The following is a 109,820-nucleotide window of genomic DNA, read 5'->3' as shown; positions in this document are numbered from 1 at the left end:
GCGGAATGCTCAAACGACTTCCCCACCTCCCAGGGCCGCCCCATCTTCTTGGCCACACCCTGCAGGTCGCGCCGGGTCATATCGAGCCCGACCCCGTAGCCATAGACATGGTCCAGCGCATCCGCGACGGCGATGTCGGAGCCGCCCTTCCCGATCGCGATCACATGTTCCATCTCGTAATGCACATTCTCCGATTGCGCCGGATAGGGGAAATTCTCGCCCGGTTGCAGGATCGTGTCCGGCGCTTTCTGAAAGAAGAAGGGCGGCTCTTTCTCCGGGTCATGACCCATCTCGACCGCATGGGCCGCGTAATTCCGCCCGACACAATATATACGGTGCACCGGGAAGCGCGCATCGCTCTCTGCAACCGGCAAGGTGACAAGCTGCGGGGCATCCACCACGAGGTCGAGGCTCAAATCCGTTTGAATGTTCATCTCTCTGTCCTTTCATTGAGATCTTTGGAAGTCGGAGCGCCCGGCATATCCCGCCGGACCTGAAAGAGGTGGAGGCCGGTTTTCGCCTCCAGCAGCCCGTAGAGCCCCTTGGGCGCAACGAGCATCGTGGCAATGGACACGAGCCCCAGCAGGATCAGGTACCAGCTGCCGAGATCGGCCAGGTTTTCGCGCAAGAGGAAGAAGACCAGCGTGCCCAGGATCGGGCCTTCGATCCGGCCAATCCCGCCCATCACCACCATGAAGATGACAAGGGCTGTCCAGTCATTGATGGCAAAGGCCGCATCGGGCGAGATCCGGATCTTCTGCAGGAAGATCAGCGCCCCAACGAGGGCGGTCATCGCAGCGACGCCCACATAGGTGGCCCACTTGATCCGTTTGATACCGATCCCGATGCCCCCCGCGGCCTCCGCATTGTCCCGGATCGCGCGCAGGGCCAGCCCGACCCGCGACCGCAGGAGCAGGAAGCTCCCCGCGACACAGGCCAGCGCCGTGGCGGCGGCCAGGAAATAGATGACCATCTCGATCTGCGGACGGCTCGCCGCGATGGAGCGCACCGACGCGATGGGCAGGGAAGTGCCCGACCCGCCGCCGAGCGCGCTCACCTGCGCGAAAGCCACCCGCAGGATCTCGGCCATCACCCAGGTGCCGATGGTGAAATAATGTCCCTTCAGCCGGAAGAGGAGCGGTGCCATCCCCGCCGCTGCGCAGGCCGACAGGGCCACGACAAAGGGGATCGCCCAGAGCGGCGGCACCCCGGCCAGAATGACCAGACCAAAGAGCGCATAGCCTCCGATCCCGACAAAAGCCTGCTGCCCGATGGAGACGAGACCGACATAGCCCGCCAAGAGGTTCCACAAGGTGGCCAGCGAGAGATAGAGCAGGATCTCCGTCGCGAGCCGCAGGTCCGACCGCCCCAGCAGCCAGGGGGCCGCGACCAGAAATCCGAGGATGCCCAACACCAGCCCGATCCGCATCAGATCGCCAAGGCCCCTGCCCGTTTCGCTGCAAGGCGCAGTTGTGTTCAATGCCATGGTCATCTCAAGCCACCTTCGGGACAAGGCCCTGAGGCCGGAAAACAAGGACAAGCAGGAACACGACATGGCCTGCGAGGATCTGGAAAGAGGCATCGATCTGCGCACCCACCGCCTGGGCCACGCCCAGAAGCAGACCGCCGATCAAAGTGCCCCAGATATTGCCGAGCCCCCCGATGATCACCGCCTCAAAGGCAAAGATCAGCCGCAGCGGCCCCGTGGAGGGGTCGAAATTCGTCCGCAAGGCCAACAGGACCCCCGCCACCGCCATGAAGAAAAAGGCAATCGCCGTCGCCAGCGCGAACACATGAGAGGTCTTCACCCCCATATAGCGGGCGATCTGCAGATCATCCGAGGTCGCGCGGAACACCCGCCCCAACCTTGTGTGCCAGAACAGGGTATGGAGCGCCCAGACACCGGCCACCGCCGTCACCAGTGTGACAATCGGCAGATAGCCCCAGGACAGACCTGGTGCGACGGTGACCGATGCATCTCCGAACCAACCCGCATCGATCTTGCGGCTATCGGCGGAGAAGACTTCCAAAAGCAGGTTCTGCAACACGATGGAGAGCCCGAAGGTCACCAGAAGCGGTGGCAACGGGTCGTCCCCGAGCGTGCGGTTCAGAAGGCCCCGTTGCAGGGCGTAACCGAGGATCATCATCACCGGCAGCGCCACGGCCAGCCCCATGGCGGGACCAAGCCCCAGAAGCTCGGCAATGGCAAAGGCCATGAAGGCCGCAAGCACGATGAAATCGCCATGGGCAATGTTCACGATCCGCATCACCCCGAACACGAGAGACAGCCCCACCGCGAAAAGCCCGTAAAGCCCGCCAAGGAAGATGCCTTGGGAAATTGCGTTCATCCAGACCATCAGTGCACCTTTCCGAAATACGCATCGGCCACGACCTCATGGCTCAGATCTGCTGCCGCCCCCTGGAGCACGACGCGCCCCTCGGTCAGGCAATAGGCCCGATCCGCCGCGGCCAGCGCCTGGGTCACCGATTGCTCGACGATGAGGGTGGACATCCCCGCCTCCCGCACCTTGGCAAGGGCGGCATAGATGTCCTTAATCACCACCGGGGCGAGGCCCAGGCTCAGCTCGTCGCACATCAACAGATCCGGGTTCGCCATCATCGCCCGCCCGATCGAGACCATCTGTTGCTGCCCACCGGAAAGGGAGGTAACCGCCTGCCGCCGCCGCTCCTCCAGGATCGGGAACAGCCCAAAGACCTTGTCCAGCGTCCAGTCGCCCGGCCGCCCGCAATGGGCCCCCATGAGCAGGTTTTCCTCCACCGTCAGCGAGGAAAACAGCCGCCGCCCCTCGGGTACGCAGGCCACGCCAGCGGCCGTGATCGCCTCGGGCGGCGCTCCGGTCTGGTCCTTGCCATGGAAGCTGACCGCGCCATTGCGCGCCGCCAATCCCCCGGCAATCACATTGAACAGGGTCGATTTTCCCGCCCCGTTCGCGCCCATCACGGCCACGGTCTCCCCCTGGGCGATGGTCAGATCCACATCGAACAGGGCCTGAAACGCGCCATAGGAGGCGCTCACGGATTTCACCTCAAGCAGCATCGGCCGGCGCTCCCATATAGATCTCGCGCACGACCGGATCGTCCATGATCTCCCCCGGCGTGGCATCGGCCAGGATATGCCCGCCCGAGAGCAGGATCGCGCGATCCGCCACCTCCGTCAGCGCGTGCAGCACATGTTCGATCCAGACGATCGTCACCCCGGTCGCGCGAATGGTGCGGATCGTCTCCACCAGCGCGTCGCATTCCGGCTCGGTCAGCCCGCCCGCAATCTCATCCAGCAACAGAAGCTTCGGACGACTGGCCAGCGCCCGGGCCAGTTCCAGCCGCTTGCGCTCCAACAGGGTCAGATCCCCGGCCAGACTGTCGCCCTTCACCGCCAGCCCGCAGAGCTGCAGCACCTCGACACAATGAGTGGCCGCCTCCGCCTCGCGCAGGCCCCCGCCGAAACAGGCGGCGGTCAGGCAGTTTTCATAGACCGTCATGCCCACGAAGGGATGGGGCACCTGATAGGACCGTGCGATCCCCAGATGACAGCGATCCGCCGCGGGCATGGCGGTGATCTCCGCCCCCTCCAGGGTCATTCTTCCGCCATCCACGGGCACAGTGCCCACGATCAGGTTGAAGAGCGAGGTCTTCCCCGCCCCGTTGGGACCGAGAATTCCCAGCGCCTGGCCCCGGGGGACCTCCAGCGAGAGGTCCTCCGCGATCACCACCGCGCCGTAGGCCTTGTTCAGATTGCTCAGGGACAGCATCCGCTTACCCGATCAACTGCAGCGGGCCGCCCACCGGAATATGCGGCGAGGTTCCGTTATTGGTGATCACGAGATCCGTGCCCGTCTGCCACTGCCCGGCCACCAGGTCCGTGGTCGAGACATTCTTGACCGGTCCCCTGGACCAATCCACCGGGCCCACCACAGATTGGTAGCGCGTGGCGGCAATGGCATCGCGGATCGCCTCCGGGTCGAGGGTCTCGGCCCGCTTGATCGCGTCGATCGCCACCTCAAAGAGCGCATGTTTGAAGCCCAGCGGCTGGGTCCAGGGCCGCCCGGTCGCGGCCATGTACTCTGCGGCGAGCGCCTGAGCGGTCTGCCCGGTCAGACCCGAACGATAGGGATGGCTCGGCGACCACCACACCTCCGTGGTCAGCCCCATGCCCCGCGCCCCCAGACTGTCGATCACAGACGGGAACAGCAGCGCCTTGCCAACCGTGACCACTTTGGGTCGGAACTCCTGCTGCGCGGCCTGCTGCCAGAAGGTGGCGAAATCCGGCGGGATCATCACGCCGGTGACTATCTCCACCCCGGCCTGTTTGAAGGCCGAGATCTGGGCCGAGAAATCATCGTTGAGCGGCTGGAACCGCCCCCCATCGACCAGGGCAAAGCCTGCCTCCGCCAGCGGCGCGGGGAAGCCATTGACCGGATCGGCCCAGGCATTGCCATCGGGATCGTTCGGGAAAAGTCCGCCCACCACCGGGGCCGCGCCAGAGCTCCGCCACATGTCGAGAAAAGCGCCGACAACCCCCTCGAGCCCCCAGAAGAAGTGGTAAGTATAGTCAAACCCCACCGCCGGGTCGCCGTTGCGGCCAAAGAAATGCGCCTGCCAGGGCGTGTCCGTGGTGATGCAGGGCGTGCCGTTCAGCTCCGCCTGATCCGCCGCCGGGTTGGTCGTGTCCGGGGTCGAGGCCGCAAGCAGGATCGACACTTCCTCATCCAGCAGCAGATCCGCCGCCACCTCCGCCGCCCGGTTCGGGTTCGACTGGGTGTCGCGCACGGCGATCTCGATATTCACCAGACCCTCTGGCGTCTCGATCCCGCCAGCAACAGCCTTGCGGACCGCATCAATCACGTATTGATCCGCCTCCCCGAAGGAGGCAAGCGGCCCGGTCTGGGGGCTCACAAGCCCCAGTTTCAGGGTTGTCGCCGCATGGGCCCCACTGGTGGAGCGCAGATAGGCGGGGGTTGCAAGGGCAAAGGCCGCCCCTGTTTTCAAGGCGTGGCGGCGTGAAAATCCTGTTGGCATTGGTGTCCTCCCAATATTGGCTGAACAATCCGTACCAATTGATCTGTTATTGGTCAACCAATTTAGAAATTGATCGCGCAAGAGGCCGCAGACCCCCGTCCCGCGCCTTGAAAAACAAGGGCGCGGGCTGGGATCGCTTGGGCAACTCCGGCTGTGAGGGGCCTAACCGCCTTCGTCAAAGAGCAGGATCGTCATCTCGCAGGCCCGCTCGCGCAGGGGAATCAGCGCCTGGTAGCGTGGTGAGGCGAAGAACGCCTGCGCCTCCGCCATGCTCGGATAGCGAAAGACGGCCCCGACCGTGGGCGCACCCGCTGCCCCGGCCATGCAGGCGGCGAACTCCCCGCGCCCGACAACCTCCACCTGGAAATCCGCCATGATCTCTGCTGCCCGCTGGACGTACTCGGCAAAGGCGGCAGGATCCTTGATCTGCGCATAGGACAGGTTGAGCACGGGCATGGGCCCCTCCTTTGGCTGCGATGCGGGGCAATCCTGCCACGCCCGGGCGCATCTCCGGGCCGCGAACCCCGCTGGCCTGCGGAATTCGTCTCAATCTGGTTCCCCGTCCGGGCCGGGGGGCGGCTAAGCTATCCCTCCCTCAAAGGACAACACTGCTGACCTTTCACTTGCCCCATCGCCGGGCCTGGGGCAAACTGGACCGTAGATCACGTCAGAATGCAGAGCCATGATAGAACCACTTGAGATCGCCGCCCTGATGGAGAAATTCGCGCCCCCCGATGCGGGCAAGGCCACGGCCCTGCGTCTGGCCATCCGGCGCGGGGTGACAGAGCGGGTCCTGCGCCCCCAGGACGAGCTGCCTTCCACGCGCAAGGCCGCCACGGCGCTGGCCATGTCGCGCAACTCGGTGATCGAGGCCTATGAAGGGCTGCAGGCCGAGGGCGTGATCGAGACAAGGCGCGGCGCCCGCCCCCGGGTCTGTGCCCTGCCGGACCTGCGGCCCGCCCAGACGCCCCGCCCGGCCCCCATCGCCCTCTCGCAGCGCGGCCAGCGCCTCAGCGCCAATCACCGCGAGGGCTACCGGGTGGGCAGGATCGACGCCTTTGCGCCGGGCCTGCCGGATCCGAGCCTCTTTCCCCGGGATGACTGGGCGATCTGCCTGCGTCGGGTGGCGCGGCGCAATCGCGGCGGGCTCGACATGTATGAGGAGTACCAGGGCCTGCCGCTCCTGCGCGAGGCGCTGGCCCTCCACCTCAAGCGCAGCCGCGGGGTCTCGGTTTCCCCGGATCAGGTCTTCATCCTGCCCTGCACCCAGAGCGCCATGGCCCTGATGAGTGATCTGCTCACGGATCCCGGCGATCACGTGATGATGGAGGATCCCTGCTATGCGGGCGGCAAGGCGCTCTTTGCCGCCAAGGGGCTGGTGACCCGCGCCCTGCCGAGGGACCTGCCCAGAGACCTGCGCATGGGCCCTGGGGCGGAGCCTGCCAAGATGATCTATGTGACCCCCTCGACCCAATACCCGACCGGCACGCGGATGAAACTCGCCCGCCGGATGGATGTGCTCGCCTATGCGGAGGCGCAGCAGGCCATGGTGATCGAGGATGACTATGACGGCGATTTCGTCTGGAAAGGCGCCGATGTCCCCCCGGTCTTCTCCCTCGACAAGGCCGCCTCGGTCGCGCTGATCGGCACCCTCTCCAAGAGCCTGATGCCCGCCATGCGCCTCGGCTGGCTGATCGTGCCCCCTGCGCTGGTCACCCCGGTCCGCCGGGCACACCGCGCCCTGGGCAGCAGCGTGAACACCCATGTGCAGGCCGCCATGGCCGAATTCATCAGCTCGGGCCGCTTCGCCCGCCACCTGCGCATCACCGCCCGCACCTATCAGGAGCGGATGATCTGCCTCACCGACGCCCTGCAAGCGGGGCTCGGGCAGGATGCGGATGTCTCGCGCCCCGATGGCGGGCTGCAGGTGATGCTGCGCTTCCCCGAGGAAGTGGATGATGTCCGCCTCCACGACCTGCTCTGGGACCGGGGGTTTCAAATGCTGCCCCTCTCGCGCCTCTGCATCGAAAGCCGGGAACGGGGCCTGATCATCGGCTTCGCCCGCGCCACCCCCAAAAGCTCCGCCCGGCTGGCCACCGCCATCGCCGAGGGTCTCGCGGCGCTCTGAGCCCCGAGGAACTGGCCTGCGGATCCCGGGCGCGACTGTCCCTCGCGCCGGGGACGGGCGGGGCTAGACTGACGCTCCCAGATCTTCGGACCGGAGCCCACCATGCCCTTCACCCGCATCTCCCTGCGCCGCGGCAAGGACGCCGCCTATCACGCGGCCCTGCGCCAGGGCGTCTTCACCGCCATGCGTTCAACCTTCGATGTGCCCGCCGAGGACCGCTTTATCGTGATCCACGAACATGACCCGAGCAGCTTCGACTTCGGACCAAACTATCTCGACATCGCGCGCTCCGAGGATCTGGTGATGATCCAGATCACTGCCAACAACACCCGCAGCACCGCCCAGAAACAGGCCTTCTACAAGGCGATTTGCGACACCCTCACCCGCGACCCCGGTCTGCGTCCGGAAGATGTCTTCATCAGCCTCGTTGAGGTTGCGAAGGAAAACTGGTCCTTCGGCCATGGCCTTGCGCAATATGCCGAGCCCATCTCTGCGCGCGACGCCTAGGCCGCCCGCGCCGCGCGCCAGGCCAACAGGCCCGACAGGGTAATTAACGCCCCGCCGGCCAAGGTCGCGGGCCCGGGCAAGTCTCCGAACAGGACAAACCCGACGACAATCGCGCCCAGCAGCTCCAGATAGACAAGCGGGGCCAGCACGCTCGCCGGGGCCAGCTGAAACGCCCGGATCACCATCAGATGCACGCCCGCCGAGACCCCACCCATGAGCAGGAACACCACCCCGTGACCAGCCTGCGGCACCTCCCCGCTGAGCATCGCGAAGGGCGTCAGGAGGAGCGCGCCAAACCCGCATTGAAAGAGCAGGGTGCGCAGCGGGTGCCGCTCCCGCCCCGCGAGCCGCGTCGCCACCAGATAGACCGACAGGCACAGCCCCGCCGCCAGCGCCCAGAGCACGCCCGCCCCCGGATCCTGCCCGGGCTGCAAGGCCACGATCACACCGGCAAAGCCACAGGCGAGGCTCGCGAGGATCCGCCCGGTCAAACGCTCCCCCAGCAGGGTCACCGCCAGAAACAGCGCCACCACCGGCCCGACAAAAAAGGCCACGATCGCCGTGGCCAGATCCGTGCTTTGCAGGCTCACGAAAAACAGCGTCATCGCCAGCACGAGGCAAATCGTGCGCCCCCCATGCAGCGCCAGATCCCGACGCGGCAGGAGCGGCCCGTCGCGAAGCACCAGCGCCACGGGCAGCACCACGCAAAACGCCACCGCATAGCGCGCCCAGGCGATGAAGGTCGGCGCATACACCTCGGAGAGGTACTTCGCCGCCCCATCCACCCCCGAGACCAGCAGCGAGGCCCCCGCCATCAGGCCCAGCCCCGTGGCGACAGAGGCTTTGCGCGGCCCGGTCACGCCGGGGTCGGCATCTCGGCCAGAGCGGCCTCCAAGGCCGCCAGCCCCTCCGCAAGACCCCGACGCGCAAAACCGATGCGGAAATGCCCCTCCGGGGTCGCGCTGGACTGGGAGGGAAAGGTCGAGGCCGGCACCACGAAAATCCCATGATCGTGCAGCAACCGCTGGGCGAACTCCTCCACAGTGCCTGGGCCAAGATATTTCGGATAGGCAATGCTCCCACCCACAGGCACCGCCCCGGCAAAGCGCGTCGGGTGCCGGGCGAAACATGCGGACCAGAGGGCGATGTTTTCGTCGATGATCCCGCAATTGCGCGCGAGGATTCGGTCGCGCTGGCGCAGGGCGATCTCGCCGAGCCACTCGCTCGGCCCCGCCGGACAGACCGAGAGGTAATGCTTGAACGCCTCCAGCTCCGACAAGAGCCCCTGATCCGGCGTTGCCACCCAGCCGATCCGCAGCCCCGGCAGGCCGTAAGCCTTGGACAGCACATTGATCGACACGCCGCGCTCATAGACATCCGCCACCGCCGGAACATGGGGCGCCGCCGAGGGCCCGAGCCCGTGGAACACCTCGTCATTGACCAGATAGAGGCCCCGCGCCCGGCAAAGCGCCACCAGTTCGGCCAGCGCCGCCTCGGACAGGAGGGTCCCCGTGGGGTTATGCGGGTAGTTGATGACAATCGCCCGGGTCTCGGGCCGCACCGCATCGGCCACCGCCTGCAGATCCAGCGCCCAGCCCTGCGCCGGGTCCAGCGGAACCCCCGTCACCGCTCCCAAAGCCCAGGGCAGCGCCTCATGGGACTGGTAATTCGGCGTCACCGCGACCGCATGATCCCCGGGGGACAGAAGCACATTGAGCACCGCGAAAATCGCCTCCCCCGCCCCGGCAAAGGCCATGACCGTCTCGGGACTCTGCCGGGTGTAGGTGGCCGCAATCGCCGCGCGCAGCCCTGCGCCGCCCCGGATCGCCGTATAGCCCAGACCCCGGGACAGAAAGGCAGCCTCCGCGCCCGGCCCCGCCATCTCCAGAAGCTCGGCGATGCTCAGGGTCTGCGCATCGGACGCGCTCAGATGGTGGCGCGCCCCATAGGCGTGATCGGCCACGTATTTCTCCAGTTGAAAATCGGGCAGATCCCGCGCCAATCCCTTGCCTGTTCCGTCCATTCCCGTGGCCTCCTCTGGTCTCGATTGCGCGCGCGCCTGCGCGTCCGCCCCAGCCTAGGATCCCACAGCCCCCCGCGCCGGAGCCACGTTTTCAACAAAGACGCAGGCCAGTTCGCCCGGGACTGGCGACCGGCAAAGACGGGATTACACTGCGCGGGCACAGCCCTTGGAACACCCTCCTCCCATGTCCCTTATCCCCACACCCCCTGCCCTCACATCCGCCGATCTGCGGGATCTCGACCCGCGGGATCTGGACCGGCTCGCGGCCCTGCCCGTGAGCCTCGCGCAAGAGGAATTCGGCGGCAGCTTTGCCGAGACGATCGCGGACTGGCGGGGCTGCGACTCTCCGAACCTGCTCGGGCTTGGCTTTTTGCTGGACCGGGTGCCGGTCGGTCTCGTCCTTCTGAAACGCCCGCCCCTCTCTCCGGACTGGGTGCCGGAGGCAGCCGTCTCGCTCCATGCTCTGAAAATCGGCGGCCCCTATCAGGGGCGCGGGCTGGGGCGTCGCGCCTTCGAGCTGACCCTCACCGCCGCCCGGCAGCACTGGCCCGAAGCGACGACGCTCGCGCTGGCCGTGGATGACGGAAACGCGCCCGCCCTCGGCCTTTATTGCAGCCTCGGCATGACCCCCTGCGGCCCCGCCCGTCAGGGCCGGATCGGGTGGGAGCATCGCCTGACCCGCCCCCTCCCCTAGGGCTCAACCCTCGGCAAAGGCCGCCACCACCCAGTCCAGCAGCGCCAGAAGCGCCGCATTGGGCGGAACATCTCGCGGATAGACGAACCAATAGCCATAGCGGGCCTGCAACCGGGTCGGAAACGGCGCCACAAGACGGCCCGCAGCAATGTCATCGGCCACCAGATGGGACCGCCCGAGGGCGACCCCCGTCCCCTCGATCACCGCCTGCAGGATCGCCGTATCATCGCCGAGCTTCGGCCCCTCCGGCGGGCGCGCCTCCAGACCTGCGGCGGCGAACCACGCCGCCCAATCCTCCGGGATATCCCCATGGAGGAGCTGCGCTCGGAGCAGATCCTCGGGCCGGGCGAGCCCCAGCGCGCGCGCATAGTCCGGCGCTGCCACCGGCGTCACCGTTTCGGCGGCCAGCGCATGGGCGACCAGCCCCGGCCCCGGTGCAGGCCCATAGCGGATCGCCGCGTCGATCCCCTCGGCGGCGAAATCCACCAGATGGCGCGACGCCGTGACCCGCAAATCGATCCCCGGATGGGCCGCCACGAACCGCCCGAGCCGCGGCGCCAGCCATTTCGCCGCCACCGAGGGCAGCATCGAGACCGTGACCACCGTCTCGGACCCGGCCACCTCGGCCACCGCCCGACGCGCCTCGCCTAGGGACCGCCCCAGCCGCTCCGCCAGCCGCTGACCCAGAGGCGTCAGGCTCAGCCGCGCCCCCCGCCGCAGGAACAGCCGCACCCCCAGCAGCCCCTCCAGATCCGCGATCTGGCGCGAGACCGCGCTCTGGGTGATGCCCAAGGTTTCCCCCGCAGCGGTGAAATTGCCGAGCTCGGCGGCGGCGACAAACACCTCGAGGCTGCGCAGGGACGGACGGGGACCCGGCATCCCCTTGGCATGATCTGAACTCATGTTGCTATCCGTTATTACTCATTTTGGGCACGGCTTCTGCGTCTCTATCATGATTTCATCACATCTTGGAGGCGCCCCATGGCCCATCTCTTTCCGGCCCGACCAGCCCTGCCCCGGCGCCTGCCCGATCTGCCCATCGTGGTCTGGATGGTGCTGATCACGCTCAGCCTTGGCCTTGCGGGCGGGCTGAGCGCAGGGGAGCTGATCGGCACCTATAATGACGGGTTCGGCCGCGCCCTGGGGGAGTTCGCGCTGATCCTCCTGCCCTCCTTCGTGCTGGCCGCAGCCCTCGCCGAGGCACAGATCGCCTCGCCGGGGGCGGGCCGCGTGGCCGCCCTTGCCGCGCCCGTGGCGGGGGCCGGGATGATCTGTCCGGACACGGCCTATGCCGCGCTCTCCCCCGCGGCGGGGCGCGCCAAGCTCGACATGGCCTTTGGCGCCTATGCGGGGTTCAAACTGCTCTATCCGGCGGGGCCCCTGCTGGTGGCCACGGGGCTCGGCGTCATGGGAGAGGACGGGCCGGGCACGGCCCTCGCCCTCTATGGGGCGGCGCTTTTGCTGCCGGTCTGGGCCGTGGGCGTGCTCTGGGGGCGGCTCTTGGGTCGGACGCCGCCGCGCCCTGCGGACACAGCTCAGCACCCACAGAGGGAAATCCTGCGCGCCTTCGCGCCCTTTGGCCTGCTGGCAGCCCTGCTGATCGCCGGGGCCGCGCGCGGCCCTACCGGACAGGGCGCCGTCGATTTTCTGCTGCAGCCCAAGGGCGCCCTTCTGGCCGCAGCCAGCCTCGCCCTGATCCAGACCGCGCCCGGCCAGCGGCGCGCCTGCTGGGACAGTGCGGTGCGGCGGACCGGCGCGCTCCTTCTGGTGATCGGCGCGGCCAGCGCGCTTGGCGCCGTGCTCACCCGGCTCGTGCCCCTCGGCGCCCATGTCCCCACCCAGAGCGATCTCCTCACCCTGATCGGGCTTTTCCTGCTGACCGTGGCCTTCAAGCTGATCCAGGGCTCGTCCATGGCGACCTTCGCCGCCGTGGCCCCGGTCGCCGCCCCGATCGTCAGCGCCGCCGGGATTAGCCCCACCGCCGCGGTCTTCGCGATCTGCCTCGGCTCCTTCATCGCGATCCTGCCCAATGACAGCTATTACTGGCTGGTGCGCCGCGACGCCCTCGCCGCCGAGCCCCGGGACACCAGCGCGATCTGGATCCTCGCGGGCGGCTCGATCCTGCAGGCCTGCACCGGGATGGCGCTGGTCCTCGGCGCGGTGCTCCTTTGGGCCTGACCCGCTCACCCGGCCCGCGCCGCACCCTCGGACGCGCAAGCGGCCAGATAGCGCGCCACGGTCTCGGCCATCCCGAAGCGCAGCGCATCGCAAAAGAGGGCATGCCCGATCGAGACCTCGTCGATCTGCGGCACCCGCGTGAGGAGGGCCCGGGTCCCCGGCACGGTCAGGTCATGGCCCGCATTCACGCCAAGCCCGCAATCGCGCGCGGCCTTCGCGGCCACCTCCAACCGCTGCAATTCCCGCGTGGCCCCCACCGGGTCCCCGTGGCACGCACCATAGGGCCCGGTATAGAGCTCGACCCGATCCGCCCCGATGGCCGCCGCCGCGCCCATCTCGCCGGGCTCCGCATCGGCAAAGAGCGCGACGCGCCCGCCCAGCGGTTTCAGTTCGGCGACAACCTCGCGCAGGAAATCCGCTTGATCCCGAAACGCCCAGCCATGGTCGCTCGTGGCCTGATCCGGGGCATCCGGCACGAGGGTGACCTGCGCCGGTCGCACCTCCGCGACCAACGCCAGAAACCGGGCCTCCGGATAGCCCTCCAGATTGAGCTCCCGATCCGGGAACTCCGACGCGATCAGATCCCGCAAGGCACGCACATCCCCGGCGGTTGTGTGGCGCGCATCCGGGCGCGGATGCACGGTCAGCCCCGCCGCCCCGGCCTCCAGCGCCAGACGCCCGAGCCCCACCACATCCGGCCAGGGATGACCCCGCCGGTTCCGCAGCAGGGCCGCGACATTCATGTTCACCGAAAGTTGGGTCATCCCGCGCGCCCCAGGCTGAGCGCCGTGACATGCTCCGGCATCGCCACCCCCTCGAGGTTGCGCGGATCCGGCACCGGCGCGCCGACCTCCATGCGCACGGGCACCACCCCGGCCCAGATCGGCAGGGCGTAGTCCTCCTCCTCGTCGCTCGGCCCACCACTGCGCAGCTTGGCACTGCCCTCGGCAATCGGCATGCGCAGCACCATCGTCGCCTTGAGATCCTGCGCCGTGTCCGGCCGCAGCCCCTCATACCGCCCGGGAAAGAGCCCGTTCACAAACGCCGCCAGCGCGGTCAGCTTCTCCTCCGGGTCCGTGACCTTCTCCGCCATGCCGAACAGGGTGACCGAGCGCGAATTGACCGAATGGTGCATCCCCGATCGCGCCAGAACGAACCCGTCAAGGATCGCCACCGAAAGGCAGACCTCCGCGCTGCTCGAGTTGCGCAGGGTCCGGCTCGCCGAAGAGCCATGCCAATAGACATGGTCCCCCATGCGCCATTGCAGGGTCGGCGTCACGAAGGGCGCGCCGTCGATCGTGTAGCCCACGCTGCACATAGGCTGGGCGTCGAGGATACCGTAAACCGTCTCGCGGTCGAATTGCCCCCGCTCGTGATATCGGCGCAGGCGGGAGCGGTCGGTGATGGAAAGGGCGTCTGTCATGGTCTGTCTCTGAAGTGGTCTCTGGGATGGTCTTGGGGGGTGATGATCAATCTGGCCCCCTAGATCGCAGCATTTTTGGCCCTTGAGCATGACCACTTTTTCATGACTTTGCTGAACCAATTCCCATGAGCCATCGCAGGAGCCGAAGATGAGTGTCGCAAACCGCCAGACCACACCGCCCTACAGCTGGGGCGCGGGCTGCACGGGCTGGCGCCTGGTGGACACGCCCGGCCTCACGGTCATCGAGGAGGAGATGCCCCCCGGAACCGCCGAGATCCCGCATCTTCATAAGGTCGCAACGCAGGTCTTCTATGGCCTCTCAGGCCAGCTCACCCTGACCCTCGCGGGACAGACGTCGACGCTCGGGCCGGGCGATGCGCTCCGGATCCCGCCGGGCACCGCCCATGAGGTCCGCAATCCTGGTTCGGAGGCGGCGCGCTTTCTGGTGATCTCAACCCCCAGCACCGCCGAAGACCGGATCGCAGTGCCGATGCTGGGCTGACCCCTGGCGCACGCCTCCACGCCCCTCGTCAGGCCTGCGCCTCCTGCACCAGCAGCATCTGCAGATCCGTGGGTTCGGGCGTGGCCCCGGCAGCGGTCAGCATGGCGTGCACCTGCCCGCGATGATGGGCCTGATGGTTGAAAAGATGCACCACGTTGAAGGCAAAGGGCGTCTCGACCTGCTCCGGGCCGCGCTGCCAGGCGGTCACCCCCGCCAGATCCTCCGGCGTGAGCCCCTCGGCCCAGTGCAGGATCTCGTCATCCGAAGCGGCCCGCGCCGCAACGAACGCTGCCCAGTCCCTTGGCGCCTCGGTATAGGGGTGACGCGCGCCGATCTCCGCCGCCTCTGCCTCCGCCCCGCGCAGCCGCGCCAGCCAGACCCGATCATCCCAGAGGATATGGTTCAGCGTCTCGGCGATGGAGCGAAAGAAGGCGCCCCGATCCTGCCAGCGCGCGGCATCACTCAGGCCGCTGGCCGCTGCGACAAGCGACCGGTTCTGCCAGCGATTGTAGCGCGCCAGGGTCGTGGCATAGTCCGTGGTGATCATGATCTGTCCTCCGTGGCTGGGCTCCTTCGCCCTCTGCGCCACAGATCACCTTGCCGCGCAAGCCCCGCGCATGGCCCTAGCCCCGACGCTCCCGCCCCCATTGCAGCAGGTTCAGCGCCGCAAAGAGGATCGCCGCCACGCAGACGATCGACGGCCCCGCGGGCGTGTCCAGCAGATACGCGCCCTGCAACCCGGCCACCGCCGAGATCGCCCCGATCGCCGCCGCGATCCCCGCCATCGCCTCGGGCGTGCGCGCGAGCCCCCGTGCCGCCGCTGCCGGAATGATCAGCATGGCCGCAATCAGCAGCACGCCCACCACCTTGATCGCCACCGCCACCGTGATCGCCAGAGACAGGGTCAGCACCAGCTGCTCCCGCTTGGGGTTCAGCCCGCTCGCATAGGCCAGCTCATGGTTCAGGGTCGAGGTCAGAAGCGGCGACCACCGCCAGACGATCAGCGCCACGACCAGCGCGGCCCCGCCCCAGATCACCACGAGATCCCCCCGCGACACCGCCAGCAGATCCCCGAACAGATACGCCATCAGGTCGATCCGGATCCCCGACAGGAACGACACCGCCACCAGCCCGAAGGCCAGCGCCGAATGGGCCAGCACCCCCAGCAGCGTGTCCATGGCATAGCCCCGCCCGGTCAGCAGGGTCACCACCAGCGCCATGACCAGCGCCACCGCCACGGTCCCGGCAAAGATCGACACCTGCAGCGCCAGGGACAGCGCAACCCCGAGGATCGCCGCATGGGCCGTGGCATCGCCGAAATAGGCCATGCGCCGCCAGACCACGAAACAGCCCAGCGGGGCCGCCGCAAAGGCCACACCGATCCCGGCCAGGGTGGCGCGGGTCATGAAATCATCCAGCATTACTGCGCCGCCTCTTGGGCCTGATCCTGAGCCTTATCCTGGGCCTGCTCCAACCCGGGCCCGTCCTTGTGGCCATGGTCGTGATCATGGTCATGACTATGGCTGTGGTCATGCTCGTGCCGATACAGCGCCAGCGCCCCGCCCGTGCCCGTCCCGAACAGCGCCCGGTATTCCGGCGCCGAGGCCACCACCGCCGGCGCCCCCTGACAGCAGATATGCCCGTTCAGGCAGACCACCCGGTCCGAGGCGCTCATCACCACATGGAGCTCGTGACTGATCATCAGCACGGCGCAGCCAGTCTCCCGCCGCACGGCCTCGATCTGCCGATAGAAGGCCGCCGAACCGGGCTGGTCGAGCCCCTGGGTCGCCTCATCCAAGAGCAGCACATCCGGGCGGTTGATCAGCGCCCGCGCCAGCAGCACCCGCTGGAACTGCCCGCCCGAGAGCCGCGACATCTGCCGCTTGCTCAGGTCGGGCACCCCGGCGGCCTCCAGGGCTGCCATGCAGTCCGCGCGCGACACCCGCTCGGTCAGCTGCATGAAGCGTGCCACGGTCATGGGCAGGGTCGGATCAATATGGAGCTTTTGCGGCACATACCCGATCTTGAGCCCCGGCTTGCGCGTGACCGTCCCGGCCGAAGGGTCCGCCGCGCCGATCAGGGCCCGCAGCAAGGTCGTCTTGCCGGACCCGTTGGGGCCGACAATCGTGACGATCTCGCCCTCGAACAGGTCGAGCGAGACATGCTGCAACACCGTATTGGCGCCATAAGTGACGCTCAGGTCCTTGACGGAAAGAAGGCTCATGCGTCGGCTTTGCCCAGACATTTGGGGCAGACGCCCTCGGCCTCGACCACCGTCCGCTCGATCTGGAACCCGGCGGCCCGCGCCGCCTCCCCGAGGGAGCCCCGGGCCGGGGCGGATTGGGCTTCGGCCACCGCTTCGCAGAGGCGACAGATCATGAAGGCGGGCATATGGGTCTCTCCGGGATGGGCGCAGGCCACAAAGGCGTTGAGCCGCTCGATCCGGTGCACAAAGCCGTGCTGGGCGAGAAAATCAAGCGCGCGATAGGCCACGGGCGGCTGCGAGCCGAACCCCGCATCGCGCAACAGGTCGAGAATCGCATAGGCCTTCAGGGCGCGGTGCTCCTGCAACAGAAGCTCCAGCACCTTGCGCCGCACCGGCGTCAGGCGCAGCCCTTCTTCGGCGCAACGGGCCTCGGCAGCCGCCAGCGCCGCGCTGACACATGCGCTGTGATCATGCCGGTCGAACCCGACCGGTGCCGCATTTTCGCCGGCCATGCCCTGCCCCTTGCTTGTCATGTTATCTTATATCATCTAAGGACGAAGAAATGTTATAAGATCACGCTGAGGTGCCAATGTCCAGAATCCTTCTCCCGCTCTCCCTCTCCGCGGCGCTCATGGGGGGGACGGCTCTGGCCGATGCGCCCAGCGTTGCGGTCGATATCGCTCCGATCCATTCGCTGGTTGCGCGGGTGATGGCCGGGGTGGGCGACCCCGATCTGGTGATCCCCGCCGGGGCCTCGCCGCACCAGTACAACCTGCGTCCCTCCGAGGCCCGCGCCCTGCAGGACGCCGATGTGGTCTTCTGGATGGGGGAGGACCTGACCCCCTGGCTTGAAGACGCGGTCGAAACCCTCGCGGACGGCGCCTCCGTGACGGCCCTGCTCGAGGCCGAGGGCACCATCCTGCATGACTTCCGCGAGAACGCCCTGTTCGAGGCCCATGACCACGGGGAACATGACGAGCACGGGCATGAAGACCACGCAGCCCATGGTGATCACGAAGACCATGATCACGACCATGAGGAGCATGCCGCGCACGAGGATCACGACCACGATCACGACCACGGGCACAAGGAGGCGAAAGCCGAGGCCCATGATCACGATCACGACCATGACCACGCGCATGATCATGACGAACATGACCATGAAGAGCACGCCGAGCATGACCACGACAAACACGATCACGACGAGCATGACCACGAAGAGCACGCCGAACATGATCACGACAAACACGATCATGAAGAGCACGCTGAACACGACCATGATCACGCGCATGACCACGAGGCGCATGCCGGGCACGACCACCACGACCATGAGGGCCACGCCCACGGCGCCCATGACCCCCATGCCTGGCTCTCGCCCGCCAATGCCACAACCTGGCTCAATGTGATCGCGGCCAAGCTCTCGGCAGCGGATCCGGACCATGCGGGGGAGTACTTCGCCAATGCCGCCGCCGCCCGCGGCGAGATGGAGGCGCTGGTCGCCGAGGTCTCCGCGATCCTCGAGCCGGTCCAGGGCGGCCGCTTCATCTCCTTCCACGACGCCTACCAGTATTTCGAGATGGATTTCGACTTCCCCGCCTCCGGCGCGATCTCCCTCGGGGATGCGGCCGATCCCAGCCCCGCCCGGATCGCCGAAGTGCAGGGCCGCGTGCGGGATGAAAACATCGGCTGCGTGCTGGCCGAGCCGCAATTCAACCCGGGCCTCGTGACCACCGTGCTCGATGGCAGCGACGCCAAAACGGCCGTGATCGACCCGCTCGGCGCCAGCCTCGAGCCAGGGCCGGAGCTCTATCCCCAGCTGATCCGCAACATGGCCAAGAGCCTCGCGGGCTGCTTCTGATCTGACACCGGGCGGCCGCTCCTACCGGGCGGCCCCCCCCCTGCCAGACCCCGAGACGCGCGGCATAAACGTAATGTTATCACATCTGATCCACCCCATCCCATCCGCCCCGGAGACCCGCCCATGACATCCCCCCTGCCCAGCGATCCCCGGGTGCCGGTCACCCTGCTCACGGGCTTTCTCGGCGCCGGGAAGACGACGCTCCTCAACCGGGTGCTCGAACAGTCGACCGATGGCCGGGTCGCGGTGATCGTCAACGAGTTTGGCGAGGCCGGGCTCGATCATGACCTGATCCAGAGCGTCGAGGACGAGGTCGTCCTGATGCAATCGGGCTGCCTGTGCTGCTCGGTGCGGGGCGAGCTGCCGCAAACCATCGCCAAGCTGCTGGACCGGCGCGAGGCCGGCGCGCTCGAATTCGAACGCATCGTGATCGAGACCACCGGCATGGCCGATCCCGGCCCGATCCTGAAAACCATGATGATGGATGCGACCCTGTCCCGGCTGGTACGCATGGACGGGGTGGTGACGCTGGTGGATGCGGTCAACGGCGCGTCCACGCTGGACGCCCAGTTCGAAGCGGTCTCGCAAGTGGCCTTCGCGGATCTGATCCTCGTCAGCAAGACCGACCTTGTCACCCCGCCCCAGATCACCGCCCTGACCGAGCGGCTGCGCGCCCTGAACGAGACCGCCCCCATCCAGCAACCCGTGCTGGGAGAGATCGCGCCGAGCGCGCTCTGGAACCTCTCCAGCCTGCGCGAGGATATCGCCCAGGACCACGCGGTCGCCTGGACCTCCGCCCAGCCGGACGCGTTCAGCGCTCTGGCGCTTGCGACCCCCGCCGCCGCCGACCCTCTGGGCAATCTCTCGGGCCTCAGCGCCCCGGCCCCGGAACCGGAACCGGCGCCGCTCCACGATCAGCGGATCGGCAGCGTCTCCGTGGTGCTGGAGCACCCGCTGACGGATTCGGCCTTCGACCTCTGGCTCAACGCCCTAACCGCCCTGCGCGGCAATGACCTTCTGCGGGTGAAAGGCATCGTCTTTCTCGAGGGGATCGACATCCCCTTCGTGTTCCACGGGGTCCAGCAGGTCTTTGAACGCCCGGTCCCCCTGCGCAACTGGCGCGGCACCGACCGCCGCTCCCGGATCGTGGTGATCGCGCGCGACATGACCCGCCCCGAACTGATGCGCAGCATCGACATGCTGCGCGCCACCCAGCCTCAAAATCAGCCCCAAAGCTAGCCCCAGCCCCAGCCTCAGGAGACCTGCCCCCATGACCGACACCCGCCTGCCCGTCACCGTCCTCTCCGGTTTTCTCGGGGCCGGGAAAACGACCCTCCTGAACCGCGTGCTCAACAATCGCGACGGGTTGCGGGTCGCCGTGATCGTGAATGACATGTCCGAAGTGAATATCGACGCCGACCTCGTCCGGGCCGAGACCGAGCTCAGCCGCACGGATGAAACCCTGGTGGAGATGTCCAATGGCTGCATCTGCTGCACCCTGCGCGATGACCTGCTGGAGGAGGTCCGCCGCCTCGCCGAGGAGAAGCGCTTTGACTACCTGCTGATCGAATCCACCGGCATTTCCGAACCCCTGCCCGTGGCCGCCACCTTCGATTTCCGCGATGAGGCGGGCCAAAGCCTCTCGGATGTCTCCCGCGTGGACACGATGGTCACCGTGGTCGATGCGGTGAACCTGCTGCAGGACTTCTCGAGCCATGATTTCCTCAGCGATCGCGGCGAGGTCATGGGCGAGGAGGATGAACGCACCCTTGTGCATCTGCTCACGGACCAGATGGAGTTCGCAGATGTGGTGATCCTGAACAAGACCGCCGATGCGGGCCCTGAGCGCACGGACGCGGCGCGCAAGATCATCCGCAGCCTGAACGCCGATGCCGAGATCCTCGAGACCAACCATTCCGTGGTGCCCGCCAACAAGATCCTGAACACCGGCAAGTTCGACTTTGAAAAGGCCCATGCCCACCCGATGTGGGCCAAAGAGCTCTATGGATTTGCCGATCACGTGCCGGAAACCGAGGAATACGGGGTGGCGAGCTTTGTCTACCGCGCCCGCGCGCCCTTCGATCCCCAGAAGATCCACGATCTGCTCAATGGCGATCTGCCCGGCGTGATCCGCGCCAAGGGGCATTTCTGGATCGCGACGCGGCCGAACTGGGTGGCCGAGTTCTCCCTGGCCGGGGCCCTGTCCTCCGTGGCGCCTATCGGCACCTGGTGGGCCTCGGCCCCGCCCGAGCGCTGGCCCGACAACCCGGCGGTGAAGGCCTATATCGAGCACAATTGGGACGAACCCTGGGGTGATCGCCGCCAGGAGCTGGTCTTTATCGGCGCCGGGATCGACTGGCCGGGCCTCAAGGCGCGGCTTGACGCCTGCCTCGTGCCCGAGAGCCAGGCCGCAAGCCCGGACCAGTTGCCGCTGGATCTGCCCGATCCCTTCCCCGGATGGCGCAGGGTGGAGGAGGCCGCATGACCCTCGCCCACAGCACCCCGCCCCGCACGGACCATCCCGTGGTAACCCTGACCGAAACGGTGGAGGGGCTCTATGCGATCCGCGAGCCCCGCTGCGGCGCCGCGATCTGGCAGCGCGCGCCCCGGCCCGGCTTTCAGGACTGGATCGACGGGCTCGACCCGGCGCAATTGCCCCGGGCGCGGCTGGTGCTGCGCCCCGCTGCCGTGGCCGGGGCGCTGGCGACGCTCTGCGATGCCTCCGGCATGCCCGAAGGCCCCGCGCGCCAGTGGTTCGAGGCCGATGTCACGGCCTTGACGACGCGCTTTGCGGCCCTGATGCGGGCAGAATATCTCCGCCTGCGCCTCGATGTGATCACCACCAATGCCTGCTCGAAATTCCATATGGATGCGATCCTCGCCCGTCTGGTCTGCAGCTATCGCGGCACCGGCACGCAGCTCGGCCCGACCACGGACGGCACCGACCCGGAGACGGTCACGACCCTCGCGCCCTGCAGCCCGGTGGTGCTGCGCGGCGCGCTCTGGCCACCCCAGGGGGAGGCCCATGTCCTGCACCGCTCCCCGCCGATTGCGGGAACGGGCGAGACCCGGCTCGTGCTGGTGCTCGACCCGGTCTACGACCTCGAGGACGCCTGACCATGCCCCGCAATCTCGGGGAAACCCGCCTGCGCACCCGCAAACGGCAAGAGGACCCGATGCGCGCCTTCGACCGCCTGCCCCCGGATCTGCGGCGCTGGCTGGCCAATGCGGCTCTGCCCTGGCGCCCGCGCTCGGTGCAGCGCGCCTATGACCGGGCGCTCGCGCGCTGCGGCGACCCGGCCACGGCGCTGGCCGAGCTCGACCGTCTGCAGCGCTCGAAACTGGCCAAGGACAACCCGCTCGAGGCGCTGGCCCCCTAGCCCGCACACCCGCCGCGCTTGCACTCAGGGGCGATTTTCCCGAACACTGCCGGGATGACCCCTGCCCGCGCGCGCCCCACCATCTCGCTGAAACTGCGCCTCTCCCTCGGCGCGGCCCTGCTCGGCGCGGCCACGATCCTCACGGCGAGCATCCTCTATTTCGGCCTGACCGAGGTCGCCCACCGGCTCGACACCGCCCTGGCCTCGGAAAAGCGCATGGCCCGCTACGCCACCGCCTCGACCCAGGCCGCCACCTTCCTCGTGGTCGCCTCCGAGGCCGTGCAGGCCGGCCTGCCCTCCGAGATCCGCGCCGACCGGATCGCCCCGGTGGTCGGTCAGCTTGAGGCCACCTTCGCCCTGCTCCACGCGGATGTCGAAGAGGCCGTGCTCGCCGCCCGCGCCCTCGGCATCGACGAGCAATCGCGCTACGGCACCCAATCGCTCGGCGTCGCCCGGATGGAGGCCACCCTGAACCAGACCGTGGTCGGGCTCTCGGCCGAGAGCCAGGACACCGCCCGCCTGCGCGGCTATATCGACAGTTTCGCGGCCAGTTTCGACCCACTTCTGGGCCAGGCCATCAATACCGAGCGCCTCTTTCGCGCCGAAATCCTCTCGGGCATCGACGCCCTGCGGGCCCAGCTCGTCGCCACCGCCCTCGCCATCGCGGTGGCCGCCGGGCTCAGCGTGGCGGCCTTCTATTTCGGCCTGATCCGCCCGCAATTCTACCGGCTCGACGCCGTGCGCAGCGCCGCCGACCAGATCGGCCAGGGGGATTTCTCCGGCGTCCTGCCCGTCACCCGGCTCGACGAGATCGGCCAGCTCTCCCAGCAGACCAACCGCATGGCCGCCGCCCTCTCGGACCGCCAGACCGAGATCGACGCCGAATGGGCCCGCCTGAACGAGACCATCGCCACCCGCACCGCCGAGCTCGAACGGGCCAATGCCCGGCTCGAAGAGATCGACGGCAACCGCCGTCGCTTCTTTGCCGATATCAGCCACGAGCTGCGCACGCCCCTGACGGTCATCCTGATGGAAGCCCAGATCGGCAAGCAGGCCAGCCCCGCGGCCACCGAGACCACCGCGGCCTTCGCCACGATCGAGGCCCGGGCCGAACGCCTCAACCGCAAGATCGACGACCTGCTCCGGCTCGCGCGCTCTGAGACCGGGCAACTGGCCCTCGATCCCCAGCCCGTGGACCTGGCGCCGCTGGTGTCCGCCCTGGGACGCGAACTGCAGGGCGAGCTCGACAGCGCGGGCATGACCCTCGAGATCGCCCCGATCCCGGCCACCCGGGTCAGTGCGGATCCCAACTGGCTCCGTCAGGTGCTGGTCGGGCTGGTGCGCAACGCCATCCGCCATGCCCGCAGCGGCGAACGCCTGCACCTCGCCCCGGTGACAGAGGGCAACCGCACCGGCCTCACCCTGACCGATAATGGCCCGGGCATCCCCGCCCCCCTGCAAGACCACGTGTTCGAGCGGTTCTCCCAAGGATCCGGCCCGACCAGCGCCGAGGGCTTTGGCATCGGGCTCGCGCTCTGCCGCTGGGTGATCGAGGCTCAGGGCGGCGAGATCCGCCTGCAAAGCCCCCTGCCCCGCCCCGAAGCGCTCGGCGATGCCCCCGGCCTGCGCGTGACCGTGCTGCTGCCTTCGCACACAGCCGAGGTCCCCCAAAGCACCGCATAAGGTCGTAGTTGTCACTCCGGGCGCGGACCCGCACACTGCGGCCATGACATCGCGACTCCTGATCGTTGAAGATGACCCCGAGATCACCTCGGCCCTCGTCCGGGGGCTGGCGCTCCATGGCTATGAGGCCGAGGCCGAGAACCGCGCCGACCGCGCGCTCAGCCGCCTGACCAAGGGGCAGTATAACGGGGCCATCGTCGATGTGATGCTGGGCTCGGACTCCGGGGTCGATCTGGTGAAATCCGCCCGCGCCGGGGGGGCGACCCTGCCCATCCTGATGCTCTCGGCCCTCTCGGATGTGGAACATCGCGCCGCCGGGCTCGAGGCCGGGGCGGATGACTACGTGATCAAGCCCTTCCACTTCGACGAACTGGTCGCGCGCCTGCGCGTGCAGGAGCATCGCGCCATGGCGCAGCGCAGCGCCCCCGCCCGTCTGGTGGAGGCGACCCGCCGTCTCGAGACCGGCTCCGACAGCGTGACCCTGACCGAGCGGGAATATGATCTGCTGGCGCTGCTGACCCGCTCGGGCGAGGATCCCCAGCCCCGCAGCACGCTGTATGACACGCTCTGGGCGGCCGAGGGCGCCAATAACGAAAACGTGGTGGATGTCTATGTGGGCTATCTGCGGCGCAAGCTGGCCACGGCGGATTTTGGCTTTGAAATCAAGACGATCCGCAATCGCGGCTTCTGTCTCTCCGGGCATTCCCCGGTCTTTGCAGAGCATTGAGCGGGGCTGCGACATGGGGTTCTTAGAATATAAGAGTCGCCTGACAAGCGTCACTCTGCCACGGTATTCAGATACGTTAACGATCCCCGAGGGAGGACAACACCATGGCATGGACCAAGCCGATCCTGCGCGAAATCGAGTGCGGAATGGAAATCAACATGTACGGACCGGACAGCGACGACGAGCGCGAAGTTCTGTTCTAAGACTTCTGACGCGCGGGATGGCGTGAATGACATTCCGCGCGCAGATCCTCGGCGCCGCTGCCGGAGGCGGCCTGCCCCAGTGGAATTGCGGGTGTGAGAACTGCAATCTCGCCCGATCCGGCACCATCCCCTCCCAGACCCAGTCCTCGCTTGCCGTGACCGCCGATGGTGTGTCCTGGGCCGTGCTCAATGCCTCGCCCGACATCCGCGGACAGCTGGCCGATACGCCCGCACTCCATCCCACGGATCTGCGCACGCTCCCGCTCAGCAGCGTGCTGGTGACCAATGGCGATATCGACCATGTGGCGGGCCTGCTGACCCTGCGGGAAATGCAGCCCTTCCGGCTCTTTGCCACCGCCGGGATCCACGAGGTGCTGGCCGAAAACCCGATTTTCAACGCCGTGAATGCCGATGTGGTGCCGCGCGAGACCATCGCGCTCGACACTCCGTTTGAGTTGGCCCCGGGCCTTACGGCGACGCTCTTTCCGGTCCCCGGCAAGGTCCCCCTCTATCTCGAGGGCGAGACGGTCGAGACCGAGCTCATCGGCGACCAGACCGTGGGCGTCCGGCTCGAAACGGCGGAAAAGACCGCCTTCTACATCCCCGGCTGCGCGCTCCTGAATGACGACCTGCGGGACCGGCTCGACGGGGCCGATACCCTGTTTTTCGACGGCACGCTCTGGGCCGATGACGAGATGGTCCAGGCCGGGCTCAGCCACAAGACCGGCAAGCGCATGGGCCATATGTCCATGAGCGGCCCGGACGGCTCCCTTGCGGCCTTCGCGGGCCTGTCGATCCGCCAGAAGATCTTTGTCCACATGAACAACACCAACCCGGTGCTCCGCCCCAGTTCGGTCGAAAAGGCGCAAGCCGAGGCCGCCGGCTGGATCATCGGCCAAGACGGTATGGAGGTGTCCTGAATGGCCCAAACCCGTGAGCAATTCGAAGCCCGCCTGCGCCAGATCGGCGCCGAGCGCTACCACGACCTGCACCCGTTCCACGACCGGCTCCATGGCGGGTCCTGTACCCCGGATCAGGTCCGCGCCTGGGTGATCAACCGGTATTACTACCAGCACTCGATCCCCATGAAGGACGCCGCCTTCATGTCCCGGGTCGAGACCCCCGATCTCCGCCGGGCCTGGCGCTCGCGGATCGAGGACCATGACGGCACCGCCGAGAACGAGGGCGGGATCCGCCGCTGGCTCCGTCTGGCCGAGGCGGTGGGGCTCGACCCCGACTATGTCGCCTCCCGCGAGGGCGTTCTGCCCGCCACGAAATTCGCCGTGGACGCCTATGTGCGGTTTGTCCGCGAAAAGACCCTGCTCGAGGCCGTCGCCGCCTCCCTGACCGAGCTTTTCGCCCCCAAGATCCACGCCAACCGCATCCAGGGCCTGCTGAAAAACTACGCCTTCGCCGATGACAGCTCGCTCAGCTACTTCCGCAACCGGCTGAAAGAGGCCCCCAAGGACGTGGCCTTTGGCCTCTCCTGGGTGCTCGACCACGCGGACACGCAGGAAAAGCAGGACGCCGCCGCCAAGGCCCTGATCTTCAAGACCGATGTGCTCTGGGCCCAGCTCGATGCGCTCAGCGCCGCTTATGTGGAGCCCGGCCGCATCCCCCCCGGCGCCTGGCAGCCCCATGAGGGCCTCGCCCAGCACAAGCAGGCCTCCTGATGGAAGCCGCCGAAATCCCCAGCCTGCCCCGCGGTGTGCGCCTGCATTTCGACAAGGTCCGCGAGACCTGGGTGCTCCTGGCGCCGGAACGCGCCGTGACCCTCGACCAGATCGGCCACGCCATCCTGTCCGAGGTCGACGGCGCCCGCAGTTTCGGCGAAATCACCCGGGCCCTGTCCGAGGCCTATAACGCGCCCCAGGACCAGATCGCCGCCGACAGCGCGAGCTTCCTCGACGCCCTGCGCAGCCGCCGCTTCCTGGATGTGGACGCATGACGACCAACGCGCCCCCGCCCCCCATCGCCATGCTGGCGGAGCTGACCTATCGCTGCCCGCTCTCCTGCCCCTATTGCTCCAACCCGATCGAGATGGCCCGCAAGGAGGCCGAGCTCGACACCGAGACCTGGACCCGCGTCTTCCGCGAGGCCGCCGAGCTGGGCGTGCTGCAACTCCACCTCTCCGGGGGCGAGCCGGTGTCGCGCCGCGACCTTGTCCCGCTGGTCGAGGCCGCCCGCACCGCCGGGCTCTACACCAACCTGATCACCTCCGGGATCGGGCTCACCGAACGCCGCCTGGCCGAGCTCGACGAGGCCGGGCTCGACCATATCCAGCTCTCGCTGCAAGGCACCAACCCGGAAATGGCCGACGAGATCGGCGGCTACAAGGGCGGGTTTGACCGCAAGATGCAGGTCGCCGAATGGATCGGCGCCATCGGCTTCCCCCTGACCCTCAACGCGGTGCTGCACCGGCGCAACCTGCACCAGCTGCCCCGCGCGCTGGAAATGGCGCTCGAGATGGGCGCCCGCCGGATCGAGGTCGCCACGGTCCAGTTCCACGGCTGGGCGCTCAAGAACCGCGATGCGCTCATGCCGACCCGCGAACAGGCCCGCGAAGCCACCGCCATCGTCGCCGAGGCCCGCGCCCGCCTCAAGGGCCAGCTCGTCATCGACTACGTGCCCGCCGACTACCACGAGGATTACCCGAAACGCTGCATGGGCGGCTGGGGCACCTCCGGGCTGAACGTCACCCCCGATGGCACGGTCCTGCCCTGCCACGCGGCCCAATCCATCCCGCATCTGAGCTTCGACAACGTCACCGCGCGCGGCCTGTCGGACATCTGGTACGAAGGCAGCGCCTTCAACGCCTATCGCGGCACCGAGTGGATGTCCGAACCCTGTTCGAGCTGCGAACGCAAGACCGTGGATTTCGGCGGCTGCCGCTGTCAGGCCATGGCGATCCTCGGCGATGCGAGCGCGACGGACCCGGTTTGCGTGAAATCCCCCCATCACGGGGCGCTGCAGACCCAGGCAGACACGCACGCCGCGCAGGAGGACGCGCCACTGGTCTATCGGAGCCAACCGGGCAAGACCCCCGAACCGGCCTCCTGAGGCGCTCCTGAGGGCGCTCAGGCGCTCTCACGGGGGGCCGAGCCCCCTCCCCTGCCCCGCCTAGCCCGCGAACGGGTTCAGCAGCCGCAGGCCCAGCCCCTGGAAATCCTTCAGGTTCCGCGTCGCCACCCCGGCGCCATGGGCCGCCGCAATCGCGGCGATCATGACATCTGCCTGACCCGGAGTGTGCCCCGCCGCCCGGTGTGTCGCGGCCAGCACGCCATACTGCTCCGCCGCCGCCTGATCAAAGGGCAGCACGAGGCCGGGAAACTCCTGCGCCAGCATATCCGTCACCGCCTGCCCCAGCCGCGCCTTGCGCTTGCCCTCGGGCAGCACCGCGATGCCATAGCGCAGCTCCGCCACCGTGACCGAGGTCAGGGCGAGCGGCTCCGGCGGCGTGTCCTGAAACCAGCGCAGAAGCGCGTCCGAGGGCGCGGGCTTCATCAGCTCCGACACCACATTCGTATCAAGGATCAGCATCGGCGCGCCTCAGGACCCCAGGTCGATCGGATCCGGCAGCGGGCTCCGCGCAGGCAGCGGCAGGGTCCCATCCCAGGCCTCGTCCAGATCGGCAAATCGGGCCCGGATCGCCGCGGCCAGATCCCGGGGCGAGCGGCCCTCAGCCGCCATCCGCGCCCGCAGGAGCGCGCGCACCTCCGCCTCCATGGACCGGCCATGGCGGGCCGCCTCCTGCCGGAGGAAGTCATGAAGCTCGGGTTCGATATTGCGCACGGTCAGGGTCGGCATGGGGTCTCCGCGATCTGGGTCTGCCGCATCATATGAAGTGCTAGCATTGCTGTCAATTTGGGGGTTTTCGCAGACAGATCAAGAAGGGGTGTTGAAATATAACGATTATTTCGGGGAGTTTCGCGCGCGAAACCCGCGTTTCGCACGCGAAACCCGTCTCAACCCTTCCCGTCGGCCTCCAGGAGGTTCCGGATCTGGAGCATGATCGTCTCCATGGCATCCGAGGTCAGGGTCTTGCCCTCCAGCCGCAGCAGATAGCCCCGCCCATCGGTTTCGCGGCGGATCGTGACCCCGGTCGAGGTCTGCAGCATGTCCCGCCCATGCCAGCCCGCCGGGGGCACCGACATTTTCGGGCGCCCCATCCGCTTGGGCTTGCGGGGCATCTCGTCGGCCTCGGTGACCACCAGCTCCAAGAGGGTCCATTCCTCCTCCGGACTGGTGGGCTTGCCCTCCTCCAGAACGATGCGGAACCGCTGCTCCGCCCCTCCCCGCAGGGCCGTGGCCAGCTGCAGCCCTCGCCGCTCCGTCAGGGCCTCCGGGAAGGCCAGCATGTCCCCCAGCTCCTCAAAGACCAGGGCAAAGCTCCGGACCTTGGACCGCTTGGCCTTGCTCGCCGAGGAGAAGAGCTTCTCCACCGCCGCCTCCACATTCGTGAAGGCCCCCTGGTTCGCCGCGATCACCGCGATCCGTCCCCGCTCGTAGTGGCTCAGGGAGGCGCGGATCTCGTTCTCCTCGACCATGGCCGTATAGGCCACATCGATGGTCTGACGGGGCCGCACCAGCGCCTTGATCCGCGCATAGCGATCCGACTTGTTGAGCTGGTCGAGATAGCGATAGGCCATCAGCCGCCGGTACCCCGACAGAAGGCCATAGCGGCGCCCCTCGCTGGGCTCCGAGAGCTCGAACACCTCGATCGGCAGGCGCAGCCCATGCTCGGCGATCGACAGGCGCAGCTCCAGCAGATCCTCTTCGCTGAGCGCCATCCGGTCCCGGACCATGGCATCCGCGTCAATCTCCTCCAGCGGGACCTCCCGGATCAGCAGACCCTCGGCCTCCGCCGCGCGCATCCGCTCCGCATCGGTCTTGTCCCGCGCCGCCTCCGCCCGGGTCGCCGGGTCCAGGGTCGGGGCGAGCGCCGCCGCATCCGCCGCGACCTGGGCGATGGGTGCGGCCGGACGGCTCGGGGTCTCGCGGCGAAACTCCGCATCGATCTTGGTCAGATCTTCGCTGCTCGGGGTCTCCAGACGTCTGCGCTTAGCCATGGGTTGCTGCCTCCTGCTGCGGCTGAGTCTGCTCCGCCTTTTCCATCTGAAGGTCCCGCCACCAAGTCCCGATCAGGATGTCCTTCACCTCCGCCCAGGTCCGGTCAAAGGTCTCGCGCCCGCGGATATAGGTCTCGCGGTTGAAGTCCCGGTAATCGGCCTCGTAGATGCCGTTCACTTGCTCCCCGGCCTGTCCGACCATGGCGGTGTATTCCTGCCGGTAGGTCGTCATGAAATCCCCGAAATAGGCCTGGATGACATTGGCCAGATCGGTCTGCTGGTTCGCGTCGAACCGGGTGATCAGGGCCCGCACCGCGTCCCATTCGAACCGCATCTCCAGGAGCCCGTCCCGCCGCCGCGCGGCGTTCTCGCCATCCTCGATGCTGGCGAAGGTCGAGTAGAGCATGTCGAAGAACCGGCCCGTGCTGTCGAACTCCAGAAAGGAGGCCCCGAGGGGCACCAGCAGGATATCCGCCGCCGCCAGCGCGTTGATCGTCAGGTATCCCAGCGCCGGGGGCGTATCGAGCAGGACGATGTCATACTCGTCCAGTAGCCCAGCCCCCTCCAGCGCGTTGGTCAGCCCGTCCCAGAGCGGCCAGGAGCGCAGCTGCATCCGCCAGACCGGGACCTGAAACTCCGCCCAGTAGAGGTTCAGCTGCGCGCCGATCAGATCGATATTGGGCCAGTGGGTCGACTGGATCAGATCCCGGGGCGCGATGCTCAGGGCTTCGGTCAGCGTCTCGTCAAAGGGCAGGGGCGGCTGGCCCGCTGCGGCCCGGACGGTGTTCTCCGCCTGCACGGCCTGGGCGTAATCCTTGGCGATCAGCGGGAAGGCCGTCTGCCACTCATCCTGCACCGAGCCGCCCATGATCGAGGTCATGGAGCCCTGGCTATCGAGATCCACCACGAGCACCTTGTAGCCATCAAGCGCTGCGGACATGGCCAGATGCGCGGCCGTGGAGGTCTTGCCCACACCGCCCTTGAAATTGGCCACGGCGATCACCTTGGCCGGCAGGCCCTCGGGCCGCCAGGGGCGGTATTCGCGGGTCGCGACGCCCTCGGCATCGAAATGGTCACGAAGGGCCAGAACCTCCTCAAGGGTGAACCATTTGGAGCCCCCTTCGCCAGTGCCCTGGGGCAGGTCCGGATGGGCCTTGAGCACCCGCCGGAAATGGGCTGGCGCCACCGGGATCAGGTAGCGGCAAACCTCCCATGTGGAGAAGCGCCGGAGCCGCTTCTGGCCGTCAGGCGCATAGCCCCGCCGGGCCAGATCATCCCGGCCTTTCGCAGCGAAAGCGGCGGCCTTGGCAAAGCGGATGGTGTCGATGGGATCCGAGAGCTTGGCAGCGGCGGCTTCAGGGTCCAGATTGGTGTATGGGGGTAGGGGGGTCTTGCCTGTGGGTGGCATGGCGTCCTCGGTGATGTGCTCGATTATTGCTGATGTTTTCGCAAATATCGCACATCGAGGGCTCAAAGTGAATCTCGGAACGGGCTGCTGGGCGAAATATGTCTCTAAATCAAAGAGAAAACAGCCTCCGTTGATTTATTATCTTTGAGATCTTTAGAGTCTTTGCGTGTAATTATCGCAACAATACCAATGCCTTGAGCCGCGTTGGGTGCCCGAAAACAGGACCCAGGGGGCCTGATTCCGGGAGGAAAGGCACCTGTCTACGGGACGAGCGGGGCCGATTCGCGGGGTAGGGGGCCTTGTATAGGCTCTTCACAAGGGTTTTTCCCGGTTTTGGGTCGATCCGGCCCTACGCCTCCCGTAAACGGGTCCCCGAGCAAATCCGGCCATCCCGTATCCGGGTGCCTTTCACGTCGATGCAAAGGAACCCAGCCCCCTCTTGTTTGTGGGTGCCTTCGGGCCGATACTCAAGCAAAAGATAAGTCCGAATCGAGCAGACTGGACAAGATATGGCAGACCTCCCCGAACGGGATCGCCTGACCGGAGCCCTCCGTCGGGGATCCGTGAAGAAAAACGTGGCCGCAATCCACGTCTCCGGCAAGCTGACGCTGTTGCAGCGCAAGCTGTCGAATGTGCTGTTGCTGAACGCCTATGACACGCTGACCACGCGGAGCGCCCATGCGATCGACGCGCGGACCCTGTGTCAGATGGTGGGCTACAATTCCAACGATATGGAGACGCTCAAGGCCTCCCTGCGCGGGCTGGCGGAGACGGTGGCCGAGTGGAACATGCTCGACGAGACCGGGCGGGAGGAATGGGGGATTTCGAGCCTTCTGGCCTATGCCAAGCTGAAGGACGGGGTGTGCGAATACGGGTATTCGGCAGCACTGGCGGAGAAACTGCATGATCCCAAGGTCTTTGCCCTGATCAACCTGGATATCCAGCGGCGCTTTACCTCGGGCCATGCGCTGGCGCTTTACGAGAACTGTTTTCGGTTCGTGCGCACGGGGTCCACGGGCTGGTGGTCGCTGGAGCTGTTCCGGCGGCTGATGGGGGTCGATGGCAGTGCCTATTACGAGAGTTACAAGCACCTGAACGCGAAGATCATCAAGCCCGCCGTGGCGGAGGTGAACCGCACGTCGGACATCGTGGTGACGCCGGAGACGCGCAAGCGGGGGCGGCAGGTCGCGGAGATCCGGTTTCTGATCGCGCGGAACCCGCAGCTGTCGATTCTGAACATTGATGACGGGGAGGGGCTGCGCACGGGCCCGGTCTATGCGCGGCTGCGGGCTTTGGGGGCCAGTGACCGGCTGGCGCGGCAATGGTTGCGCGATCACGGGGAGGCGGATGTGGCGGCAAAGCTCGATTATGTCGATGGGCGCGAGGGGGTGCGTAGTCCGGTCGGGTATCTGACGGCGGTGCTGAGTGAGGCGCAAACCCCTGTTGAAGAGCCTGTTTCAGAGCCTGATCCCGGCAGCCGGGCGGATCAGCTCAAGCGGGTGCAGGGGATCATTGCGGGGCGGTCGCCGACCCAGCGGGATGCGGATCGGCGGCTTTTTGCGGCACAGCTCGACACGCCGGAGGCGCGCGGGGATTTCGAGCGCCATGGCTGGATGTCGCCGCGCAACGCCCGGGCGATCATCGCTTTCTGGCGGGAGTTGCAGCCCGATGCGTTTGACGCGCCCTAGGGCGGTGCCGGGTTTGGCGATTGACCTCTGCGCGTTCTGCGCCACTCTTCGGGCATGGTGACCTCCCTTGTCTCTCGGTCTGTGCTCTGTGGTTTGACCCTGCTTCTGTGGAGTGGGACGGCCCGGGCGCAGGATGGGCGGGATTGGCTGGCCCGTGTGGCCGAGGCGGTCTGCCCGCTGGAGACACTCAGCGGGTTTGACGCGCAGACCGCGCTGCCGGGCACCTGGATGCTGAGGGAAGAGGCCTGGCCTGATCCGGTCGCGCCGCGTCGGGTGCGGGTGACCCTGGCCACGCCCGATGCCGGGGAGTTGCGGTTGGAGCAGCGGGTGGTGAATGGGCGGCCGTTTCAGTTCCGCATGGCCTGGTATGCGCCGGGTCCCGAGGGGCCGGAGCCCGCGATGCAGGCGATTGCCGACGGGTCCTGCATTGTGCAATCGGCGCGGGCGATCCGGGCGGGAGAGGGGGCGTATCGCTATCTCGACCAGCTCGACGGGGATCTTGCGACCCTGCGCTGGACCGAGACCCTGCAGGCGCCCTGGCCCGAGGGGCGGGATCCGGGTGGGCCGCGCGTGGCCTTCGTGGATTCCGGGCTCGCCTATGATCTGCCGCTGTTCCGGGATCAGCTGGCGCGGGACGAGATCGGGCGGCCTCTGGGCTATGATTTCTGGGATCTCGACCCCTATCCCTATGACGGAGACGTGGCGCGGGGGGCGTTCTTTCCGATCCGCCATGGCACCACGGTGGCCTCGGTGTTCGTGCGCGAGGCGCCGGGGGCGGCGATGATCCCCTATCGCTATCCCCGGCCCGATATGGCGCGGTTGGGGGCGGCTTTGACCGAGGCTCACGCGGCGGGGGCGCGGATCGTGGCCATGCCTCTGGGCAGTCGACGGTTGGAGGACTGGACCCGGTTCCTCGAGGTGCTGGAGGCCAGGGACATGCTGGCCATTGTTTCGGCGGGCAATGACGGGGTCGATATCGATGCGCGGCCGATCTATCCGGCGGCGCTGGCCTCGGAGCATGTGATCACCGTGACCTCGGCGGATGGGTTCGGGCGGCTGGCGACAGGCTCGAACTGGGGCGCGGCGCATGTGGACCTCATGCTGCCGGCGGAAAACCTCGAGATCACGGATTTCCGGGGCGCCAAGGGCGTGGCCTCCGGGTCGAGCTATGCGGTGCCGCGGCTGGCGGCCCTGGCGGCGCGGATCCTTGCGGCGGAGCCGGGGCTGAGCGCGGCAGAGCTGCGGACGCGGATCTTTGCCCGGGCGGTGCCATCGCCCTTTGAGCGGGCGGGCGTGCTGGCCGTGGGCTGGATCGCGGACCCGTTGCAGGACTGAGCCCGCAGAAGGGGCTAGCGCGGGCTGGGCGCAGGCGGGGCGGCATCGATGAAGCGGCGCGCGGCCTGGGCCTGGATCGGATCGGCCTTGAGAAGAGCCTGATATCCGGTCTCTGCCAGGTCCGGATCGCCGCCCCAGACCCCGGACTGGATCGAAAAGCGCAGGGCTTGCGGGTCGTCCGGCGCGGCGGTCATCAGCCAGCGGGCATGGGGCGTCATCTCGGCAAAGCGCGCGCCCAGTTGCAGGGACACCAGAAGCGACATGCGGGCATTGATCGAGTTCGGGACCTGCTCGACCGCGGCGCCATGGAGGGTGGCGGCGGCCTCGAACGCGCCAAGCTGGGAGAGGGCGCGCCCGGCCTCCAGAAGCTGGCCGTGGTTCTGACCCGCGGCGCAGGTCTCGGCGAGGCGGGTGGGATCGGGCGGCGTGCTGCGCGCGTCCTCCAGAGCTGTGGCGCAGGCGGCAAAGGCGGTGCCGAGCGTCTCGGTGATGGGCTCGGCCGTGGGATCCTCCTGCAGGGCGATGAGGCGGGTCAGATCGCGCAGGGGGATTGCCTCGTAGCGGCCATCCCCGCCGCCGACGGCGATGCCCAGAAGCTGCCCCTCTGCGTCCAGCAGCGCGCCGCCGCTGACCCCCGGTTGCATCCGCGCGCGGGTGTGGAGACGGCCAAGCTCCGCGCCCGTGGCAGGGGGCGCGATGAGGCCGCCCGGCTCGAACACGCGGATCTCGGCGCGGGAGATATCGGCGCCGACCACATAGAGATCGCCCGTGGCGCGCGCGCCGTCCTCAAGGGGCGGGATCGCGCCCTGCTCGGGCAGACCATCCACCGAGAGCAGCACCAGATCGCCGGGATAGGCGGAGGGCAGGACTCGCGCCCCGCGCGGCCCGGCGGGCGTGTGGACCACCGCATCGCGCCGGTCGCCGACCACATGGCGGTTCGTCACCAGCAGGTCGGGCCCGATCCGGGTGGCGCTGCCCACGGGATCGAAGCTGGAGATCGGGAAGACCGCCTGCCGCATCTGGCAAACCGGGGCGGGATGGGGGCAATCGCCGAGGCTTTGCACGCTCTGCGTCCCGGTGTCGGGGGCGCGGAGGTCCATCACCAGCTCTTGCACCTGACCGTCGCGCTCGAGGGTGATCGCCACGCTTGGCGCGTCCTGGGGCAGCAGGGCGAGGGCGGCGATCCCGTCGCGCGGGGTGCGGACCGGGCGGGAGCCAATGCGCAGGACCAGATCCCCAGGTTGGAGCCCCGCGCGGGCGGCGGGGCCGTCCGCCTCCAGATCCGCGATTTGCGGCGCGGCGATCCGGGCAAGCACGTCGCGATCCGGCATGGCGAGCCGCCAGCCCGGGCGGGGGTAGCGCGCGATCCCATCCGTCAGGAGGGCTGCGCTCACCCGGTCCAGGAGCGGGGCGGAAACGGCGAAATTGATGCCGATATTGCTGTCGGTTTCGGAGGCGAAAATGGCCGAGATCAGGCCCGCCAGCCGACCATCGGCGGTGACCAGCGCGCCGCCGGACATGCCGGGATTGATGGCGGCATCGGTCTGGACGAAATCCTCGACCGGGTTGAAGCCCGCATTGCTGACCCCGGTGGCGGAGACCACGCCGCAACTGACCGAGAGGCCGAGGCCAAAGGCGTTGCCGATGGCGCAGACCGGCTCGGTCAGGGTGACCTGCTCGGCGCGGGGCAGGGCAGGGGGGCTGGCCGCGATGGCCAGGAGCGCGATGTCGGTGGCCGCGTCCCCGGCGATGAGCTCGGCGGGCAGGATGCGCCCGTCCGAGAGCCGGATGTCGATCCGTTCGGCGGGCTCGATCACATGCCAGGCAGTGGCGATGACCCCCGGCGCGATGGCCACGCCGCTGCCTTCGGGGGCGAGGCCGGGGCGGGTGCCTGCGCCGCCCTGGACCTGCCCGGGCCAGACCGGCAGGACCGACACCACAGAGGCGAGCAGGCGGGGCTCGATCTGCTGGGCGGCAGCGGCCATTGGGTGCAGCAGGAGGGCGAGGGCGGTCAGCAGGGCGCGAAAGGCGTGTGTCATGGCGAGATGCTGGCCCGACCGAGCCGCGCGCACAACGGGAAACTGCCGCGTGCTGCCCTGGGGGCGCGGGGCGGTGCCTGTGCAGATCGGGGGCGCGGACCTGCCCCGAGCGCTCAATTCCGCGGCCTTTCCGGGCTCGGATGGGGGGCAACCCTTGGTATTATTGGACGGCTAAGGGTCCTCGACTACTTTCATCCCATTGGAGGCCCCCTATGCGATCCCTGCTTCTGACGATTCTTTGTGCCCTGGCGCTGGCGACAGCCGCCCATGCGGACCGGGCGACCTTTGTCGATCTGGCAAAGCGCGGCTGGAATTACGAGCTGCGCACGACCATGGTGGGTCGGGACATGTCGATCCCGGTGCATATCAACGGGCGGGATCTGGCGGGGGCGAGCCTGTGTCTGGTGGGGGAGAAGCCGCATCCGGCCTCGCTTGCGATCATCAACACCTTTCGGGATCTGGCCCATCACGTCTTCGGCAAGCCCCTGACCATGCGCTATGCGGGGCGGAGTGCGGCCAATTGCGGGGCCGGACGGACGGTGATCCTGCGGCTCTATTCCGGCTATCCGCCCAATGGGGATCTCTCCAATGACCTGCGCTGGCTGAACCAGACCTATCAGCTGGGCCTGCCGGATCGGCGGTCCTATGCGGTCTCGTCTCCGGCCATGGCGCAGACCTTTTTCGGGCGCCGGGGGCTGGGGACCCATATCATGGTCAAGCAGCCCGCGCTGAACCGGCTCGGCGCGCTGGAGACCCTGTTTTACAAGTCGATCCTGATCGAGGAGCTGTTTCAGTCCTTCACCTTCGGGATGGATATCCTGCTCTTTGATCGGGCGGCGGAGTTTCAGTCCAAGTTGCAGGAGCTGCCGACGAACCTGCACCGGCTGAACTGGGAGAGCCGGGCCTTCATGCGGGGGCTGTTGAACTCGAACCCGCCGGGGCTATGCGCGTTCGATGTCTTCATGCTCCATGCGGTGGCACAGGCGCCGGTGGACCAGACCGTGGAGCCGGCCTTCATCGAGTATATCGATGTGGAATACGACCGGCTGCTGGTGCAGGCGCAGGAGACCATGGACGACCCGCGCTTTGCCGAGATCTTTGCCCCCGGGTGCCAGCGCCCGGAGATCTAAACGGAGATCCAGGGCGCGGGGTCGGTCCGGGTTTCTGCTGGCGCGGGCGCCCATCGGGGCGGCGCGCGGTTAAGACTTTCTGCGGTGTTTGCGCAAACCATGTCCTCGGCTACCGTGATGGGAACGCCGCGCCGACGGCGGTGAGGAGGACACATGGATACAAGACCGACCCCCCGCGACGCGGGTGTCGCTGCATTGAGCGCCCATCTCGCAGCAGGTCTTGTAGGCCATGAAGCGCTGATCGAACGGCTCCTCGTGGCGCTGCTGGCGGATGGGCATCTTCTGATCGAAGGGGCGCCGGGGCTCGCCAAGACCCGGGCGGTGAAGTGGCTGTCGGATGCGGTGGAGGGCAGTTTTGCCCGGATCCAGTGTACGCCGGACCTCATGCCCTCGGACGTGACGGGCACGCCGGTTTACAAGCCCCAGGACGGGGCGTTTGAGTTCGTGCGCGGCCCGGTCTTCAACAACCTCGTGCTGGTCGACGAGATCAACCGCGCGCCGCCCAAGGTGCAATCGGCCCTGCTGGAGGCCATGGCCGAGCAGCAGGTGACCGCGGGGGTCGAAACGCACCCTCTGCCGGAGCCGTTTCTGGTCGTGGCGACCCAGAACCCGATCGAGCATGACGGGACCTTCCCGCTGCCCGAGGCGCAGCTTGACCGGTTCCTGCTGCACACGGTGCTGGACCTGCCGGGCCCCGAGACCGAGCGTCAGATCCTCGATCTGGTGGAGGCCGAAACCCAGGCGGGCCCCGTGCCGGGTCAGTCCCTGTCTCTGGAGGCGTTGAACGCGGCGCGGGCCGAGGTGCGCGGCATCCATCTGGCGCCGGAGCTGCGGGACTATATCGTCCGGCTCGTGATGGCCACGCGCGAGGGCCCGCTCGCGGCGGATGTGGAGCACGCCGTCTCGCCCCGGGGCTCGCTGGCGCTGGCGGCGGCGGCCCGGGCGCGCGCCCTGTTGCAGGGCCGGGATTACGCGATCCCCGAGGATGTGGCGGAGCTCGCCGGAGATGCCCTGGCGCACCGGATGGTGCTGAGCTGGCGCGCGGTGGCCGATGGGCGCAAGCCGCGCGACGTGGTGCGCGATATCCTGGCCCAGGTCGAGCCGCTGTGACCGAGGCGCTCTCCGCGCCCGGGATTGCCCTGCGCCCGGAGGCGTTGATCGCGCTGCGCCGCATGGTGCTGACGGCCGAGCCCCCGCCCGTGCTCGCCGCTTTGCCCGGTGGCTTTGCCACGCGGCGCAAGGGCCATGGGCTCGAGGTGGCGGATGTGCGGGAATACGTGGCCGGTGATGACATCCGGCATCTGGACCGGGGCACCACGGCGCGGACAGGGCGGTTGCATGTGCGCGAGTTCCAGGAAGAGCGTGACCGGGTCACCCTGCTCGTGGCGGATTTCCGGCCCGCCATGCTCTGGGGGGTGCGGCGGGCGTTCCGTTCGGTCGCGGCGGCGGAGGCGCTGGCCCTGATCGGCTGGAACGTGATCGAGAGCGGCGGGCGCGTGGGCCTGCTGGCCCTGGGACCCGGCGCGCCGGTGGTGGTGCCGCCTGCGGGACGGGTGCGGGGCATGCTCAACGTGATCGGCGGGCTGGTGCGGGCCCATGAGGCCGCCCTTGCCGCCATGGCGGCGGGCGAGGGGCAGGACCCGGTGCTCGATCAGGGGCTGGCGCGGGCGGATCGGATCGTGCCCTCGGGCAGCGAGATCGTCATCGCCTCGGGCTTCGACGTGCCGGGGCCGGAGCTCGCGGATCGGCTCAACGCGCTGGCGCGGCGGCGGGTGCCAAGGCTGGTGCTGATCTCGGACGGGCAGGACCTGCCCCGGGGGATCTATCCAATCGTGACCCGCGACGGGCAACGTCTGCGCGTGGCGCTGGGGGGCGGTGGCGCCCCGGAGAGCGCGCCCGGGTCCCTGCCGGTCCGAGAGGTGGCCGGGCAGCCCGCGCTGGTGCTGGATGCAGGTGCCGAGGTCGCGGCCACGGCCCGGCGCATCGTGGCGGCCTTTCCGGCGGAGCGGGCCGCATGAGTGAGCGCGCGCTTTCCGAGGCGGCCATGCTGACCAGCCTGCGGGACATTCACCTGCCGGCCAGTGCCCCCGGGGGTGGTCTGGCCGAGCTTTGCGTGGCGGTGGGGCTCGCGGCCCTTGGCGCGCTTCTGGTGGCGGCGGCCTTGCGGGCCCTGAGCCTGCGGCGGACGCGCCCGGTGCAACCGTCCCTGCGCGCGCGGGTGGCCGCATTGGACACCCTGCCGGAGGCGGCGCGGCGCACGGCCCTGCTGCATCTCTTGCGCGCCCATGCGCCGGAGCGCTACGCGCATCTGCGCGAGGGGCTGTATGCCCCCGGGGGCGGGGTGGCTTTGGCCACGCTGGAGGCGGAGGTGGCGCGTCTTGTTTGACCTTGCCGATCCCTGGGTCCTGCTCCTGTTGCCGCTGCCCTTTCTGGTGCTGCGGTTCCTGCGGGGCGGAGAGGTGACCGGCGGCGCGATCATCGTGCCAGACCGGGTGGGCGCGGCGCTGGTGGCTGCGGGGCGCAGCCGGACCCGGACCGGCGGGCTGACCGCGCGGCAGGCCACGCTCTGGCTGATCTGGGGGCTGGTGCTTCTGGCTATGTCGGGGCCGCGGGATCTGGCGCCGATCTCGGCGCTGAAGGTCTCGGGCCGGGATCTGGCCATCGTGCTCGACCTCTCGGGCTCCATGGTGCGGGATGATTTCCATCTGGGCGACCGCGCGGTCACGCGACTGGAGGCGGTGACCACGGTGGGGGCGGATTTCGCCCGGCGCCGGGCCGGGGACCGCGTGGCGCTGATCGTGTTCGGCTCGGAGGCCTATTACGCCTCGCCCTTCACCTTTGACACCGAGTCCGTGGCGCGCCGGATCGAGGAGGCGACGATCGGGATCTCGGGCCGGGCGACGAATATCTCCGACGGTCTGGGCCTCGCGCTCAAGCGGCTCAGGGACAGTGCGGCGGCGAGCCGGGTGGTCATCCTGCTCTCGGACGGGATCAACAATGCAGGGGCCACGAACCCGCGCGGGGTGGCGGAGCTGGCCGCGCGGAGCGGGGTGCGGGTCCATACCATCGCGCTGGGGCCCAAGGACCTGACCACGGCGGAGGTCGGCGAGCGTGGCGTGGTGGATGCGGCCACCTTGCGGGCGATTGCCCAGATCTCGGGCGGCGAGAGCTTTCGCGTGCGGACCACGGAGGATCTGCTGGCGGTGACCGAGGCGCTGGACCGGCTGGAGGCCACGGATGGCGACGGGCTGGCGGCTGAAATCTATCGCGAATACTGGGTCTGGCCTGCGGCACTGGCGGCGGTGATCGGGCTCTGGTTCGGCTGGCGGGAGCTGTCATGAGCGGGCTGGAACTGACCCTGTTGCGGCCTGGATGGCTGCTGGCGCTGGGGGCGCTGGTCGGGATCGGCTGGTGGCTGTTGCGGCGCCGGGGCGGGCTGGGCGACTGGCAGCGGGCGGTGGATCCCGCGCTGCTGGCGGCGATGACGGCGCTGGGGCGGGTGGACAGCCAGAGCAGCCGTGGCCCGCTCTGGGCGCTGCTGGCGGCCCTGGCGGTGATCCTGCTGGCCCTGAGCGGGCCTGCGCTGGAGCGGCGCGATACCCTGTCCTACCGCAATCTCGACGGGGTGCTCTTTCTGGTCGATGCCTCGCCGAGCGTGACCGAGGATGCCCGCTGGCCGCAGATGCTGACCATGGGGCGGTTCGGGCTGGCTTCGCTCGGGACCCGGCCCGGGGGGCTGATCGTCTATGGCGGGGATGCCTATGTGGCCACGGATATGACCGGCGATCACCTGCAGCTCGGCCAGACCTTCTCGCTGCTCTCGCCGGAGATCGTGCCCGATGGCGGCTCGCGGCCCGAGCGGGCGCTGGCGCTGGCGGCGCAGCTTCTGGCGGATGCGGAGGTGATCGCGGGGGATGTGGTTCTCTTCACCGATGGGGACGGGCTCGGTCCTGCCTCGCTTCAGGCTGCGGCGGCCATTGCGGAGCAGGGCGCGCGGCTCTCGCTGGTCTCGCTCCTGGAGCCGCGGCCCGCCTTTGCCACCCATGCGGCGGCGGGGCAGGGGGCGGTGTTCACCCTGGAGGAGACGGATGCCTTTTCCGACTGGATGCGGGAGGAGGCGCGGACCCGGCTCGAGGCGCAGGATTACCCGCTCCTTTTCTGGAAGGATATGGGGCGGTACCTGTTGGCGCTGGCCTTGCTGCCGCTGCTGCTGCTGTTCCGGAAGGGGGCCGCATGAAGGGGCTGGCCCTGATCGCCGCCGCCGCATTGGTCGCGGCCATGGCGCTTGGCGGGGGCGCGCCCTTTGGGCGGGTCCTGCTGGCCATGGGGCTGCCGGGGCTGGCGGCGCCGCTCTTTCCCGATCCCGAATGGCGGGGCGTGGCCCTCTACCGGGGCGGGGATTTCGACGGGGCGGCGGCGGCCTTCGAGACGGCGGGGGCGTTCTACAACCGGGGCAATGCGGAGGCCCATCGCGGTCAGCATGCGGCCGCGCTGGAGGCGTTTGATCTGGCCGATGCCAGGGGCGATCCGGATGCCCGGGCGAATTTCGACGTGGTCGCGGCCTATTACGCGGGGCTGGGGATCGATCCCGAGGCGCTGGGTCTCTTCCCCGAGCGCAAGGAGGGCCCGCAGGAGGAGAGCTTCATCGCGCGCGGCGATGCCCGGGCGGCGGGCACCGGGAGCGAGGTGACGAACTCGAACACCATGCTGGGTCTTGCGGAGCTCGACAGTCGCGGGCGGCTCGGGGTGCGGCGGGTCTTTGACGACCAGTTCATGATCGCCGATGAGCGCTGGCTCGAACAGCTGGGTGATGTGCCGGGCGAGTATCTCGCGGCGCGGATCTCGGCGGAGTACAAGCGCCGCCAGAAGCTTGGCCTCTCACCCCCCAAGGCGGAGGATCCGCGATGAGATGGGGTCTGCTGATCTGTCTTTGGCTGATGCCGGGGCTCGCTGCGGCGCAATCCAGTCAGGTCCTGCCCGAGGAGCTGGAGATCTGGGTGGAGCTCGAAGAGACCGATCACATGCCCATGGCGCGCGAGATGGTGCTGATCACCTTGCGGGGGATCTATCGCCGTCACATCACCCGCGAGGAAATCGTGCAGCCGGATCTCGACGGGTTCAGCTGGACCCAGCTCGGGGCGGATACCTGGCGCGAGGAACGGCTGAATGGCGCCAAGGTCAAGACCTTCACCCGGCGCATGGCGCTCTACCCGGACGCGGCGGGCACGCTGACCATCGGGTCCTTCACCCACAAGCTGACCCTAACCGACGAGGCGGATGAATGGTTCGAGCACCGCATCGAGACCGCGCCCCTGACCCTCGAGGTCGCGCCGGCCCCGGCGCGCGAGGGCTGGTGGTTTCCGGTCAAGCGGCTGGAGATCTCGGACAATTGGTCGAACGCGCCGGACCAGCTTGCCCCGGGGGAGGGGGTGCTGCGGATCGTGCGGGTCGAGGCGCTGGGGGTCACGCCGGAGATGATCCCGCCCATGCCCGACCTGACCTCGCCCTCGGCGATGATCTTTCCCCATCCGGAGAAACGCTTTGTCGAGCTCTCGCCGGACGGCCCGATCTCCTATGCGTTCTGGCGCTGGACGATCCGGCCAGGCAACGACACCTCGACCATCGTGGAACCCCTGAGCTTTGACTATTTCGACACGGTCCACCGGGAGGACCGCGCGGTGACGATCTCGGCCCAGCGGGTGGCCTATGGCACGGTGGTCCCGGAGGCGCCGGTCGCGCCCCTCCCGCAGGCCGCGCTGGTGCAGGCGCGCCTGCCGGGTTGGCCCGTGGCGCTCTTGGCGGGTCTGGTCTTTCTCGGCGGGGCGGGCTGGACGCTGGCGGGTCGGCAATTTGCCGGGCTCTCGGCGCTGCACCGGTTCCGGCTTTTTGATCCGCTGGCGCGGGGGCTGCGCCGGGCGGCGCGGACGGGCGAGGTCGCCACCTTGCGCCGCATGGCCCGCCAGATCCTGACGCGGGACGGCCCGTCCGAGGCCCGCGCGGCCCTTTTGCGCAAGCTCGACGAGGCGGTGTTCGACCCGCGGGCTGCGCCGCCGGATCTGCGCCGGTTTGCCCGGTCCTTTCTGGCCGGAACATCCTGAGCGCGCCCGGGGCCCCGGACGCGTCCGACAGACGACCACAGGCTGCGCCCTGCGCAGAACCGTTGAAATGTCTCAATTTCTCAGTAGGGTTGAGTCCCGGGGGAGGAAAACATGCAACCGTTACGTTCGGCGATCGAAGCGCGACCCGTCTCATCGATCCTGATTGTCGATGACCACCCGCTTTATAGCGATGCGTTGGAATCGGCACTGGAGATGATGTTTTCGGGCTGCGATATCCGCAAGGCCCAGACCCTGAACGCCGCCCTTGAGACCGCCGTGCAGGGCTTTGACCCGGATTTGGTGATGTTCGATCTGAAGCTGCCGGATGTAACCGGCGTGTCGGGTTTCAAGACCCTGCGCAACCGCCTGCCGAATTCGCGGATCCTCGTGATTTCGTCCCTGGCCTCGGTGGAGCTGGTGCAATCCCTGCTGGCCGAAGGTGCCGCGGGCTTTCTGCCCAAGGACACCTCGGCCTCGCAGCTGCGCACGGTGCTGGCCAAGATCGCGGCGGGCGGGACCTTCGTGCCCAAGGATTTCCGCAAGGCCGAGACCAGCGATGCCGATGAGCTTTCGGCGGAGTTTGACCATCCGAAGCTTGCGGAGCTGACCCCTCAGCAGCAGCGCATCATGCGGCTGATCTGCAAGGGCAAGCCGAACAAGGAGATCGCCTATGAGCTGTCGCTCGCCGAAGCCACGGTGAAGGCCCATATCACGGCGCTTCTGCGGCGGTTGGGCGCGCGGAACCGGACCGAGGCGGTGGTGGTTGTCGAAGAGGCCATGGCCGAGCAGCGCGGCGATGAGCCCGAGGCCCGGGCCTTTCTGCGGCGGTAGACGGGGGGCTCATGCGCGATCATTTCTCGGATCCTTCGATCGTTCAGGTGGCGGTGTCGAACCTGACCTCGCCGCGGCTGGCGGCGCGGGACGCGGCCTCCAAGATCAGTGTGTCCGAGACCCGCTTCGTGCTCGCCTTCGTGCCCGGCGAGATGAAAGGGGACGAGGTGGCCGCCGCGCTCGACGAGGCCTTGGGCGGGGTGCCGGTCTTTGGCTGCTCGACGGCGGGCCAGATCACGGATCAGGGCTATGAGACCCGGGCGCTTCTGCTGTTGGCCTTTCCCAAGAAGCATTTCCGCTGTTCCTCGGTGCTGCTGGCGCCGCTCGACCCGATTGCGCCCACGGCCCTGGCGACCACGGCGCAGCGCCATGCCCAGGAGTTTCAGCACACGGCGGGTTGGAAGCGGCTGGGCCTGATCTTTTCCGACGGGGTCTCGCAGCAGGAGGACGTGCTGGTTTCCACGCTTGAGGCCGTGCTGAGCGATCTGCCGATCTTTGGCGGCTCGGCGGGGGATTCCCTGCGGTTCGAGCAGACCTTCGTGCTCCATAACGGGGTGTCGCACAGCAATTCGGCGGTGCTGCTGATGCTGGAGACGGATCTGGAGTTTCAGGGGGTCGGGTTTGACCACTTCCTGCCCGCGGGCGCGCCTTTCGTGATCACCGGCGCCGATCCGCAGGCGCGCAAGGTCCATGAGATCAATGGCGCCCCGGCAGCGGAGGAATATGCCCGGCTGGTGGGGTGCAAGCTCGCGGATCTGTCGCCGACGATCTTTGCCGAGAACCCGGTGCTGGTGCAGTATCGCGACCGCCATTACGTGCGCGCGATCGCCGATGCGGATGACGATGGTGGGCTGTCCTTCATGGCCGCGATCGATGACGGTCTGATCATGACCCTCGGTCAGGGCCAGGAGATCTTGCAGACCCTGGAGACCGGGCTGCGCCGGCAGGATCGGCTGGGCGAGCGGCCCGATTTCATCCTTGGCTTCGACTGCGTGCTCCGCAAGCTCGAGATCGAGCAGAAGCAGCTCGCGCGGGCGGTGTCGGATATCCTCTGCGCCTCGCGGGTCTACGGGTTCAACACCTATGGCGAGCAGTATTGCGGCGTCCATATGAACCAGACCTTCGTGGGGGTCGCGTTCTTCGGACCCGGGGAGGGCTATGTCCTATGAGCATGGTCAACCCTTCGGATCCACCGCAGGTGCAGATCGAGAAGCAGGCCCGCATCATTGACGCCCTTGTCCGCCGGGCCAACCGGCAAAGCGAGATTGGCCCCTCGGCCTACCGGGCCTTTCAGTCGGCGATCGATCTGCAGCAGCAGGTGGCCGCCCAGACCCTTGAGCTGGAGACGGTCCGCTCGGACCGGGAGCGGACGCGCAAGACGCTGGTCGAGGCTCTCTCGTCCATGGGGGAGGGGGTGGCGCTCTTTTCCGAGGAGCGGCTGACGATCTGCAACGATCTCTTTCGCGGGCTCCTGCCGGATATCTCGCACAAGATCATCCCGGGCCTGTCCCTCTCCCATTACCTGGAGCTGGTGGAGGTCAGCGAGCGCGTGGTCTCGACCGATCGCAAGCTCTCGGTGCTGCGCCAGACCCTGAAGGTGCGCCAATCGGCGGGGGCGACCACGGCGCTGGTGGTCGAGCTCTGGGAGGATCGCTGGTATCAGCTCAGCATCCAGCAGACCTCGGTGGAGAACACGGTCGTCCTGATGACCGAGATCACCGCGCTGGTGCGCCGGAACCGGATGGAGAAGGAGACCCTGATCGACCGGCAGGCCGATTACCTGGCCGCCGTGTTCCAGAATATGGGGTCGGGCGTCTGCTCCTTCTCGGCCGAGGGCGAGGTGATGATGCAGAACGCCCGGTTCCGCGAGATCCTGGGGGTGCCGCTGACCTTGTTGCAGCCGGGCACGCCGCTCAGCACGCTGTTGGATTTCCTGCGGACCCGGTCGCTGATCTCGGAAGATGCCTGGCTGCGGGTTGATGAGTGGCGCGACGAGCTGCAGCGCAAGGGCGCGCTGGTGCGGCGGGTGAGCCACGGCTCGGACCGGGTGCTCGACGTCCATGCCAATGTCCTGCCCGATGGCGGGTTTCTGGTCGAGCTGAAGGATGTCACGCTCGAAACCCAGACCACGGAACTGCTGGAGAACCGGGTGCTGGCGCGCACGGCGGAGCTGACCCGGGCCAATGAGCAGCTGACGGCGCAATATGAGCAAAAGGCCCGGGTCGAGGAGGAGCTGCGCCTCTCCAAGGAGCGGGCCGAGGCGGCGGTTTCATCCAAGACCCGGTTTCTGGCGGCGGCGAGCCATGACCTGCTGCAGCCGATCAACGCGGCCAAGCTTTTGATCTCGACCCTGCAGGAGGCCACGCGGGAGACCGGGTTCCAGCCCATGGTCAAACGGCTGAAAGGGGCGTTTTCCTCGGCGGAGAACCTGCTCCATTCGCTGCTGGATATCTCGCGGCTGGAAAGTGCCGATCCCGATGCGGTCTCGCTGATGGCGGTGGATCTCGGCGCGTTGATGGAGAGCGTGCGGGACGACCAGTCGCCGCTGGCGGCACGCAAGGGGGTGCGGCTGACGGTGGTGCCCTGTTCGGTCTTCGTGCGCTCGGACCCGGTCTATCTGATGCGCTCGATCCAGAACCTCGTCGTAAATGCGGTGCAATACACCGAGCCCGGCGGGCGGGTGCTGGTGGGCGGACGGCGCAGGGGCAGCCAGGTGGTGCTGGAGGTCTGGGATACGGGCGTCGGCATCGCCGAGAAGGATCAGGCGCGGATTTTCGAGGAGTTCACCCGGGGCGATGACGTGCAGCTTGGCTCCGGCGTGGGGCTGGGCCTGTCGATCGTGGACCGGGCCTGCCGGCTTCTGGACCACGAGCTCTCGGTGCTCTCCACCCCCGGGCGCGGCTCGGTGTTTCGCATGAACATCGCGGTGGTGGATGGGGTGCCGATCCGGCGCGAGCCCCAGAGCGGGCTGACCGATGATGGCGGCCATCCGATCGATCATATCGTGATGGTGATCGAGAATGACGAAGATGTGCTCTACGGCACGATCCAGTGGCTGGAACAATGGGGAGCGAGCGTGCTGGCGGCGCGGTCCACCGAAGAGGCGCTGGCCCATGTGAACGATATGGGCATTCCGCCGGATATCATCCTGGCGGATTATCAGCTCGACGGGCCGGATACGGGGATCATGGCGATCACAGCGATCCGCGAGATCACCGGCAGCGATGTGCCCGCGATCATGATCACAGCCGATCGCAGCGAGGTTGTGCGGCGGCTGGGGCTGGAGAATGACCTGACGGTGATGACCAAGCCCGCGGCCCTGAGCCGGTTGCGCCCGCTGATCGACTGGAAGATCCGGCGCCATGCGGCCAGCCTTGCCCATCAGCGGGCCCAGGCCGAGGCCAGCGCGGTACAGACAAAGGTCGGCGGTGACAGCGCGCAATGACGCCCGCACAGTCGGCCCAAGGGGAGGACGATAAGATGAGACAGACTTTGTTGAGCCTGATGACAGGTGCGATGCTCTGCGCCTCGGCGGCGCTGGCGGCCCCGCTGGAAGGGGACAAGACCTATGAGATGCTGTTCCGCAACGGGACCCTGGACACGGTCTCGCGCGATGCGGAGCTGGTCTATAGCCGGACAGTGAATAACAGCCTCAAGCCCGAGGCCGCCGAGCGCGATACGGGCGATATCGCCCTGAGCTTTCGCGAGGGCGAGGCGGTGATGGCGCTTCTGGAGTTCCGGCAGGATGGCAAGCATCGCAAGCTGGGGGCCTTTCCGGCCAGCGTCGGCAACCCGATGATCATGTATTTCTACGAGACCGTGGTGCGGGACATGGCCGAGGCCGCCGGTGGCAGCCCGTTCTATATCCGCAACCGGGTGAAGGAGGCGCTGGTGAAGCCCTCGGATATCGTCTCGGGCGAGGCGGTGATCGATGGCGAGGTGGTCGAGACGCGGACCATCCGCATGCTGCCTTTCGCGGGCGATCCCAATGTGGACCGGATGCGCGGGTTCGGCGATCTGGAGCTGCGGGTGACCATGTCGGACGCGGTGCCCGGCTGGTACATGAGCCTGGAGGCGGAGGCATCGGGCGGGGCGGTCTATCGCAACACCCTGGCCTTTGATCGCCTCGATGTGGCGCAATGAGGGGGCTGGCGCTGGCCGCCGCCCTTGCGGCGCTGATCCCCGGAGCGGCCCTCGCCGAGAGCGTGGCCGAGCGGCTCAATGACTACCCCACTGCGGCGCGGGCGGATTACGTCTTTGCCTGCATGGTGACCAATGGGCAGACCCGCGAGATGCTGGACCGCTGCTCCTGCTCGATCGACGAGATCGCCTCGATCCTGTCCTATGAGGATTATCTGGCGGCGGAGACCGTGCTCTCCATGCGCCGGGTCGGGGGCGAGCGCATGTCGTTTTTCCAGAACGCCGCCATGGCCGAGAACATCGTGGCCGACCTGCGCCGGGCTCAGGCCGAGGCGGAGGTGATCTGCTTCTGAGCCTGTCCTGAAATGCAAAGGCCGCCGCCCCGGATCCGGAGCGGCGGCCTGTGTTTGGAAAGGGGTCCGGTTTAGCCCGTCACGCTCTTTGGCAGCACGGATTCGAAGCTGTTGCCATCGGTATCCGTGGCCTTGACCGTGAGCGCCTCGGCCCCGTTGTCATTATAGCCAAAGCGGAAGACAGGGTTCTCGGAGATCGAGATGCCGCCCTCCATGGTGAAGAGCAGCTCGTCGCCCTGCCAGACCTCCATATGATCGATGAAATGGGCCGGGATGAAGAGCTGGGTGATCTGGTCGCGCTGCAGGCCCGAATAGTTCGGGTGGCGGACCATGATCTGGGCCTCGCGCCGGGGCGTCGACATCTTGGCGCCCGCGTCGAAGGATTTCAGCTTCATCTTGCCCATATTCGCCAGCGCGATGGCCGCGTCCTTGGTCGCAGGCGCGGAGCAGCCGCCGGAGGCCTTCACATAGCGGCCCGTCATGTGGAACCCGTCCTCGGTCTCGGCGATCACGCGGACATTGGAATACTGGTCCACCCGGACGCGCAGTTCGAAATCGAGCTCGCCCATCCCCTCGCCGAAGGTAAAGACCCCGGCCACGGGCGCGGGGTTCTCATCCACGACCACGGTGGCCGCGCGGATCTGGGCGGAGGGGTCCATCTGCTTGAGCTGGATCGGCACGGTGGCCGCGTCATGGGCGCGGTAGGGCGCGTCCACGGACAGGATCCCGTCCGCCGAGGCCAGGGACACTTCATCGCCCAGCACATCGCCGCGCAGATCGTCCCATGTGGCACTCGCGGTCAGCGGGTTCTGGACAGCATCGCCCGCCCAGACCGGCACAGCGGTGAGGGCCGCCACGGCTGCGGCGCAGATCAATTTCGGGGCCATAATCTTCTCCTCCCAGTCGAAAACCTGAGACTTATGCCACAAAAATACGCAAAATGACACCTGATCCCGGGTCGGACGTGGTTTCACAATCTCGTGTGGCAGGTCCGTCTGTGGGCCCGTGTGGGGATCCGGAGGAGGAGGAACGCCGTGTTCGAAGCGATTGTCACGCTCTGCGCATCCCTGGAGGCGGGGCCCTGTCGCGACCATCTGCTGCCCGGCTATGAGGCGGCGGAGGCGGCGGTCTGCGCGGCTCAGCTGGCGGAGACACCCCCGCGAACCGCGCTGGCCGGGCTCGTGTCCAAGGGCGCGCCGCGCTGTGTGCCCGTGGGTCCGGCGCTGGCGATGACGGAGGTCGCCGCGGGCGTCTTTGTCCATCGCGGCGCCATTGCCGAGCCGGATATGGACAATCGCGGCGATGTCTCGAACTTGGGCTTTGTCATTGGCGAGACCAGCGTGGCGGTGATCGACAGCGGTACCGCGCGCTGGATGGGCGAGGGGACATGGCGGGCGATTCGCGCCGAAACCGACAAGCCGGTCAGCCATGTGATTCTCACCCATATGCATCCCGATCATGTCTTCGGCGCCTCGGTCTTCACCGATGCGGGCGCGCTGGCGTTGGGCCATGCGGATCTGCCCCGGGCGCTGATCGACCGGCAGGCCAATTACCTCGAAAGCCTTGGGCGGCTCATGGGGGCGGAGACGATGATCGGCACCGAGGTGATCCGCCTCGATCAGTTCGTGGAGGGCACCGCCGAGATCGATCTGGGCGGGCGGGTTTTGCAGCTGGAGACCTGGCCCACGGCCCATACGGGGACGGACCTGACGGTGTTTGACGCGGGCAGCGGTGTGCTCTTTGCCGGGGATCTGGTGTTTGACCAGCACACGCCGGCGCTCGATGGCAGCCTGCTGGGCTGGCGCGCGGTGATGGCGGAGCTGGCCGAGCGGGAGGTCGCGGGCGTGGTGCCGGGCCATGGCGGGCCGCTTCTGGACTGGCCGGTGGGGGCGGCGGATATGATCCGCTATCTCGCGGTGCTCGAACAGGATACGCGGCAGGCGCTGGATGCGGGCGCGCGGCTGGGGGCGGCGGTCGAGACCATCGCCCAGGAAGAGGCGGTCCATTGGGAGCTCTTCGACGCCTATAACCCGCGCAACGCGACCGTGGCCTTCACCGAGCTGGAATGGGAATAGGCGCGCCGGGCGCTAGTCCACCACCGCCACGCGCTGCAGCATCTGGGCGATGCCGAAGAGCCGCCGCTCCAAGAGGGTGGGGGTCTCGCAGAGATAGGTGATGTTGCGCTGGCGGTCCGTATAGATCAGCTGATCCCAGTCGAGCTTCTCTTCCAGGGCGTCCACCGCATCGAAATCCGGGGCGTCCTTGGCCATCTGCACATCCATGGCCACCCGGTTCGCGTCGATCTGCTCGGCCAGGGCGATCTGGCTCAGGGAGAAATCCCCGATGCCCGTGATGATCCGGCTGCGCCGCTTCGACAGGGTGTCGAATACCGTATAAAAGGCCAGCCCCAGCGCTTCGGGATCGCCGCCATAGGTCTCGGCAAACGCGGCCACGCGGGGCTCCAGCTCCTCCAGCGGGACCCGCCGCAGGGACAGGTATCCGGCCAGCTCGCGCACATCCGCATCCCGCGCCGCATCCGGGGCCACCGCCGCCGGATCGAGCGGAAAGGCCCACATCAGACCGGGGGACAGGGTTTCCACCTTGCGCTGCACACAGGGCCAGGTGGGGTCGGAATAATCCGCGGCCTGCAACGGCAGGGCCGGGGCCAGAAACGCGAGAGAAAGAGCCAGAGGTCTGAGCATGGGACATCCTTTTTCAGGTGCCCGGTCAGTATGACCAACCGACTTTATTCTGTCCAATCATCCGAATACCCACCATTGTCTTAATTGATGGATCGCGCCACCCGCGCCCATAGTCAGGGTGCGACCTTGGTGGCATGCGTCATCTTGGTCATGGGAGGAATATCGAATGAGAACACGCGCAGCTGTGGCTGTGGCTGCTGGCCAGCCCCTGGAAATCATGGAAGTGAATCTGGACGGGCCGAAAGCCGGTGAAGTGCTGGTCGAGGTCAAGGCGACCGGCCTGTGCCATACGGATGAGTTCACCCGGTCCGGCGATGACCCCGAGGGGATCTTCCCGGCCATTCTGGGCCATGAGGGCGCCGGTGTGGTGATCGAGGTGGGCGAGGGCGTCACCTCTCTGGAAGTCGGGGATCACGTGATCCCGCTCTACACCCCGGAATGCCGGGAGTGCGAATACTGCCTGAACCCCAAGACGAACCTGTGCCAGAAGGTGCGGGCGACGCAGGGGCAGGGCCTGCTGCCCGATGGCTCGACCCGGTTCTCGATGCTCGATGGCACGCCGATCCACCACTATATGGGCTGCTCGACATTTGCGAACCACACGGTGGTGCCGGAGATCGCGCTGGCCAAGGTCCGCAAGGACGCGCCCTTTGACAAGATCTGCTACATTGGCTGCGGCGTGACCACGGGGATCGGCGCGGTGATCAACACCGCCAAGGTCGAGATCGGCTCGCGCGGGATCGTCTTTGGTCTCGGGGGCATCGGCCTCAACGTGATCCAGGGCCTGCGTCTGGCCGGGGCCGATCAGATCGTCGGCGTCGACCTGAACGAGGGCAAGGTCGAGATGGCCACCCATTTCGGCATGACCCACTTCGTGAACCCCTCCAAGGTCGAGGGCGATCTGGTGGCGCATCTGGTCGAGCTGACCGGGGGCGGTGCGGATTACACTTTCGATGCGACGGGCAATGTGGGCGTGATGCGCACAGCGCTCGAGGCCGCCCATAAGGGTTGGGGCGAGAGCGTCATCATCGGCGTGGCCCCTGCGGGCGCCGAGATCGCCACCCGTCCGTTCCAGCTGGTCACGGGCCGGGTCTGGCGCGGCACCGCCTTTGGCGGCGCGTCGGGGCGCACGGATGTGCCGAAGATTGTCGACTGGTACATGGACGGCAAGATCGAGATCGATCCGATGATCACCCACAAGCTGACATTGGACGAGATCAATCACGGTTTCGATCTGATGCACAAAGGTGAGTCCATCCGCGCTGTCGTGGAGTTCTGAGACGTGGTCGATCTGGTTTCAGAAAACCGGAGCTTCGGCGGGGTCCAGAAGGTCTTTACCCATGCTTCCGGCACCTGTGGATGCGATATGACCTTCGCAGCCTACCTGCCGCCGCAAGTGGCGGATGGGCCGGTGCCGGTGATGTGGTATCTGTCGGGCCTGACCTGCACCCATGAGAACGCCATGGTCAAAGGCGGCTTTCAGGAGCACGCGGCCAAGCACGGGATCGCTGTGATCTTTCCCGACACCTCGCCCCGGGGCGAGGGCGTGGCCGATGACGATGCCTATGATCTGGGGCAGGGGGCGGGGTTCTATGTGAACGCCACCCGCGACCCGTGGAAGCCGCATTTCCAGATGTATGACTATGTCCTGCAGGAGCTGCGCGGGATCGTGCTCGACACCCTGCCGGTGCAGGATCGCCACGGCATCACCGGGCATTCCATGGGCGGGCATGGGGCGATCACCCTGGCCCTGCGCAATCCGGACATGTTCACCTCTCTCTCGGCCTTTGCGCCGATTGCCCATCCGACCCAATCCGATTGGGGCCGCAAGCAGCTCAGCGCCTATCTCGGCGATGACGAGGCGGCCTGGTCGGGGCATGACTCGACGCTTCTGCTGCGCGAGCATGGCTGGAAGGGGGATCTGCTGGTGGATCAGGGCGCGTCGGATCAATTCCTCGATCTGCTCAAGCCCGAGGCTCTGGCCGAGGCCATGACCGCCCGGCGCCAGCCCGGCCAGGTCCGGATGCAGGCGGGCTATGACCATTCCTATTTCTTCGTGAACACATTCGCGGGCGACCATGTGGCATGGCATGCCGCGCGACTGACGTGATGCAATTGAAAGAGACCAAAATGATCCGGACCTTGTTTGCAGCGACCTGCCTTCTGACCTTGCCGATGACTGCCCTGGCCGGCGGTCACATCACCGGCGATGCGGCGGCAGGCGAAAAGGTCTTTCGCAAGTGCAAGGCCTGCCACCAGGTTGGCGCGGATGCCAAGAACCGGGCGGGTCCGGTCCTGAACGGTGTCGTGGACCGCGCCGTCGGGTCGATCGAAGATTTCAAATATTCTGATGCTCTGGCCGGACTGAATGCCGATGGCACCGTCTGGAGTGTTGAAAACCTTGAGGCGTTTCTCACCAAACCCAAGGACTACGCAAAAGGCACGAAGATGGCCTTTGCCGGTCTGCGGAAGGAAGAGGACCGCCAAAACGTGATTGCCTATCTCGCCTCCTTCGGGGCGGACGGGATGTAAGGCAAGCCATTCTGCGGGGTCGAGGAGGAACGTGGCCCCGAAGAATTGAACGACAAGATGCTCGGCCCAAACCCGGGGCGACCATCATCCTTGCGGTGTCTTCACCGCTTTACTGGGAGGAATATTGATGAGAAAGCTTTCGCTTCTAACATCAGGTATAGCTCTTTGTGCCGCCTCGGTTGCGTATGCAAATGACGACCTGATCGCCCAAATGGACAATTCAGAGCAATGGGCGATCCAGACTGGTGACTATAAGAACCAGCGCTATTCAGAGCTCGATCAGATCAATGCCGGGAATGTGGGCGACCTGCAGGTGGCCTGGACCTTCTCGACCGGTGTGCTGCGGGGCCATGAGGGCTCGCCGCTGGTGATCGGCGACACGATGTATGTCCATACACCGTTCCCGAACATCGTCTATGCGCTCGATCTGGCCAATGAAGGCAAGATCATCTGGAAGTATGAACCCAAGCAGGATCCGGATGTGATCCCGGTGATGTGCTGTGACACGGTGAACCGTGGTGTGGCCTATGCGGATGGCAAGATCTTCCTGCACCAGGCCGACACCAAGGTCGTGGCGCTGGATGCCAATACGGGCGACGTGCTCTGGGATGCCCAGAACGGCGATCCGGCCATTGGCGAGACCAACACCGCGACGGTTCTGCCGGTCAAGGACAAGATCATTGTCGGCATCTCGGGCGGTGAGTTCGGTGTGCGCGGGTCTGTGACCGCCTACAACATGAACACCGGCGAGCGTGAGTGGCGCGCCTATTCCATGGGTCCGGACAGCGACATCCTCGTCAATCCGGAGACGACCACCCATCTGGGCAAGCCCGTTGGACCGGATTCCGGCACCAACACATGGGAAGGCGATCAGTGGATGATCGGCGGCGGCACCACCTGGGGCTGGTATTCCGCGGATATGGACGAGAACCTGTTCTACTACGGAACCGGGAACCCCTCGACCTGGAACCCGGCACAGCGCCCGGGCGACAACCGCTGGTCCATGACCATCATGGCGCGGGACATCGACACGGGTGAAGCCAAGTGGTTCTACCAGATGACCCCCCATGACGAGTGGGATTATGACGGCATCAATGAAATGATCCTCACGGAGCAGGACATTGATGGCGAGGAGCGCAAGCTTCTGACCCACTTTGACCGGAACGGTCTGGCCTACACCATGGACCGCGTCTCTGGTGAGCTGCTCGTCGCCGAGAAGTTCGACCCGGTCGTGAACTGGACCACCGGTGTGGACATGGATCCCAACTCCGAGACCTATGGTCGTCCGGCGGTTGTGGCCCAGTACTCCACCGAGCAGAATGGCGAAGACGTGAACTCCACCGGCATCTGCCCGGCGGCGCTCGGCACCAAGGACCAGCAGCCTGCGTCCTACTCGCCGAAGACCGAGATGTTCTACGTCCCGACCAACCACGTCTGCATGGACTATGAGCCGTTCCGCGTGTCCTACACCGCTGGTCAGCCCTATGTGGGTGCGACGCTGGCGATGTACCCGGCGCCGGACAGCCATGGTGGCATGGGCAACTTCATCGCCTGGGATAACATCAATGGCGAGATCAAGTGGTCCATCCCCGAGAAGTTCTCGGTCTGGTCCGGTGCGCTGGCCACGGCGGGCGACATCGTCTTCTACGGCACGCTCGAAGGTCACCTGAAGGCCGTGCATGCGGATACGGGCGAGGAGCTTTATCGCTTCAAGACCCCGTCCGGCATCATCGGCAACGTGATGACCTATGAGCATGACGGCAGACAGTATGTCGGCATCCTCTCGGGTGTGGGCGGCTGGGCCGGGATCGGCCTTGCGGCTGGCCTGACCAACCCCAATGACGGTCTGGGTGCTGTGGGCGGCTATGCAGCCCTGAGCGACTACACCGCTCTGGGTGGTCAGCTGACCGTGTTCGCCCTGCCGAACTAAGCCCGGTTCCCGAGGCTTCTGGGGTTGGCGTGTCTGCCGATGCGCCAACCCCGTGCTCAACCCCTAGCTATTGAAAGGCCAGCAGAATGATGCGCTCCGCAGCCCCCCTCGCGATCGCCGCAGCCGTCGCGGCCGCCTTGACCGCAACCGTTGTTTACGCGGCAAACTGGTCCGATCAGGACGTGGATCCGGCGGGTGACTACCCGGAAATTCCGATCGGCTATGCCGAGGATGGTCGCTACTTCACCGAAGAGGACATCCCCACCTATAACATCGCCGAGGACGGCACCGTGGACTGGCTGACCTTCAACGGGTTCCGCCGCTATCACGCCGAGTGCCATGTCTGCCACGGCCCCGACGGAGAGGGGTCGAGCTACGCCCCCAAGATCAAGAATTCCGCCATCAATATGGGCTATTACGACTTCTTCGATGTGGTCGTGAATGGGCGCCAGGTTGGCAATTCGGTCATGCCCCATTTCGGCGACAACAAGAACGTCATGTGCTACCTGGATGACATCTATGTCTATCTCAAGGCCCGTGCCGTGGATGCCGTCCCCCGTGGCCGCCCCGCCAAGAAGGAAGCCAAGAGCGACCTGATCCGCGAGGAAGAGAATGGCTGCATGGGCTAAGACGCTTGGCACCCTGGCCGCGACCCTGGTGATCGGGGTCGCGCTGGCCGATGGGGCAGAGGCCCAGACCTCGGATCTGGTCTCGACCAATGCCCTGCGGGTCTGCGCGGATCCGGCGAACCTGCCCATGTCCGCCAAGACCGAGGACGGGTTCGAGAACACGCTTGCGGAGCTCATCGGCTCCAAGCTCGAGCTGCCGGTGCAGTATACGTGGTATCCCATGGCCACGGGCTTCATCCGCAACACGCTCAAGGCCAAGCAATGCGATCTGGTGATCGGCTATGCCCAGGGTCATGAGCTGGTTCTGAACACCAACCATTACTTCACCTCCGTCTACTCCCTGATCGTGCCCGATGGGGGCGATCTGGCCGGGGTGACCTCGCTGCAGGATCCGGCCCTCAAGGGGCGGCGGATCGGGATCATCGCGGGCACACCGCCCTCGGCCCATCTGGCGCGGAACGGGCTGGTGGGGCAGGCCAAGGCCTATAACCTCGTGGTCGACCGTCGTCATGAGAGCCCGGCGGAAGACATGCTCAATGATCTGGAGGCGGGCGAGATCGATGCCGCGATCCTCTGGGGTCCCATTGGCGGTCCGCTGGTCAAGCAGGACCACCCGGAGCTGAAGCTGATCCCGTTGGTGAACGAGACGCTGCCGCCGCGGCTGTTCTTCCGGATCACCATGGGCGTGCGTCAGGGCGAGAAGGTCTGGCAGCGCAAGCTGAACTCCCTGATCCGGCGCCATCAGGACGAGATCAACACGGTGCTCTTTGAGGCGGGCGTGCCGCTGGTCACCGATCTCGGCAAAGACGTGATCGAGCCGCCCCAATGATCAGGGCGGCTCTGGCCCTTCTGCTCTGGCTTCCTGTGGCGGCCGCTGCGCAGACAGTGCCGGAGCCCGCGGAGTACCGGATGGATCACTACCGCGCCCCGGTCCCCGGCGCGCTCGCCGGGGCGGTGGTGGTGGGACCCGAGGACGCCCATGCGCTCTGGCAATCCGGTGAGGCCGCTTTCATCGATGTGATGCCCCAGGCACCGAAACCCGCCAATCTGCCCAAGGGCACGATCTGGCGCGACAAGCCCCGCAACTCGATCCCCGGCGCGCTCTGGCTGCCCAATGTGGGCTATGGTGCGCTGGCCGATGTGACAGCCGAGTACTTCCGCGACGGGCTCGAACGGGCCACGGGCGGCGACAAGAGCCATCCGATCGTGATCTTCTGTCTCGAGGATTGCTGGATGAGCTGGAACGCCGGAAAACGCGCCGTGGAATGGGGCTATACGGCGGTCCATTGGCTGCCCGAGGGCAGCGATGGCTGGATGCTGTGGGACTACCCGCTGGAGCGGATCAAACCTCAAGAGCCTCAACCTCAGGCCAACTGACCGAGCCCCCCGACCGCAAAAAGACGCGCCTCAATCCGCCGACAGATGCTAGGCTGGGTCGAGGAGACATCTAACGAGATTCGTCCGGGGCCGCCCTTGGGCCGCGCACGGATGAAGGGGGGAAAGCTTTGAACGAACTCAAGATTTTCAGCGCCCTAGGCGCACTTATTTTCATTCTTCTGCTCGGGGCCATGTGGCGCGGCCTCTTTGGACAGGACGATCCCAAGGCGATGATGGCCGAGCAGATCGCGCCGGTAACGGCTTCGGTGGAGGCCCTGGATGGCCGTCTGGCCGAGGCGCAGGCCCGGTTTGACGGGCAGTTGGCCGAGATGCAGGGCGATATGGAGGCCCGCCTGGCCGCGGTGCAGGAGGCCATGGATGGCAAGCTTGCCGGGCTGCAGGGCGCGCTCGATGGGCTGTCAGATCAGGCCGCTGGCGCCCTGGCCGAAGAGGATCTCGCGGGTCTCCGCGCCCGGGTCGAGGAACTGGCCCTGCAATCGGGTGAGTTGAGCGCCATGGTCGCCGCTCTGGGATCCGGCGTTGCACCCAGCGAGGCGCCCGCCGCGACCGAGATGGCCAGCGCTCCCGCCACCGCCGCAGCGGAGGAGGTCGAGGAGGAGCCCGGCGCGCCGGGCCTGATGCCGGGGCAGACCGCGCTTTTTGACGAGGGGTCCGTGCGGGTCTTTGTCTCGCGGCTCGATCCCGGCACGGACAGTCTGCGCGCCTCGATCAATGGGGAGCGCAAGACCCTGCGCGAAGGGATTGGCCGGACCGTGGCTGCCGCGAATGGCCATTGCCGCATCACGCTTGACGGGGTGTCCGGAAATGGCGCGCTGATCTCGGCACTTTGCGGCGATGAACTGCCTGCAGCCGAGGGGATCAGCGCGGGCGAGACCGCGATGCTGAACGATGGCAGCCTGCGTGTCTTTGCCTCTCGCGTGACCGAGGACGCGGCGCGGATCTCGGCCAATGGCAATGACCTCTTCCTCGATGCGGGCGACCGGGCCACGGTCATGGTGGGCGAAGAGAGCTGCCGCGTGACCCTGGCGCAGGTGGATCGCGGTCATGCACAGGTTGGCGCGGAATGCACCGATGCGGTCTGGCACTCCGAGGAGCTTCTGGCCGGGGAGGCCGCCATTCTGGGCGACGGGGCGGCGCGGGTCTTTGTGTCCTTCGTGCAGCCCGACGGGTCGGCGCGGATCGCGGTGAACGGGCTGTCGCTCAGCACCGCGCGGGGCGGCGAGACCACGGAAATGGCCGAGAATTGCGACCTGACCACGCAGGATGTCTCGCGCCGCGCGGCGCAGTTCAGCTTCGCCTGCTATAACTGATCATTGGGGGTCGCCGGGTCTGTCCCGGCGGCCTCACCCCCGGTGGATCAGTAGCCCGCGAGCTTCTGATGCAGCTTGGAGACCGTGCCATCCGTGTCGGTCATGGTGATATCCACAGACTGCGATTGGCTCGGCACCGAGAGCCCGACGCGCGGGTTCTCCGACAGGGAGATCGAGCCCGTCATCTCGACAAAGCCGGCCCCGTCCAGGTCGATATCGACGCTTTCCACATAGCGCATGGGGATGAAGAGCAGCGAGATCTGGTCCATCTGCATGCCCGAATGGGACGGGTGCGAGATGTCCACATCCATCCGCGACAGGCGCGAGGCGAAACTGATCAGCTCGCCACCGCCGATCCCGGGCAGGGCGCCGCCGAAGGCCACCCCCAGCTCGCCCAGGGAGGCCAGCGCGGCAATCGGATCCGTGCCCGGCGGTGCGGCGCAGGCCCCGGTGCCCGAGGTTTTCACAAAGCTTTCCTGCACATAGAGCTGCCCATCGGTGGTTTCGGCCACCACATGGAGCGGCGTCGGCCCGTTCACCCGCATGGTCACATCGAAGAAGAAGCTGGGCTGCGGCTCCTCCAGCTCGAAGACGGCGGAGACCGGCATGGGGTTCTCGTCGAGCACGACCCAGACCTTGGACACCTCGACGCCGAGCGGCGGGATGATCTGCGCGGCGAGATCCGCACGGGCGTCATCGGGGGTGCGGTAGGGGGCGTCGATCGCGATGACCGTGGCGCCATCCTTCAGCACCCGGTCGCCATAGAGCGCTTCGCGGATATCGTCCCAGGCCTCGGTGCCCGCGAGGGCGGGCAGGGCGGTGCCGCAAAGAAGGGCGGTCGTCAGAGCAAGGCGGGTCATTTTGTTCCTCCCAAAACAAACGCACCGAAGGCGCGGGGGCCATCGCAGGTCTCGACGGAGACTAGCATGGCAAGGGTTTCCGCGTCGATGATCGAGACGGTGTTGTCGAACCAGTTGGCCACGAGGATGCGGCGCCCGTCGGGGGTGGCGTCGATGCCTTCGGGGTATTCTCCGGTCTCCAGGGTTGCGACGGGGGCGAGAGTGCCGAGGTCAAAGACGCTCAGGCTGTCGGCGTATTGGTTGGTGACAAAGCCGCGTCCGGCGGCAAAGGCGATGCCATAGGGGCGCGCGCCCACGGGCAGGGTGGCGGTGACCGTGCCGGTCTCGGGCTCAATGACGGTGACATCATCGCTGCCCACATTGGCCACGAAGAGCCGACCTTCGGGCCCGAAGCGCAGGCCGAAGGGGCGCGTGCCCACGGTCACCCGGTGCAGGGGCGCGAGCGTGTCGGCGTCAAAGATCGAGACCGCATCCGCATCACGATCGGCTGAGGCGAGAAACTGGCCATCGGGCGAGAGCGCGAGCCCGGCGGGTGCTGCTCCGGCGGGCAGTTCAGCCCGGGGTGCAAGGGTGGCCGCATCGCGGACCCAGATCCGCGCATTATACCAGTCCGACACGAAGACCCGTCCGCGCGGCCCGTCCCGGGCAATGCCGATCGGGCCGCCCTCGAGGCGGGTTTCCGCAAGGATCGCGCCGCTTTTCGGGTCGTGACGGCGCAGGGTCTTGGCCTCGGGCGCGACGGTGAAGACCGCCTCCGCCCCTGCCGCGACCCCGGCGGGCTTGCCGGGCACGGACCAGCCGCCCAGGCTCTGCCCCGCAGCGATGTCGATGACATCCACCGCATCGCCGTTCTGGCAGGTCACAAATGCGAGATCGCCCGCCGCCACCGGGGTGGCGACAAGGCAGAGCAGGGCAAGGAGCCTAGGAGCCCGCAGCACCGAAGCGCTCCGTCAGCGCGTCGAGCCCCATCTGATAGACCGCACTCACCGCCGCGATCGCCGCCGCATCATTGAGATCCTCGGGCGGATCATTGTTCGGATAGCCCCGGTAGAACGCCCCGCGCCATTCGATCAGGGCGCCGCCGCCATCGAGCGGTTTCACGGTCAGGTGGGACGAGTAATTCGTCACCGGCAGGACCTCCACCAGCACGTCGGTGATGCGGTAGGAATAGCTCATCTTCTCGTCCGAGAACTTGTAGAGCACCTCGGCAATGGTCGGGCCGCCCGCCTCGCCCAGGGTCAAAAGCCGGGTCGCATCGATGGCGTTGCCATTCTCCCCCTCGGTGGAGAAAACCGCAGGGTGCCAGGACATGTCCTGGAAGTTGCCGAGCACCGCCCAGACCTCTGCCGGGCTGGCGGCGACCTCGGTGGTCAGGGTGACTTTCTGGCGGGTCGGGCCATGGGCCGTGGCCAGCCCGGGCAGCAGTGCTGCCGTGGCCAAGGCCATCATAAAGGTACGTTTTCTCATCATTCCTCCCTGAAGATGCGATTGTTCAAGATGTAGCGCATGCCCCGGGCCCAGCTGTCATCGGTATTGCCCCGGATATCCACGACGCCGCCTCTGACCAGATCGCCGCTGCTGGCATCGCGCAGCTGCAGGTTCACGGTCAGAATGAGGTTCGAGACCTTCTGCACCTCGCCCACCAGCGAGAAATCCGCCCCCAGCCGCGTGGCGATCCGCGTGTCGCAGCCATAGCATTTGGCGAGGTTCACGACCCGCTCGATGGCGGTGCGTTCGGGCTCCAGATCCACGAGGGTGTAGCCCTCGGTTTCGAACCGGTCGCGGACGGTGGTCTCGAGGCGTTCAAGGCGCAGCTTTTCAGCCGGATCGACCCCGAGCTCGGTCGTCTGCAGCGACGTATCAAGCATGGTCAGTCCGAAAAAGGCGACCTTGTCCTGGGCCGAGGCACAGGCGGTCGAAAGCAGAAGAACCAAGAGAGCTGTGCGCATGTCCCTGTTCTTAAAAAATAAGACTTAAGGTTGAGGATCGGACTGTTAAGCTTCTGAAACAACCAAGCCAAAAGTATCGGCTTGGGGGTGCCGGGGCCTCAGGGGCCCGGCAGATCAGGACCCGGCGCAACCCAAAGCCGGGCGAGGGGAGGACATCGTGAGACTTTTGCTGGCACCGCTTCTGGCGGTCTGTGCCCTGCTGACTTCTGCGCCGAGCGCGCTGGCCATCGATGTCAGGGCGGCGGTCCTGCGCATCGATTATCCGACCCTTTTGCCGATCAGCCGCTATGAGCTGCGGCCCGGGGATCTGGGCTTTGCCGGGGCGGCGCTGGCGGATGAGGATAACGGCACCACCGGCAGTTTTCTGGGCCATACCTATGAGACGCGCAGTGTCGCCACGACCCCGGAAGAGGCCGATGCCGCGCTGGAGGCGCTTTTGGCGGAGGGCGTTGACCTCTTTGTCATTCTGGCGCGGGCGGAGGATCTCTTGCGGCTGACCGATCGCGCGGCGGAGGCCGGGGCGCTGGTCTTCAACGCGGGCACGCCGGATATCGCCCTGCGCGATGATCAGTGCCGGGGCAATCTGCTTCATACGGCGCCGAGCCACCGGATGAATACCGATGCGGTCGCGCAGTTCCTTGTCTGGAAGCAGTGGAAGAACTGGTTCCTGATCTCGGGCTCGAACCCGGCGGATGTGGCGCTGGCGGAGTCCTATCGCTTCTCGGCGCGCAAATTCGGCGCGCGCATCACCGAGGATCGGGTCTTTGAGGATACGGGCGGGTCGCGCCGGACGGATTCGGGCCATGTTCTGGTGCAGCGGCAATTGCCCACTTCCACCCAGGGCGCGGCGGGCCATGACGTGGTCGTGGCCGCCGATGAGACCGACTATTTCGCCCGCTATCTCAGCTATCACCTCTGGACGCCGCGCCCGGTGGCGGGCTCTGGCGGGCTGGTGCCCACCACATTCCACGGCGCCCATGAGGCTTATGGGGCCACCCAATACCAGACCCGGTTCGAGGACCTTACGGGGCGCTATGCCAAGCCCGAGGATTACAATGTCTGGCTCGCTCTGCGCGTGGTTGGCGAGGCCGTGACCCGGGCCAATACGGCCGAGCCCATGGGGGTGCGCGACTATGCGATCTCGGATGGGTTCGAGCTGGCGGCTTTCAAAGGCCAGAAGGTGACCTTCCGGGACTGGAACGGCCAGCTACGCCAGCCGATCCTGCTCCATGACGGGATGATCACCGTGAGCGTCAGCCCGCAGGATGGCTTCCTGCACCAACGCTCGACCCTCGACACGCTCGGCTTGGACAAGCCGGAATCCAACTGCACTGCCTTCAACTGAACCGCATTTGACCCTCAGGAGGGACCCATGAACCCGATCCTTCTATCCGTCGCAGCCCTCGCCATCGGCACCGCTCCGGCCCTGGCCGGCAAGGCCTTTGTCTCGAACGAGCGCGGCAACACGATCACCGTTGTGAACACTGACACCTGGGAGGTGGAGACCGAATTCTTCGCCGGGAACCGCCCGCGCGGGATCACCGTCAGCCCGGACGAAAAGGTGATCTATGTCTGCGCCTCCGATGACAACCTGATCCGGGTGTTTGACGCCACCACCTATGAGGAGCTGCCGAGCCTGCCCTCGGGCCCGGATCCGGAGCTCTTCATCCTCGAGCCCTCGGGCAAGCGGCTCTATATCGCCAATGAGGACGACAATCTGGTGACGGTGACCGATACCGAGACCCGGACCGTTCTGGCCGAGGTGCCCGTGGGGGTGGAGCCCGAGGGGATGGGCATGAGCCCGGATGCGAAATGGGTGGTCAACACCTCCGAGACCACGAACATGGCGCATTTCATCTCCACCGAGGATTACAAGATCAAGCATAACGTGCTGGTCGACCAGCGCCCGCGCTATGCCCATTACACCAGCGACGGCACCCGGCTCTTCGTGACCTCCGAGATCGGAGGGACCGTCTCGGTGATGGATATCGACGATGACGGCGCGCCCACCATGGTCGGCAAGATCACCTTCGAGGTTGCCGGTCTGCAGCCCGAATGGTTGCAGCCTGTGGGGGCGCGGGTGACCAAGGACGGCTCGCGGCTCTTCGTGGCGCTGGGGCCGGCAAACCGGGTTGCGGTGGTCGATGCCCGCAGCCTCGAAGTGCTCGACTACATCCTTGTGGGGCAGCGGGTCTGGCAGCTCGATTTCACGCCGGACGAGAAATACCTGCTCACGACCAATGGCAACTCCAACGACATCACCGTGATCGACGTGAAGAAGGAACGCGCCATCCGCTCCGTGCAGGTGGGACAGCAGCCCTGGGGCGTCGTGACCATTGACTGAGACACTGGATCCGCGGCGGGGCCGTCGCGTGACGAAGAAAGGAAACCCGATGAGACATTTGATGTGCGCGGCCGCTCTGGCCTGTTTCGCAAGCCCCCTGGCCGCCGCGCCGCTTTGCGATGATCTGGGCTTTGCCGGGCTTCTGGCGAGCTGCAACCGGGGCGAGACGATCGAGCTGACCCTGGCTTCGGGCCAGCCGCTGGGCGAAGACGTCGTTCTGGAATCCGGGGCCTATTACAAGCTCGAGATCACCGCCGACGGCTCTGCCGAGCTGGCGGTGGAAGGGCCGAGCTTCTTTCGCTCGATCTGGATGAACGAGATCGTCATCAACAAGATCGAGATCCGCCCCATGGCCATCGACTCCATCGAGTTCGACAAGGCCGGGGTGGTTGAGCTGTCGTTCATCGCGATCAAGCCGGGCCGCCATGTGCTGCGCATTCCCGGATCCACGGGCGACAGCCAGTCCGTCACCCTGTCCATTCAGTAATCCAACCGAGGAGTAGTCCCATGAAATCGATCCTGACCCTTGCCGCAGCCACGCTGATCGCAGCCCCCGCTTTCGCCAGCGAGGTCGATGAGGCCACCGAGATGAAGATCATGGCCATGCTGACCGAGATGGAATGCCAGATGGATGCCGATGACATCGAGGTCGAAGATGACGGCTATGATCTGGATGACGTGATCTGCAAGGGCGGCAACCAGTTCGACATCAAGCTCGACAAGGACCTGAACGAGGTCTCGCGGCGCGCCGAATAAGCCGATCCCCGGGGTTCCTCCCCCCGGTTGTGCCGGCCCGGGCCGCCCGGGACCCGCAAGCCAGACCTCCCGGTGCTTGCGGGTCGCGCGCCAAACCCGAACCGGCCCACGGCCCGCATCCCAAGGCCCCGTCTGATCGGGCGCCCTGGGATGCGCCCGGTGCGCAGATGGCCGTCCCCCAAGCGCGCAACGCCTCCCGATGTTGTCAGATATGCTGACCTGGTTGTCTGGTCTGGTGCTGGACGCCCGACCTGGTTGAACGGTTAGGTGGCCATGGGAACCTCTGTTTCCACTGGCGCACTGAAATCGAAATAGGTGTTCGCTTGTTTGCAACTTTTGCGCGTATACTGGCCTCTGAGTTAGCGCAAAACGGCGGGACATGATTTGAAATCCATTCGCGGGACTTTTCTTGCAATCTTTGTCGCGATTGCAGCGTTTTCGTCACCTGTCCATAGCCAGACCCAAAACGATCGTGGTGGCGTTGTTTCAGCCGATGAAATCACGCTTGAAAACATATCCGGAGCGTATGCGGACGGTGTGACTTTGCGAGAGCAGGGGCGTCTCGCTCCGTCGGAGACGCTCTTTCGGCAATTGGTCGTCGCCGGCGAACGTCTCTTCGGGGCCGACGATCCGAATATGGCCGATATTCTGAATCAACTGGCGCTCTCGCTGGAGGCTCAGCGGAAACTCGGGGAAGCTGAAGAGGCCGTGCAGCGCGCGCTGGACATTGGACAGGCTTCCGTCGGGGATGATCATCCCAGTTTTGCAGTTTTCCTCAATACGATGGGACTGATCCAGGAGGCGCAAGGACGGTATGAGGATGCTGTTCAAGTCTATGGCCAAAGTCTCCGTATTCTGGAAGCAACCGTCGGTGTGGAGCACACGGTCTATGCAACTGTTCTGAACAATCTCGCCGAGACACTTCGGGGACTTGGGCGCTACGCGGACGCGGAAGCCTTGTTAAGGAAAGCTTTGGAAACGCGGGAAAGCGCGGGGTCAGAGGGTGATCCCGAGGGGTTTTACCTTTTGAACAACCTTGGACTCGCTCTTGAACGGCAGGGAAAATATCTCGAGGCGGAGCAGGTTTTTCGACAAGTGCTTGATGGTGCCAAGACTGTCATGGGACCCGACAATCCCGACTATGCATTGCTTGTGAACAACCTCGCGCTGACGCTTGAGAATCAAGGCAAGTACGAGGAGGCAGCGGGGCTGTACCAAGCGGCTTCTGACATCATGCGGACGGCTTTGGGCGAAGCGCATCCAACCTATGCGATGTCTCTGGGGAATACGGGCAATGTGCTTATACATCTCGGACGCTACAACGAAGCAATTCCCGTTCTGGAAGAAGCGGTTGATATCATCGGGGCTTCATTGGGTGAAGCGCACCCGCAATTTGCAAGAATGCTCAACTCTCTGGCCATGGCCAATCTGAGTGCACAGCAGTTTTTCAGAGCCAGAAAGCTTTTGGAGCAGTCGCTCCTTTTGACCGAGGCGAGTGTCGGTACCCAGCATCCCAGCTATTCGACTGCCTTGAACAACCTTGCGCGTATCGCGGTGATCCAGAAGCGATTTGACGACGCTGAGGATCTCAGCCGACAGGCCGTCGCAATATCTGAACAAATGCTCGGACCCAATCATCCTGACTACGCAATTCAACTTGGGAATCTCGGTCACATCCTTGCGATGCAAGGAAAATACGAGGAGGCGCGCCGCCTGCTGCTGGAGACGATGCGTATATTCGAGGCCACAGTTCCTGCAGGGCATGTCTATATCATCGAAACCAGACGCAGGCTGAACGAACTCCCGTGAAGCTGGTGAGGTTGAGGGTGCCACTGTCGCCCCTTTTGGCTCGGGGCGTTACTTCTTGCGGGTAATTCTGATTATGTAATTTCTTGGCGCGTGCTGTGCGGGTGGGGGTCGCATTCCCGCTCCCATACGCGCGTCCGGCCTTTCGGTCAGTTTGCCGGGATCCGCGGGAAACTCGTCAGTTTGCCAATGTTCGCAGATCCCGCCTTCGCATAGCGTCAGCGCATCAGCTCGGAATGGAGGGGTGGATGCGCGGCGCGGATGTCTTGGTGGAAATGCTCATCGGCTATGGGGTCGATACGATCTTTGGCGTGCCCGGCGATACCAATGTGCCGCTCTACGAGGCGCTGCAGGACAATGAGGAGCGGATCACCCATGTGATGGCGCGGGATGAGCGGTCGGCGGGGTTCATGGCCGATGCCTATGGCCGCTTCACCAACCGGCCGGGCGTGGTGGAGTGCCCCTCGGGCGCCGGGGCGATGTATACCCTGCCGCCGATTGCGGAATCCAATGCCTCCTCCGTGCCGGTGATCGTGCTGACCATCGATATCCCTCTGCCGGGCGAAGGCCGCGGGGTGCTGACCGAGCTCGATTGCGCGCGGCTGTTCGAGCCGGTGACCAAGATGTCGGTGCAGGTGAAATCCCCCGAGAAGCTGCCGGAGATCATCCGCCGGGCCTTTCGCACCGCCTGTTCCGGCAAGCCCGGGGCGGTGCATCTGCAGATCCCGGAGGACATGCTGCTGGCGGAGATCGATCCGGCGCGGATCTCTCTCCATGTGGAGGAGGAATGCCGGACCTTCCCGGCCTTTCCGACCCGTCCGGCGCCGGGGATGACGGCGACGCTTCTGGCGCATCTGGAGGCGGCGGAGCGCCCGTTGATCGTCTCGGGCGGGGGCGTGATCCGCGCCTGCGCGGGGGATGACATCCTGCGCGTGGCCGAGCGGTTGAACATCCCCGTCTGCACCTCGATGACCGGTCAGGGGACCATGCCCGATGATCACCCGCTCTCCATCGGGGTGATCGGTGACAACGGCTTTCACCCCCATGCCAACCGCGCCATGGAGGAGAGCGATTTCGTCCTCTTTGTCGGCTCCAAGATGGGCTCCGTGGTCACGATCGGCTGGACCTTTCCCAAGCTGACCCTGGACAAGCGGGTGGCCCAGATCGACATCAACCCCGAGATCATGGCCAATAACTACGAGAACGTCCTCTCGGTGGCCGGGGATGCCAAGCTGGTGCTGGGCGATCTGCTGGCGGCGGTGCCGGAAAGCTTCACGGGCCAGAAATTCACCCCCTGGGTCGATCACCTGAACGGGCTGCGGGCGCAGTTCTGGCACGGGGCGCAGACGCTGCTCGACGCCGACAGCACGCCCCTGCGCCCGGAGCGCGCGGTGCGCTGCTTCAACGAGGCGCTGGAGGCTTCGGGCCAGCCGGCGCTGATCTATTCTGATGCGGGCACGCCGACCCCGCATATGACGCGGTTTCTGCGGATCAACGACCCGCGGACGCGCTTTGCCATCCCCCGGGCCTTTGGCGGGCTGGGCTCGGCCCTGCCGGCGACCGTGGGAGCGTGGCGCGCGGATCCGACCCGGCGGCCCATCGGGATGTTTGGCGATGGTTCCTTCGGCATGGCGGTGGGCGAGTTGGAGACCCTTGTGCGGTTGCAGGTTCCGGCGATCCTGCTCCTCTTCAACAACGGGCATTTCGGCTGGATCAAGGGGCTGCACCGGCTCAAGGGCCACAACCAGACCTTCGGCGTGGACTTCATGCCGCCCAAGGGCGCGGCCATTGCCGAGGCGTTCGGCCTCAAGGGCTGGACAGCGCGGAGCGCGGAGGAGCTCGACACCGCCCTTGCCGCGGCTTTCGCCCATAGGCACGGGCCCTGCCTGATTGATGTCCATGTGGAATCCATCGCCGACCGGGTGCCGCCGGTCTATTCCTGGCTGACCAAACGGGGCGAGGATCCGCTCTCTCTGGCGGCGACGGATGTGGCCTATCTGTGATGCCATGAAGCCGGTGCCGCCCTCCACCTTCTCCTTGCGCGACAGCTCCGTGCTCGTGGTCGGGGCGGGCATGGTCGGGGTCTGCGTGGCACTCGATCTTCTGCGGCGGGGGGCGCGGGTGACCCTGATCGACCGGCGGGATCCGGGGCAGGAGACCTCCTATGGCAATGCGGGGGTGCTGGCGCGCTCATCCCTGATGCCTCTGAACAATCCCGGGATGCTGCGGGATCTGCCGGGGCTCCTGAGCAATCGGGGCGCGGCCCTGCGCTATAGCTGGCGCTACCTGCTGGCCAACCTCTCCTGGGCGCTGCCCTTTGCGGCGAATGCAAGGCGATCCCGGGTGGCGCAGACCGCGACCGCGCTCGACCAGCTGATCCAGCTCTCGATCCCGGCGCACAAGGCGCTGATCGCCGAATGCGGGCAGGAGGATCTGCTGGCTGAGAAGGGCTGGATCTTTCTCTATCGCTCCGAGGTGAGCTTTGGCCGGGCCGGGCTCTTGCGCGAGATGCTGTCGCGGTTCGGGGTCGCGCACGCGGCGCTGGATGGTCCGGGGCTCCGGGATCTGGAGCCGCAGCTCGCGCCGATCTTTCCCCATGGGCTCTGGGTGCAGGACAGCGCCTCGGTCCGGGATCCCGGCGCGCTGGTGGCCGCCTATGCCCGGCGCTTCGTGGCCGAGGGCGGGGTCGTGCAGGCCGGATCGGTGGCCGCCCTTGCGCCCGGAGACCGGCCGGGGGTCGTGCTCGACGGGGGGGAGCGCGTGCAGGCGGATCATTGCGTGCTCTGCCCGGGGCCCTGGGGCAAGGACCTGCTCAGCCGGGCGGGCTACCGGGTGCCCATGGCGTTTGAGCGCGGCTATCACCGGCATTTTCAGGGGCCGGCGGATCCGGGCAACACGCCCGCGCTCGGGCGGCCGATCTATGACACGGCGGGGGGCTATGTCCTGTCGCCCATGCGTCAGGGGTTGCGTCTGACCAGCGGGGTGGAGCTGAACGGGCTTGAGGCCCCGGAGAACCACGCCCAGATCACCCGGGCGGAGGCGGCGGCGCGGGAGGCGATCGACCTTGGCCCGCGCTGCGATGACCGGACCTGGATGGGGGCGCGCCCGACCTTCCCCGACAGCCAGCCCTGCATTGGCGCCCTGCCCCAGGCGCCGGGCCTCTCGGTGGCCTTCGGGCACCAGCATATCGGCTTTGCCACGGGGCCGGGGACCGCGCGCCTGCTCGGCGAGCTGCTGGAGGGCCAATCTCCGCCCATCGATCCGACCCCCTTCCGGCCCGACCGGTTCATCCGCCGCGCCTAGCGCAGGCTGCGGGTCTCGGCCATGATCCAGTCGCGAAAGATCCGGATCGGCGCCGAGGGGCGGCGCGTCTCGGGATAGACCGCGTAATACCCCGCTCCGCTGGCCACCGGATCGCCAAAGGGCAGATGCAGGCGGCCATCCTCGAGATATTCCTCGATCATGAAGACCGGCAGCACCGCAAGCCCGATCCCCGCCAGCGCGGCCTCGATCACCATGGTGGTCTGGGAAAAGCGCGGCCCGGAAATCGGCCCCTGATGGGCAATCCCCTTGGCCCCCATCCAGCGCAGCCACGAGTCCGGGCGATGGGCGTTCTGGATCTTGGGATAGGCCTGATGGTCCGACAGGGGCAGCGCCCGCCCCGGCGGGATCAGCTCGGTGGAGGCGACCACGGCCACCCGCTCGGAAATCAGCTTGTAGGAGACCGCATCGCGCCAGGCCCCCTGCCCGCGCATCACCGCCAGATCCGGCCCGGTCTCGAAATCCACCTCGCCGCGCAGGGGGATGACATTGAAGGCCTGATCGGGATGGGCCTCCATGAAGCGTTTCATGCGCGGGACGAGCCAGCGGCTGGCAAAGCTGTCCTGCACCCCGATCTGCAGGGCGTCCGCCGAACGGCTGCCCCGGATCACATCCATGGAGGCCTCTTCGAGCTGGTCGAGGATCTGCGAGACCGAGGCGGCATAGGCCTCCCCCGCGCCGGTCAGCACGAGCCGGGGGCCGAACCGCTCGAAAAGCTCGATCCCCAGGAGCGCCTCGAGGGTCGAGACCTGCCGGCTCACACCGCTCTGGGTGCGGCCCAGCTCCTCGCCCGCGCGGGTGAAACTGAGGGTGGAGGCCGAGGCCTCGAAGGCCTGAAGGGCCGAGAGCGAAGGGATGTAGCGGCGCATATCATGAGTTTTATGCATGATATTAGCAAAAAACAGCATTTTTTTCATTCTCGGAGTTCGGCCAAGATTTGGGAAAACCAACAGGGGACAACAATGCGCAAACTGGATTCGATCGATCGAAATCTGCTGGCTCTTCTGCAGGATGATGCCCGGCTGGCGACCTCCGAGCTGGCCCGCCGTGTGGGGATCGCCCGCACCACCGTGAGCGAGCGCGTTGCGCGGCTGGAGCGGGAGGGGCGGATCCTCGGCTATACCGCGCTGGTGGCCGAGGACACGGATGTGCTGGAAACCCGCGCGGTGCTCAACCTGACCTGTGATCGCGCCGCCTGCCGGAGCATCGTCGCGGCCCTGCAAAGCTATCCGGAGATCGAGGAATGTCTCTCAGTCACAGGGACTTACGACCTGATGTGTCTGGTGCGCACCCCCCATCAGGAGGATCTGGATGCGCTGATCGATGACATCTCTGTCCTGCCCGGCGTGCAGGCGGTGGATGCCACGATTGCCATGGCCACCAAGTTCAAGCGGCGGGCGCATATCGCCCCGGCGCCGCGCCTGCAGGTGGTCTGCTAGGCGGCCATCATCCAGGCGGCGGCGTCCAGAATGGTGAAGACCGGCAGGCCAAGCTCGGCCCGCACAGGATCCGCATAGGGCGGCAGGTTCCCGCATTCGAAGATCAGCGCCGAGAGGGGCGCGCGCGCCGCCAGGGCCCGGGCTTCCTGCAGCACGAGAGCCTCGATCGCCTCCCGCGAAAACTGCTGCGCCTGCGCGGATTTCGGCCCGAGAAAGGTCTCGCGAAAGGCCGCGTGGTGGTCGAGCCCGGCAATCTCGGCCCCCTCGATCCCCGCACTGGCCAGCGCGCGCGGGCCAAGTGCTGCAGCAGAGGCCGTGAGGATGCCGACCCGCCCGGGGCGCACCCTCTGCACCAGCGGAAAGAGCGAGAGCGGCGAGAGCATCACCGGGATGCGCACCGCCGCCGCGACCTCGGCCTGCACATGGATCAGGAACCCGCAGGTGGAGACGAGCGCCCCGGCCCCCTCGGCCTCAAAGCGTTGGGCGCGCGCGACAAAGGCAGCCGTGAGCGCCGGGGGCGGCGGCTTGTCCGAGACGATCTGGCTCGCCTCCGCCCCGGCCACGATGCCCACCTGCGCGGCAAAGGGATAGCTCGCGGGATTGCCCGCATCGCCCTGGATCCGCGGAAAGGCCGTATCAAGCGAAAGAATGCCCAGATGCGTCATGCAAAAAGCCTAGGTCAAATCCTGAGCAGGCGTAAGACGGCGGATCCGGCCGCGCCGTCAGATTCACGGCTCCGGTCGAGAAACCGTCAGTTTGCCCCTGTCCTTTTCGCCCGGTCCCGGAGACCATCGGCGCAGAACATAAACAGGGAGCTCACCATGAATGTGACCGTACTGACCGGGGCCAGCCTTGCCCTTGCCTTCACCGCAGGCAGCGCGCTGGCCGACAAGTGGGACATGGCGCTGGCCTATTCCGCAACGAATTACCACTCGGAGATTGCGGCGGAGTTCGCGGCCGAGGTGACCGCGAATTCCGAGCTGGAGATCGTGACCCATCCGGGCGGCTCGCTCTTTGGCGGCTCCGAGATCTTTGGCGCGGTGCGCAAGGGCCTCGCCCCGATTGGCGAGCGTCTGATTTCGGCGCTTGGCAATGACGACGCGATCTATGAGGTCGACAGCGTGCCCTTCCTCGCCTCGGGCTTTGCCGATGCCAAGGCGCTCTACGAGGTCTCCAAGCCCGCGCTGATCGAAACGCTGGAAGAGGCGCGGCTGCATTTCCTCTATTCCTGCCCCTGGCCGCCCCAGGGCTTTTACTCGGTGCAGGCCGCTGACAGCCTCGACGATGTCTCGGGCCTGAAATTCCGTGCCTATAACGCCACGACCTCGAAAATGGCCGAGGGGCTGGGCATGGTGCCCACCAAGATCGAGGCCGCCGAACTGGCCCAGGCCTTTGCCACCGGTGTGGCGCAATCGATGATCTCGTCGGGCTCCACGGGTTATGACCGCAAGCTCTGGGAGCATGTGGATTTCTACTATGATGTGAAGGCCTGGCTGCCGCGCAACATGGTGATCGTGAACGGCAAGGCGTGGAAGCGTCTGGACGAGGCGACCCAGGCCACCATCGAGACCGCGGCGGCCAATGCCGAGGCCAAGTGCTGGGCCAAGGCCGAAGAGCTCGACAGCTGGTATGTGGAGCAGTTCGAAGCCAATGGCATGACCGTCGGCACCCTGAACGCCGACATGCAGGCCGAATTCCAGCGCGTGGGCGCCGAGCTGCGCGATGCCTGGCTGGAGCGCGCGGGCGACAAGGGGCAGGCTGTGCTCGACGCTTTCGCGGCCAAGCAAGGGTCCTGATCCCAACCGGCGCGGCCTTCCCTTCCCTGGGGCCGCGCCTTTTCCTGCGAGGAGCCGGATGATGCGCCAATTCTCGAACCTGATGGACGGGGTCTACAAGGCCGGGGCCTATGCCGCCGGTGCGTTGCTCATCCTGCTCTGCGGGCTGGTGCTCTATTCCATCCTCGCGCGGGCGGTCGGGCTCTATGCGGGCGGAGCGACGGATTTCGCAGGCTATGTGATGGCCACGAGCACCTTCCTCGCCCTCGCCTATACCTTCCGCTCGAACGGGCATATCCGGGTGCAGCTGCTGATCCAGAAGCTCGGCAGCGCCCCGCGCCGGGGGGTCGAGATCTTCTGTCTCGGTTTCATGTCCTGCATCACCCTGTTTCTCGCCGTCTATATGGTCCGGCTGGCCTATGACAGCTGGGATTTCGGCGAGCGCAGCGAGGGGGCCGATGCGGTCCTGCTCTGGATCCCGCAGACACCTGTGGCCATCGGTGCCGGGCTGCTGGCCATCGCGACCTTCCATTCATTTCTTCAGGCCCTGTTCGACTACGACACGATCAATCCTGAGACCGCCGGGCATGAAGGGCCGAACGAGGTATGAGCGAAACCGTCTCCATCATCGTCTTTCTGTCGACGCTGTTCCTCTGCCTCGGGCTCGGGGTCTGGGTGGGCGCGGCCCTTCTGGCCACGGCCATCGTGGGCATGGCGCTCTTCACCTCGGCCCCGATCGGCGATTCCATGGCCGTGACCATCTGGGGCGAGCAGTCGAGCTGGACCCTTACGGCGCTGCCGCTCTTTATCTGGATGGGCGAGATCCTGTTCCGCACCAAGCTGTCGGAGACCCTGTTCAAGGGGCTCGCGCCCTTCATGAAGGGGCTGCCGGGCTCGCTCCTCCATGTCAATATCGGCGCTTCGGCGGTGTTTGCCGCGATCTCCGGCTCCTCGGCGGCGACCGTGGCCACGGTGGGCAAGATGTCGATCCCCGAGCTGCGCGCCCGCAAATATCCCGAGCATATGATCATCGGCACCCTCTCCGGCGCCGGCACGCTGGGTCTGCTGATCCCGCCCTCGATCTCGATGATCATCTTCGGCGTCACCGTGAATGAGAGCATCTCCAAGCTTTTCATGGCGGCGATGATCCCGGGGCTCTGCCTCGCGCTTCTCTTCATGGCCTATGTGGCCTGCTGGTCCCTGGTCAATCGCGGCAGCTTCAACCCGATCCAGGACGTGGATGTCACGAGCCTCGGGCGCAAGCTCGCGGATCTCTTGCCGGTGCTCCTGCTGATCGCGGCGGTGATCGGCTCGATCTACACGGGCATTGCCACGGCGACCGAGGCCGCGGCCCTGGGCGTGGTCGGGGCGCTCTTGCTCTCCATCGTGCAGCGCAGTCTCACATGGGACAGCTTTCAGGACAGTGTGCTCGGTTCCGTGCGAACCACGGCGATGATCATGCTGATCCTGATGGGGGCGGGTTTCCTGAGCCTCGCCATGGGGTTCACCGGCATTCCCAAGGCCCTGGCCGAGGTGATCGCCAATTGGCAGCCCTCGCCGCTCGCGCTGATCGCGATCCTGACGGTGTTCTACATTATCCTCGGCATGTTCCTCGACGGGCTGTCGTCGATCGTGCTGACCATGGCGGTGATCGAGCCCATGGTGCGGGCTGCCGGGTTCGACATGCTCTGGTTCGGCGTCTACCTGATGATCGTGGTCGAGATGGCCCAGATCACGCCGCCCATCGGCTTCAACCTCTTCGTGCTGCAGGGGATGACGGGCAAGGATATCGGCTTCATCTCCAAGGCCTCCTTCCCGATGTTCCTGGTGATGTGCCTCTTCGTGGTGATCCTCGTGATGTTCCCGGGGCTGGCTACTTGGCTGCCCGAAGTGCTGAGCAAATAGGAGGCGATCATGGCCCCGAAGACCGTCCTCGTGCTCGTGGATATCGCCCATCGCGACAGCGGCGAAGCGGTGCTGCGCTATGCGGCGGCGACCTTCCCGGAAAGCACCCTCCATGTGGCCTATGTGATGCCCTACGGGTTTTACAGCTATGTGGAACCCTTCGTCTCCGATGACAGTCAGAAGGCCGCCAATGCCCGCGCCAAGGCGGAGCTGGCAGAGCTGGTCGCGGCCTCGGGGGCCACGGCGGTGCCCCATGTGCTGCGCGGCGGGATCGGGGAGCAGTCGCTGCTGGAGGCCAAGGCGTTGAAGGCGGATCTGATCGTGCTGAACGCCGCCCGGCCCGGCAGCACGCTGAGCACGCTGGGCACCCATGCGGCCCAGATCGCGCGCCATGCGGAGGCGAGCGTGCTGCTCCACCGCTAGGAAAACACCACTCCGGAGAGGTCAAAGCCCCGGGGATGACCCGGGGCTTTGCGCTGTCTGGGCGGGGCTCAGATGTCGAACTTGACCCCTTGGGCAAGGGGCAGCTCGGCGGAGTAGTTGATCGTGTTGGTCTGCCGCCGCATATAGGAGCGCCAGGCATCCGAGCCGCTTTCGCGCCCGCCGCCGGTTTCCTTCTCGCCGCCAAAGGCCCCGCCGATCTCGGCGCCCGAGGGGCCGATATTCACATTGGCGATCCCGCAATCGGACCCGGCCGCCGAAAGGAACTGCTCGGCCTCGCGCATGTTCAGGGTGAAAATGCAGGAGGACAGCCCCTGCGGCACCCCGTTATGGAGCGCCATGGCCGTGTCGAAATCATCATAGCCCATGACATAGAGGATCGGGGCAAAGGTCTCGGTCCGCACGGTCTCGGTCTGGTCCGGCATCTCGACAATGGCCGGGCGCACATAGCATCCGCCCGCTACCCCTTCGGCCACGCCGCCGCCATGGACGGTCCCGCCTTCGGCCTGAGCCGCGGCCAGCATCGCCTGCATCCGGTCGCTCGCCGCCTGATCGATCAACGGCCCGATCAAGGTGCCCTCGGCGCGCGGATCCCCGATCGGCAGGCTGGCATAGGCGGCGGTCAGTTTCGCGACCAATGCGTCCTTGATCGAGTTGTGCACGATCAGCCGCCGCAGGGTCGTGCAACGCTGCCCGGCGGTGCCCACGGCCGAGAACACGATGGCCCGCACCGCCATGTCGAGATCCGCCGAGGGCGCAACGATCATCCCGTTATTACCGCCGAGCTCCAGAATGGGCCGCCCCCAGCGGGCCGAGACCTGTGGGCCGACGATCTGCCCCATCCGCGTGGAGCCCGTCGCGCTCAGGATCGGCACCTGCGGCGAGGCGACCAGTGCGGCGCCGATCTCCGGCCCGCCGATCACCAGCTGCACCAGCCCCTCGGGCGCATCCCCGAACCGTGCCAGCGCGCGTCCCATGATCTCCATGGTGGCGAGCGCCGTGAGCGGGGTCTTCTCCGAGGGTTTCCAGATCACCGGATTGCCGCAGATCAGCGCCAGCGCCGCGTTCCAGGACCAGACCGCCACGGGGAAGTTGAAGGCGGTGATCACACCGCAGGGTCCCATCGGGTGCCAGGTTTCCATCATCCGATGGCCGGGCCGTTCCGACGCGATCGTCAGCCCGTAGAGCTGCCGCGAGAGGCCCACGGCAAAGTCGCAGATGTCGATCATCTCCTGCACCTCGCCGAGCCCTTCGGAGGTGATCTTGCCCGCCTCCAGGGTGACGACCGCGCCAAGCTCCTCCTTGGCGGCGCGCAGCTCCTCGCCCAGCAGGCGCACCAGCTCGCCCCGGCGCGGGGCCGGCACGCTGCGCCACGCGGCAAAGGCCGCCTGCGCCCGGGCGATCACCTGGGGCATCTCGGCGGCGGGCGTCTCCTGCACCCGCGCCACCTCCGCCCCGTCGATGGGGGAGTGGACGGCAAGGGTCCCGCCCGTCAGGCTGTCCGGGGTGAGCCCCGCCGCCGCAAGCACCGCGTCATGGGTCATGTCAGTTTCCTTTCGTAACAAGCCCGCGCTGGTCGTCGCGGCCCATGGAAATCAAAAGAGGATCCGCCGCCTGACGGGTCTGGAACGCGGCTTTGCCGTCCAGCCCCTGCCAATGGGCGGTGATCAGGGATTGCGCCACCGCACCGCCCAGGGTCGTGCCCGGCCCGGCGATGATGAAGAGCTCCGGCGCGAACTCCCGCGCGGCCACGGTGACCGCCCGGGTGAAATCGTAAGGGGCCGTGACCTGATGCCCGAACGTGTAGTCCCAGAGCGCGGCGCGATCCGTGGCGCCGGGCCACCAGATCTGCCCGCGCCCGTCGATCATCGGCAGGGCGGGCTGGCCGAACATCTCCATCTGGAACGTGGCGAGCGCTGCCTCCGAGACCGGGGCGACCAGCGGCGAGTGAAACCCCGCATGGCCCGGCAGACGCATGGGAAAACGCTCACGCGCCGGGATAGCGGCCTCGAACGCACCAAGCCCCGCCTCGTCCCCGGCGAGCACCAGCATCCCGCCCAGATCAATCGACAGGCTCAGGGCATGACCCGGGCGCGTGCCGATCTCGGCCACGAGGTCCAGCAGCGCGCGTTTCGCCGCCGGATCCGCGCGCCACTCGGGTCCCATATGGGGATAGAGGATCTGCCCCCCCGCGCCCCGCGTCGCCATCATCCCGCCCATGCGCGTGGTGATCTCGAACCCGGTCTTGGGATCCACGGCCCCCGCGCAGGCCAGAGCACTGTACCAGCCCATGGAATTGCCCGTGACCGCCACCAGCTCGATCTCCGGCGCCAGGGACAGGGCATCCCCAAGGCTCGCCGCAAAGATCAGGCCGGAGGCATTGTCCCCCCGTCCGTGTTTCGCCTGCGAGAACCGCGCCGCGCCATCCAGCGCGCTGAGGCTCGGGGCCCCCGCCGCCACCCGCGCCGCATCGAAGCGCGCGAGCAGCACGGGATCCGGGAAGTGCCGCGCCAGCGTGCCGAGCTCGGCCTTGTTGTAAGTGCCCCGCCCGGGACAGATCAGGACCGCCGTTGTCATGCCAGAAGCTCCCGCGCGGCGGCGAGGATAGAGTCTCGCGAGGGCATGGTCGCGCCATAAGCCGGACCCGTGGCGATGAAGCTGTCCGCGGCCGCGAGCCGCCGTGCCCGCAGGCCCGCTTCGGCCAGTGCTGTCATCACCGCCTCGGAGACCCCGCCCGTGGTCCGGGTCTCATCGACCACGAGGATACGCTTGCAGGGGCGCACGGCCTCCAGCATCGCCTCAAGCGGCAGCGGGTTGAGCCAGCGCAGATCGATCACCCGCGTGCCCTCTCCCAGTGATGCCTGCGCCTGATGGGACAGGTAAGTGCCATTGCCAAAGCTCACGATGGCCAGATCCGTGCCCGTGCCGCTCTGCCCGACCTCGCCGAGCGGGAGGCGCGTGCCGGGCGCGGGATACTCCCGCATCCAGCCGCCATCGCCCGGCGCAAGCAGGTCCCGCATGGGATAAAGCGCGATGGGTTCGAGAAACACGACCACCCGCTGCTCTTCGCGCGCCAGCCGCACGCATTCCCGCAGCATCCCCACCGCATCCGCCCCATTGGACGGGCAGGCCAGGATCAGCCCGGGAATGTCGCGCAGCACCGCCACCGAATTGTCATTGTGGAAATGCCCGCCAAACCCCTTCTGATACCCGAGCCCCGCGATCCGCAGCACCATCGGGTTGGTGAATTGCCCCTTCGAGAAAAACGGCAGCGTCGCCGCCTCCCCGCGCAACTGGTCTTCGGCATTGTGGAGATAGGCGAGAAACTGGATCTCCGGGATCGGGATGAAGCCGTTATGGGCCATGCCGATCGCCAGCCCGAGAATGGATTGCTCATCAAGCAGCGTGTCGATCACGCGGTCCGGGCCAAAGCGTTTCTCAAGCTTTTGGGTGACCCCGTAAACCCCGCCCTTGCGCCCCACATCCTCGCCCATCAGGACGATCTCGCCATGCTCCAGCAACAGGTCATGGAGCGCCCAGTTGATCAGGCGGCTCATGGGCTGGCGGTCCTTCTGGGCCGTGATCTCATTGCCCAGAAGGGCGGCGCGCTCGGCCGCGCTCGGCCCGTTTGTCGGCGCGCAGGGGCGGGGCGGCGGGATCAGGCTGGCCATGACCTCCTCCGCGCTGCCCAGATGGGGGCGCGTGACGATTTCGGCGGCGGTGCGATGGACCCGGGCGCGGGTCTCGTCATAGATCGCAAGCGCCTCGGATGGGGGCAACGCCCCAGCGGCCTGCAAAAGGGCGACGGACCGGATCAGGGGATCCTGCGCCTCCTGCGCTTCGACCTCCGCCCGGGGCAGATAGGCGGTCGCCACATCCGCCCCCGCATGGCCATAGAGCCGGATGGTCTTCACATGAAGGAAGGCCGGCTTGCGCTGGCGCCGCACGAAATCCGCCGCCGCCTGCGCCGTGGCATAGGTGTCGTAGAGATCCCCGCCATCGCAGGTGAAATACGGCAACCCGGGCCGGGCCGCGAAGCTCGCAGAGATCCAGTCCTTCGGGGTCCGCGTCGAGATCCCGATGCCATTATCCTCGCAGACAAACAGGAGCGGCATCGGCACCAATTGAAAGCTCGCCCAGCTTGCCGCGTTGAACGCCCCCTGCGCGGTGGAATGGTTGGCCGAGGCATCCCCGAAGGAGCAGACCGCAATCGCGTCTCGGGCAAAGACCTCATGCTCGGGCGCATGGCGCCGGGCCGCCGCGATGCCGTAAGCCGCCCCCAGCGCCTTGGGCAGATGGCTCGCGATGGTCGAGGTCTGGGGCGGGATCATCAAAGCCTTGGAGCCGAGCACCTTGTGCCGCCCGCCCGAGATCGGATCCTCCGACGCACAGGCAAAACTCAGGAGCATGTCCCACAGGATCGTCTGCCCCGGCACCTGTGCTGCGCGGGCGATCTGAAACGCCCCGTCGCGGTAGTGCAGAAAGGCCGGATCGGTCGGGCGCAGGGCATGGGCCACCGCCGCCATCCCCTCATGCCCCGAGGACCCGATCGTGTAGAACCCCTGCCCCGCCGCCTGCATGGCGCGGCTTTCGAGATCGAGCGCCCGGCTCAGCACCTGCGCGCGAAAAAGGCCCACCGCCTCCGGCCCGGCCAGGCCCGGGCGCGGTGTGACCTTCGGCAGATCGCCCGCCCCCACCCGGCGACGGAAGTTTTCTTCGACAATCGTGGTCCGGTCCATGGCTCAGAAGAACGCCTGCAGGCCGGTCTGGGCTCGGCCGAGGATCAGGGCGTGCACGTCATGGGTGCCCTCATAGGTGTTCACCGTCTCCAGGTTCACCATGTGGCGCATGACCTGGAACTCCTCGGAGATCCCGTTGCCCCCATGCATGTCCCGGGCCATCCGCGCCATCTCCAGCGCCTTGCCGCAATTGTTCCGCTTCAGCAGGCTGATCATCTCGGGCGCCGCCCGGCCCTCATCCATCAGCCGCCCCACGCGCAGGGCGGTCTGCAGGCCGAGCGCGATCTCGGTCTGCATATCGGCGAGCTTCTTCTGGAAGAGCTGGGTCTGGGCGAGGGGACGTTTGAACTGGTGCCGGTCGAGCCCGTATTGCCGGGCCGCGTGCCAGCAGAATTCCGACGCGCCCATCACGCCCCAGCCGATGCCATAGCGCGCGCGGTTCAGACAGCCGAACGGCCCTTTGAGCCCCTCGACCCCGGGCAGGAGCGCGTCCTCGCCCAGCTCCACACCATCCATGACGATCTCGCCGGTCACCGAGGCCCGCAAGCTCAGCTTGCCGCCCAGCTTGGGGGCGCTCAGCCCGGCCATCCCCTTTTCGAGCACAAAGCCCCGGATCTTGCCGCCATGGGCCTCGGATTTGGCCCAGACCACGAAAACATCCGCGATCGGCGCGTTCGAGATCCACATCTTCGAGCCCGTGAGGCGATAGCCGGTGGCGGTCTTCTCGGCGCGGGTCTTCATCCCCGCCGGGTCCGAGCCCGCATCGGGCTCCGTCAGACCGAAACAGCCGATCAGCTTGCCCGCGGCCAGCCCGGGCAGGTATTTCTGGCGCTGCTCCTCGGAGCCATAGGCATAGATCGGATACATCACGAGCGAGCTCTGCACCGACATCATCGAGCGATACCCGCTGTCGATCCGCTCAATCTCGCGCGCCACGAGCCCGTAGGCCACATAGGACCCGCCGAGCCCGCCATAGGCCTCGGGCACGGTCACCCCGAGCAGGCCCGCTTCGCCCATCTCGGCGAAGATCTCGGGCGCCACTGTGGCTTCGCGATAGGCCTCGATGATCCGCGGCGCGAGCTTGTCGGCCGCAAAGGCCGCCGCCCCGTCGCGCAACATCCGCTCCTCCTCGCTCAGCTGATCCTCCAGCCGCAGCGGGTCGGCCCAGTCAAAGCGTGACAGGTCCGGGGCATCCTTCTGGGTGATCGGGGTCGTGACGTTCATTGCATCCTCCTGCGCCTCGGCGGGAACATAGCGTGCGGGGGCCAGCCCGTCCATCAAAGCGCGGCGTGGGGCCGCAGCCCGCGACGCCCGGTCTCGTCCTTTAGGCGGGCTTGACCCCGGGGGGCGGCCATGCAGGGTGAGGGCAACGGAGGAGCCGATGAGCAACGCATTCACCAGTATCGACCATGTACAGGAGGTGCTGGGCACCCAGAACTATGTCTGTGGCCGCCCCCTCGCGACCGTGGTGTTCCTGGCCACCACCCTGGGCCGCCCGATTTTTCTCGAGGGCGAGGCGGGCGTGGGCAAGACCGAGATCGCCAAGGCCATGGCCGCGGCCCTCGGCAAGCGTCTGATCCGGTTGCAATGCTATGAGGGGCTCGACGCCTCCTCTGCGGTCTATGAATGGAACTTCCCGGCCCAGATGGTCGCCATCCGCACGGCGGAGGCTGCGGGCGGCGCGGACCGGCAGGCGCTCCAGACCGAGCTTTTCTCCGACGAATATCTGATCGAGCGCCCGCTGCTGGAGGCCATGCGCCCGCAGGAAGGCGGCGCGCCGGTCCTCCTGATCGACGAGATTGACCGCACGGATGAACCCTTCGAGGCCTTCCTGCTTGAGGCGCTCTCGGATTATCAGGTGACCATCCCCGAGCTTGGGACCGTGGCTGCCGCCGAGCCGCCCCTCGTGGTGCTCACCTCAAACCGCACGCGGGAGGTCCATGACGCCCTGAAGCGCCGCTGCCTTTATCACTGGGTGGACTACCCCGAATTCGAACGCGAGATCGCCATCCTGCAGGCCCGCGCCCCCGAGGCCGCCGAGGCGCTCAGCCGGGAGGTCGTGGCCTTCGTCCAACGCCTGCGCACCGAGGATCTCTTCAAGAAACCGGGCGTCGCCGAAACCATCGACTGGGCGAAATGCCTGCTGGCCCTCGATGTGCTGGAGCTCAGCCCCGAGGTCATCGCCGACACGCTGGGCGCTATCCTGAAATACCAGGACGACATCCAGAAACTCGAAGGCTCGGCTGCCAAACAAATCCTCGAAGAGGTTCGCGCCGAGCTGGCCCCCGCATGACGCAGCCCCACCTTGCCCATCTTAAGTCCGGAAATATCCCCGGGGGGCACGGGGGGCAGGCAGCCCCCCGCCTTGCCGCGCGGACGGACATCTGATCCATGGCGGAATTTCTCGATCTCGACCTGCCCGACGATCCCAAGCTGGGCCATAACATCACCTATTTCGCCCGGGCCCTGCGCGCCGCAGGGCTGCCCGTGGGGCCGGGGCGGGTGATCGACGCGGTCAAGGCGGTGCAGGCGGCAGGCTTCACCAATCAGCGGGATTTCTACTTCACCCTGCAGGCCTGTTTCGTCTCGCGCCCCGAGCAGCGCGCGGTCTTTCATCAGGTCTTTCGGCTCTACTGGCGCGACCCGCGCTACATGGAGCAGATGATGTCCTTCCTGACGCCCATGGTCCGGGGCGTCGCCGAGGAGCGCAAGGCCAAGGCCGCCGAGAAACGCGCCGCCGAGGCGCTGCTCGACGGGGTGGATCGCGACCTGCCGGATATGCCCGAGATGGAAGACGAAGGCACCGAGATCGAGATCGATGCTTCCCGCACCATGTCGAGCCAGGAGCGTCTCCAGACTCTCGATTTCGAGCAGATGTCCAACTCCGAAATGGCCGAGGCCAAGCGCCTGATCGCCCAGCTCAGCCTGCCGGTGAAACCTCTGCGGTCGCGGCGGACCAAGGCCGACCCGTTCGGGGCCCGCGCCGATTGGCAGCGCACCATGCGCGAGGCCATGCGCAAGGGCGGTGAGGTCCACCATCTGGCCACCAAGGCCCCGCGCATCCGTTGGCCCAATCTGGTCTGCCTTTGCGATATCTCGGGCTCCATGTCCCAGTATTCCCGCGCCGTGCTGCATTTCCTGCACGCGGTCAGCAATGCCAAGGGGGCGGGCTGGGCCAAGGTGCATGCCTTCACCTTCGGCACGCGGCTCACCAATATCACCCGGCACCTGCATCAGCGCGATGTGGATGCGGCCCTGGCCGCCGCAGGCGCCGAGGCGCAGGATTGGGAAGGAGGCACGCGGATCGGCGCCTGCCTCAAGGAGTTCAACCATGACTGGTCACGCCGGGTGCTGGGCACGGGCTCGGTGGTGCTTCTGATCACGGACGGGCTCGACCGGGACGACCCGGCGGCCCTCGAGTTCGAGATGACCCGCCTGCATCTCTCGGCGCGCAAGCTTATCTGGATCAACCCGCTCCTGCGCTGGGACGGGTTCGCGCCCAAGGCGGCGGGGATCATGGCGATGCTGCCCCATGTGGACAGCTTCCGCGCGGGCCACAACATCGCCTCGCTGCAGGCTTTGTCGGAGGCGATCTCGCGCGAGGATGATCAGGGTGAGAAGGCCCGCCTCATGGCGATGATGCGCGCGGCCTAGGCCCCTCGGAGTGCTGCGGCCCGGAGCGACAGGCCGAGCGCCACGAAGACCACGACCCCGCCCACCAGCGGCAAAACCGCGAGCCCGCCCCAGGCCACGACAAACCCGCCCAGGGCGGCCCCGAGCGCTTGGCCCGCAAAGAGGATCGAGGAATTCGCCGGCAAGATTACGGTCGCGTAGTCGGGCGCGGCTTCCACCAGCCTTGCCTGCTGGGCAGTGTTGATGCCGAACACCGTTGCGCCCCAAAGGATGATCGCTGCCCCGGCGGTGATGGTGTTTCCAGCAGTGCCCATGAGTGCCAGCAGGCTCAGCGCCGTCAGGGCGACAGAGCCATGGGTCACAAGCCCTGCGCCGTATCGGTCCACGGCCCAGCCCGCAGCGAAATTCCCGATCAGGCTGGCCAGCCCGAAGACAAAGAGCATGCCCGCGATCCCATCCGGGGCGAGGCCTGTGACATCGCTCAGATAGGGCCCGAAAAACGCAAAGAGCACAAAGCTCCCCCCGATCTGAAACGCTGTCACGCCAAGGAGCAGCCCGACCGTGGGTTGCCGCAAAGCCGCACCCCAGCGCGACAGGCTCGCAGGGGGCAGCATCAGCCCCTTGGGCACGCCCCACCACAGGGCGGCCATGGCGCCGAGAGTGGCGAGGCTCAGCCCGGCCAGCATCTCGCGCCAGCCGATTGCCAGCCCGACCCAGGTGCCCAGGGGCACGCCAAAGACGCTGGCGATGGTCATGCCGCCAAAGACCAGGGCGATGGCGCGCCCGCGTTGCTCGGGAGGGACGAGACTTGCGGCCACGGCCACGGCGGTCGGCGAAAAGATCGCCGCCGCCAGCCCGCCCAGCACCCGGGCCACCATCAGCACCGCGTAATTCGGGGCAAACGCGCTCAAAAGGCTGGCCATCGCAAAGAGCAACAGCGCCGCGGCCAGCACCTTGGCCCGGTCAAACCGCCCGGTCAGGGTCGCCATGATCGGCGCGCCAATCGCAAAGGCGAGGGCATAGACCGTGGTGACCTGACCCGCCGCCGAGACGGTGATCCTCAGATCTGCAGCGATCGGGTCGAGGATGCCGGACATGACCATGGTGCCCGTGCCGATCACCACATTGCCAAGCGTCAGGTAAAACAGTCGGGGATCCATCGCGCCTCTCGTGTCCGGGATCCTGCGATCATTTCCGGAATCGCGTCGGAGGGGAAGGCGTCTATGGTCTTAGATCTGCTGCGCGCGGGCCCCTGTGGATCAGGCGATCAGGCCCGCCGGCGCACCCATCTCGAGCCCGGGGAAGACTGCGCCCTCCAGCGCGCTGCGGGGCAGGGCCAGATGATCGCGCAGCACCCAGGCCGCCATGGCGCGCAGATCTCGTGTCGGCATAAGGTCGCGATCCTGAAAGAGCGCGCTCTCGCGCAGCCCCGGCCAATCGGTCAGAACCCGTCCACCGGCGAGCGCCCCTCCGGCAAAAAGCGCGGCCCCTCCGGTCCCGTGATCCGTCCCGCCTGAGCCATTGATCCGCGCCGTGCGGCCAAACTCGGTCACGGCCATCACCACGGTCTTTCTCCAGTCCGGGCCAAGCGTCTCGCGCAGAGTGGTGATCGCCGTGACAAGCTCCGCCAGGGCCCGGGGCAGGGTGCGGTCCTGCCGTGCATGGGTGTCCCAACCGCCAAGCGAGAAAGCCGCGATCCGCGTCTCCTCCTGCAGGCGCTGGGCGGTGAAACGTGCGAGCGCCTCGGCCCGTCGGGCCTTGTTCGACGACATGGGATCGCCGCCTTGCAGGGCCGCCAGCGCCTCCGCCTCCGCATGGGCCTGGGCAAAGAGGGGATCCTGGGCATAGATCCGCTCCAAGAGCCGGTCGGTCTGGGGCGACAAATCGAGCCCCGCATCCGGCGCCCAGGTCGACACGGCCTGCGTCCCGCGCAGGAGCATCAGCGTCGTATGCCCCACGGCAAAGGCCGTCTCGGTGCGCGCGCCGGGCAGATGCGCGATCGCCCGGTTCAGCCAGCCATCCCCGCCGGGCGTCAGGGTGCCCTCGGCATTATTGCCGCCGTTTTCGAGCACATCCTGCCCGTCGAAATGGCTGCGCCGGTCGCGATAGGGGGTCGAGACCGCATGGGCCACCGCGAACTCGCCCGCCTGCCAGAGCGGCAGGAGCGGCGCGAGGGTTGGGTGCAGCGCGAACATCCCGTCCAGCGCCGGACCATCCCGCGCCGCATCGGGCCGCAGGGCCTTCAGCCCCGGATCGCCCAGTGGGCGCACAGCGTCGAGCCCATCCATCCCCCCACGCAACACGATCACCACAAGCCGCGCTTCGCCCGGCGTGGCCGCAAAGGTCACCGGCGTCATGAAGGGCGTCGCCGCCAAGGAACATCCCAGGGCGAGGCCAGAGCGCAGAACCTGTCGGCGGTGGATCGTCATGGCTTGCTCCTCAACGGCGGTTGAATTCGGGACTGGCGAGCACGAGGGAGAGCCCGGCCTCGCGGCTCTCGGCCCCGGCCACGGCGCTGCGCAACACGGGCGAGGCCCGCTCGCCGAGGGTGGCGGCGAGGAAGGCGCGCGGGTCGTGCTGGCCCAGATGGCGGCGGGTGAAGGCCTGCGCCCATCGCAGCCGCGCGGCCAGTCCGACGGGCGTGATCCAGGTCTCCGCATCCTCAGCCCAGCCATCGGGACCGCCGGGCTTCCAAGGGATCTGGCCCATGCGCGCTTGTTGGTTCAAGAGGTCGCGGGCGATCACGCCCGGGCGCTGCGCCCGGATCTGCGCGGCGGTGAAGCCCGCCCCACGACTGGCGGCGACGATGACCTCGTAAGGGAGCCGGATCTTGCGGAACTCGGGCGCCCATGCGCGCGGATCCTCCAGCATCACCTCATAGAGCGCCATCAGGGACGTGTCGGCGGCCAGATAGGCGGCGGCCATATCCTCCACCAGATCGGCGGGCGCAGGGGCACCAATGAAATGCACCACAAGCTTGCGCGCCAGGTGCCGGGCGGTGTCGGGATGCGCAGCAAGATCGTCGAGCGCGGCGAGCACCGGGCCGAGATCCGCCTCCGCCCCGCCATAACGCTGGCCCAGAAGCTCCTCCGCGCCGGGTTCGGCGCGCCGGGGCCGGAACCGAAAACCCTCCGCATCCCAGTGCAGCCCGGTCAGCAGCTCAGCGAACTCGCGCACATCGCGCTGGGCATAGGCGGCATCCACCCCGAGCGTGTGCAACTCGAGGATCTCGCGCGCCAGGTTCTCGTTCAGCCCGCGCCCCATCCGCTGGCCCGCGCGGCTGTTGGGGCCGAAGCTGCGGGTCTGGTCGAGATAAAGAAGCATCGCCGGATGGGTGCTCGCGGCGCGCAGCATGTCCCGGAACCGTCCGGCAATATGGGGCGCAATGGCCTGGGCGTGGAAATGCGGCACGAAGAGGGTCAGGGTCGAGGCCTGCGCCTCGATCGTGAAATGATCATCCCAGAAGGCCCGAAGGCGCTGATCAAAGCCGATCGGCGCGCCGACCGTCTCGGCCAGCCGGGTCTGGTGGTCCTGTAAGCGCTGATCCCGCAGCGCGCGGTTCACGGCCATGTTGCGCGCTTCGGCCCCGTCTTTCTTCTCGCGCCGGTCCTTGCGCGCGGCCTGACGCTCGGCCAGGAGGGTGTGGCGCGCGGCCCAGTCATCGGGGGCAGGGTGCGGCGAGCTAAGAGAGGCCAGCAGCCCGACCGCATCGCGCGCGCCCGGCGCGTGGGGCGACGGCCCATAGCCAAATCGAAACGCAGCAAGGGTGTCGGGCGGGATCATCGAGCTCTCCGGCGGGCACAGCGTGAGGGGATCATAGCAAATCAGGTGGGGCTTGTGAGGGGGCGTTACCAGTCGCCGATCGTCCCTTTGCGAGTTTTCGCCCCCGCAGCACGCGATCTAGGCGATCCGCCGCCTCTGGCCCCCCGTGCGGCTTTGGGTCATAGTCAGCACCGGGAGGAGTAACATGCCGATTTCACATGATGATATGCCGGAACAGGCCCTGGCCTGGCACCGGGAGGGCAAGGGGGCCGTCATCGCCACGGTCGTCGAGACCTGGGGCTCGGCCCCGCGCCCGGTGGGCAGCCAGCTTGTGATCTCCGGAGCGGCGGATCTGGCCGGATCGGTCTCCGGCGGCTGTGTCGAAGGGGCGGTGGTGGCCGAGGCGCTCGACGCGCTGGAGAGTGGCAAGGCCAGCTCCATGCGCTTCGGGGTCAGCGATGACGAGGCCTTTGCCGTGGGGCTCGCTTGCGGCGGTGAGATCCGGGTGATTGTCGAGCCCGTGGGCCCCCATATCGATCCCGCGATGCTGGTCGAACTCGTAGAGGCCCGCGCCGCGCGCGCGCCCATCGCACTGGCCGTGGCGCCCGAGACATGGGAGCGCCGACTGGTCCATCCGGGCAGCGCGGATCCTCTGGCCGAGGCGCTGGCAATTCGGGCGCGGGCGGATAAATCCGGCTTTGAAGGCGACTGGTTTCTCGGCCTGCACAACCCGCCCCTGCGCATGGTCGTGGTCGGCGCTGTGCATATCGCCCAGCCGCTTTTGGCCATGGCGCGGCTCGCGGGGTATGACCCGGTTCTGATCGACCCGCGCGCGGCTTTTGGCTCCGAAAGCCGGTTTCCGGGCGAGACGATCCTCGATGACTGGCCCGATGCTGCGCTCGAGGCCCACGGGCTCGACGCGCGCACGGCGGTCGTGACCCTGACCCATGACCCCAAGCTCGATGATCCGGCGATCCTTGTGGCGCTCGCGTCGGAATGTTTCTATCTCGGCTGCCTCGGCTCGACCCGCACCCATGGCAAGCGTGTAACCCGGCTCGAGGAGGCGGGCTTCACCGCCGCGCAGATCGGGCGCATCCACGGACCCGTGGGGCTCGATATCGGGGCGAAATCCCCCGCCGAGATTGCGATTTCGATCATGGCCGAGATCACCGACCGGCTCAGGAAAGCTCCATGAAGTTCGGATCCGTGCCGCTGGCGTCGGCGGAGGGCGCCTTGCTCGCCCATGCGCAAAAGCTCCCTTCCGGCAAGATCGCCAAGGGCACGGCCCTCAGCGCCGAGATGCTGGCAGAGATGGCCGCTGCGGGGCTTTCCGAGGTCATCGTGGCCCGGATGGAACCGGGGGATGTGGATGAGAACACCGCCGCAGCCGGGGTGGCCGAGACCCTGCGCGCCGAGGGACAGGACGAGGCTCTGCGTCTGACTACGCCCTTCACTGGGCGCGTGAATATCGTCGCGGAAGCCTCTGGTATCGTTGAGATAGATGTGGCCGCTATCGCGGCGCTCAACGCGGTCAATCCGATGATCACGCTGGCGACCGTGCCGCAATACGCGCGGGTCACGCCCGGCATGCTGGTGGGCACGGTCAAGATCATCGCCTATGGCGTGGCGGCGGCGGATATGGCGCAGGCCGCGCGGCTCGGCGCCGGGGCGCTGCGGCTACGACAGGCAATCCATGGCAGTGCGGGGCTGGTGCTGACTGAACTTGGTCCTGAGGATGCGCGCCTGCGCGACAAGAGCATCGCGGCCATCGAGACCCGTCTGACCCAGCTCGGCATGACGCTGAGCGAGACCCGCAATGTCCCCCATCGCGCCGACGAGATCGGCGCGGCCATGGCCGGGATCGCCGGGGATATGGCGCTCTTGCTGACGGCCTCCGCGACCTCGGATCCGGCGGATGTGGGCCCCGAAGGTGTGCGCGCCGCGGGAGGCACGGTCACCCGGTTCGGGATGCCCGTGGATCCGGGCAACCTGCTCTTTCTGGGCGAGATCGGGAAGCGGCCGGTCATTGGCCTGCCGGGATGCGCGCGGTCACCGGCGCTGAACGGGGCGGATTGGGTGCTGGAACGCGTCGCTTGCGGCGTCCCGGTGACGGGGGCCGATATTGCCGGCATGGGGGTTGGGGGCTTGTTGAAAGAGATCCCGTCGCGCCCGCAGCCCCGTCGGGGAGCGCGCCGCGAGACCTAGCGCTCGGCGGTGATGCTCTCGTCGAACTTGATCGACTCGCCGCAGCCGCAGGCATCCACCACATTCGGGTTGCGGAACTTGAACCCGCTCTCGAGCAGCGAGGTCTCGTAGTCGATCTCGGTCCCGAAGAGGAACATCTGCGCCATCGGGGCGATCAGAACCCGGGCTTCGCCGACCTCGACAACCTCGTCATTGGCATCGACCTCATCCACGTAGTCCATGGTGTACTCCATGCCTGCGCATCCGCCCTTCTTGATCCCGATGCGCAAACCCTGCTTGTCGCCTTTGGCCATGAGCCGGGCGATATGGGTGGCGGCGCGGTCGGTGATCTTGACGGGCGGTTGCCCCGGAATGCCGAACATGGTCGATATCCTTCCTGTGTCTTCACAAGGAATGTAGGGGCGGCTCGGCTGTGGCTCAACCCGCCCCGTCGCGCAGTTACATGAAGCCGAGCTCGAGCCGGGCCTCGTCAGACATCATCTCCATGCCCCAGGGCGGCTCCCAGGTGAGAGCCACATTGACCTGTTTGACCCCCGGCAGGGGCTCCACGGCCTCTGCGATCCAGCCGGGCATCTCGCCCGCCACCGGGCAGCCCGGCGCGGTGAGGGTCATGATGATGTCGACCTCGGAGGCCTCGTTGATCTCGATCGTGTAGACGAGGCCGAGATCGTAGATATTGACCGGAATTTCCGGATCAAACACCGTGCGGCACGCCTCGACGATCTGCTCGTGCAGGGGATGGTCCGTGGAGGACGGCCGGATCATCGGCGCCCCTTCCATGGGAGAGGTTTCAACACTCATTTCGGATCTCACAGTAATGTTGACCAAAGATATAAGGATTTCACGCGACGGCGTAAAGGTGCGCTAGCGCGTAGAGCGGACCACGCTGCGCAGCCATTGGTTTCGTGCGGTGTTGTCGTTGCGCACATGCCAGATCATGTCATGGGTGATCGCAGGCAGGGTGACAGGCGGCACACTATATTCAAACCCTTTGAAAACAGTGGCATGGAGCCGCTGGGGCATGGTCGCCACATAGTCGGAATCGCGCATCATCTCGGCCAGGGCATAAGAGTTCGGCGCGGTGAGATAGATCCGGCGCACCACGCCCTGTTTCTCAAGCGCGATCTCCACGGCGCTCTTCATGGATGCGCCAAAATCCAGGGCCGCATGTTTGGCCTCCGCAAAGGCCATCTCGGTCGTCACCGGGCCGCGCATATCCGGGCAATAGTAGCAGACCGAGCGATCCGCATAGAGCCGTTCGGCCATTAGGAGCGAGGGGTAATTCGTCATGCTCACCGCCAGCACGAGATCCGCAGCCCCCGAGGAGAGCAGTTCGGCCGAGTTCGAGCGTGAGCCCATATCGAGGAAATGGATGCTCGCATGGGGGGCGGCGGCCCGGATCCGGGTTTTGATGTCGCTGAGCTTCGGCATGATCTCGGTGACATTGGTGGCGATACGGATTTCGCCCGTGTCCTGGGCCGGGTCATATTTCGCCGATGTGCGCAGCCCCTCGAGCCCGATCAGCACCGCACGCACCCGGGGTGCGAGGTCCTTGGCGGCGTCGGTCGGTGTGATTCCACGTCCCGATTTGACGAAAAGCGGATCGCCCAACGCCTTGCGCAACCGCTCCAACCCGTGGCTCGCCGTCGACTGTGTGATGCCCAGCTGATCGGCGGCCCGGCTGACCGAGACCGTGTCGAAGACAGACAGGAACAGCTTCAGCTGTCGCCCATCGAGCCCATAGATATCCTGTTCTTTCATTGCCCTAGCCCGCAAGCTCCCTGTCGCAACGGCACCGTTCCCGGACGGAAACAGATGTCGAAGCTCGATCTTGTTCCGTGGGCGGTGCGTCCGTGAGTGTGTGATGGAACCGCGGAGCCCAATTAGTCGTATCGATGAATGCAATACATCTATGATCATGCATCAATTGATCTGATCTAACAAGAGTGAGAAGGTCAGGAACGAGGATTCCGCCGATGCGCCCGCCCCAGGCGCAAACCCCGGACCAACCGGGATGGCGGAGATGAGGAGTGACGCATGACACAGAACCAAACTGCGACCGGGTCTTACCGGCGCAGCGCAATCGAACCGCACGCACCTCCGGGTGCCGATCTGGACTGGCTGCCCGACGAGTTGCGCAATCTGCTCTATCTGGCGGAGCGCTCGGGTCTGCGGGCCACGGCGCGCGACCTGCGCTTTGCAGTGCGCAGCGCCGAGGTCGAGCTCCGCCAAAGGGCCAGGCCGCGCGCGCTGGACTAGCGCGTTCCGGCCCCGCAACGGGCCGGGACAGGACCTGGCGCGGGTGGGCCGGCGCCTGCGACGGGTCCTCCATGTCGGTTTTCGCGTGACGCCCCTGCGACAGGGTCGTAACAGCAGCCCATGACCACTGACCGCTTTCGCTATACCAAACTGGCCCAGGATGGGCGCGCCCGGCTCGGGCGTATCGACACGCCGCGCGGCGAGATCCGCACGCCGGCCTTCATGCCCGTGGGCACCGCCGCCACCGTCAAGGCCATGCGCCCCGAGAGCGTGCGCGAGACCGGGGCCGATATCCTGCTGGGCAACACCTATCACCTGATGTTGCGGCCCACCGCCGAGCGGATTGACCGCCTGGGCGGGTTGCACAAATTCATGAATTGGGAGCGTCCGATCCTCACGGATTCCGGCGGGTTTCAGGTCATGAGCCTGACCGGGCTGCGCAAGCTCACCGAGAAGGGCGTGACCTTCAAGAGCCATATCGATGGCTCCAAGCACATGCTGAGCCCCGAACGCTCCATGGAGATTCAGAAGCTGCTCGGCTCTGATATCGTCATGTGTTTCGACGAATGCCCGGCGCTGCCCGCTGATCGCAAGCGCATCAATGAGAGCATGCAGCTCTCGATGCGGTGGGCGGCGCGGTCGCGGGACGCGTTCGGGGACCGGCCTGGCCATGCGCTGTTCGGGATCCAGCAGGGCGGGCTCGAAGAAGACCTGCGCGGTGAGAGCGCCGAGGCCCTGCGCGCCATCGAGTTTGATGGCTATGCGGTGGGCGGGCTCGCCGTGGGCGAGGGGCAGGAGGCGATGTTCGGCGTGCTCGACTATGCGCCCGGCATGCTCCCCGAGGAGAAGCCGCGCTACTTGATGGGTGTCGGCAAGCCCGATGATCTGGTGGGCGGCGTGAAGCGCGGGATCGACATGTTCGACTGCGTGCTGCCCTCGCGCTCGGGGCGGACCGGTCAGGTCTTTACCCGCAATGGCGTGGTGAACATCAAGAATGCCCGTCATGCGGACGACCCGCGTCCCTTGGACGAGGCCTGCACCTGTCCGGCCTGTGCCAATTACAGCCGGGCCTATCTCCATCATATCTTCCGCGCGGGGGAGATCCTGTCCTCCATGCTGCTGACCTGGCACAACCTGCATTACTATCAGGAGCTCATGGCGGAGATGCGGGCGGCGATCGAACTGGGGGATTTCGCGGGGTTCGAAGCCCGCTTCCACGCGCAACGCGCCGATGGGGATATCCCACAGCTCTGAAAGCTAGTGTTGGGCGGCTCCGGGCGCAGGGAGTTTGACCTCCCGAAGGCGGTGCGCAGGGACAAACACTCCACTGTGACAAAGGCGCGAGAGGCAGGGGCGCGGGGGCCTTCTGGTCCAGCACCCCATGATCGGCAACGACGCGGTGTCGGCGCGTCTTATGCAGAGCGGGCCAGCCACAGCACGTCTTGCGCGCCGCCTGCGCTCCCGGTGTGCAAGGTATTGGGCCTGCCACGCGGAAGCCTCGCGATTGAGGACGCCCGGCGCAGGCTCGGCGGAGCCCGCCGCCATGAGGTCCATTGCCGAACAGTGATCTGCGCAGGAGGAGCGCCTGTGCCAGTCCGTCATCTGATCCGGCGACGCATGACAAGCATTGGCTCCGCGCGCACTGGAGGTCGTGCGCATCTTCTGCGCAGTGGCCCCCTGCGTGCCCCTTCCCGGGATCATCCGGCTGGTATTTTGGCCTAACGCCCCTCTGACGCTCCTGCAGGCAAGCTGCCGTCATTTACGGACAATGCATTTCGGGAGAAACCCCATGAAGGATTTACACCTCACCAAACCACCAAGGACTTGGTCCTTGTCCCACATCCTCGCGACCCGCATGTCGGGGCCGGGCGGGCTCTATAACATCGGGAATGCCATCGGGTTCGCCTCGGGCCTGGGCTTTGCGGTCCTGGGCGCCCTTGGTCTCGGCGGCACAGACGCCTTGGTTATGGCCATTCTTACCCATCTCGCCGGGAGCGGCGGGGCCCTCGCAATGTCGCTGGCGATGGTTCTGTTTTTCATCAGTGGTGAGTTCTATCACCGCGCCTATGCGACATCCGATGCGAAGGTTGCCGCTGGGACCCTGAAATGGGCCGATGGGCTGTCCGGCGTTGCGGCCTTGTTCCTTGCGATCTCCCTGACCTTTTTCGGAGAGATCTGGATGGCGATCACCTCCACCGTGCTGCTGGCTGGTGGCAAATTCGGCAACACGTTCCTGCCGCCGCATAGGAGCCAAATGCGGATCGAACACCACACGGCATCCGGTGAGGTGCGCGTGCGGGATGTCGATGTGTTTCGCGTGGCGGTCATACTGAGCCGGGTCCCCGCAATGCTGGGACTGGCGATGGGACTGGTCTCTCAATGGCCGGGCCTGACCTTGCTCGGCGACGGACCGACGGTGATCCTTCTGGGCTGCTACTGCCTGTGGCTGCGCGCGGATCTGCTTTTGGCGAAGACCTGAGATCCAGGTGCGTGCCGCCGCGCGCGCCCGTCGGGGCGGACGCGGGCAGAACAGCGCACGCCCTGGGCGCTAGAAACTGACGCCCGTGCCCTGCAGCACCCCATGCTCCATCGCGTAGCGGGTCAGCCCGGCGGTGGAGGAGATCCCGAGCTTGCGCTTGATGTTCTTGCGGTGAGTTTCCACCGTCCGCACGGAGATATCGAGCGCCGCGGCCACTTCCTTGTTGGATTTACCCGAGGCCAGTTGCAAGAGCACCGTCTGCTCGCGGGAGGTCAGGGGTTCGCGCCCATCGGCGGTGTCCGGGGTGATCGAGGCCGTCGCTCCGGTGCAGAGATAGGTCTCGCCGCGCATCACCGCATCGATGGCGAGGCGGATCTCTTCGGTCGGAACATCCTTGAGGATATAGCCGCGCGCGCCGTGGTTCATGGCGCTGGAGATGTATTCGGGGCTGTCATGCATGGAGAGAACCAGGATCCGCGTATCGGGGCGTTTTTCCAGCACCATCTCCGTCGCGCTGAGCCCGTTGATCTCGGGCATGTTCAGGTCGAGCAGGATCACGTCCGGGTTCAGAGCTTCGACCTGCTCGATGAGCTCGCGGCCATTGCTCAGCCGACCGACCACCTGCAAGTCCTCATAGGTCTCGAGGATCGCTTCGATCCCTTCGGCTACCATGGGGTGGTCGTCCACGATCACGACGCGGGTGCGGGGCGGGGTCTGGGTCGTCATGCGCGCGCCTTTCGCGGTTGCGTTTGGGGCCCGGCGGCCCGGTCCGGATCGGGCGGCAGGATATGGCTGAGCGGCACGGTGGCGTCGATCCGCGTGCCCCGCTCGGAGGAGAAGACCCGCAAGGTGCCGTCCAGCTGTTCCACCCGTTCTTGCATATTGCGCAGCCCGAGGCCACCGGCGCCCGGGCTGAGATCGGGGCTGTTCGCGAGCCCGCGCCCATTATCGGCCACGCGCAGGGTGGCGCCGGTCTTGTGGCCGAAGAGATCCACATGGACCTCCGTGGCCTGGGCGTGACGCTCGATATTGGTCAGCGCCTCCTGGGCGATGCGGTAGAGGGCGATCTTGGCATCGGGCGCGAGGCGGTTGCGGAAGACCACGGTCTTCAGATCCGCCTTGATCCCCGTGCGCTTGGTGAACTCCTCGGTCAGGGCGTGGATCGCGGGGCCGAGGCCCAGATCGTCGAGCTGGCCGGGGCGCAGGTCGCGGCTGATCCGGCGGACCTCCTGAATGGCGCCATTGAGCCCCTCGATCCCTTTTCCGATGTTTTCCTCGGCGCGCGCATCGCCCGCCTGCACCCGGCGCCGGGCGAGCTCCAGCGCATAGCGGATCCCCACCAGAAGCTGGCTGATACTGTCGTGGAGCTCCCGGGCCACGCGGCCGCGTTCCTCCTCCTGGGTGTCGAGGACGCGCTGGGTCAGGGCCTTGAGCTTGGCATCCGCCAGCCGCCGCTCGCGGATATTGATGATGAGGCCCGAGCCAAACACCGCCAGAAGGGCAGCCAGCGTGATCGCGCCGATCCAGAAGAAGGTGCGGGCCACGCGCTCTTCGGTGACGGCGCGGGCGGCGGCCACATTGGCCAGCACATCGTCGATGAAAATCCCCGTGCCAAGCGCCCATTGCCAGTCCTGCAGCCCGACCACATAGGTGATCATGCGCTCGGCCTCGCCGGTCGAGGGTTTCTCCCAATCATAGGTGTGATAGCCGCCCCCCGAGCGGGCGATGCGGATCAGCTCATCGACCACGGGCACGCCATTGCGATCCGTGCGCCCAGACCAGTCCCGCCCGATCAGCTCGGTCTGGCGGGGGCTGACCAGATTGGTGCCATCGTAATGGTAGACAAAGAAAAATCCGTCCCGGTCATAGATCATCGCGGCGAGGATCTGGGTCACCCGCTCCTTGGCGGCTTCGTCATCCGGGGCGGCGCGGCCGTATTCGGCAAAGAACGCGGTGCGGGCGAGCTGGATATAGTTGTTCAGCTCGCGCTTCTTGGCCTCGATCAGCTGGGTTTCCAGCACCGAGATCTCGCGCTCGGCCAGCTGCCGTGCCTGATTGGCCACCACCAGCGAGATTGCCGCCACCGCCAGCACGAGCGGGATCGTGGCGAGCAGGAACAGCTTTTGCCCATAGCTCAGCCGCAGCCGCGTCAGGAGGTTCGACAGGAACGCCTTCATGTCCCCGTATCTACTGCCAAAGCGCGCGGTGACCAAGCCCGCGGATCGCACGCGCAGGGCAGGGGGCGTTTCATCTTTCTTTGACGAATACGTAGTGGTGGGTATTTCCCCGCGTCCGACCTGCGGCTAGGGTCCGCGCACTCTTAACGATCCGCCCATCACGTAATGGGATGGGCATATGCACACTCTAGGGGAGGATACTTATGGATCGTCGTTCTTTCTTGCGGAACTCGGCGCTGGGTGGGACCGCTGCCGTTGCGAGCGCGGGCCTTGCCGCTCCGGCCATCGCACAGGGTTCGCGGACACTGACCATGGTCACATCCTGGCCGCGCGGCTTCGCGGTGCTCGATGACGCGGCCACCTATTTCAACGAAGCGGTCAACGCGATGTCCGGCGGCAGCCTGATCATCGAGAAGAAGGCCCCGGGCGAGCTTGTGGGCGCGTTCGAAGTGTTCGACGCGGTGACCTCCGGTCAGGCCGATCTCTATCACTCGGCAGACTACTATTTTGGCGGCCAGCACCCGGGCTACAACTTCTTCACGGCTGTGCCCTTTGGTGCCACCGCGCAGGAGCTGACCAACTGGTACTACCATGACGGTGGTCAGGACCTGCATAACGAGCTGGGCGAGATCTTTGGCCTGCACTCCATGCAGTGCGGCAACTCCGGCTCCCAGTCCGGTGGCTGGTTCCGCAACGAGATCACCTCTGCCGAAGACTTCAACGGCCTGCGCTTCCGGATGCCCGGCCTTGGCGGTCAGGTGCTCGGCAAGCTCGGCGCCTCGGTGCAGAACATCCCGGGCGGCGAGCTCTATCAGGCGCTCTCCTCGGGCGCGCTGGACGGTCTGGAATGGGTTGGCCCCGCAGCAGACGAGAAGGCCGGGTTCCAGGAAGTGGCCAAGGTCTACTACACCGCCGGCTTCCACGAGCCGGGCTCGGGCCTTATCGCGGCCATGAACCTCGATGTGTGGAACGAGCTGTCCCCGGCCCATCAGGCCATCGTCAGCAACGCCGCCATCGCCACCACCCAGTACCAGCTGAGCCAGACGCTCGCCATGAACGGCGCGGCCCTGGCCCGTCTGCAGGCGCAGGGCGTGCGCGCGCTGCAATTCCCGGATGATGTCTGGGATGCGTTCGGTGCGGCCTCCAAGGAAGTGCTCGACGAGAACATGGATGACGAGCTCTACGCCCGCATCCGCAACAGCTTCGACGCCTCGCTCGCCAAGTCTTCGGACTGGCTGCTCAAGTCGGACGCGAACTTCGTCGCACAGCGCAACCGCGTTCTGGGCTGACACGACCCGAAACGAACCGCAAAGGCCCCCCGGTGGGGCCTTTGCCACATAGACAGCACCGCGCAGCGGATCGGATAACCGACAGACGCGCATCAGGACGACCGGGGGACCGCCGATGGAGACCGAAGCAGATCCGAACCTTCTTGCCAGTCTTGCCGGGGGCATCTGGTGGGTGATCCAGAATATAGGCCAGGCCATCGTGAACACGGGCTGGGCCATCGCGAACCCGAGCCAATGGCTCGGCTGGATCGGCGGGCTGGAGACGACCGAGGACAAGCAGGCGCTCATGCGCTTTGCCTATTACGGCGCCTCGGTGGAGTTCTTTTTCTTCATTTTCACAGCCTTCCTGATCGCCATCGGGATCGGCATCGCCAAGCCGCGCGCCATGTGGGGCATGGTCATCGGGCTGGAAGGCTTTGCCAATATCGTCGGGCGTTTCGCCGCCTGGGCGGGCCTGCTGATGGTGTTGCAGCAGATCCTGATCGTGCTTTTGCAGCGCTTCTTTCTGGTCAGTCAGATCTCCATCGGACCTTTCGGCTACACCTTCACCAAAGACCTCAGCTGGTTTGGCGAAGAGTTGAAGCTCTATAACGCCATCGTCGTCTGTCTCTGCTGCGCCTACACCTTCGTGCAGGGCGGGCATGTGCGCGTCGATCTGGTCTATTCCGTGGTCCGCCACCGCACCAAGAAGATCATCGACATGATCGGCAGCCTGATCTTCATGATGCCGGCCATGGTGCTGATCTGGCTCTATTCGTGGTTCTTCATGTGGCGCCACCTGATCACGCCGAAAATCTCGGCCTCCGACCCGTTCGAGCGGATGCAGCTCAAGGCCCGCGCCGTGCGCTGGAATGTCGAGACGGTCGGCTTCAGCCCCCAGGGCTTCAACGGCTACTTCCTGTTCAAGATCCTGATTTGCCTCTTCGTGGCGATGGTCTTCCTGCAGGCAGTGGCGTTCTTCCTGCGCTCCTTCATGGAGCTGCGCGAGGGCGAGAAGAGCTTGGGCAAATATCACGACAAGGATGCCTTGGGTGATGAAGACGCGGAACGCGTCGCAGAAATCCACTAAGGCACGGGACGACAGATCATGATTTTAGGATTGGATGGCATCGAAGTTGGCCTGATCATCGTGTTCCTGTGCCTGTTTGGCGGGATCATGTCGGGCTTTCCGGTGGCCTTTGCCATTGGTGGGGCGGGGGTGATCTCCTTCGGGATCATCGCGGCGCTCGACAGTGCGGGCCTGCTGATACATCAGGCGATCAACACCCAGAGCCCGGAATACGCAGCCCTCATCGCCGAAGGCGTGGCCCGCGAGGCGATCAGCGTGTTCCGATACCCCGAACTCCCAAGGATCGAGGAGCATCTCTTCCCCGGCGGCTGGGAACAGGCGATGGACCGGAACCTGTCGTTCATCGTGAACCGGCTCAACGAGCGGGTGATCGCGGGCCAGAGCATCGAGACCCTGCTGGCCGTGCTGATGTTCGTGATGATGGGCATCACCCTGGAGCGCTCGAAGATCGCCAATGACCTGCTGACCACCATGGCGCGCGTCTTTGGCCCGCTGCCCGGCGGTCTGGCCGTGTCCATCGTGGTGGTGGGCGCGTTCCTCGCGGCTTCCACCGGGATTGTGGGCGCGACCGTGGTGACCATGGGCCTGCTGGCTCTACCGACCATGCTGCGCAATGGCTACTCCAAGGAGCTTTCCACCGGGGTCATTGCGGCCTCGGGCACGCTGGGGCAGATCATTCCGCCCTCCATCGTGATCGTTCTGCTCGGCACGCTGGCGGGGGATATGTACGCCACCGGCCAGGAGAAGCGCGCCCAGATTGCGGGCTGTACAGATGCGCTGACCTTCCTGGGTGAGCCTGCGGTGCTCTCCGTAGGCACGCTCTTTCAGGCGGCGGTGCTGCCGGGGGTGATGCTGGCACTGCTCTATGCGCTTTACGCTTTCGGTTTTGCGGCCTTCAACCCGTCCAAGGCCCCGCCGGTGGTCAGTGACCGTCCGACGGGCGAGATCATCACCCGCAACGAGGCGCTGACCTGGTTCCTCTTTGCGCCCTTCGGGCTGATCGCGGCGATCCTGCTGGCGATGAACGTGGGCCTGATTGGCTCGCAATCCACCGCTGTCTCGACCGTGACCGAGGTCGGCGCCACCGCGGAGTTGCGCACCAATGTCAGCCCGACCTGTCAGGCCTCGATGATCGAGCTGCACGGACAGGAAAAATGGGACCGCGCCGTTGCCCAGGCCGAGGAGATCGCAAGCTCCGGCGGGGCGACCGAGCGGCGCGACCTGACCCCCGAGGAGCTAGAGGCCGCCAAGGCGGAGCGTCTGGCCAATATCGCGCCCATCGGCAGCGGCATGACCATCTTCTTCCTGCTTTTCGCGCTGACCCTGATCGTGGCGCGCGGTGTGGCCCCCTCGGCCAATCCGCTGCCCCTGATCATCGGTGGAGCCGGGGTGGTGCTGGCCTTTGCGGCGGATGCGCTCCTGATCCCGGCAACCATGTCGGCGGGGGGCAGCTTCACGCTGCTGGCAATCCCGTTCCTCATGGTGCTTTATGGCTGCCGCACGGCGGTGGCGCGGCTCGGCAAGAACGATCTGATCCGCGTGGTCTTCCCGCCGCTCGTCCTGATCGTGGCGGTGCTGGGCTCGATCCTCGGCGGGATCACCAACCCGACCCCGGCGGCGGCGCTCGGGGCAGGGGGGGCGATCATGCTCGCGGCCTATCGCAAGCTACGCGAGGATGAGCAATCGGCCAAACTGATCATTGGGGCGTCCTTTGCGCTGGTGATCATGATTGTGATCGGCATCAATTTCGACCTGCGCACGGGCGTGGCCGAAATCTCGTTTGAGGATTGGGTCGCCATCATCCTGGCCCAGGCGGCATATCACGTGGCCGTGTTGGGCCTACTCTATTCCTGCTGGGTGCTCTTCACCCGGGGCGTGCTGAGCCCGGTGGTGCGCGAGACGGCGAAGGTGACGAGCATGGTCTTCACCATCCTCATCGGCTCGCAGCTTCTGAACCTCGTGGTGATCTCCTTCGGCGGCGAGCACTACATCCAGCAATTCCTGCGCAGCTTCGACAATGAGCTCGTGGTCTTCCTGATCGTGATGCTGGTGCTCTTCATCCTCGGCTTCGTGCTCGACTTCCTGGAGATCATCTACATCGTCATCCCGATCGTGGGGCCGGTGATCTATGGCGGCACGATGGATCCGAAATGGGTCACGATCATGATCGCGGTGAACCTGCAGACCTCGTTCCTGACACCGCCCTTCGGATTCGCGCTCTTCTATCTGCGCGGGGTGGCGCCACCTTCGGTGACCACGGGCCATATCTATCGCGGGGTCTTGCCCTTCGTGGTGATCCAGGTGGCGGCCCTCGCAATGCTCTGGCTCTTCCCCGGAGTGGTGACGATCGTCCCCAACCTGCTCGGAAACTGAGCGAAAAGTGTTAACGCCAACATGGGGCGGCCTGCGGGTCGCCCCTTCGCGCGCCATTGCCCCGGCCTTGACGCAAAACAATCATTGTCTTTTGGTCCCCACTGGACTTATCTAGGCAAACGGGCGCCCGCCGAATGTATGGTGGTGCCGTCCGGTTTCAGGTTTACCTGCACCCTCGTCCAGAACCCGGCATTTTGGCCGACTTGCACGAGAGGCAGTGTTTTCAGGGGTCTGGTACTTGCGCGCACCCATGCCGCAGTGGCCGGTCCCGGTTCATGCCGCATGACGTACCGTGCGGAGTTAGATTGGCCCGCAAGGGCCGGAGAAACGCGATGCACCGCGACGAGGCAAGCAGACAGGCTTTGAGACGACAAGCCAAGGTGAACGGGACACTCCCCGTTGCCGTTCTGCGCCGCGCGGCACCCATTGCACAACGATCCACGAACAGCATGTCACCGGGCCTCGCGCCCCCTGGCAGGGGCCGTTCGTGCAGAAAGACACCATGGCTAAGAAGATGCTTATCGACGCCACCCACGCGGAGGAGACCCGCGTCGTGGTGGTGGATGGAACGAAGGTCGAGGAATTCGACTTTGAGTCTGTAAACAAGCGGCAGCTCGCCGGAAATATCTATCTCGCAAAAGTCACACGGGTGGAGCCGTCCTTGCAGGCGGCCTTCGTGGACTATGGCGGCAACCGTCACGGGTTCCTCGCCTTTTCCGAGATCCACCCGGATTACTACCAGATCCCGGTTGCGGATCGCGAGGCCCTGCTGGCCGAGGAAATGGCCTTTGCCGAGGCCGATGCGGAAGAAGAGGAGAAGCCCAAGAAGCGCCGCTCCCGCCGCCGCAAGAAGTCCGACACGGCGGCTGAGACCGCGACCGAGGAAGCCAAGGCTGACGCAGCCCCCGTAGAGGAAGGCGCAGATGCAGAAGCTCCTGCGGAAGCTGTAGAGACGGACGCTGCCGAGGCTGAGGACGCCCCTGCGACCGAGGCCAGCGCAGACGACGCTCCGGCCGAGGACGCGGCCCCGGTTGAGGAGGCTGCGGCTGAAGAGCCTGCGGCCGAAGACAGCGCCGAGCCTGCCGCCGAAGAGCCTGCCGTCGACGAGCCCGAGCCCGCCGAAGCGGCCCCGGCGGAGGAGGCGGCTGCTGAGGATGCGCCTGCTGACGAAGCTGCTGCGGAAGAGGCCTCCGCCGAAGACGCGCCTGCCGAAGACGCGGAAGGCTCAGCCGAAGACGGTGACGACACCCCGCGCGCGCCCATGGCCCATGCCATTGAGGGTGAAGACCCGGTCGTGACCTCTGATGCTGAGGTCAAGGATCCCGAGGAGGATGCGGAAGAGGCGTCCGCCGATGCCGAGGGTGAGGCTGCTGCTGAGGAAGCGCCCGCCGAAGAGGCAAGCGCCGAAGAGACCCCCGTAGAAGAACCGACACCGGAAGAGGCACCCGCCGCTGAAGAAGCTGCTCCGGCGGAAGAGGCCAGCGCGGAAGACGCACCGGCTGTCGAGGCCGACGCAGACGCAGACGCAGGGGCTGCGGCGCAAGCTGAAGCCGAAGCGCCCGCCGCAGACGATGCGTCCGAGCCCCGCTCGATCCCCGGCATGGATCTGGTGGATTCGACCGAAGCCGACGGTCCGCTCCCGGTCCTGGGCAGCGGTTCGGATGAGGATGACGCGGTGGAAACCGCCGAGACGCCCACCACCGAAGAAAAGCCCAAGCGCCGCCGTTCGCGCCGTCGCAGCCGCTCGAAATCCGCCGAGGCGGAGTCCGAGACCGAAACGGACACCACGACCGAAACCGCGTCCGACAGCGACGGGGATGACGGTATCGAGGATGTCGCCGATGAGGATGTGGCCGAGGAAATCCGCCGTCCCCGTCAGCGCCGCGAACGCCGTTACAAGATCCAGGAAGTCATCAAGGTCCGTCAGGTCCTGCTGGTGCAGGTCGTCAAGGAAGAGCGTGGCAACAAGGGCGCGGCCCTGACCACCTATCTCAGCCTTGCGGGCCGCTATTGCGTGCTCATGCCCAACACCGCGCGCGGGGGCGGGATCAGCCGCAAGATCACCAACGCTGCCGACCGCAAGAAGCTCAAGGAGATCGCCTCCGAGATCGACGTGCCGCGCGGCGCGGGGCTCATCGTGCGCACCGCCGGGGCCAAACGCACCAAGACCGAGATCAAGCGCGATTATGACTACCTCAAGCGCCTCTGGGAGCAGATCCGCGATCTGACCCTGAAATCCATCGCGCCCGCGCCGATCTATGAGGAGGGGAACCTCGTCAAACGCTCGATCCGCGACCTCTATAGCCGCGATATCGATGAGGTGCTGGTCGAGGGCGAGGCGGGCTACCGCGTGGCCAAGGACTTCATGAAAATGCTCATGCCGTCCCACGCCAAGAACGTGAAGCTCTACGAGGACAACCTGCCGCTCTTTGCGCGCTATCAGGTCGAGAACTACCTCGCGGGCATGTTCAACCCGACGGTGCAGCTCAAATCGGGCGGCTATCTGGTGATCGGCGTGACCGAGGCGCTGGTGGCGATCGATGTGAACTCGGGGCGCGCGACGAAGGAAGCCTCCATTGAGGAGACCGCGCTCAAGACCAATCTTGAGGCCGCCGAAGAGGTGGCACGTCAGGTGCGCCTGCGCGACCTGGCCGGTCTGATCGTGATCGACTTCATCGATATGGAGGAGCGGCGCAACAACACCGCCGTCGAGAAGCGCCTCAAGGACAAGCTCAAGACCGACCGCGCCCGCATCCAAGTGGGCCGCATCTCAGGCTTTGGCCTTCTGGAGATGTCGCGCCAGCGTCTGCGCCCGGGCATGCTCGAGATCACGACCCAGCCCTGTCCCCATTGTCAGGGCACGGGCCTGATCCGCTCGGACAACTCGCTGGCGCTGTCGATCATCCGAGCGCTCGAAGAAGAGGGCATGCGCCGCCGGGTCCGCGAAGTGCTGGTCAAGGCGCCGATCAATGTCATCAACTACCTCTTCAACGAGAAGCGCGAGCATATCGCGCTGATCGAGGGGCGCTATGGCATGGCCGTGCGGCTTGAGGCCTCCACGGATCTTTCCGGTGCGGATTTCACCATCGACAAGTTCAAGACCGCGACCCGCAAAGTGGTCGAGATCGAAGCGCCGGTGATCTCCATCGATACCTCCGCCGCTGACGAGATCGAAGAGGCCGAGATCGTCGAGGAAGAGGTCGAGGCCGAAGCAGCGCCTGCGCCGGAAGAAGCTAGCGAAGAGGGCGCGCCGCGCAAGCGTCGCCGCCGTCGTCGCCGCCGCCGGGGCAATGGGGGCGAAGGCTCGGACGCTCAGACCGGCTCCGAAGAGACGACCCCGTCGGAGGAGGCTGCCGAGGAGGCGGCCCCCGCCGAGGCCGAGGCGCCTGCAGAAGCGGCCGCGGATGCAGACGCGGAAGCCACGGAAGAGGCCAAGCCCAAGCGCCGTCGTCGCCGCCGTCGTAAATCCGCGAGTGCGGAGGCTGAGGCAGCTGCGGAGGCTCCCGCAGAGGAGGCCGAAGCCGCGCCGGAGACCAAGTCTGCCGAGCCCGAAGCGCCGGTGGAAGAGGTCGCAGCGGAAGAGCCTGCCGCGGAAGAACCCACCGAAGCGCCTGCGGAAGAGTCTGCTGTATTGGAGGCCGAACCGGTCGCTGCCCCGGTGGAGGAACCTGTTGCGGAGCCAGTCGAAGAGCCAGCTGAGCCGGTGGCGGAAGAGGAGCCCGCTGAGGAGATCACGGAACCTGAGGTTGAACCCGAAGCCGTGGCTGAACCGGAGCCTGCTGTGGAAGAGCCAGTGGCCGAGCCCGAGCCGGAACCCGCTGAGGACAAGCCGAAGCGTCGAGGCTGGTGGTCCATGTCCCGCTGAATATGAGAACGCGCCTTCGGGCGCGTTTTTCATGTCTCGGGCAGGGCGGCGTTCAGGACTTCCGGATCACGTAGAGCTGCGCATCGCCTTCATCGCTCTGGCGGAGCAGGGCATGCCCGCTCTCGGCGCAGTAATGGGGCACATCCACAATGGCCGCGGGATCATCCGCCAAAAGATGCAGCTCCGCCCCGCTGGGCAAGGATTTCAGCCGCTTGCGGACCTTGAGAACGGGGAGGGGGCATAGCAGCCCCCGCGCGTCGAGTTCGATGGGATCACTCATGGCCCTGTTCTAGCCAAGCCCGCGAGGAACCGCACGCGAAAACCAATGGCGCAAGTGTGCGTTAATGGGCCGTTTACCTGTTCAAAGGATAGTCCGGCGGCTAGTCTCACGGCAGACGCGGAACAGGCAGAGCATGACGGACCCAAAACCCGGCCCCCCGGTGCAACGGCGCAAGGTGTTCTACCTGCCGGGCTATGATCCGTTCCCACCCCGCCGTTACCGCGAGCTCTATCGCCGGGAAGGGGCCGCACAGGCCGAGATCAGCGGCTATGTGCTGGATCTGCAGGGCATGCCGGGCGGTCCTGGCTGGACGGTTCGCTACCTAGAAAACGATCAGGAGGTGGAGACCTCCGTCACTGTCTTGGTCTGGTCCGATCTGGTGCAAGCCTCGATGCGGGGCGGCGTTTTGGCCTCCTATCTGGCGCTTCTGCACACGGTCTGGATCTATCTCAGCAGCGGCGCCTTTCTGCGGCTGGCCCGATTGCGCAAAGGGCCGGTGATCGCGGCGCTCTATCCGATCGTCGCACTGCTGGCGCAACTGGCTTTGGCCGTCGGCGTCGGGGTTGGCGTGGCGAGCCTGATCGGTGGGGGTTTCGGGTTCGGTCTGGGTGTCCTGACCGCGCTTGGCCTCTTGCAGCTGGCCTGTCGGGTGGATCGGTGGCTCTACGCCCATTACCTGATGCGCGACTATGCCTATTCCGCCGCCGAAGGGGGCGCTTATCCAGCCGCCTTGGCGGAAAAGCTGACCCAGTTTGCGGACACCATCGTCGAGGCGGTGACGGAGGGCGCGGATGAGGTGCTCCTCGTCGGGCATTCCTCCGGTGCCTATCTCGCAGTCTCCGTGCTGGCGGAGGTGCAGCGGCGGGGGACCCGCGCGGCGGGCGTGCCCATCGCACTTCTGACACTGGGGCAGGTGGTGCCGATGGTCTCGGCCCTGCCAAAGGCGGATCAGTTGCGCGCGGATCTGGCCGAGATGGGCGCACAGAGCGAGATCTTCTGGCTGGATGTGACCGCGCCCGGGGATGGCTGCGCCTTTGCGCTGTGTGACCCCGTTGCGGTCAGCGGTGTAGCCGGCGACGATCAGCGCGCGCCAGTGATCATCTCGGCCCGTTTCACCGAGACACTCGCCCCCGAGACCTGGGCCCGCCTGCGCTGGCGGTTCTTTCGCCTGCATTTCCAGTATCTCTGCGCCTTCGACCGACCGGGGGATTACGACTATTTCCGCATAACCGCCGGGCCGCTCACCCTGCGTCAGCGCTTCGGCACTCGGGCCTCGTCGCCCAGCGTGCTGCGCCGCAACGTGGCGCCACGTCCGTGACTTTGCAGGCCCCGAAACCCGCCGCCCGGGCGGAGAAGGTCTCGCTCTGGCGCTACCTGCAGCTTTTTCGCCGCGACATCCTCTCAGCCCAGCCCGCGCGCCTCTACCGCGCCTGGATGGCCGAATTCCGCACGCCCTTTTTCCGCTCCTACCTCGTCAACGACCCGGAGATCTTGCGCGAGGTCCTCTCTGAGCGGCCTGAGGACTTCCCCAAATCCGACCGGATCGGCGAGGGGCTGCGCCCCCTGCTGGGTGACAGTGTTTTTCTGACCAATGGTGAGACCTGGGCACGGCAACGCCGGATCATCGATCCGGCCTTCGAGCGGGGGCGGGTGAAGGAGAGTTTCACGGATATGCAGGCCGCGGCCGCCAATGCGGTGGATCGGCTCGCCCCCCGCGCCGCTGCCGATCTGGTCGAGATCGAGGAGATCTCCGCCCATGCCGCCGCCGATGTGATTTTTCGGACGCTCTTCTCCGTCCCGATCGAAGACGCGATCGCGGGTGAGGTGTTCACTGCCTTCCGCGCCCATCAGCGGAGCCAACCGATCCTCAATCTGGGGGCGTTTCTGCCCCTGCCGCGTTGGATGCCCCGGGGCCATCGGCGCAGCACCCAAGAGACCGCGCAGCATCTGCGCCGCCTGATCACCGAGCTGACCGAAGCGCGGGCAGCCGAGATCGCGGCGGGTCGCGCGCCGCAGGATCTCGCGACCAAGATCATGACGACACCGGACCCGGAAACCGGCGCGTGCTTTTCCACGGAGGAGATGGTGGATCAGGTCGCGATCTTCTTTCTGGCGGGCCATGAGACCAGCGCCAGCGCGCTGGCCTGGGCGCTCTATCTGCTGGCCGCCGCGCCAGAGGTGCAGGACCGGGTCCGCGCGGAGCTGTCAGGTCTCGACATCACGACGATGGCCTTTGCAGATCTCTCTCGCCTGCGGCTGACCCGGGATGTCTATCGCGAGGCACTGCGGCTCTATCCGCCCGTGCCGATGATGGTGCGCGAGGCGCGCGCCCCAAGGTGTTGGCGCGACCGGGTGATCCGCAAGGGGGCGCAGGTGGTGCTCAGCCCCTGGCATCTGCACCGCCACACGCGGCTCTGGGCGGATCCGGACGGGTTCGATCCGGATCGCTGGGCGCGGGAGGAGACGCGGGAGAGCCAGCGCCAGGCCTATATGCCCTTCTCGGCGGGGCCGCGGGTCTGTCCGGGGGCGGGGTTCGCGCTGGCCGAGGGCACCTTGCTGCTGGCGGCGCTGATCAAGCAGTTCGCGTTCGAGGCGGATCCCGATCATGTGCCGATCCCTGAGGCGCATCTGACGGTGCGCGCGCGGCATGGGATCTGGCTGCGGGTGCGCCCGGTTGAGGATCAATCCGAGGCGGCGCTCGGCCCGTCCCGGTAATGCCGCAGCACGGCAAGACGGATGGCCGAGGCAAGGCCCATCTCTGTCCCGCGCGCCGTGTCAATCTCCGCCGCGAGCGCGTTGATCGGCATGCTCCGCGCGGCTGCCATTTCCCGAAACCCGGCCCAAAACTCGTCTTCGAGGGACACGCTGGTGCGGTGCCCCTTCAGGGTCAGTGAGCGTTTGGCCGGGCGTTTACTCATCCTCGGTATAGTGCTGATCTAGATGCTTTTTCTCCTGAGCATCCCGGGTCAGACGCAACAGCCGATCGGCCTTGGTCTCGCCATGCATGGCGGCGCTTTGCGCTGAGGCTGCGCGCTTGTCTTCGCGGGCTTTCTGCTTGCGATGGGTGCGGAGATTCGTGATCTGAGCCATGGCGTCAGCATGCGCTCTGCACTGCAGCGAAGCAAGCGCGGATCGCGGCTTTTGCGCCCTTTACGCGGGCTGCGCAGCGGCGAAGGCGAGCGCTTCTTCCAGCCGGTCATCGCCCCAATAGAGCTCATCGCCCACCGTGAAACTCGGCGCCCCAAAGAGGCCCAGCTCCGCCGCCTCGATGCTGCAGGCCTTCAGCTCTGCCTTGCGCGCTGAGTCCGCCGCTGCCTCCACCAAGTCGGCCGGGAGTCCGACCTCGATCAGCGCGGCCTCCAGCACCGCGCGTTCGGCGATATTCGCGCCTCGGGCGAATTGCGCGGTGTAAACCGCCTTGCAAAACGCGCGGCCCTTGTTCGTTTCCAGCGCCGCCAAAGCCACGCGGGCTGCGTGGATCGAGTTCTGCGGAAACGGGTCGGGCTTGGCAAAGGGCAGGCCGCGCGCCGCGCAGAGACGCTCCATATCGCGCCACATATAGCGGCCCTTGGCGGGGTAGATGTTGAAGGGGGAGGTGTCCCAACCCTGACCACCGAAGATCGGGCCGAGGGGGACCGGGCGCCAGATCACCTCGACGCCCGCATCCTCGGCCATGGCGTCGATGCGCATGGCCGAGAGGTAGGTATAGGTGGAGGCAAGCTCGAACCAGAAGGTCAACTTGCCCGCCATCTTACTTGGGCCCGATCATCTGCTCGGGGCTGACGACCTTCTCGAAGGTCTCTTCATCCACGAAGCCCAGCTTGATCGCCTCTTCCTTGAGGGTCGTGCCGTTCTTATGGGCCGTCTTGGCGACGGTCGTGGCGTTGTCGTAGCCGATGGTGGGCGCCAGTGCGGTTACCAGCATCAAGCTCTCGCGCATCAGCTTCTCGATC

General features: G+C 66.6%; 112 protein-coding genes (2 of these 112 running past the window's edge). 66 read left to right on the top strand and 46 right to left on the bottom strand.

From position 1 onward, the window contains the following. The 7 genes from ACP153_RS14790 to ACP153_RS14760 all read right to left on the bottom strand — a co-directional run. A protein-coding gene (locus ACP153_RS14790) for a fumarylacetoacetate hydrolase family protein (RefSeq protein WP_424971779.1) crosses the window boundary here: on the bottom strand, positions 1-434 show its 5' portion. Its footprint begins 277 nt before the window's first position; 434 of the gene's 711 nt are visible here — the first part of the coding sequence; its start codon is at positions 432-434; the stop codon falls past the left edge of the window. Then, on the bottom strand, positions 431-1,486 hold the full coding sequence (locus tag ACP153_RS14785; protein ID WP_424971778.1) for a branched-chain amino acid ABC transporter permease: 1,056 nt from the start codon (positions 1,484-1,486) through the stop codon (positions 431-433). Before ACP153_RS14785 ends, ACP153_RS14790 begins: the two co-directional genes overlap by 4 nt. Positions 1,487-1,493: 7 nt before the next feature. Next, a complete protein-coding gene (locus tag ACP153_RS14780; protein ID WP_424971777.1) occupies positions 1,494-2,348 on the bottom strand; it encodes a branched-chain amino acid ABC transporter permease in 855 nt (284 codons plus the stop codon). A gap of 8 nt (positions 2,349-2,356) precedes the next feature. After that, positions 2,357-3,058: an ABC transporter ATP-binding protein gene (locus ACP153_RS14775; RefSeq protein WP_424971776.1), complete on the bottom strand. Its 702-nt coding sequence runs from the start codon at positions 3,056-3,058 to the stop codon at positions 2,357-2,359. Continuing rightward, positions 3,048-3,770 (bottom strand): ABC transporter ATP-binding protein, encoded by a 723-nt coding sequence (locus ACP153_RS14770; RefSeq protein WP_424971775.1) that lies wholly within the window; start codon positions 3,768-3,770, stop codon positions 3,048-3,050. The genes ACP153_RS14775 and ACP153_RS14770 overlap by 11 nt, the downstream gene beginning before the upstream one ends. A gap of 4 nt (positions 3,771-3,774) precedes the next feature. Beyond that, entirely contained in the window at positions 3,775-5,037 is a 1,263-nt protein-coding gene (locus tag ACP153_RS14765; RefSeq protein ID WP_424971774.1) for an ABC transporter substrate-binding protein, read from the bottom strand. Between the two features lie 162 nt (positions 5,038-5,199). Continuing rightward, positions 5,200-5,493 (bottom strand): DUF1330 domain-containing protein, encoded by a 294-nt coding sequence (locus ACP153_RS14760; protein ID WP_424971773.1) that lies wholly within the window; start codon positions 5,491-5,493, stop codon positions 5,200-5,202. A 226-nt stretch (positions 5,494-5,719) separates the two neighbouring features. On the opposite strand from ACP153_RS14760, the gene ACP153_RS14755 reads away from it, so the two are divergent. Both ACP153_RS14755 and ACP153_RS14750 read left to right on the top strand, forming a co-directional pair. Continuing rightward, entirely contained in the window at positions 5,720-7,165 is a 1,446-nt protein-coding gene (locus ACP153_RS14755) for a PLP-dependent aminotransferase family protein (RefSeq protein WP_424971772.1), read from the top strand. Positions 7,166-7,267: 102 nt separating this feature from the next. Beyond that, positions 7,268-7,672 (top strand): tautomerase family protein, encoded by a 405-nt coding sequence (locus ACP153_RS14750; protein ID WP_424971771.1) that lies wholly within the window; start codon positions 7,268-7,270, stop codon positions 7,670-7,672. On the opposite strand, the gene ACP153_RS14745 is transcribed toward ACP153_RS14750, so the two are convergent. Together ACP153_RS14745 and ACP153_RS14740 are read right to left on the bottom strand one after the other, a co-directional pair. Further along, positions 7,669-8,532, bottom strand: coding sequence for a DMT family transporter (locus ACP153_RS14745; RefSeq protein WP_424971770.1), 864 nt, complete (start codon positions 8,530-8,532; stop codon positions 7,669-7,671). The two genes, ACP153_RS14750 and ACP153_RS14745, sit on opposite strands and share 4 nt — an antisense overlap. Beyond that, positions 8,529-9,695, bottom strand: a complete 1,167-nt coding sequence (locus ACP153_RS14740; protein WP_424971769.1) for an aminotransferase class I/II-fold pyridoxal phosphate-dependent enzyme — start codon at positions 9,693-9,695, stop codon at positions 8,529-8,531. Before ACP153_RS14740 ends, ACP153_RS14745 begins: the two co-directional genes overlap by 4 nt. Positions 9,696-9,879: 184 nt before the next feature. Between ACP153_RS14740 and ACP153_RS14735 the strand changes: the two genes are divergently transcribed. After that, the gene (locus tag ACP153_RS14735) at positions 9,880-10,389 is read left to right on the top strand and encodes a GNAT family N-acetyltransferase (RefSeq protein ID WP_424971768.1); all 510 of its coding nucleotides are present in this window, start codon (positions 9,880-9,882) and stop codon (positions 10,387-10,389) included. A 3-nt stretch (positions 10,390-10,392) separates the two neighbouring features. On the opposite strand, the gene ACP153_RS14730 is transcribed toward ACP153_RS14735, so the two are convergent. Further along, positions 10,393-11,292: a LysR substrate-binding domain-containing protein gene (locus ACP153_RS14730; RefSeq protein ID WP_424971767.1), complete on the bottom strand. Its 900-nt coding sequence runs from the start codon at positions 11,290-11,292 to the stop codon at positions 10,393-10,395. Positions 11,293-11,370: 78 nt separating this feature from the next. On the opposite strand from ACP153_RS14730, the gene ACP153_RS14725 reads away from it, so the two are divergent. Next, positions 11,371-12,567 carry a hypothetical protein gene (locus ACP153_RS14725; protein ID WP_424971766.1) on the top strand — a complete coding sequence of 399 codons (1,197 nt, stop codon included), beginning with the start codon at positions 11,371-11,373 and terminating at the stop codon, positions 12,565-12,567. 5 nt (positions 12,568-12,572) lie between these two features. Here ACP153_RS14725 and ACP153_RS14720 read toward each other — a convergent pair whose 3' ends face one another. Together ACP153_RS14720 and ACP153_RS14715 are read right to left on the bottom strand one after the other, a co-directional pair. Then, positions 12,573-13,331: a pyridoxine 5'-phosphate synthase gene (locus tag ACP153_RS14720; RefSeq protein WP_424971765.1), complete on the bottom strand. Its 759-nt coding sequence runs from the start codon at positions 13,329-13,331 to the stop codon at positions 12,573-12,575. Beyond that, a complete protein-coding gene (locus ACP153_RS14715; RefSeq protein WP_424971764.1) occupies positions 13,328-13,990 on the bottom strand; it encodes a pyridoxamine 5'-phosphate oxidase family protein in 663 nt (220 codons plus the stop codon). Before ACP153_RS14715 ends, ACP153_RS14720 begins: the two co-directional genes overlap by 4 nt. Before the next feature lie 148 nt (positions 13,991-14,138). Here ACP153_RS14715 and ACP153_RS14710 point away from each other — a divergent pair, with 148 nt between their 5' ends. Further along, positions 14,139-14,492 carry a cupin domain-containing protein gene (locus ACP153_RS14710; RefSeq protein ID WP_424971763.1) on the top strand — a complete coding sequence of 118 codons (354 nt, stop codon included), beginning with the start codon at positions 14,139-14,141 and terminating at the stop codon, positions 14,490-14,492. A gap of 28 nt (positions 14,493-14,520) precedes the next feature. Here ACP153_RS14710 and ACP153_RS14705 read toward each other — a convergent pair whose 3' ends face one another. From ACP153_RS14705 to ACP153_RS14690, 4 genes are all read right to left on the bottom strand, one after another. Then, positions 14,521-15,039, bottom strand: a complete 519-nt coding sequence (locus tag ACP153_RS14705; protein WP_424971762.1) for a DinB family protein — start codon at positions 15,037-15,039, stop codon at positions 14,521-14,523. A 76-nt stretch (positions 15,040-15,115) separates the two neighbouring features. Next, on the bottom strand, positions 15,116-15,913 hold the full coding sequence (locus ACP153_RS14700) for a metal ABC transporter permease (RefSeq protein ID WP_424971761.1): 798 nt from the start codon (positions 15,911-15,913) through the stop codon (positions 15,116-15,118). Further along, positions 15,913-16,716: an ATP-binding cassette domain-containing protein gene (locus ACP153_RS14695; protein ID WP_424971760.1), complete on the bottom strand. Its 804-nt coding sequence runs from the start codon at positions 16,714-16,716 to the stop codon at positions 15,913-15,915. The genes ACP153_RS14700 and ACP153_RS14695 overlap by 1 nt, the downstream gene beginning before the upstream one ends. Further along, entirely contained in the window at positions 16,713-17,210 is a 498-nt protein-coding gene (locus tag ACP153_RS14690) for a transcriptional repressor (protein WP_424971759.1), read from the bottom strand. The genes ACP153_RS14695 and ACP153_RS14690 overlap by 4 nt, the downstream gene beginning before the upstream one ends. Positions 17,211-17,287: 77 nt before the next feature. On the opposite strand from ACP153_RS14690, the gene ACP153_RS14685 reads away from it, so the two are divergent. The 12 genes from ACP153_RS14685 to pqqE all read left to right on the top strand — a co-directional run bounded on the left by ACP153_RS14685 (position 17,288) and on the right by pqqE (position 27,609). Further along, complete coding sequence (locus ACP153_RS14685; RefSeq protein ID WP_424971758.1) at positions 17,288-18,556, top strand: zinc ABC transporter substrate-binding protein; 1,269 nt, start codon at positions 17,288-17,290, stop codon at positions 18,554-18,556. 123 nt (positions 18,557-18,679) lie between these two features. Continuing rightward, positions 18,680-19,795 (top strand): CobW family GTP-binding protein, encoded by a 1,116-nt coding sequence (locus tag ACP153_RS14680; RefSeq protein ID WP_424971757.1) that lies wholly within the window; start codon positions 18,680-18,682, stop codon positions 19,793-19,795. A 31-nt stretch (positions 19,796-19,826) separates the two neighbouring features. Next, positions 19,827-21,041: a GTP-binding protein gene (locus ACP153_RS14675; protein ID WP_424971756.1), complete on the top strand. Its 1,215-nt coding sequence runs from the start codon at positions 19,827-19,829 to the stop codon at positions 21,039-21,041. Further along, the gene (locus ACP153_RS14670) at positions 21,038-21,673 is read left to right on the top strand and encodes a DUF1826 domain-containing protein (protein ID WP_424971755.1); all 636 of its coding nucleotides are present in this window, start codon (positions 21,038-21,040) and stop codon (positions 21,671-21,673) included. Before ACP153_RS14675 ends, ACP153_RS14670 begins: the two co-directional genes overlap by 4 nt. Before the next feature lie 2 nt (positions 21,674-21,675). Next, the gene (locus tag ACP153_RS14665; protein ID WP_424971754.1) at positions 21,676-21,936 is read left to right on the top strand and encodes a DUF6525 family protein; all 261 of its coding nucleotides are present in this window, start codon (positions 21,676-21,678) and stop codon (positions 21,934-21,936) included. A 54-nt stretch (positions 21,937-21,990) separates the two neighbouring features. Then, positions 21,991-23,619 (top strand): ATP-binding protein, encoded by a 1,629-nt coding sequence (locus ACP153_RS14660; protein ID WP_424971753.1) that lies wholly within the window; start codon positions 21,991-21,993, stop codon positions 23,617-23,619. Positions 23,620-23,662: 43 nt separating this feature from the next. After that, on the top strand, positions 23,663-24,346 hold the full coding sequence (locus ACP153_RS14655; protein WP_424971752.1) for a response regulator transcription factor: 684 nt from the start codon (positions 23,663-23,665) through the stop codon (positions 24,344-24,346). Positions 24,347-24,450: 104 nt separating this feature from the next. Beyond that, a complete protein-coding gene (gene pqqA, locus ACP153_RS14650) occupies positions 24,451-24,549 on the top strand; it encodes a pyrroloquinoline quinone precursor peptide PqqA (protein ID WP_424971751.1) in 99 nt (32 codons plus the stop codon). A gap of 26 nt (positions 24,550-24,575) precedes the next feature. Further along, on the top strand, positions 24,576-25,469 hold the full coding sequence (pqqB, locus tag ACP153_RS14645) for a pyrroloquinoline quinone biosynthesis protein PqqB (RefSeq protein WP_424971750.1): 894 nt from the start codon (positions 24,576-24,578) through the stop codon (positions 25,467-25,469). After that, positions 25,470-26,222: a pyrroloquinoline-quinone synthase PqqC gene (gene pqqC, locus ACP153_RS14640; protein WP_424971749.1), complete on the top strand. Its 753-nt coding sequence runs from the start codon at positions 25,470-25,472 to the stop codon at positions 26,220-26,222. Continuing rightward, positions 26,222-26,497, top strand: coding sequence for a pyrroloquinoline quinone biosynthesis peptide chaperone PqqD (gene pqqD / locus ACP153_RS14635; protein ID WP_424971748.1), 276 nt, complete (start codon positions 26,222-26,224; stop codon positions 26,495-26,497). Before pqqC ends, pqqD begins: the two co-directional genes overlap by 1 nt. Continuing rightward, entirely contained in the window at positions 26,494-27,609 is a 1,116-nt protein-coding gene (gene pqqE, locus ACP153_RS14630) for a pyrroloquinoline quinone biosynthesis protein PqqE (protein ID WP_424971747.1), read from the top strand. Before pqqD ends, pqqE begins: the two co-directional genes overlap by 4 nt. 60 nt (positions 27,610-27,669) lie before the next feature. Here pqqE and ACP153_RS14625 read toward each other — a convergent pair whose 3' ends face one another. From ACP153_RS14625 to ACP153_RS14610, 4 genes are all read right to left on the bottom strand, one after another. Continuing rightward, the gene (locus tag ACP153_RS14625; protein WP_424971746.1) at positions 27,670-28,089 is read right to left on the bottom strand and encodes a type II toxin-antitoxin system VapC family toxin; all 420 of its coding nucleotides are present in this window, start codon (positions 28,087-28,089) and stop codon (positions 27,670-27,672) included. Positions 28,090-28,098: 9 nt separating this feature from the next. Next, entirely contained in the window at positions 28,099-28,356 is a 258-nt protein-coding gene (locus ACP153_RS14620) for a FitA-like ribbon-helix-helix domain-containing protein (RefSeq protein ID WP_424971745.1), read from the bottom strand. Between the two features lie 158 nt (positions 28,357-28,514). Then, entirely contained in the window at positions 28,515-29,618 is a 1,104-nt protein-coding gene (locus ACP153_RS14615) for a ParB/RepB/Spo0J family partition protein (protein ID WP_424971744.1), read from the bottom strand. Beyond that, a complete protein-coding gene (locus tag ACP153_RS14610) occupies positions 29,611-31,026 on the bottom strand; it encodes an AAA family ATPase (protein ID WP_424971743.1) in 1,416 nt (471 codons plus the stop codon). Before ACP153_RS14610 ends, ACP153_RS14615 begins: the two co-directional genes overlap by 8 nt. A gap of 509 nt (positions 31,027-31,535) precedes the next feature. Here ACP153_RS14610 and ACP153_RS14605 point away from each other — a divergent pair. Beyond that, positions 31,536-32,714 carry a replication initiation protein gene (locus ACP153_RS14605; RefSeq protein WP_424971742.1) on the top strand — a complete coding sequence of 393 codons (1,179 nt, stop codon included), beginning with the start codon at positions 31,536-31,538 and terminating at the stop codon, positions 32,712-32,714. 54 nt (positions 32,715-32,768) lie between these two features. Beyond that, positions 32,769-34,049 carry a S8 family serine peptidase gene (locus tag ACP153_RS14600; protein WP_424971741.1) on the top strand — a complete coding sequence of 427 codons (1,281 nt, stop codon included), beginning with the start codon at positions 32,769-32,771 and terminating at the stop codon, positions 34,047-34,049. A 14-nt stretch (positions 34,050-34,063) separates the two neighbouring features. Here ACP153_RS14600 and ACP153_RS14595 read toward each other — a convergent pair whose 3' ends face one another. Then, positions 34,064-36,088, bottom strand: coding sequence for a trypsin-like peptidase domain-containing protein (locus tag ACP153_RS14595; protein ID WP_424971740.1), 2,025 nt, complete (start codon positions 36,086-36,088; stop codon positions 34,064-34,066). Positions 36,089-36,300: 212 nt separating this feature from the next. Here ACP153_RS14595 and ACP153_RS14590 point away from each other — a divergent pair, with 212 nt between their 5' ends. From ACP153_RS14590 to ACP153_RS14530, 13 genes are all read left to right on the top strand, one after another. Further along, on the top strand, positions 36,301-37,218 hold the full coding sequence (locus ACP153_RS14590) for a hypothetical protein (protein ID WP_424971739.1): 918 nt from the start codon (positions 36,301-36,303) through the stop codon (positions 37,216-37,218). Between the two features lie 153 nt (positions 37,219-37,371). After that, positions 37,372-38,328 carry an AAA family ATPase gene (locus tag ACP153_RS14585; RefSeq protein WP_424971738.1) on the top strand — a complete coding sequence of 319 codons (957 nt, stop codon included), beginning with the start codon at positions 37,372-37,374 and terminating at the stop codon, positions 38,326-38,328. Beyond that, positions 38,325-39,236, top strand: a complete 912-nt coding sequence (locus ACP153_RS14580; protein ID WP_424971737.1) for a DUF58 domain-containing protein — start codon at positions 38,325-38,327, stop codon at positions 39,234-39,236. The genes ACP153_RS14585 and ACP153_RS14580 overlap by 4 nt, the downstream gene beginning before the upstream one ends. Continuing rightward, complete coding sequence (locus ACP153_RS14575) at positions 39,233-39,604, top strand: hypothetical protein (protein ID WP_424971736.1); 372 nt, start codon at positions 39,233-39,235, stop codon at positions 39,602-39,604. The genes ACP153_RS14580 and ACP153_RS14575 overlap by 4 nt, the downstream gene beginning before the upstream one ends. Then, on the top strand, positions 39,597-40,559 hold the full coding sequence (locus ACP153_RS14570) for a VWA domain-containing protein (RefSeq protein WP_424971735.1): 963 nt from the start codon (positions 39,597-39,599) through the stop codon (positions 40,557-40,559). The genes ACP153_RS14575 and ACP153_RS14570 overlap by 8 nt, the downstream gene beginning before the upstream one ends. Then, on the top strand, positions 40,556-41,455 hold the full coding sequence (locus ACP153_RS14565) for a VWA domain-containing protein (RefSeq protein ID WP_424971734.1): 900 nt from the start codon (positions 40,556-40,558) through the stop codon (positions 41,453-41,455). Before ACP153_RS14570 ends, ACP153_RS14565 begins: the two co-directional genes overlap by 4 nt. After that, positions 41,452-42,126: a hypothetical protein gene (locus tag ACP153_RS14560; protein ID WP_424971733.1), complete on the top strand. Its 675-nt coding sequence runs from the start codon at positions 41,452-41,454 to the stop codon at positions 42,124-42,126. The genes ACP153_RS14565 and ACP153_RS14560 overlap by 4 nt, the downstream gene beginning before the upstream one ends. After that, entirely contained in the window at positions 42,123-43,316 is a 1,194-nt protein-coding gene (locus tag ACP153_RS14555) for a hypothetical protein (RefSeq protein ID WP_424971732.1), read from the top strand. Before ACP153_RS14560 ends, ACP153_RS14555 begins: the two co-directional genes overlap by 4 nt. A 111-nt stretch (positions 43,317-43,427) precedes the next feature. After that, positions 43,428-44,147, top strand: coding sequence for a response regulator (locus ACP153_RS14550; RefSeq protein ID WP_424971731.1), 720 nt, complete (start codon positions 43,428-43,430; stop codon positions 44,145-44,147). An 11-nt stretch (positions 44,148-44,158) separates the two neighbouring features. After that, entirely contained in the window at positions 44,159-45,316 is a 1,158-nt protein-coding gene (locus tag ACP153_RS14545; protein ID WP_424971730.1) for an FIST N-terminal domain-containing protein, read from the top strand. Beyond that, positions 45,313-47,592 (top strand): PAS-domain containing protein, encoded by a 2,280-nt coding sequence (locus tag ACP153_RS14540; RefSeq protein ID WP_424971729.1) that lies wholly within the window; start codon positions 45,313-45,315, stop codon positions 47,590-47,592. Before ACP153_RS14545 ends, ACP153_RS14540 begins: the two co-directional genes overlap by 4 nt. Before the next feature lie 35 nt (positions 47,593-47,627). Continuing rightward, positions 47,628-48,290, top strand: coding sequence for a hypothetical protein (locus tag ACP153_RS14535; protein WP_424971728.1), 663 nt, complete (start codon positions 47,628-47,630; stop codon positions 48,288-48,290). After that, a complete protein-coding gene (locus ACP153_RS14530) occupies positions 48,287-48,640 on the top strand; it encodes a hypothetical protein (protein WP_424971727.1) in 354 nt (117 codons plus the stop codon). Before ACP153_RS14535 ends, ACP153_RS14530 begins: the two co-directional genes overlap by 4 nt. A gap of 71 nt (positions 48,641-48,711) precedes the next feature. Here ACP153_RS14530 and ACP153_RS14525 read toward each other — a convergent pair whose 3' ends face one another. Next, positions 48,712-49,527 (bottom strand): quinoprotein dehydrogenase-associated SoxYZ-like carrier, encoded by an 816-nt coding sequence (locus tag ACP153_RS14525; RefSeq protein ID WP_424971726.1) that lies wholly within the window; start codon positions 49,525-49,527, stop codon positions 48,712-48,714. Between the two features lie 147 nt (positions 49,528-49,674). Here ACP153_RS14525 and ACP153_RS14520 point away from each other — a divergent pair, with 147 nt between their 5' ends. Then, positions 49,675-50,715, top strand: coding sequence for a quinoprotein relay system zinc metallohydrolase 2 (locus ACP153_RS14520; RefSeq protein ID WP_424971725.1), 1,041 nt, complete (start codon positions 49,675-49,677; stop codon positions 50,713-50,715). 12 nt (positions 50,716-50,727) lie between these two features. Here the strand turns inward: ACP153_RS14520 and ACP153_RS14515 are convergent, their stop codons facing one another. Beyond that, positions 50,728-51,342, bottom strand: coding sequence for a hypothetical protein (locus ACP153_RS14515; RefSeq protein WP_424971724.1), 615 nt, complete (start codon positions 51,340-51,342; stop codon positions 50,728-50,730). Positions 51,343-51,508: 166 nt separating this feature from the next. Between ACP153_RS14515 and ACP153_RS14510 the strand changes: the two genes are divergently transcribed. The 8 genes from ACP153_RS14510 to ACP153_RS14475 all read left to right on the top strand — a co-directional run bounded on the left by ACP153_RS14510 (position 51,509) and on the right by ACP153_RS14475 (position 59,141). Then, positions 51,509-52,621 carry an S-(hydroxymethyl)glutathione dehydrogenase/class III alcohol dehydrogenase gene (locus ACP153_RS14510; RefSeq protein ID WP_424971723.1) on the top strand — a complete coding sequence of 371 codons (1,113 nt, stop codon included), beginning with the start codon at positions 51,509-51,511 and terminating at the stop codon, positions 52,619-52,621. A gap of 3 nt (positions 52,622-52,624) precedes the next feature. Next, positions 52,625-53,452 (top strand): S-formylglutathione hydrolase, encoded by an 828-nt coding sequence (gene fghA, locus ACP153_RS14505; protein WP_424971722.1) that lies wholly within the window; start codon positions 52,625-52,627, stop codon positions 53,450-53,452. A 20-nt stretch (positions 53,453-53,472) separates the two neighbouring features. Continuing rightward, complete coding sequence (locus ACP153_RS14500) at positions 53,473-53,874, top strand: c-type cytochrome (RefSeq protein ID WP_424971721.1); 402 nt, start codon at positions 53,473-53,475, stop codon at positions 53,872-53,874. Between the two features lie 127 nt (positions 53,875-54,001). Then, positions 54,002-55,804, top strand: coding sequence for a methanol/ethanol family PQQ-dependent dehydrogenase (locus tag ACP153_RS14495; RefSeq protein WP_424971719.1), 1,803 nt, complete (start codon positions 54,002-54,004; stop codon positions 55,802-55,804). Positions 55,805-55,890: 86 nt separating this feature from the next. Continuing rightward, positions 55,891-56,433 carry a c-type cytochrome, methanol metabolism-related gene (locus tag ACP153_RS14490; RefSeq protein ID WP_424971718.1) on the top strand — a complete coding sequence of 181 codons (543 nt, stop codon included), beginning with the start codon at positions 55,891-55,893 and terminating at the stop codon, positions 56,431-56,433. Then, entirely contained in the window at positions 56,417-57,262 is an 846-nt protein-coding gene (locus ACP153_RS14485) for a substrate-binding domain-containing protein (RefSeq protein ID WP_424971717.1), read from the top strand. The genes ACP153_RS14490 and ACP153_RS14485 overlap by 17 nt, the downstream gene beginning before the upstream one ends. Continuing rightward, positions 57,259-57,810, top strand: coding sequence for a PQQ-dependent catabolism-associated CXXCW motif protein (locus tag ACP153_RS14480; protein WP_424971716.1), 552 nt, complete (start codon positions 57,259-57,261; stop codon positions 57,808-57,810). Before ACP153_RS14485 ends, ACP153_RS14480 begins: the two co-directional genes overlap by 4 nt. Before the next feature lie 128 nt (positions 57,811-57,938). Further along, entirely contained in the window at positions 57,939-59,141 is a 1,203-nt protein-coding gene (locus ACP153_RS14475; protein ID WP_424971715.1) for a hypothetical protein, read from the top strand. A 47-nt stretch (positions 59,142-59,188) separates the two neighbouring features. Here ACP153_RS14475 and ACP153_RS14470 read toward each other — a convergent pair whose 3' ends face one another. From ACP153_RS14470 to ACP153_RS14455, 4 genes are read right to left on the bottom strand one after another with little or no spacing between them, the layout of a single operon-like run. Then, positions 59,189-60,001 carry a quinoprotein dehydrogenase-associated SoxYZ-like carrier gene (locus ACP153_RS14470; protein WP_424971714.1) on the bottom strand — a complete coding sequence of 271 codons (813 nt, stop codon included), beginning with the start codon at positions 59,999-60,001 and terminating at the stop codon, positions 59,189-59,191. Beyond that, the gene (locus tag ACP153_RS14465) at positions 59,998-60,939 is read right to left on the bottom strand and encodes a YncE family protein (protein ID WP_424971713.1); all 942 of its coding nucleotides are present in this window, start codon (positions 60,937-60,939) and stop codon (positions 59,998-60,000) included. Before ACP153_RS14465 ends, ACP153_RS14470 begins: the two co-directional genes overlap by 4 nt. Beyond that, complete coding sequence (locus ACP153_RS14460; protein ID WP_424971712.1) at positions 60,923-61,468, bottom strand: SRPBCC family protein; 546 nt, start codon at positions 61,466-61,468, stop codon at positions 60,923-60,925. The genes ACP153_RS14465 and ACP153_RS14460 overlap by 17 nt, the downstream gene beginning before the upstream one ends. Next, complete coding sequence (locus ACP153_RS14455; RefSeq protein WP_424971711.1) at positions 61,468-61,950, bottom strand: DUF3280 domain-containing protein; 483 nt, start codon at positions 61,948-61,950, stop codon at positions 61,468-61,470. Before ACP153_RS14455 ends, ACP153_RS14460 begins: the two co-directional genes overlap by 1 nt. A 157-nt stretch (positions 61,951-62,107) precedes the next feature. Here ACP153_RS14455 and ACP153_RS14450 point away from each other — a divergent pair, with 157 nt between their 5' ends. From ACP153_RS14450 to ACP153_RS14420, 7 genes are all read left to right on the top strand, one after another. After that, on the top strand, positions 62,108-63,295 hold the full coding sequence (locus ACP153_RS14450) for an ABC transporter substrate-binding protein (protein WP_424971710.1): 1,188 nt from the start codon (positions 62,108-62,110) through the stop codon (positions 63,293-63,295). 27 nt (positions 63,296-63,322) lie between these two features. Further along, entirely contained in the window at positions 63,323-64,294 is a 972-nt protein-coding gene (locus tag ACP153_RS14445; RefSeq protein ID WP_424971709.1) for a YVTN family beta-propeller repeat protein, read from the top strand. A 49-nt stretch (positions 64,295-64,343) separates the two neighbouring features. Further along, on the top strand, positions 64,344-64,781 hold the full coding sequence (locus ACP153_RS14440) for a hypothetical protein (RefSeq protein ID WP_424971708.1): 438 nt from the start codon (positions 64,344-64,346) through the stop codon (positions 64,779-64,781). A gap of 20 nt (positions 64,782-64,801) precedes the next feature. Then, a complete protein-coding gene (locus tag ACP153_RS14435; RefSeq protein WP_424971707.1) occupies positions 64,802-65,050 on the top strand; it encodes a PepSY domain-containing protein in 249 nt (82 codons plus the stop codon). Positions 65,051-65,434: 384 nt separating this feature from the next. After that, complete coding sequence (locus ACP153_RS14430) at positions 65,435-66,859, top strand: tetratricopeptide repeat protein (protein WP_424971706.1); 1,425 nt, start codon at positions 65,435-65,437, stop codon at positions 66,857-66,859. 245 nt (positions 66,860-67,104) lie between these two features. Continuing rightward, positions 67,105-68,859, top strand: a complete 1,755-nt coding sequence (locus ACP153_RS14425) for a thiamine pyrophosphate-binding protein (protein ID WP_424971705.1) — start codon at positions 67,105-67,107, stop codon at positions 68,857-68,859. Beyond that, on the top strand, positions 68,843-70,159 hold the full coding sequence (locus ACP153_RS14420; protein ID WP_424971704.1) for an NAD(P)/FAD-dependent oxidoreductase: 1,317 nt from the start codon (positions 68,843-68,845) through the stop codon (positions 70,157-70,159). Before ACP153_RS14425 ends, ACP153_RS14420 begins: the two co-directional genes overlap by 17 nt. Here the strand turns inward: ACP153_RS14420 and ACP153_RS14415 are convergent. Further along, positions 70,156-71,064 (bottom strand): LysR substrate-binding domain-containing protein, encoded by a 909-nt coding sequence (locus tag ACP153_RS14415; protein ID WP_424971703.1) that lies wholly within the window; start codon positions 71,062-71,064, stop codon positions 70,156-70,158. The two genes, ACP153_RS14420 and ACP153_RS14415, sit on opposite strands and share 4 nt — an antisense overlap. Positions 71,065-71,139: 75 nt before the next feature. Here ACP153_RS14415 and ACP153_RS14410 point away from each other — a divergent pair, with 75 nt between their 5' ends. Next, on the top strand, positions 71,140-71,616 hold the full coding sequence (locus tag ACP153_RS14410) for an Lrp/AsnC family transcriptional regulator (RefSeq protein WP_424971702.1): 477 nt from the start codon (positions 71,140-71,142) through the stop codon (positions 71,614-71,616). On the opposite strand, the gene ACP153_RS14405 is transcribed toward ACP153_RS14410, so the two are convergent. Further along, positions 71,613-72,281 (bottom strand): aspartate/glutamate racemase family protein, encoded by a 669-nt coding sequence (locus tag ACP153_RS14405; protein WP_424971701.1) that lies wholly within the window; start codon positions 72,279-72,281, stop codon positions 71,613-71,615. The two genes, ACP153_RS14410 and ACP153_RS14405, sit on opposite strands and share 4 nt — an antisense overlap. Positions 72,282-72,437: 156 nt before the next feature. Between ACP153_RS14405 and ACP153_RS14400 the strand changes: the two genes are divergently transcribed. The 4 genes from ACP153_RS14400 to ACP153_RS14385 all read left to right on the top strand — a co-directional run bounded on the left by ACP153_RS14400 (position 72,438) and on the right by ACP153_RS14385 (position 75,719). Next, positions 72,438-73,412: a TRAP transporter substrate-binding protein gene (locus ACP153_RS14400; protein ID WP_424971700.1), complete on the top strand. Its 975-nt coding sequence runs from the start codon at positions 72,438-72,440 to the stop codon at positions 73,410-73,412. Between the two features lie 61 nt (positions 73,413-73,473). After that, the gene (locus ACP153_RS14395; RefSeq protein ID WP_424971699.1) at positions 73,474-74,001 is read left to right on the top strand and encodes a TRAP transporter small permease subunit; all 528 of its coding nucleotides are present in this window, start codon (positions 73,474-73,476) and stop codon (positions 73,999-74,001) included. Then, positions 73,998-75,296, top strand: coding sequence for a TRAP transporter large permease (locus ACP153_RS14390; protein ID WP_424971698.1), 1,299 nt, complete (start codon positions 73,998-74,000; stop codon positions 75,294-75,296). The genes ACP153_RS14395 and ACP153_RS14390 overlap by 4 nt, the downstream gene beginning before the upstream one ends. 9 nt (positions 75,297-75,305) lie before the next feature. Continuing rightward, complete coding sequence (locus tag ACP153_RS14385) at positions 75,306-75,719, top strand: universal stress protein (RefSeq protein ID WP_424971697.1); 414 nt, start codon at positions 75,306-75,308, stop codon at positions 75,717-75,719. A gap of 68 nt (positions 75,720-75,787) precedes the next feature. Here ACP153_RS14385 and ACP153_RS14380 read toward each other — a convergent pair whose 3' ends face one another. Genes ACP153_RS14380 through ACP153_RS14365 form a run of 4 tightly spaced genes read right to left on the bottom strand, consistent with a single transcriptional unit; the run spans position 75,788 to position 81,700 of the window. Continuing rightward, positions 75,788-77,281, bottom strand: coding sequence for an aldehyde dehydrogenase family protein (locus tag ACP153_RS14380; RefSeq protein WP_424971696.1), 1,494 nt, complete (start codon positions 77,279-77,281; stop codon positions 75,788-75,790). A 1-nt stretch (position 77,282) separates the two neighbouring features. Beyond that, complete coding sequence (locus ACP153_RS14375) at positions 77,283-78,314, bottom strand: ACP S-malonyltransferase (RefSeq protein WP_424971695.1); 1,032 nt, start codon at positions 78,312-78,314, stop codon at positions 77,283-77,285. After that, positions 78,311-80,476 (bottom strand): dehydrogenase E1 component subunit alpha/beta, encoded by a 2,166-nt coding sequence (locus tag ACP153_RS14370; protein ID WP_424971694.1) that lies wholly within the window; start codon positions 80,474-80,476, stop codon positions 78,311-78,313. Before ACP153_RS14370 ends, ACP153_RS14375 begins: the two co-directional genes overlap by 4 nt. Positions 80,477-80,479: 3 nt before the next feature. Continuing rightward, on the bottom strand, positions 80,480-81,700 hold the full coding sequence (locus tag ACP153_RS14365; protein WP_424971693.1) for an acyl-CoA dehydrogenase: 1,221 nt from the start codon (positions 81,698-81,700) through the stop codon (positions 80,480-80,482). Positions 81,701-81,857: 157 nt separating this feature from the next. Between ACP153_RS14365 and ACP153_RS14360 the strand changes: the two genes are divergently transcribed. Together ACP153_RS14360 and ACP153_RS14355 are read left to right on the top strand one after the other, a co-directional pair. Beyond that, positions 81,858-82,769, top strand: coding sequence for an AAA family ATPase (locus ACP153_RS14360; RefSeq protein WP_424971692.1), 912 nt, complete (start codon positions 81,858-81,860; stop codon positions 82,767-82,769). 98 nt (positions 82,770-82,867) lie between these two features. Next, positions 82,868-84,130, top strand: coding sequence for a vWA domain-containing protein (locus ACP153_RS14355; protein WP_424971691.1), 1,263 nt, complete (start codon positions 82,868-82,870; stop codon positions 84,128-84,130). Here the strand turns inward: ACP153_RS14355 and ACP153_RS14350 are convergent. From ACP153_RS14350 to ACP153_RS14340, 3 genes are all read right to left on the bottom strand, one after another. Beyond that, on the bottom strand, positions 84,127-85,269 hold the full coding sequence (locus tag ACP153_RS14350) for an MFS transporter (protein ID WP_424971690.1): 1,143 nt from the start codon (positions 85,267-85,269) through the stop codon (positions 84,127-84,129). The genes ACP153_RS14355 and ACP153_RS14350 overlap by 4 nt on opposite strands. Positions 85,270-85,368: 99 nt before the next feature. Then, a complete protein-coding gene (locus ACP153_RS14345; protein WP_424971689.1) occupies positions 85,369-86,538 on the bottom strand; it encodes a DUF1501 domain-containing protein in 1,170 nt (389 codons plus the stop codon). Between the two features lie 10 nt (positions 86,539-86,548). Beyond that, positions 86,549-87,892 carry a DUF1800 domain-containing protein gene (locus ACP153_RS14340; RefSeq protein WP_424971688.1) on the bottom strand — a complete coding sequence of 448 codons (1,344 nt, stop codon included), beginning with the start codon at positions 87,890-87,892 and terminating at the stop codon, positions 86,549-86,551. A gap of 184 nt (positions 87,893-88,076) precedes the next feature. Between ACP153_RS14340 and ACP153_RS14335 the strand changes: the two genes are divergently transcribed. Further along, the gene (locus ACP153_RS14335; RefSeq protein WP_424971687.1) at positions 88,077-89,066 is read left to right on the top strand and encodes an XdhC family protein; all 990 of its coding nucleotides are present in this window, start codon (positions 88,077-88,079) and stop codon (positions 89,064-89,066) included. Further along, a complete protein-coding gene (locus ACP153_RS14330) occupies positions 89,063-90,076 on the top strand; it encodes a molybdopterin-binding protein (protein WP_424971686.1) in 1,014 nt (337 codons plus the stop codon). Before ACP153_RS14335 ends, ACP153_RS14330 begins: the two co-directional genes overlap by 4 nt. On the opposite strand, the gene ACP153_RS14325 is transcribed toward ACP153_RS14330, so the two are convergent. The 3 genes from ACP153_RS14325 to ACP153_RS14315 form a co-directional block, all read right to left on the bottom strand. Then, positions 90,073-90,438 carry a HesB/IscA family protein gene (locus ACP153_RS14325; RefSeq protein ID WP_424971685.1) on the bottom strand — a complete coding sequence of 122 codons (366 nt, stop codon included), beginning with the start codon at positions 90,436-90,438 and terminating at the stop codon, positions 90,073-90,075. The genes ACP153_RS14330 and ACP153_RS14325 overlap by 4 nt on opposite strands. Positions 90,439-90,514: 76 nt before the next feature. Further along, positions 90,515-90,877 (bottom strand): SUF system Fe-S cluster assembly protein, encoded by a 363-nt coding sequence (locus tag ACP153_RS14320; RefSeq protein ID WP_424971684.1) that lies wholly within the window; start codon positions 90,875-90,877, stop codon positions 90,515-90,517. Positions 90,878-90,940: 63 nt separating this feature from the next. Further along, positions 90,941-91,837 (bottom strand): LysR family transcriptional regulator, encoded by an 897-nt coding sequence (locus tag ACP153_RS14315; RefSeq protein ID WP_424971683.1) that lies wholly within the window; start codon positions 91,835-91,837, stop codon positions 90,941-90,943. Positions 91,838-92,113: 276 nt separating this feature from the next. On the opposite strand from ACP153_RS14315, the gene ACP153_RS14310 reads away from it, so the two are divergent. From ACP153_RS14310 to ACP153_RS14300, 3 genes are all read left to right on the top strand, one after another. Next, entirely contained in the window at positions 92,114-92,335 is a 222-nt protein-coding gene (locus ACP153_RS14310; RefSeq protein ID WP_424971682.1) for a hypothetical protein, read from the top strand. Positions 92,336-92,455: 120 nt separating this feature from the next. Then, entirely contained in the window at positions 92,456-93,589 is a 1,134-nt protein-coding gene (gene tgt / locus ACP153_RS14305; protein WP_424971681.1) for a tRNA guanosine(34) transglycosylase Tgt, read from the top strand. 535 nt (positions 93,590-94,124) lie between these two features. Next, positions 94,125-94,814: a hypothetical protein gene (locus tag ACP153_RS14300; protein WP_424971680.1), complete on the top strand. Its 690-nt coding sequence runs from the start codon at positions 94,125-94,127 to the stop codon at positions 94,812-94,814. Positions 94,815-94,883: 69 nt separating this feature from the next. Here the strand turns inward: ACP153_RS14300 and ACP153_RS14295 are convergent, their stop codons facing one another. Together ACP153_RS14295 and ACP153_RS14290 are read right to left on the bottom strand one after the other, a co-directional pair. Continuing rightward, complete coding sequence (locus ACP153_RS14295; RefSeq protein WP_424971679.1) at positions 94,884-95,540, bottom strand: response regulator; 657 nt, start codon at positions 95,538-95,540, stop codon at positions 94,884-94,886. Beyond that, positions 95,537-96,991, bottom strand: a complete 1,455-nt coding sequence (locus ACP153_RS14290) for a cache domain-containing protein (RefSeq protein ID WP_424971678.1) — start codon at positions 96,989-96,991, stop codon at positions 95,537-95,539. The genes ACP153_RS14295 and ACP153_RS14290 overlap by 4 nt, the downstream gene beginning before the upstream one ends. 203 nt (positions 96,992-97,194) lie before the next feature. On the opposite strand from ACP153_RS14290, the gene ACP153_RS14285 reads away from it, so the two are divergent. From ACP153_RS14285 to ACP153_RS14270, 4 genes are all read left to right on the top strand, one after another. Beyond that, positions 97,195-98,280 (top strand): TRAP transporter substrate-binding protein, encoded by a 1,086-nt coding sequence (locus ACP153_RS14285; protein ID WP_424966841.1) that lies wholly within the window; start codon positions 97,195-97,197, stop codon positions 98,278-98,280. A gap of 115 nt (positions 98,281-98,395) precedes the next feature. Next, positions 98,396-99,349, top strand: coding sequence for a TRAP transporter small permease subunit (locus ACP153_RS14280; protein WP_424971677.1), 954 nt, complete (start codon positions 98,396-98,398; stop codon positions 99,347-99,349). A gap of 18 nt (positions 99,350-99,367) precedes the next feature. Beyond that, positions 99,368-101,722, top strand: coding sequence for a TRAP transporter large permease (locus ACP153_RS14275; RefSeq protein WP_424971676.1), 2,355 nt, complete (start codon positions 99,368-99,370; stop codon positions 101,720-101,722). Between the two features lie 502 nt (positions 101,723-102,224). Further along, positions 102,225-105,587 (top strand): Rne/Rng family ribonuclease, encoded by a 3,363-nt coding sequence (locus ACP153_RS14270; RefSeq protein WP_424971675.1) that lies wholly within the window; start codon positions 102,225-102,227, stop codon positions 105,585-105,587. Between the two features lie 52 nt (positions 105,588-105,639). On the opposite strand, the gene ACP153_RS14265 is transcribed toward ACP153_RS14270, so the two are convergent. Beyond that, positions 105,640-105,867: a sulfurtransferase TusA family protein gene (locus tag ACP153_RS14265; RefSeq protein WP_424971674.1), complete on the bottom strand. Its 228-nt coding sequence runs from the start codon at positions 105,865-105,867 to the stop codon at positions 105,640-105,642. 133 nt (positions 105,868-106,000) lie between these two features. On the opposite strand from ACP153_RS14265, the gene ACP153_RS14260 reads away from it, so the two are divergent. Both ACP153_RS14260 and ACP153_RS14255 read left to right on the top strand, forming a co-directional pair. Continuing rightward, positions 106,001-107,185, top strand: coding sequence for a hypothetical protein (locus tag ACP153_RS14260; RefSeq protein WP_424971673.1), 1,185 nt, complete (start codon positions 106,001-106,003; stop codon positions 107,183-107,185). A 2-nt stretch (positions 107,186-107,187) separates the two neighbouring features. Next, complete coding sequence (locus tag ACP153_RS14255; RefSeq protein WP_424971803.1) at positions 107,188-108,582, top strand: cytochrome P450; 1,395 nt, start codon at positions 107,188-107,190, stop codon at positions 108,580-108,582. On the opposite strand, the gene ACP153_RS14250 is transcribed toward ACP153_RS14255, so the two are convergent. The 4 genes in view from ACP153_RS14250 to fumC are tightly spaced (at most 60 nt apart) and all read right to left on the bottom strand, a layout consistent with a single transcriptional unit that may run on beyond the window. Continuing rightward, entirely contained in the window at positions 108,549-108,785 is a 237-nt protein-coding gene (locus tag ACP153_RS14250; protein ID WP_424971672.1) for a ribbon-helix-helix domain-containing protein, read from the bottom strand. The two genes, ACP153_RS14255 and ACP153_RS14250, sit on opposite strands and share 34 nt — an antisense overlap. Next, positions 108,778-108,957, bottom strand: a complete 180-nt coding sequence (locus ACP153_RS14245) for a DUF4169 family protein (RefSeq protein WP_424971671.1) — start codon at positions 108,955-108,957, stop codon at positions 108,778-108,780. The genes ACP153_RS14250 and ACP153_RS14245 overlap by 8 nt, the downstream gene beginning before the upstream one ends. Positions 108,958-109,017: 60 nt before the next feature. Then, positions 109,018-109,617 (bottom strand): 2-hydroxychromene-2-carboxylate isomerase, encoded by a 600-nt coding sequence (locus tag ACP153_RS14240; protein WP_424971670.1) that lies wholly within the window; start codon positions 109,615-109,617, stop codon positions 109,018-109,020. A 1-nt stretch (position 109,618) separates the two neighbouring features. Then, positions 109,619-109,820, bottom strand: partial view of a class II fumarate hydratase gene (gene fumC / locus ACP153_RS14235; protein WP_424971669.1) — the 3' end only. The gene runs 1,190 nt beyond the window's last position; the window shows 202 of its 1,392 coding nt (coding positions 1,191-1,392); the start codon falls outside the window, past its right edge; it ends in the stop codon at positions 109,619-109,621.

The sequence above is a fragment of the Dinoroseobacter sp. S76 genome, from assembly GCF_049801095.1.
Taxonomy (GTDB): domain Bacteria; phylum Pseudomonadota; class Alphaproteobacteria; order Rhodobacterales; family Rhodobacteraceae; genus Dinoroseobacter.
This window is presented reverse-complemented; position numbering and strand designations above follow the sequence as displayed.

What these genes read in the sequence shown, in the direction of transcription:
- ACP153_RS14785 (WP_424971778.1), bottom strand. Translation starts at nt 1,486, where the DNA reads ATGGCATTGAACACAACTGCGCCTTGCAGCGAAACGGGCAGGGGCCTT.
- ACP153_RS14780 (WP_424971777.1), bottom strand. Translation starts at nt 2,348, where the DNA reads ATGAACGCAATTTCCCAAGGCATCTTCCTTGGCGGGCTTTACGGGCTT.
- ACP153_RS14775 (WP_424971776.1), bottom strand. Translation starts at nt 3,058, where the DNA reads ATGCTGCTTGAGGTGAAATCCGTGAGCGCCTCCTATGGCGCGTTTCAG.
- ACP153_RS14770 (WP_424971775.1), bottom strand. Translation starts at nt 3,770, where the DNA reads ATGCTGTCCCTGAGCAATCTGAACAAGGCCTACGGCGCGGTGGTGATC.
- ACP153_RS14765 (WP_424971774.1), bottom strand. Translation starts at nt 5,037, where the DNA reads ATGCCAACAGGATTTTCACGCCGCCACGCCTTGAAAACAGGGGCGGCC.
- ACP153_RS14760 (WP_424971773.1), bottom strand. Translation starts at nt 5,493, where the DNA reads ATGCCCGTGCTCAACCTGTCCTATGCGCAGATCAAGGATCCTGCCGCC.
- ACP153_RS14755 (WP_424971772.1), top strand. Translation starts at nt 5,720, where the DNA reads ATGATAGAACCACTTGAGATCGCCGCCCTGATGGAGAAATTCGCGCCC.
- ACP153_RS14750 (WP_424971771.1), top strand. Translation starts at nt 7,268, where the DNA reads ATGCCCTTCACCCGCATCTCCCTGCGCCGCGGCAAGGACGCCGCCTAT.
- ACP153_RS14740 (WP_424971769.1), bottom strand. Translation starts at nt 9,695, where the DNA reads ATGGACGGAACAGGCAAGGGATTGGCGCGGGATCTGCCCGATTTTCAA.
- ACP153_RS14735 (WP_424971768.1), top strand. Translation starts at nt 9,880, where the DNA reads ATGTCCCTTATCCCCACACCCCCTGCCCTCACATCCGCCGATCTGCGG.
- ACP153_RS14730 (WP_424971767.1), bottom strand. Translation starts at nt 11,292, where the DNA reads ATGAGTTCAGATCATGCCAAGGGGATGCCGGGTCCCCGTCCGTCCCTG.
- ACP153_RS14725 (WP_424971766.1), top strand. Translation starts at nt 11,371, where the DNA reads ATGGCCCATCTCTTTCCGGCCCGACCAGCCCTGCCCCGGCGCCTGCCC.
- ACP153_RS14720 (WP_424971765.1), bottom strand. Translation starts at nt 13,331, where the DNA reads ATGACCCAACTTTCGGTGAACATGAATGTCGCGGCCCTGCTGCGGAAC.
- ACP153_RS14715 (WP_424971764.1), bottom strand. Translation starts at nt 13,990, where the DNA reads ATGACAGACGCCCTTTCCATCACCGACCGCTCCCGCCTGCGCCGATAT.
- ACP153_RS14710 (WP_424971763.1), top strand. Translation starts at nt 14,139, where the DNA reads ATGAGTGTCGCAAACCGCCAGACCACACCGCCCTACAGCTGGGGCGCG.
- ACP153_RS14705 (WP_424971762.1), bottom strand. Translation starts at nt 15,039, where the DNA reads ATGATCACCACGGACTATGCCACGACCCTGGCGCGCTACAATCGCTGG.
- ACP153_RS14700 (WP_424971761.1), bottom strand. Translation starts at nt 15,913, where the DNA reads ATGCTGGATGATTTCATGACCCGCGCCACCCTGGCCGGGATCGGTGTG.
- ACP153_RS14695 (WP_424971760.1), bottom strand. Translation starts at nt 16,716, where the DNA reads ATGAGCCTTCTTTCCGTCAAGGACCTGAGCGTCACTTATGGCGCCAAT.
- ACP153_RS14690 (WP_424971759.1), bottom strand. Translation starts at nt 17,210, where the DNA reads ATGGCCGGCGAAAATGCGGCACCGGTCGGGTTCGACCGGCATGATCAC.
- ACP153_RS14685 (WP_424971758.1), top strand. Translation starts at nt 17,288, where the DNA reads ATGTCCAGAATCCTTCTCCCGCTCTCCCTCTCCGCGGCGCTCATGGGG.
- ACP153_RS14680 (WP_424971757.1), top strand. Translation starts at nt 18,680, where the DNA reads ATGACATCCCCCCTGCCCAGCGATCCCCGGGTGCCGGTCACCCTGCTC.
- ACP153_RS14675 (WP_424971756.1), top strand. Translation starts at nt 19,827, where the DNA reads ATGACCGACACCCGCCTGCCCGTCACCGTCCTCTCCGGTTTTCTCGGG.
- ACP153_RS14670 (WP_424971755.1), top strand. Translation starts at nt 21,038, where the DNA reads ATGACCCTCGCCCACAGCACCCCGCCCCGCACGGACCATCCCGTGGTA.
- ACP153_RS14665 (WP_424971754.1), top strand. Translation starts at nt 21,676, where the DNA reads ATGCCCCGCAATCTCGGGGAAACCCGCCTGCGCACCCGCAAACGGCAA.
- ACP153_RS14660 (WP_424971753.1), top strand. Translation starts at nt 21,991, where the DNA reads ATGACCCCTGCCCGCGCGCGCCCCACCATCTCGCTGAAACTGCGCCTC.
- ACP153_RS14655 (WP_424971752.1), top strand. Translation starts at nt 23,663, where the DNA reads ATGACATCGCGACTCCTGATCGTTGAAGATGACCCCGAGATCACCTCG.
- pqqA (WP_424971751.1), top strand. Translation starts at nt 24,451, where the DNA reads ATGGCATGGACCAAGCCGATCCTGCGCGAAATCGAGTGCGGAATGGAA.
- pqqB (WP_424971750.1), top strand. Translation starts at nt 24,576, where the DNA reads ATGACATTCCGCGCGCAGATCCTCGGCGCCGCTGCCGGAGGCGGCCTG.
- pqqC (WP_424971749.1), top strand. Translation starts at nt 25,470, where the DNA reads ATGGCCCAAACCCGTGAGCAATTCGAAGCCCGCCTGCGCCAGATCGGC.
- pqqD (WP_424971748.1), top strand. Translation starts at nt 26,222, where the DNA reads ATGGAAGCCGCCGAAATCCCCAGCCTGCCCCGCGGTGTGCGCCTGCAT.
- pqqE (WP_424971747.1), top strand. Translation starts at nt 26,494, where the DNA reads ATGACGACCAACGCGCCCCCGCCCCCCATCGCCATGCTGGCGGAGCTG.
- ACP153_RS14625 (WP_424971746.1), bottom strand. Translation starts at nt 28,089, where the DNA reads ATGCTGATCCTTGATACGAATGTGGTGTCGGAGCTGATGAAGCCCGCG.
- ACP153_RS14620 (WP_424971745.1), bottom strand. Translation starts at nt 28,356, where the DNA reads ATGCCGACCCTGACCGTGCGCAATATCGAACCCGAGCTTCATGACTTC.
- ACP153_RS14615 (WP_424971744.1), bottom strand. Translation starts at nt 29,618, where the DNA reads ATGGCTAAGCGCAGACGTCTGGAGACCCCGAGCAGCGAAGATCTGACC.
- ACP153_RS14610 (WP_424971743.1), bottom strand. Translation starts at nt 31,026, where the DNA reads ATGCCACCCACAGGCAAGACCCCCCTACCCCCATACACCAATCTGGAC.
- ACP153_RS14605 (WP_424971742.1), top strand. Translation starts at nt 31,536, where the DNA reads ATGGCAGACCTCCCCGAACGGGATCGCCTGACCGGAGCCCTCCGTCGG.
- ACP153_RS14600 (WP_424971741.1), top strand. Translation starts at nt 32,769, where the DNA reads ATGGTGACCTCCCTTGTCTCTCGGTCTGTGCTCTGTGGTTTGACCCTG.
- ACP153_RS14595 (WP_424971740.1), bottom strand. Translation starts at nt 36,088, where the DNA reads ATGACACACGCCTTTCGCGCCCTGCTGACCGCCCTCGCCCTCCTGCTG.
- ACP153_RS14590 (WP_424971739.1), top strand. Translation starts at nt 36,301, where the DNA reads ATGCGATCCCTGCTTCTGACGATTCTTTGTGCCCTGGCGCTGGCGACA.
- ACP153_RS14585 (WP_424971738.1), top strand. Translation starts at nt 37,372, where the DNA reads ATGGATACAAGACCGACCCCCCGCGACGCGGGTGTCGCTGCATTGAGC.
- ACP153_RS14575 (WP_424971736.1), top strand. Translation starts at nt 39,233, where the DNA reads ATGAGTGAGCGCGCGCTTTCCGAGGCGGCCATGCTGACCAGCCTGCGG.
- ACP153_RS14565 (WP_424971734.1), top strand. Translation starts at nt 40,556, where the DNA reads ATGAGCGGGCTGGAACTGACCCTGTTGCGGCCTGGATGGCTGCTGGCG.
- ACP153_RS14560 (WP_424971733.1), top strand. Translation starts at nt 41,452, where the DNA reads ATGAAGGGGCTGGCCCTGATCGCCGCCGCCGCATTGGTCGCGGCCATG.
- ACP153_RS14555 (WP_424971732.1), top strand. Translation starts at nt 42,123, where the DNA reads ATGAGATGGGGTCTGCTGATCTGTCTTTGGCTGATGCCGGGGCTCGCT.
- ACP153_RS14550 (WP_424971731.1), top strand. Translation starts at nt 43,428, where the DNA reads ATGCAACCGTTACGTTCGGCGATCGAAGCGCGACCCGTCTCATCGATC.
- ACP153_RS14545 (WP_424971730.1), top strand. Translation starts at nt 44,159, where the DNA reads ATGCGCGATCATTTCTCGGATCCTTCGATCGTTCAGGTGGCGGTGTCG.
- ACP153_RS14540 (WP_424971729.1), top strand. Translation starts at nt 45,313, where the DNA reads ATGAGCATGGTCAACCCTTCGGATCCACCGCAGGTGCAGATCGAGAAG.
- ACP153_RS14535 (WP_424971728.1), top strand. Translation starts at nt 47,628, where the DNA reads ATGAGACAGACTTTGTTGAGCCTGATGACAGGTGCGATGCTCTGCGCC.
- ACP153_RS14530 (WP_424971727.1), top strand. Translation starts at nt 48,287, where the DNA reads ATGAGGGGGCTGGCGCTGGCCGCCGCCCTTGCGGCGCTGATCCCCGGA.
- ACP153_RS14525 (WP_424971726.1), bottom strand. Translation starts at nt 49,527, where the DNA reads ATGGCCCCGAAATTGATCTGCGCCGCAGCCGTGGCGGCCCTCACCGCT.
- ACP153_RS14515 (WP_424971724.1), bottom strand. Translation starts at nt 51,342, where the DNA reads ATGCTCAGACCTCTGGCTCTTTCTCTCGCGTTTCTGGCCCCGGCCCTG.
- ACP153_RS14510 (WP_424971723.1), top strand. Translation starts at nt 51,509, where the DNA reads ATGAGAACACGCGCAGCTGTGGCTGTGGCTGCTGGCCAGCCCCTGGAA.
- ACP153_RS14500 (WP_424971721.1), top strand. Translation starts at nt 53,473, where the DNA reads ATGATCCGGACCTTGTTTGCAGCGACCTGCCTTCTGACCTTGCCGATG.
- ACP153_RS14495 (WP_424971719.1), top strand. Translation starts at nt 54,002, where the DNA reads ATGAGAAAGCTTTCGCTTCTAACATCAGGTATAGCTCTTTGTGCCGCC.
- ACP153_RS14490 (WP_424971718.1), top strand. Translation starts at nt 55,891, where the DNA reads ATGATGCGCTCCGCAGCCCCCCTCGCGATCGCCGCAGCCGTCGCGGCC.
- ACP153_RS14485 (WP_424971717.1), top strand. Translation starts at nt 56,417, where the DNA reads ATGGCTGCATGGGCTAAGACGCTTGGCACCCTGGCCGCGACCCTGGTG.
- ACP153_RS14480 (WP_424971716.1), top strand. Translation starts at nt 57,259, where the DNA reads ATGATCAGGGCGGCTCTGGCCCTTCTGCTCTGGCTTCCTGTGGCGGCC.
- ACP153_RS14470 (WP_424971714.1), bottom strand. Translation starts at nt 60,001, where the DNA reads ATGACCCGCCTTGCTCTGACGACCGCCCTTCTTTGCGGCACCGCCCTG.
- ACP153_RS14460 (WP_424971712.1), bottom strand. Translation starts at nt 61,468, where the DNA reads ATGAGAAAACGTACCTTTATGATGGCCTTGGCCACGGCAGCACTGCTG.
- ACP153_RS14455 (WP_424971711.1), bottom strand. Translation starts at nt 61,950, where the DNA reads ATGCGCACAGCTCTCTTGGTTCTTCTGCTTTCGACCGCCTGTGCCTCG.
- ACP153_RS14445 (WP_424971709.1), top strand. Translation starts at nt 63,323, where the DNA reads ATGAACCCGATCCTTCTATCCGTCGCAGCCCTCGCCATCGGCACCGCT.
- ACP153_RS14440 (WP_424971708.1), top strand. Translation starts at nt 64,344, where the DNA reads ATGAGACATTTGATGTGCGCGGCCGCTCTGGCCTGTTTCGCAAGCCCC.
- ACP153_RS14435 (WP_424971707.1), top strand. Translation starts at nt 64,802, where the DNA reads ATGAAATCGATCCTGACCCTTGCCGCAGCCACGCTGATCGCAGCCCCC.
- ACP153_RS14425 (WP_424971705.1), top strand. Translation starts at nt 67,105, where the DNA reads ATGCGCGGCGCGGATGTCTTGGTGGAAATGCTCATCGGCTATGGGGTC.
- ACP153_RS14420 (WP_424971704.1), top strand. Translation starts at nt 68,843, where the DNA reads ATGTGGCCTATCTGTGATGCCATGAAGCCGGTGCCGCCCTCCACCTTC.
- ACP153_RS14415 (WP_424971703.1), bottom strand. Translation starts at nt 71,064, where the DNA reads ATGCATAAAACTCATGATATGCGCCGCTACATCCCTTCGCTCTCGGCC.
- ACP153_RS14410 (WP_424971702.1), top strand. Translation starts at nt 71,140, where the DNA reads ATGCGCAAACTGGATTCGATCGATCGAAATCTGCTGGCTCTTCTGCAG.
- ACP153_RS14405 (WP_424971701.1), bottom strand. Translation starts at nt 72,281, where the DNA reads ATGACGCATCTGGGCATTCTTTCGCTTGATACGGCCTTTCCGCGGATC.
- ACP153_RS14400 (WP_424971700.1), top strand. Translation starts at nt 72,438, where the DNA reads ATGAATGTGACCGTACTGACCGGGGCCAGCCTTGCCCTTGCCTTCACC.
- ACP153_RS14395 (WP_424971699.1), top strand. Translation starts at nt 73,474, where the DNA reads ATGCGCCAATTCTCGAACCTGATGGACGGGGTCTACAAGGCCGGGGCC.
- ACP153_RS14390 (WP_424971698.1), top strand. Translation starts at nt 73,998, where the DNA reads ATGAGCGAAACCGTCTCCATCATCGTCTTTCTGTCGACGCTGTTCCTC.
- ACP153_RS14385 (WP_424971697.1), top strand. Translation starts at nt 75,306, where the DNA reads ATGGCCCCGAAGACCGTCCTCGTGCTCGTGGATATCGCCCATCGCGAC.
- ACP153_RS14380 (WP_424971696.1), bottom strand. Translation starts at nt 77,281, where the DNA reads ATGACCCATGACGCGGTGCTTGCGGCGGCGGGGCTCACCCCGGACAGC.
- ACP153_RS14375 (WP_424971695.1), bottom strand. Translation starts at nt 78,314, where the DNA reads ATGACAACGGCGGTCCTGATCTGTCCCGGGCGGGGCACTTACAACAAG.
- ACP153_RS14370 (WP_424971694.1), bottom strand. Translation starts at nt 80,476, where the DNA reads ATGGACCGGACCACGATTGTCGAAGAAAACTTCCGTCGCCGGGTGGGG.
- ACP153_RS14365 (WP_424971693.1), bottom strand. Translation starts at nt 81,700, where the DNA reads ATGAACGTCACGACCCCGATCACCCAGAAGGATGCCCCGGACCTGTCA.
- ACP153_RS14360 (WP_424971692.1), top strand. Translation starts at nt 81,858, where the DNA reads ATGAGCAACGCATTCACCAGTATCGACCATGTACAGGAGGTGCTGGGC.
- ACP153_RS14355 (WP_424971691.1), top strand. Translation starts at nt 82,868, where the DNA reads ATGGCGGAATTTCTCGATCTCGACCTGCCCGACGATCCCAAGCTGGGC.
- ACP153_RS14350 (WP_424971690.1), bottom strand. Translation starts at nt 85,269, where the DNA reads ATGGATCCCCGACTGTTTTACCTGACGCTTGGCAATGTGGTGATCGGC.
- ACP153_RS14345 (WP_424971689.1), bottom strand. Translation starts at nt 86,538, where the DNA reads ATGACGATCCACCGCCGACAGGTTCTGCGCTCTGGCCTCGCCCTGGGA.
- ACP153_RS14340 (WP_424971688.1), bottom strand. Translation starts at nt 87,892, where the DNA reads ATGATCCCGCCCGACACCCTTGCTGCGTTTCGATTTGGCTATGGGCCG.
- ACP153_RS14335 (WP_424971687.1), top strand. Translation starts at nt 88,077, where the DNA reads ATGCCGATTTCACATGATGATATGCCGGAACAGGCCCTGGCCTGGCAC.
- ACP153_RS14330 (WP_424971686.1), top strand. Translation starts at nt 89,063, where the DNA reads ATGAAGTTCGGATCCGTGCCGCTGGCGTCGGCGGAGGGCGCCTTGCTC.
- ACP153_RS14325 (WP_424971685.1), bottom strand. Translation starts at nt 90,438, where the DNA reads ATGTTCGGCATTCCGGGGCAACCGCCCGTCAAGATCACCGACCGCGCC.
- ACP153_RS14320 (WP_424971684.1), bottom strand. Translation starts at nt 90,877, where the DNA reads ATGAGTGTTGAAACCTCTCCCATGGAAGGGGCGCCGATGATCCGGCCG.
- ACP153_RS14315 (WP_424971683.1), bottom strand. Translation starts at nt 91,837, where the DNA reads ATGAAAGAACAGGATATCTATGGGCTCGATGGGCGACAGCTGAAGCTG.
- ACP153_RS14310 (WP_424971682.1), top strand. Translation starts at nt 92,114, where the DNA reads ATGACACAGAACCAAACTGCGACCGGGTCTTACCGGCGCAGCGCAATC.
- tgt (WP_424971681.1), top strand. Translation starts at nt 92,456, where the DNA reads ATGACCACTGACCGCTTTCGCTATACCAAACTGGCCCAGGATGGGCGC.
- ACP153_RS14300 (WP_424971680.1), top strand. Translation starts at nt 94,125, where the DNA reads ATGAAGGATTTACACCTCACCAAACCACCAAGGACTTGGTCCTTGTCC.
- ACP153_RS14295 (WP_424971679.1), bottom strand. Translation starts at nt 95,540, where the DNA reads ATGACGACCCAGACCCCGCCCCGCACCCGCGTCGTGATCGTGGACGAC.
- ACP153_RS14290 (WP_424971678.1), bottom strand. Translation starts at nt 96,991, where the DNA reads ATGAAGGCGTTCCTGTCGAACCTCCTGACGCGGCTGCGGCTGAGCTAT.
- ACP153_RS14285 (WP_424966841.1), top strand. Translation starts at nt 97,195, where the DNA reads ATGGATCGTCGTTCTTTCTTGCGGAACTCGGCGCTGGGTGGGACCGCT.
- ACP153_RS14280 (WP_424971677.1), top strand. Translation starts at nt 98,396, where the DNA reads ATGGAGACCGAAGCAGATCCGAACCTTCTTGCCAGTCTTGCCGGGGGC.
- ACP153_RS14275 (WP_424971676.1), top strand. Translation starts at nt 99,368, where the DNA reads ATGATTTTAGGATTGGATGGCATCGAAGTTGGCCTGATCATCGTGTTC.
- ACP153_RS14270 (WP_424971675.1), top strand. Translation starts at nt 102,225, where the DNA reads ATGGCTAAGAAGATGCTTATCGACGCCACCCACGCGGAGGAGACCCGC.
- ACP153_RS14265 (WP_424971674.1), bottom strand. Translation starts at nt 105,867, where the DNA reads ATGAGTGATCCCATCGAACTCGACGCGCGGGGGCTGCTATGCCCCCTC.
- ACP153_RS14260 (WP_424971673.1), top strand. Translation starts at nt 106,001, where the DNA reads ATGACGGACCCAAAACCCGGCCCCCCGGTGCAACGGCGCAAGGTGTTC.
- ACP153_RS14250 (WP_424971672.1), bottom strand. Translation starts at nt 108,785, where the DNA reads ATGAGTAAACGCCCGGCCAAACGCTCACTGACCCTGAAGGGGCACCGC.
- ACP153_RS14245 (WP_424971671.1), bottom strand. Translation starts at nt 108,957, where the DNA reads ATGGCTCAGATCACGAATCTCCGCACCCATCGCAAGCAGAAAGCCCGC.
- ACP153_RS14240 (WP_424971670.1), bottom strand. Translation starts at nt 109,617, where the DNA reads ATGGCGGGCAAGTTGACCTTCTGGTTCGAGCTTGCCTCCACCTATACC.